This is a genomic window from Alkalibacterium kapii (assembly GCF_007988865.1).
Taxonomy (GTDB): Bacteria; Bacillota; Bacilli; order Lactobacillales; family Carnobacteriaceae_A; genus Alkalibacterium; species Alkalibacterium kapii.
In genome coordinates, this window is record NZ_BJUY01000003.1 from 1 (window position 1) to 115343 (window position 115343).

104 protein-coding genes, 1 tRNA gene and 2 pseudogenes are annotated in these 115343 nt (G+C 38.0%); 36 read left to right on the plus strand and 71 right to left on the minus strand.

Features of this window, described 5'->3' with window-relative positions:
- Positions 1 to 88: 88 nt before the first annotated feature.
- Complete coding sequence (locus AKA01nite_RS01705) at positions 89 to 997, minus strand: nuclease-related domain-containing protein (RefSeq protein WP_146923189.1); 909 nt, start codon at positions 995 to 997, stop codon at positions 89 to 91.
- A 208-nt stretch (positions 998 to 1205) separates the two neighbouring features.
- On the opposite strand from AKA01nite_RS01705, the gene AKA01nite_RS01715 reads away from it, so the two are divergent.
- Complete coding sequence (locus AKA01nite_RS01715; RefSeq protein WP_281282431.1) at positions 1206 to 2264, plus strand: hypothetical protein; 1059 nt, start codon at positions 1206 to 1208, stop codon at positions 2262 to 2264.
- Between the two features lie 30 nt (positions 2265 to 2294).
- Complete coding sequence (locus tag AKA01nite_RS01720) at positions 2295 to 3005, plus strand: PspA/IM30 family protein (protein WP_146923193.1); 711 nt, start codon at positions 2295 to 2297, stop codon at positions 3003 to 3005.
- Between the two features lie 94 nt (positions 3006 to 3099).
- On the opposite strand, the gene AKA01nite_RS01725 is transcribed toward AKA01nite_RS01720, so the two are convergent.
- From AKA01nite_RS01725 to AKA01nite_RS01780, 12 genes are all read right to left on the minus strand, one after another.
- Complete coding sequence (locus tag AKA01nite_RS01725; RefSeq protein WP_146923195.1) at positions 3100 to 3699, minus strand: trimeric intracellular cation channel family protein; 600 nt, start codon at positions 3697 to 3699, stop codon at positions 3100 to 3102.
- Positions 3700 to 4002: 303 nt separating this feature from the next.
- Entirely contained in the window at positions 4003 to 4989 is a 987-nt protein-coding gene (locus AKA01nite_RS01730) for a ribose-phosphate diphosphokinase (RefSeq protein ID WP_146923197.1), read from the minus strand.
- A gap of 74 nt (positions 4990 to 5063) precedes the next feature.
- On the minus strand, positions 5064 to 7445 hold the full coding sequence (locus tag AKA01nite_RS01735; protein WP_146923199.1) for a phosphoketolase family protein: 2382 nt from the start codon (positions 7443 to 7445) through the stop codon (positions 5064 to 5066).
- Between the two features lie 200 nt (positions 7446 to 7645).
- Positions 7646 to 7855: a hypothetical protein gene (locus AKA01nite_RS01740; protein ID WP_146923201.1), complete on the minus strand. Its 210-nt coding sequence runs from the start codon at positions 7853 to 7855 to the stop codon at positions 7646 to 7648.
- A 118-nt stretch (positions 7856 to 7973) separates the two neighbouring features.
- Complete coding sequence (locus tag AKA01nite_RS01745; RefSeq protein ID WP_146923203.1) at positions 7974 to 8624, minus strand: ATP-binding cassette domain-containing protein; 651 nt, start codon at positions 8622 to 8624, stop codon at positions 7974 to 7976.
- Positions 8625 to 8635: 11 nt separating this feature from the next.
- Complete coding sequence (locus AKA01nite_RS01750; protein WP_146923205.1) at positions 8636 to 10714, minus strand: bacteriocin-associated integral membrane family protein; 2079 nt, start codon at positions 10712 to 10714, stop codon at positions 8636 to 8638.
- Positions 10715 to 10725: 11 nt separating this feature from the next.
- Entirely contained in the window at positions 10726 to 11295 is a 570-nt protein-coding gene (locus AKA01nite_RS01755) for a hypothetical protein (RefSeq protein ID WP_146923207.1), read from the minus strand.
- A 143-nt stretch (positions 11296 to 11438) separates the two neighbouring features.
- Complete coding sequence (locus AKA01nite_RS01760; protein ID WP_146923209.1) at positions 11439 to 11720, minus strand: hypothetical protein; 282 nt, start codon at positions 11718 to 11720, stop codon at positions 11439 to 11441.
- A gap of 222 nt (positions 11721 to 11942) precedes the next feature.
- Positions 11943 to 14069: an ABC transporter ATP-binding protein/permease gene (locus AKA01nite_RS01765; protein WP_146923211.1), complete on the minus strand. Its 2127-nt coding sequence runs from the start codon at positions 14067 to 14069 to the stop codon at positions 11943 to 11945.
- Entirely contained in the window at positions 14066 to 14521 is a 456-nt protein-coding gene (locus AKA01nite_RS01770) for a hypothetical protein (RefSeq protein ID WP_146923212.1), read from the minus strand. The genes AKA01nite_RS01765 and AKA01nite_RS01770 overlap by 4 nt, the downstream gene beginning before the upstream one ends.
- Before the next feature lie 127 nt (positions 14522 to 14648).
- Positions 14649 to 16019: a sensor histidine kinase gene (locus AKA01nite_RS01775; RefSeq protein WP_146923214.1), complete on the minus strand. Its 1371-nt coding sequence runs from the start codon at positions 16017 to 16019 to the stop codon at positions 14649 to 14651.
- Complete coding sequence (locus tag AKA01nite_RS01780) at positions 16016 to 16750, minus strand: response regulator transcription factor (RefSeq protein WP_146923216.1); 735 nt, start codon at positions 16748 to 16750, stop codon at positions 16016 to 16018. Before AKA01nite_RS01780 ends, AKA01nite_RS01775 begins: the two co-directional genes overlap by 4 nt.
- Positions 16751 to 17979: 1229 nt before the next feature.
- Between AKA01nite_RS01780 and AKA01nite_RS01790 the strand changes: the two genes are divergently transcribed.
- Positions 17980 to 18795: a helix-turn-helix domain-containing protein gene (locus tag AKA01nite_RS01790; RefSeq protein ID WP_281282434.1), complete on the plus strand. Its 816-nt coding sequence runs from the start codon at positions 17980 to 17982 to the stop codon at positions 18793 to 18795.
- Between the two features lie 280 nt (positions 18796 to 19075).
- Positions 19076 to 19810, plus strand: coding sequence for a Fic family protein (locus tag AKA01nite_RS01795; protein ID WP_146923220.1), 735 nt, complete (start codon positions 19076 to 19078; stop codon positions 19808 to 19810).
- Between the two features lie 270 nt (positions 19811 to 20080).
- On the opposite strand, the gene AKA01nite_RS01800 is transcribed toward AKA01nite_RS01795, so the two are convergent.
- From AKA01nite_RS01800 to AKA01nite_RS01810, 3 genes are all read right to left on the minus strand, one after another.
- Positions 20081 to 20512, minus strand: a complete 432-nt coding sequence (locus tag AKA01nite_RS01800) for a LysO family transporter (protein WP_146923222.1) — start codon at positions 20510 to 20512, stop codon at positions 20081 to 20083.
- Entirely contained in the window at positions 20505 to 20816 is a 312-nt protein-coding gene (locus AKA01nite_RS01805) for a DUF2089 family protein (RefSeq protein ID WP_146923224.1), read from the minus strand. Before AKA01nite_RS01805 ends, AKA01nite_RS01800 begins: the two co-directional genes overlap by 8 nt.
- A gap of 156 nt (positions 20817 to 20972) precedes the next feature.
- Entirely contained in the window at positions 20973 to 21527 is a 555-nt protein-coding gene (locus AKA01nite_RS01810) for a DEAD/DEAH box helicase family protein (RefSeq protein ID WP_222592459.1), read from the minus strand.
- Positions 21528 to 22065: 538 nt separating this feature from the next.
- Here AKA01nite_RS01810 and AKA01nite_RS01815 point away from each other — a divergent pair.
- A complete protein-coding gene (locus tag AKA01nite_RS01815; RefSeq protein WP_246116961.1) occupies positions 22066 to 22227 on the plus strand; it encodes a hypothetical protein in 162 nt (53 codons plus the stop codon).
- 38 nt (positions 22228 to 22265) lie between these two features.
- Positions 22266 to 22901, plus strand: a complete 636-nt coding sequence (locus tag AKA01nite_RS01820) for a YczE/YyaS/YitT family protein (RefSeq protein ID WP_146923228.1) — start codon at positions 22266 to 22268, stop codon at positions 22899 to 22901.
- A gap of 296 nt (positions 22902 to 23197) precedes the next feature.
- On the opposite strand, the gene AKA01nite_RS09400 is transcribed toward AKA01nite_RS01820, so the two are convergent.
- Together AKA01nite_RS09400 and AKA01nite_RS01825 are read right to left on the minus strand one after the other, a co-directional pair.
- On the minus strand, positions 23198 to 23320 hold the full coding sequence (locus AKA01nite_RS09400) for a hypothetical protein (protein WP_281282432.1): 123 nt from the start codon (positions 23318 to 23320) through the stop codon (positions 23198 to 23200).
- A gap of 207 nt (positions 23321 to 23527) precedes the next feature.
- On the minus strand, positions 23528 to 23776 hold the full coding sequence (locus tag AKA01nite_RS01825) for a hypothetical protein (RefSeq protein ID WP_146923230.1): 249 nt from the start codon (positions 23774 to 23776) through the stop codon (positions 23528 to 23530).
- Between the two features lie 458 nt (positions 23777 to 24234).
- Here AKA01nite_RS01825 and AKA01nite_RS01830 point away from each other — a divergent pair, with 458 nt between their 5' ends.
- From AKA01nite_RS01830 to AKA01nite_RS01840, 3 genes are all read left to right on the plus strand, one after another.
- Complete coding sequence (locus AKA01nite_RS01830; RefSeq protein ID WP_146923429.1) at positions 24235 to 24441, plus strand: helix-turn-helix transcriptional regulator; 207 nt, start codon at positions 24235 to 24237, stop codon at positions 24439 to 24441.
- Positions 24434 to 24805 carry a hypothetical protein gene (locus tag AKA01nite_RS01835; protein WP_146923232.1) on the plus strand — a complete coding sequence of 124 codons (372 nt, stop codon included), beginning with the start codon at positions 24434 to 24436 and terminating at the stop codon, positions 24803 to 24805. Before AKA01nite_RS01830 ends, AKA01nite_RS01835 begins: the two co-directional genes overlap by 8 nt.
- A 305-nt stretch (positions 24806 to 25110) precedes the next feature.
- Positions 25111 to 25686: a YrvL family regulatory protein gene (locus AKA01nite_RS01840; protein ID WP_146923234.1), complete on the plus strand. Its 576-nt coding sequence runs from the start codon at positions 25111 to 25113 to the stop codon at positions 25684 to 25686.
- Between the two features lie 200 nt (positions 25687 to 25886).
- Here AKA01nite_RS01840 and AKA01nite_RS01845 read toward each other — a convergent pair whose 3' ends face one another.
- The 5 genes from AKA01nite_RS01845 to AKA01nite_RS01860 form a co-directional block, all read right to left on the minus strand.
- Positions 25887 to 26396, minus strand: a complete 510-nt coding sequence (locus AKA01nite_RS01845) for a hypothetical protein (RefSeq protein ID WP_146923236.1) — start codon at positions 26394 to 26396, stop codon at positions 25887 to 25889.
- The gene (locus AKA01nite_RS01850; RefSeq protein ID WP_146923238.1) at positions 26393 to 26923 is read right to left on the minus strand and encodes a YcxB family protein; all 531 of its coding nucleotides are present in this window, start codon (positions 26921 to 26923) and stop codon (positions 26393 to 26395) included. The genes AKA01nite_RS01845 and AKA01nite_RS01850 overlap by 4 nt, the downstream gene beginning before the upstream one ends.
- A 345-nt stretch (positions 26924 to 27268) precedes the next feature.
- Positions 27269 to 27427: a hypothetical protein gene (locus AKA01nite_RS09280; protein WP_186805056.1), complete on the minus strand. Its 159-nt coding sequence runs from the start codon at positions 27425 to 27427 to the stop codon at positions 27269 to 27271.
- A gap of 87 nt (positions 27428 to 27514) precedes the next feature.
- Positions 27515 to 27853 carry a DUF5067 domain-containing protein gene (locus AKA01nite_RS01855; RefSeq protein WP_146923240.1) on the minus strand — a complete coding sequence of 113 codons (339 nt, stop codon included), beginning with the start codon at positions 27851 to 27853 and terminating at the stop codon, positions 27515 to 27517.
- Between the two features lie 20 nt (positions 27854 to 27873).
- Positions 27874 to 28089, minus strand: coding sequence for a hypothetical protein (locus AKA01nite_RS01860; RefSeq protein ID WP_146923242.1), 216 nt, complete (start codon positions 28087 to 28089; stop codon positions 27874 to 27876).
- A gap of 248 nt (positions 28090 to 28337) precedes the next feature.
- On the opposite strand from AKA01nite_RS01860, the gene AKA01nite_RS01865 reads away from it, so the two are divergent.
- The 5 genes from AKA01nite_RS01865 to AKA01nite_RS01885 all read left to right on the plus strand — a co-directional run bounded on the left by AKA01nite_RS01865 (position 28338) and on the right by AKA01nite_RS01885 (position 33861).
- Positions 28338 to 29207, plus strand: coding sequence for a helix-turn-helix domain-containing protein (locus AKA01nite_RS01865; RefSeq protein ID WP_146923244.1), 870 nt, complete (start codon positions 28338 to 28340; stop codon positions 29205 to 29207).
- 350 nt (positions 29208 to 29557) lie between these two features.
- Complete coding sequence (locus AKA01nite_RS01870; RefSeq protein ID WP_146923247.1) at positions 29558 to 30649, plus strand: PfkB family carbohydrate kinase; 1092 nt, start codon at positions 29558 to 29560, stop codon at positions 30647 to 30649.
- A gap of 364 nt (positions 30650 to 31013) precedes the next feature.
- Positions 31014 to 31946: a carbohydrate kinase family protein gene (locus AKA01nite_RS01875; protein WP_146923249.1), complete on the plus strand. Its 933-nt coding sequence runs from the start codon at positions 31014 to 31016 to the stop codon at positions 31944 to 31946.
- A gap of 51 nt (positions 31947 to 31997) precedes the next feature.
- A complete protein-coding gene (locus tag AKA01nite_RS01880) occupies positions 31998 to 32696 on the plus strand; it encodes a phosphoribosylanthranilate isomerase (RefSeq protein ID WP_146923251.1) in 699 nt (232 codons plus the stop codon).
- Positions 32697 to 32709: 13 nt separating this feature from the next.
- Complete coding sequence (locus AKA01nite_RS01885; protein WP_146923253.1) at positions 32710 to 33861, plus strand: iron-containing alcohol dehydrogenase; 1152 nt, start codon at positions 32710 to 32712, stop codon at positions 33859 to 33861.
- Between the two features lie 136 nt (positions 33862 to 33997).
- On the opposite strand, the gene AKA01nite_RS01890 is transcribed toward AKA01nite_RS01885, so the two are convergent.
- The 9 genes from AKA01nite_RS01890 to AKA01nite_RS01930 form a co-directional block, all read right to left on the minus strand.
- A complete protein-coding gene (locus AKA01nite_RS01890) occupies positions 33998 to 34930 on the minus strand; it encodes an ABC transporter permease (protein ID WP_222592460.1) in 933 nt (310 codons plus the stop codon).
- A 10-nt stretch (positions 34931 to 34940) separates the two neighbouring features.
- Positions 34941 to 36428 carry a sugar ABC transporter ATP-binding protein gene (locus AKA01nite_RS01895; RefSeq protein ID WP_146923255.1) on the minus strand — a complete coding sequence of 496 codons (1488 nt, stop codon included), beginning with the start codon at positions 36426 to 36428 and terminating at the stop codon, positions 34941 to 34943.
- A gap of 53 nt (positions 36429 to 36481) precedes the next feature.
- The gene (locus tag AKA01nite_RS01900) at positions 36482 to 37438 is read right to left on the minus strand and encodes a sugar ABC transporter substrate-binding protein (protein ID WP_146923257.1); all 957 of its coding nucleotides are present in this window, start codon (positions 37436 to 37438) and stop codon (positions 36482 to 36484) included.
- A 181-nt stretch (positions 37439 to 37619) separates the two neighbouring features.
- On the minus strand, positions 37620 to 38198 hold the full coding sequence (locus AKA01nite_RS01905; protein ID WP_146923259.1) for a TMEM175 family protein: 579 nt from the start codon (positions 38196 to 38198) through the stop codon (positions 37620 to 37622).
- Positions 38199 to 38603: 405 nt separating this feature from the next.
- A complete protein-coding gene (locus AKA01nite_RS01910) occupies positions 38604 to 38960 on the minus strand; it encodes a hypothetical protein (RefSeq protein WP_146923261.1) in 357 nt (118 codons plus the stop codon).
- A gap of 170 nt (positions 38961 to 39130) precedes the next feature.
- The gene (locus tag AKA01nite_RS01915; protein WP_146923263.1) at positions 39131 to 39550 is read right to left on the minus strand and encodes a hypothetical protein; all 420 of its coding nucleotides are present in this window, start codon (positions 39548 to 39550) and stop codon (positions 39131 to 39133) included.
- A gap of 256 nt (positions 39551 to 39806) precedes the next feature.
- Positions 39807 to 40169, minus strand: a complete 363-nt coding sequence (locus tag AKA01nite_RS01920; RefSeq protein ID WP_146923265.1) for a DUF488 domain-containing protein — start codon at positions 40167 to 40169, stop codon at positions 39807 to 39809.
- A 139-nt stretch (positions 40170 to 40308) separates the two neighbouring features.
- Entirely contained in the window at positions 40309 to 40617 is a 309-nt protein-coding gene (locus tag AKA01nite_RS01925; RefSeq protein ID WP_146923267.1) for a hypothetical protein, read from the minus strand.
- A 211-nt stretch (positions 40618 to 40828) separates the two neighbouring features.
- Positions 40829 to 41113 (minus strand): hypothetical protein, encoded by a 285-nt coding sequence (locus tag AKA01nite_RS01930; protein ID WP_146923269.1) that lies wholly within the window; start codon positions 41111 to 41113, stop codon positions 40829 to 40831.
- Positions 41114 to 41319: 206 nt separating this feature from the next.
- On the opposite strand from AKA01nite_RS01930, the gene AKA01nite_RS01935 reads away from it, so the two are divergent.
- The 3 genes from AKA01nite_RS01935 (at position 41320) to AKA01nite_RS01945 (ending at position 44399) form a co-directional block, all read left to right on the plus strand.
- Positions 41320 to 41640, plus strand: a complete 321-nt coding sequence (locus tag AKA01nite_RS01935) for a YjgN family protein (RefSeq protein ID WP_222592466.1) — start codon at positions 41320 to 41322, stop codon at positions 41638 to 41640.
- Between the two features lie 168 nt (positions 41641 to 41808).
- The gene (locus tag AKA01nite_RS01940) at positions 41809 to 43368 is read left to right on the plus strand and encodes an FAD-dependent oxidoreductase (protein ID WP_146923273.1); all 1560 of its coding nucleotides are present in this window, start codon (positions 41809 to 41811) and stop codon (positions 43366 to 43368) included.
- 293 nt (positions 43369 to 43661) lie between these two features.
- Positions 43662 to 44399 (plus strand): helix-turn-helix transcriptional regulator, encoded by a 738-nt coding sequence (locus tag AKA01nite_RS01945; RefSeq protein ID WP_146923275.1) that lies wholly within the window; start codon positions 43662 to 43664, stop codon positions 44397 to 44399.
- A gap of 515 nt (positions 44400 to 44914) precedes the next feature.
- Here AKA01nite_RS01945 and AKA01nite_RS09490 read toward each other — a convergent pair.
- From AKA01nite_RS09490 to AKA01nite_RS01960, 4 genes and pseudogenes are all read right to left on the minus strand, one after another.
- Entirely contained in the window at positions 44915 to 45811 is an 897-nt protein-coding gene (locus AKA01nite_RS09490) for an ABC transporter ATP-binding protein (protein WP_246116965.1), read from the minus strand.
- A gap of 33 nt (positions 45812 to 45844) precedes the next feature.
- Positions 45845 to 46660, minus strand: a pseudogene (locus tag AKA01nite_RS09495) (ABC transporter ATP-binding protein); the annotation flags it as partial.
- A gap of 61 nt (positions 46661 to 46721) precedes the next feature.
- Positions 46722 to 47642, minus strand: coding sequence for an ABC transporter permease (locus tag AKA01nite_RS01955; protein WP_146923277.1), 921 nt, complete (start codon positions 47640 to 47642; stop codon positions 46722 to 46724).
- A 16-nt stretch (positions 47643 to 47658) separates the two neighbouring features.
- Entirely contained in the window at positions 47659 to 48333 is a 675-nt protein-coding gene (locus AKA01nite_RS01960) for an ABC transporter permease (RefSeq protein ID WP_222592462.1), read from the minus strand.
- Between the two features lie 43 nt (positions 48334 to 48376).
- On the opposite strand from AKA01nite_RS01960, the pseudogene AKA01nite_RS01965 reads away from it, so the two are divergent.
- Positions 48377 to 49336, plus strand: a pseudogene (locus tag AKA01nite_RS01965) (ABC transporter substrate-binding protein); the annotation flags it as partial.
- Between the two features lie 600 nt (positions 49337 to 49936).
- On the opposite strand, the gene AKA01nite_RS01970 reads toward AKA01nite_RS01965, so the two are convergent.
- The 6 genes from AKA01nite_RS01970 to AKA01nite_RS01995 form a co-directional block, all read right to left on the minus strand.
- On the minus strand, positions 49937 to 50653 hold the full coding sequence (locus AKA01nite_RS01970) for an MIP/aquaporin family protein (RefSeq protein WP_146923281.1): 717 nt from the start codon (positions 50651 to 50653) through the stop codon (positions 49937 to 49939).
- Complete coding sequence (glpO, locus tag AKA01nite_RS01975) at positions 50654 to 52489, minus strand: type 1 glycerol-3-phosphate oxidase (protein ID WP_146923283.1); 1836 nt, start codon at positions 52487 to 52489, stop codon at positions 50654 to 50656.
- 24 nt (positions 52490 to 52513) lie between these two features.
- A complete protein-coding gene (gene glpK, locus AKA01nite_RS01980; protein ID WP_146923285.1) occupies positions 52514 to 54019 on the minus strand; it encodes a glycerol kinase GlpK in 1506 nt (501 codons plus the stop codon).
- Positions 54020 to 54225: 206 nt separating this feature from the next.
- A complete protein-coding gene (locus AKA01nite_RS01985; protein WP_146923287.1) occupies positions 54226 to 55692 on the minus strand; it encodes an AcpB/EbpR/MafR family transcriptional regulator in 1467 nt (488 codons plus the stop codon).
- Positions 55682 to 57016: an FAD-dependent oxidoreductase gene (locus AKA01nite_RS01990; protein WP_146923288.1), complete on the minus strand. Its 1335-nt coding sequence runs from the start codon at positions 57014 to 57016 to the stop codon at positions 55682 to 55684. The genes AKA01nite_RS01985 and AKA01nite_RS01990 overlap by 11 nt, the downstream gene beginning before the upstream one ends.
- A 177-nt stretch (positions 57017 to 57193) precedes the next feature.
- Positions 57194 to 57266: transfer RNA gene (locus tag AKA01nite_RS01995), tRNA-Val, on the minus strand.
- Positions 57267 to 57403: 137 nt separating this feature from the next.
- Between AKA01nite_RS01995 and AKA01nite_RS02000 the strand changes: the two genes are divergently transcribed.
- Positions 57404 to 58708: a hydroxymethylglutaryl-CoA reductase, degradative gene (locus AKA01nite_RS02000; RefSeq protein ID WP_146923290.1), complete on the plus strand. Its 1305-nt coding sequence runs from the start codon at positions 57404 to 57406 to the stop codon at positions 58706 to 58708.
- Between the two features lie 143 nt (positions 58709 to 58851).
- Here the strand turns inward: AKA01nite_RS02000 and AKA01nite_RS02005 are convergent, their stop codons facing one another.
- Both AKA01nite_RS02005 and AKA01nite_RS02010 read right to left on the minus strand, forming a co-directional pair.
- The gene (locus tag AKA01nite_RS02005) at positions 58852 to 60927 is read right to left on the minus strand and encodes a heavy metal translocating P-type ATPase (RefSeq protein ID WP_146923292.1); all 2076 of its coding nucleotides are present in this window, start codon (positions 60925 to 60927) and stop codon (positions 58852 to 58854) included.
- 253 nt (positions 60928 to 61180) lie between these two features.
- A complete protein-coding gene (locus tag AKA01nite_RS02010) occupies positions 61181 to 62515 on the minus strand; it encodes an MATE family efflux transporter (protein WP_146923294.1) in 1335 nt (444 codons plus the stop codon).
- Between the two features lie 666 nt (positions 62516 to 63181).
- On the opposite strand from AKA01nite_RS02010, the gene AKA01nite_RS02015 reads away from it, so the two are divergent.
- Complete coding sequence (locus AKA01nite_RS02015) at positions 63182 to 63868, plus strand: DUF554 domain-containing protein (protein WP_146923296.1); 687 nt, start codon at positions 63182 to 63184, stop codon at positions 63866 to 63868.
- Between the two features lie 123 nt (positions 63869 to 63991).
- Here the strand turns inward: AKA01nite_RS02015 and AKA01nite_RS02020 are convergent, their stop codons facing one another.
- The 3 genes from AKA01nite_RS02020 to AKA01nite_RS02030 form a co-directional block, all read right to left on the minus strand.
- Positions 63992 to 65158, minus strand: coding sequence for a hydroxymethylglutaryl-CoA synthase (locus tag AKA01nite_RS02020; protein WP_146923299.1), 1167 nt, complete (start codon positions 65156 to 65158; stop codon positions 63992 to 63994).
- A gap of 85 nt (positions 65159 to 65243) precedes the next feature.
- The gene (locus AKA01nite_RS02025; protein WP_146923301.1) at positions 65244 to 66155 is read right to left on the minus strand and encodes an NADP-dependent oxidoreductase; all 912 of its coding nucleotides are present in this window, start codon (positions 66153 to 66155) and stop codon (positions 65244 to 65246) included.
- Positions 66156 to 66193: 38 nt separating this feature from the next.
- On the minus strand, positions 66194 to 66835 hold the full coding sequence (locus tag AKA01nite_RS02030) for a phosphoribosyltransferase (RefSeq protein ID WP_146923303.1): 642 nt from the start codon (positions 66833 to 66835) through the stop codon (positions 66194 to 66196).
- 196 nt (positions 66836 to 67031) lie between these two features.
- On the opposite strand from AKA01nite_RS02030, the gene AKA01nite_RS02035 reads away from it, so the two are divergent.
- Together AKA01nite_RS02035 and wrbA are read left to right on the plus strand one after the other, a co-directional pair.
- Positions 67032 to 67463 carry a YtxH domain-containing protein gene (locus AKA01nite_RS02035; RefSeq protein ID WP_146923305.1) on the plus strand — a complete coding sequence of 144 codons (432 nt, stop codon included), beginning with the start codon at positions 67032 to 67034 and terminating at the stop codon, positions 67461 to 67463.
- Positions 67464 to 67602: 139 nt separating this feature from the next.
- A complete protein-coding gene (wrbA, locus tag AKA01nite_RS02040; protein ID WP_091635150.1) occupies positions 67603 to 68208 on the plus strand; it encodes an NAD(P)H:quinone oxidoreductase type IV in 606 nt (201 codons plus the stop codon).
- An 80-nt stretch (positions 68209 to 68288) separates the two neighbouring features.
- Here wrbA and AKA01nite_RS02045 read toward each other — a convergent pair whose 3' ends face one another.
- From AKA01nite_RS02045 to AKA01nite_RS02055, 3 genes are all read right to left on the minus strand, one after another.
- Positions 68289 to 69152: a helix-turn-helix domain-containing protein gene (locus tag AKA01nite_RS02045; protein WP_146923307.1), complete on the minus strand. Its 864-nt coding sequence runs from the start codon at positions 69150 to 69152 to the stop codon at positions 68289 to 68291.
- 161 nt (positions 69153 to 69313) lie between these two features.
- Positions 69314 to 71113, minus strand: coding sequence for a two-component system histidine kinase PnpS (pnpS, locus tag AKA01nite_RS02050; RefSeq protein WP_146923309.1), 1800 nt, complete (start codon positions 71111 to 71113; stop codon positions 69314 to 69316).
- Entirely contained in the window at positions 71110 to 71817 is a 708-nt protein-coding gene (locus AKA01nite_RS02055; RefSeq protein ID WP_146923312.1) for a response regulator transcription factor, read from the minus strand. Before AKA01nite_RS02055 ends, pnpS begins: the two co-directional genes overlap by 4 nt.
- A 258-nt stretch (positions 71818 to 72075) precedes the next feature.
- On the opposite strand from AKA01nite_RS02055, the gene AKA01nite_RS02060 reads away from it, so the two are divergent.
- The 5 genes from AKA01nite_RS02060 (at position 72076) to phoU (ending at position 76494) form a co-directional block, all read left to right on the plus strand.
- On the plus strand, positions 72076 to 73041 hold the full coding sequence (locus AKA01nite_RS02060) for a PstS family phosphate ABC transporter substrate-binding protein (RefSeq protein WP_146923314.1): 966 nt from the start codon (positions 72076 to 72078) through the stop codon (positions 73039 to 73041).
- 114 nt (positions 73042 to 73155) lie between these two features.
- On the plus strand, positions 73156 to 74085 hold the full coding sequence (pstC, locus tag AKA01nite_RS02065; RefSeq protein WP_146923316.1) for a phosphate ABC transporter permease subunit PstC: 930 nt from the start codon (positions 73156 to 73158) through the stop codon (positions 74083 to 74085).
- The gene (pstA, locus tag AKA01nite_RS02070) at positions 74085 to 74963 is read left to right on the plus strand and encodes a phosphate ABC transporter permease PstA (RefSeq protein ID WP_146923318.1); all 879 of its coding nucleotides are present in this window, start codon (positions 74085 to 74087) and stop codon (positions 74961 to 74963) included. Before pstC ends, pstA begins: the two co-directional genes overlap by 1 nt.
- 15 nt (positions 74964 to 74978) lie before the next feature.
- A complete protein-coding gene (pstB, locus tag AKA01nite_RS02075) occupies positions 74979 to 75746 on the plus strand; it encodes a phosphate ABC transporter ATP-binding protein PstB (protein ID WP_222592464.1) in 768 nt (255 codons plus the stop codon).
- Positions 75747 to 75807: 61 nt separating this feature from the next.
- The gene (phoU, locus tag AKA01nite_RS02080) at positions 75808 to 76494 is read left to right on the plus strand and encodes a phosphate signaling complex protein PhoU (protein ID WP_146923322.1); all 687 of its coding nucleotides are present in this window, start codon (positions 75808 to 75810) and stop codon (positions 76492 to 76494) included.
- Between the two features lie 43 nt (positions 76495 to 76537).
- Here the strand turns inward: phoU and AKA01nite_RS02085 are convergent, their stop codons facing one another.
- The 6 genes from AKA01nite_RS02085 to AKA01nite_RS02110 form a co-directional block, all read right to left on the minus strand.
- A complete protein-coding gene (locus AKA01nite_RS02085; protein WP_146923324.1) occupies positions 76538 to 77611 on the minus strand; it encodes a mechanosensitive ion channel family protein in 1074 nt (357 codons plus the stop codon).
- 768 nt (positions 77612 to 78379) lie between these two features.
- The gene (gene mnmG, locus AKA01nite_RS02090; RefSeq protein ID WP_146923325.1) at positions 78380 to 80278 is read right to left on the minus strand and encodes a tRNA uridine-5-carboxymethylaminomethyl(34) synthesis enzyme MnmG; all 1899 of its coding nucleotides are present in this window, start codon (positions 80276 to 80278) and stop codon (positions 78380 to 78382) included.
- Positions 80279 to 80505: 227 nt separating this feature from the next.
- A complete protein-coding gene (mnmE, locus tag AKA01nite_RS02095; protein WP_146923327.1) occupies positions 80506 to 81894 on the minus strand; it encodes a tRNA uridine-5-carboxymethylaminomethyl(34) synthesis GTPase MnmE in 1389 nt (462 codons plus the stop codon).
- A gap of 391 nt (positions 81895 to 82285) precedes the next feature.
- The gene (locus AKA01nite_RS02100) at positions 82286 to 83110 is read right to left on the minus strand and encodes a carbohydrate ABC transporter permease (protein WP_146923329.1); all 825 of its coding nucleotides are present in this window, start codon (positions 83108 to 83110) and stop codon (positions 82286 to 82288) included.
- Complete coding sequence (locus AKA01nite_RS02105) at positions 83110 to 83976, minus strand: carbohydrate ABC transporter permease (RefSeq protein ID WP_146923332.1); 867 nt, start codon at positions 83974 to 83976, stop codon at positions 83110 to 83112. The genes AKA01nite_RS02100 and AKA01nite_RS02105 overlap by 1 nt, the downstream gene beginning before the upstream one ends.
- Positions 83977 to 83982: 6 nt before the next feature.
- Positions 83983 to 85290 (minus strand): ABC transporter substrate-binding protein, encoded by a 1308-nt coding sequence (locus tag AKA01nite_RS02110; RefSeq protein ID WP_146923334.1) that lies wholly within the window; start codon positions 85288 to 85290, stop codon positions 83983 to 83985.
- A 295-nt stretch (positions 85291 to 85585) separates the two neighbouring features.
- Between AKA01nite_RS02110 and treR the strand changes: the two genes are divergently transcribed.
- Entirely contained in the window at positions 85586 to 86326 is a 741-nt protein-coding gene (gene treR / locus AKA01nite_RS02115) for a trehalose operon repressor (RefSeq protein WP_146923336.1), read from the plus strand.
- Between the two features lie 163 nt (positions 86327 to 86489).
- Here treR and AKA01nite_RS02120 read toward each other — a convergent pair whose 3' ends face one another.
- The 5 genes from AKA01nite_RS02120 to AKA01nite_RS02140 all read right to left on the minus strand — a co-directional run bounded on the left by AKA01nite_RS02120 (position 86490) and on the right by AKA01nite_RS02140 (position 91296).
- Positions 86490 to 87050: a TetR/AcrR family transcriptional regulator gene (locus AKA01nite_RS02120; protein WP_186805057.1), complete on the minus strand. Its 561-nt coding sequence runs from the start codon at positions 87048 to 87050 to the stop codon at positions 86490 to 86492.
- Positions 87051 to 87166: 116 nt separating this feature from the next.
- Positions 87167 to 87634 carry a Dps family protein gene (locus AKA01nite_RS02125; RefSeq protein WP_146923435.1) on the minus strand — a complete coding sequence of 156 codons (468 nt, stop codon included), beginning with the start codon at positions 87632 to 87634 and terminating at the stop codon, positions 87167 to 87169.
- Positions 87635 to 87983: 349 nt separating this feature from the next.
- Positions 87984 to 89477 (minus strand): ABC transporter permease subunit, encoded by a 1494-nt coding sequence (locus AKA01nite_RS02130; protein ID WP_146923340.1) that lies wholly within the window; start codon positions 89475 to 89477, stop codon positions 87984 to 87986.
- Positions 89478 to 90371, minus strand: coding sequence for an ABC transporter ATP-binding protein (locus AKA01nite_RS02135; RefSeq protein WP_146923341.1), 894 nt, complete (start codon positions 90369 to 90371; stop codon positions 89478 to 89480). It lies immediately after the preceding gene.
- The gene (locus AKA01nite_RS02140; RefSeq protein ID WP_146923343.1) at positions 90358 to 91296 is read right to left on the minus strand and encodes an ABC transporter ATP-binding protein; all 939 of its coding nucleotides are present in this window, start codon (positions 91294 to 91296) and stop codon (positions 90358 to 90360) included. Before AKA01nite_RS02140 ends, AKA01nite_RS02135 begins: the two co-directional genes overlap by 14 nt.
- A 187-nt stretch (positions 91297 to 91483) precedes the next feature.
- Here AKA01nite_RS02140 and AKA01nite_RS02145 point away from each other — a divergent pair, with 187 nt between their 5' ends.
- Entirely contained in the window at positions 91484 to 92056 is a 573-nt protein-coding gene (locus tag AKA01nite_RS02145; RefSeq protein ID WP_146923345.1) for a TetR/AcrR family transcriptional regulator, read from the plus strand.
- Between the two features lie 121 nt (positions 92057 to 92177).
- Here the strand turns inward: AKA01nite_RS02145 and treC are convergent, their stop codons facing one another.
- The 4 genes from treC to dhaS all read right to left on the minus strand — a co-directional run bounded on the left by treC (position 92178) and on the right by dhaS (position 98141).
- Positions 92178 to 93830, minus strand: coding sequence for an alpha,alpha-phosphotrehalase (gene treC, locus AKA01nite_RS02150; protein ID WP_146923347.1), 1653 nt, complete (start codon positions 93828 to 93830; stop codon positions 92178 to 92180).
- Between the two features lie 137 nt (positions 93831 to 93967).
- Positions 93968 to 95476 carry a PTS system trehalose-specific EIIBC component gene (treP, locus tag AKA01nite_RS02155; protein WP_146923348.1) on the minus strand — a complete coding sequence of 503 codons (1509 nt, stop codon included), beginning with the start codon at positions 95474 to 95476 and terminating at the stop codon, positions 93968 to 93970.
- Positions 95477 to 96039: 563 nt separating this feature from the next.
- Positions 96040 to 97545 (minus strand): glycerol kinase GlpK, encoded by a 1506-nt coding sequence (glpK, locus tag AKA01nite_RS02160; protein ID WP_146923350.1) that lies wholly within the window; start codon positions 97543 to 97545, stop codon positions 96040 to 96042.
- Between the two features lie 44 nt (positions 97546 to 97589).
- A complete protein-coding gene (gene dhaS, locus AKA01nite_RS02165) occupies positions 97590 to 98141 on the minus strand; it encodes a dihydroxyacetone kinase transcriptional activator DhaS (RefSeq protein WP_186805058.1) in 552 nt (183 codons plus the stop codon).
- Positions 98142 to 98311: 170 nt separating this feature from the next.
- Between dhaS and AKA01nite_RS02170 the strand changes: the two genes are divergently transcribed.
- The gene (locus AKA01nite_RS02170; protein ID WP_146923354.1) at positions 98312 to 99451 is read left to right on the plus strand and encodes a glycerol dehydrogenase; all 1140 of its coding nucleotides are present in this window, start codon (positions 98312 to 98314) and stop codon (positions 99449 to 99451) included.
- A gap of 302 nt (positions 99452 to 99753) precedes the next feature.
- Here AKA01nite_RS02170 and AKA01nite_RS02175 read toward each other — a convergent pair whose 3' ends face one another.
- Positions 99754 to 101028 carry a bifunctional folylpolyglutamate synthase/dihydrofolate synthase gene (locus AKA01nite_RS02175; protein ID WP_146923356.1) on the minus strand — a complete coding sequence of 425 codons (1275 nt, stop codon included), beginning with the start codon at positions 101026 to 101028 and terminating at the stop codon, positions 99754 to 99756.
- A gap of 939 nt (positions 101029 to 101967) precedes the next feature.
- Here AKA01nite_RS02175 and AKA01nite_RS02180 point away from each other — a divergent pair.
- The 4 genes from AKA01nite_RS02180 (at position 101968) to AKA01nite_RS02195 (ending at position 109049) form a co-directional block, all read left to right on the plus strand.
- Positions 101968 to 105516, plus strand: a complete 3549-nt coding sequence (locus tag AKA01nite_RS02180) for a SpaA isopeptide-forming pilin-related protein (RefSeq protein ID WP_146923358.1) — start codon at positions 101968 to 101970, stop codon at positions 105514 to 105516.
- Between the two features lie 26 nt (positions 105517 to 105542).
- A complete protein-coding gene (locus AKA01nite_RS02185; RefSeq protein WP_146923360.1) occupies positions 105543 to 107270 on the plus strand; it encodes a SpaA isopeptide-forming pilin-related protein in 1728 nt (575 codons plus the stop codon).
- A gap of 109 nt (positions 107271 to 107379) precedes the next feature.
- Positions 107380 to 108273: a class C sortase gene (locus tag AKA01nite_RS02190; protein ID WP_146923362.1), complete on the plus strand. Its 894-nt coding sequence runs from the start codon at positions 107380 to 107382 to the stop codon at positions 108271 to 108273.
- Positions 108270 to 109049: a class C sortase gene (locus AKA01nite_RS02195; RefSeq protein WP_146923363.1), complete on the plus strand. Its 780-nt coding sequence runs from the start codon at positions 108270 to 108272 to the stop codon at positions 109047 to 109049. Before AKA01nite_RS02190 ends, AKA01nite_RS02195 begins: the two co-directional genes overlap by 4 nt.
- 120 nt (positions 109050 to 109169) lie before the next feature.
- Here AKA01nite_RS02195 and AKA01nite_RS09410 read toward each other — a convergent pair whose 3' ends face one another.
- From AKA01nite_RS09410 to rpmH, 5 genes are all read right to left on the minus strand, one after another.
- Positions 109170 to 109292, minus strand: coding sequence for a hypothetical protein (locus tag AKA01nite_RS09410; protein ID WP_281282433.1), 123 nt, complete (start codon positions 109290 to 109292; stop codon positions 109170 to 109172).
- Positions 109293 to 109625: 333 nt separating this feature from the next.
- Entirely contained in the window at positions 109626 to 110558 is a 933-nt protein-coding gene (jag, locus tag AKA01nite_RS02200; RefSeq protein ID WP_146923365.1) for an RNA-binding cell elongation regulator Jag/EloR, read from the minus strand.
- Positions 110559 to 110630: 72 nt separating this feature from the next.
- Entirely contained in the window at positions 110631 to 111431 is an 801-nt protein-coding gene (locus AKA01nite_RS02205) for a YidC/Oxa1 family membrane protein insertase (RefSeq protein WP_371860844.1), read from the minus strand.
- 96 nt (positions 111432 to 111527) lie between these two features.
- Positions 111528 to 111878 carry a ribonuclease P protein component gene (gene rnpA / locus AKA01nite_RS02210; RefSeq protein ID WP_146923369.1) on the minus strand — a complete coding sequence of 117 codons (351 nt, stop codon included), beginning with the start codon at positions 111876 to 111878 and terminating at the stop codon, positions 111528 to 111530.
- Positions 111879 to 111987: 109 nt separating this feature from the next.
- Entirely contained in the window at positions 111988 to 112128 is a 141-nt protein-coding gene (gene rpmH / locus AKA01nite_RS02215; protein ID WP_146923371.1) for a 50S ribosomal protein L34, read from the minus strand.
- Positions 112129 to 112666: 538 nt separating this feature from the next.
- On the opposite strand from rpmH, the gene dnaA reads away from it, so the two are divergent.
- Together dnaA and dnaN are read left to right on the plus strand one after the other, a co-directional pair.
- A complete protein-coding gene (dnaA, locus tag AKA01nite_RS02220; protein ID WP_146923373.1) occupies positions 112667 to 114001 on the plus strand; it encodes a chromosomal replication initiator protein DnaA in 1335 nt (444 codons plus the stop codon).
- 189 nt (positions 114002 to 114190) lie between these two features.
- Positions 114191 to 115330: a DNA polymerase III subunit beta gene (gene dnaN / locus AKA01nite_RS02225; protein WP_146923375.1), complete on the plus strand. Its 1140-nt coding sequence runs from the start codon at positions 114191 to 114193 to the stop codon at positions 115328 to 115330.
- Positions 115331 to 115343 lie beyond the last annotated feature (13 nt).

Here is a 115343-nt window from a genome sequence, read left to right on the forward strand (position 1 = left end):
GTTCCTGAAGGGCAGGCATTACTCGATTGCGTGACCTTTACAACTTCACAATCATCTTATAGGGTACGCAATAACTTTTAATTCTTTTTTATTCATAATAGGTAGCTTTACTCTCTCCTTTTAACTCAAAATGCTTTGTTAGAACGTTCCGTATACTTTTTTTAGAAATAAGCTTTCCGCACCATTCGTATATCGTCCCTGTCTGCACTTTCTTTTCTGGGAAAAGTAAGCGAAAGTCTTTAATCTGGTCAAGAATAACCTTATGTGATACCGCTTCAGCCCCACACTCTCTACATTTCCACTTTCTACCATGATTGAGCCTTACTTCGGACATGCATACGTCACAAAAAGGCCCTTTCCTTAAATCCTGAAAATCATATTCAGGTAGCGTCACAAATTTCGTATCACTTACATGAAGCTGCTTGAGCGTTTCTGCAAACCTATGATGACATTGATTCAAACTTTTTCTCATACTGTTCAACTTAATTAAATGATAAGACAACATTGTCGGGAATATAAAGGAATCAGCAACAGGTGCTTGAAAGAGTGTAAAGCGATTGTTTATAAAGACGACAAGACCGTTTAAAGGAAAGCTTACACGTTGTTCTTCCATTAGTTGCCGGAGAAGATTCATCGATCGATTCAGTTGAAGAAGTGGATTAGAAATTTCTTTATTTGTTGAACGTATTTTAAATTTATCATCACTATAAACGAACTGGCCCTCATAATTTTTCACTTCATATATAGTAGCTCCCATAGGTGTTATCAGCAAAGTATCGATTTGGCAAGTTTGACCGTTTACCTTTAGCATCAGATCATTTAAAACAAGACAATCGCATTTCAGTGACTTCATGGCTGCGTCAAACTGGCATTCTCCTTCGTAGCCTTTCATCCTGTAATCAAGACTGGTTGTTTGAGGATTCAATAATATACTACGTTTATTCAATGCTCGAAGTACTTTCAGTTGTATCGGAAGTTCTCGTTCTTTCATTATCATTTCATCACTCTCCAATTTTCTGTTCTAACTATTATATTGTCTCTTTATTCAAAAAATGACTTTTTTATTTTAATAACAAGCGCTATTTTATGTATTTAAATCGATATAAGTTATAATAGAATTAGGCTTTATCTATTCAAAGGCAATGTTATGTTTAGACATCAATCAAAGACGTGACAGGTATTAGATTTATAAGGAGAGGATACATATGGGCAGAGGCGGCGGTCGCGGAGGCGGTTTTGGCGGGGGAGGATCCCGTGGGGGAGGTTTCGGTGGTCATCGAGGCGGTGGCGGCCGGATGGGAGGCGGCTTCGGTACTGGCCGTGGTGGCGGAAACAACGGTGGCGGTTTATTCGGTGGTGGAAACAGTAATCGTTCGGGTTATAACAGAAGACCTCGGATGGGACCGATATTCTTTGGTGGTGGCTTTGGCCGCAGACGCTATTCTTCAGGCGGTGGAGGTGGCGGCGGTTGCGGTTCTATGGGATGCGGCGGTATTTTCACAGCACTCATCTTTATGTTTATCATCTTCAGTCTCTTCACAAACTTTGACAACTTGTTAGGTAATGACAGCTCATCCAGCGTCACATCTTCAACAGTCGAGCGTGAACCCTTACCAGCGGGCTCTGTCAATGAAACGGATTACTATACGGATAAATTAGGTTGGATAGGCAACCACACACAAATGGTCGATGGCCTTCAGTACTTTTATAATGAAACAGGTGTCCAGCCACATGTCTATATTACCGATGACATCAATGTTGACGGCCAGCAAATTGTAGAAGGTAAACCGACGCCCGAAGAAATGGAAATGTTCGCCAATAACAAATACGATGAACTTTTTACAGATGAAGCGCATCTCCTGCTTGTTTTCTATGAACCCGTCCCTAACAGTTATGCGACGTATTATGTCACAGGTTCACAAGCGAGATCAGTTATCGATACAGAAGCTGGAGATATCCTTCTAGATTATCTCGATAGAAACTATTCGAACTCCAATTTCAGTGACGAAGAATACTTCAGTGAGTCCTTTAAAGATGCGGCAGATCGGATCATGGAAGTGACCACCTCCCCTTGGATTCCAGTTCTTGTGATTTTTGGCGTGCTGGCAGTGCTGTACATTCTTTTCAAGTGGTGGCAGTCACGACAACTAAGTAAAAAACGAGAAGCTGAACGGACAGAGGAAATGCTCAACCGCCCGATTGAAACATTTGGGACAAGCGAAGCCGATGAACTGGCTAAGAAATATGAAGACGATAATAATTAAATCAAAACAAATATTTTAGGAGGAAACAACATGGCAATACTAGACCGCTTTTCAGATATTATCAGTGCAAACGTTAATGCAATCATCGATCGGATGGAAAATCCGGAAAAAATGATCGATCAGTACTTACGGGATATGATGGACGATCTCGCAGAAGTGAAAAAGAATACGGCAAGCGTCATGGCGGAAGAAACACGTGCCAAGCGTTTAGTCGATGAGAATGAAGCTGAAGTTAAAAAATATGAAGGCTATGCAAAAAAGGCTTTGGAAGCCGGAAATGATGCGGATGCACGCGTCTTCCTTTCTAAAAAACAGGAACTGGAAGACACAGGAACGGGACTTGCCAATGCTTATGCAAAAGCGCACGAAAATGCTTCAAAGATGCGTAAAATGCATGATAAACTCGCTTCAGATATAAATAAATTAAGAAACCGCCGTTCGATGATCAAGGCACAAATGTCCGTTGCTGACACGCAGGAAAAATTGAACAAGGTCGACACTTCTTTAGGTAAATCCAAAGGCGCTATGAGTAACTTTGAACGTATGGAAGAAAAAGCTTCCCGTCGTTTAGATGAAGCAAATGCCATGGCAGAGCTCAATAAAGAACCAAAGGATTCAGCCCAGAAACTTGAAGAAAAATATGCTGCAGAAACAGGTTCAGCAGCTGTCGAAGAAGAACTTGAACGCATGAAACAGGATATGGGACTTTCTAAATCAAAAGAGACTCATGACAAAAACTAACTGATTCCAAAAAAACACCAGCGGACGAGTATAGAATCTCGTTCGCTGGTATTTTTATATATATTTCAGACATCGTTCTTAAAAAAATGTTACCTCAATAACGTCGATAAGGTATCTTCCAGTCATATTTAAAGGATAGAATACGTAATCCAGAAAATACGATAAACAGAATATACTGGTAAGAAATACTCTCGACACCTCCAAAACCCATGATAACCCCTATCAAGAAAATCCATAAGCCATAAATGTTTTCTCCTAGCAATATCGGTTTTCTCTGAGACATTATGTCTCGGACGATGCCACCACCAGTTGCAGTAATAAGAGCAGAAGCAACTACCGCACTTGCCGGCAGCCCCAGCGTAAGCGCCAGAATAGAACCTTTAATAGCAAAAGCTACAACACCGAATGCATCCAAAAGGTTTGTCCAAAAAACCCGTCTTTTGACGATGGGCTTAGGGAGTACGATAACTACTGTAATTGATATAACAGCTACTATAAAAAGAAGTTCCTGGTTCCAAAGCTTATAATCCGACCCACCAATCAGAACATGCTGCAAGGCTCCGCCACCAAAAGCTGTTAATAAACCAAATAAGTAGACGGCAAAAAGGTCATACTTTTTTTCCATAGCGATGATTCCGCCTTGTAAAGCAAAAGATATCGTCCCAATGATTGCAAATATATCCCACGTATCCATAGCTTCTCCCCATCTTATATTTAGTCTTCTACAAGTAACTACACTATCATTGCATCATGAAGCAATCAAGTAGAGCGGCTTCTCAGTAGGAAAATAGCTATCTTAGCTTATTTATGAGTAAATCACCAAAACTATACAACATCAGCTGCTTTGAAACACCAAAAAGCACTCCTGATCTAATGAACCGTGTTGTCCAAATGAAAAGGAGTGCTGGAGTATGTTATTCACAATATCTCGATTGAAATGGATAAACTACTATTCTAACTACTCAACATTTATCTTTCTTTTTTCTTGAAATGTTGATCAGTCTGTTATTGCCTTGATATATTCTTTTTCAAACAGCGGTTTTATAGATTGGTATTTGGAAATACGTTTGATGGCGTCGCCTAAAAGTGGCGCGACACTCAACTGTATGATCAACTCTGTATTGTTTTCTTCAGATAGGTTGATCGTGTTGGTGATGATGACCTTTTTCACTCCCGATTGCATCAAACGATCCATCGCACTATCTGAAAGAACAGCATGTGTCACGCAAACGTAAACATTCTTAGCACCCGCTTTTTTTAATGTTTCGGTAGCTTTTGTGATAGTTCTCGCGGTATCCATAATATCATCAAAAAGCACACAGTTTTTACCATCCACTTCTCCAACGAGATCATAAGTGTCTGGCTTCGTGGTTTCATACAAACGCTTGTCAATAATAGCCAGCGGTGAATCGAGCAGCTCGGCTACTTCACGTGCACGTTTCACTCCGTCATGATCTGGAGAGACCACGACGATATTTTCTCCATCCAAATCATTTTCTATAAAATGATTCACTAAAAGAGCTGTTGCCGATAAATGATCCACAGGAATATCAAAAAAACCTTGAATTTGAGGGGCGTGCAGATCAACGGTTATCAAGCGATCGATTCCTGCATGTTCCAGCATATTCGCTACAACTTTTGCTGTTATCGCTTCACGCGGTCTTGGCTTACGGTCCTGGCGTGCGTAGCCGTAATAAGGCATGACAACATTTATCGAGCCGGCACTTGCTCTTATCAGCGCATCGATCATAATAAGCAACTCCATCAAGTGGTCATTACTCGGATCATTAGTTGACTGAATTAAGTAAACATCGTCTCCTCTGATACTTTCTTCGATATTTACGGATATTTCTCCATCAGAAAATTTATCAATGTTAGCCTTACTTAATTCGACCCCTACCTCTTGGGCAATTTCTGCCGCCAGCTTGGGGTTGGAATTCATTGCAAAAATTTTTACACCTGTTTTGTTTATGTGCTTAGCCATAGCTGCCTCCAATTGGTGACCTGTACTTCTATTATTATTTTAATCGTATACACAATACAGAAAAAATGCAAGCGCTATTTTATCTGTTTTAAAGGCTGCCATTTCCAGTTTTTGACCTCTGGCATGTCGTCGCCGTACTCTCTAATATATTGACGGTGTTTTTCAAGCTGCTCATCCATTTTCTCTTCTATATCGCTTGCTTTGTCTCCGTATACAGCACGTGCTGCATTTTTGACAAGATGGAAACGGTCGATTTCATTCACCACTCGCATATCAAAAGGTGTAGTCACCGTACCATTTTCTTTGTAGCCATGTGGAATCAAGTTCCGGTTTTCTCGGTCAAAGAACAAATTCTTTAGCAGTCCATCATAACCATGAAAGGCAAAGAGAACTGGCTTGTCTGTTGTAAACAATTCATTGAAGGCCTCGTCACTTAGTCCGCGCTTGTCATTTTCAGGACTGTTCAATTTAAGCAGGTCCACTACATTGATAAAGCGTATCTTCAAGTCAGGATATTCCTGATTCAGGATCGATATCGCTGCCAGTGACTCAAGATTCGGTTCTGTTCCAGCGGCTGCGATCACAATGTCCGGATCAAGGTCCTGATCAGTACTCGCCCAGTCAATGACCATTAAGCCTTCTTCTACTAAAGTCTCAGCTTCCAAAGCTGTATAAAACTGTGGACGCGGATGCTTGCTGGACACGATCAAATTGATTTTTTGCTTGGACTTCAATACTTTGTTCATCACCGCCATTAATGTATTGGCGTCAGCCGGGAAGTATTCTCTAATATAATCAAGTTTTTTGTCAGCCAGATGTGTACTGATCCCCGGATCCTGATGCGTATAGCCATTGTGATCCTGCTGGAAAACGGTTGACGAAGCAATCACATTAAGCGATGGATACTTATTGCGCCAGTCCAGTTCATCCGCCTTTCTCAACCACTTGAAATGCTGAGTAAGCATGGAGTCGGCGATCCTTAAGAACCCCTCATAACTCACAAAAAAGCCATGGCGTCCAGTCAACGTATAGCCTTCCATCCACCCTTCTGCCTGATGTTCAGAAAGCTGGGAGTCAATGACTCGTCCGCTTCTAGACTGTGCTTCATCTTCGGGCTCTTCAATATCTTCCATCCACTGACGATTCGTCGTTTGCAGCACCGCATTCAAACGATTCGACTTCAATTCATCTGTACTGATGATACGGAAGTTGTCAGGATTTGTTTCAACGATATCTCGAGCAAACTTTCCAAACTCGGTCATATCTTTTCCTTTTTTTGCTCCAGGCGTTTCGATATCCAATGTATATTGGCGCCAGTCCGGCAGTTTCAGTTCTTTTCTGTCTTTACCGCCATTTGTGATCGGGTTTAATGCCATCCGTTTCATCCCTTTAGGGGCAATACCTCTGATGTCTTCTTTCAGCCGACCCTGATCATCAAATAACTCCTCCGGCCGGTAAGATTTCATCCATTTCACTAATACCTCACTGTATTCCATTTTCTCCTGCTCAACCGGAATCGGCACCTGGTGCGAACGGAATGTGCCTTCGACTGGTTCATCATCCCACACCTCAGGCCCCGTCCAGCCTTTAGGACTTCTTAAAATTACTACAGGCCACTTAGGCATCCCTACAGTCTGTGCAGATTTTTTGCGTGCATGCTTTTGGATATTCTGGATCGTTTCGATGGCTTCATCCATCACTTCCGCCATCTCAGGATGCATGTTATTGGGATTTTCTCCTTCAATAAATAATGGATCCCATCCCAAACCGTCAAAGTAATGACGCAGCTCTTCATTTGATTTTCGAGCTAAAATCGTTGGGTTGGCAATTTTGTAATCATTTAAATGCAGGATAGGTAAAACCGCCCCATCCGTGTATGGATTAATGAAAACATTTGAGAACCAGGATGCTGCTAAAGGACCTGTTTCTGCTTCGCCGTCACCGACCACGACGGCCGCAATCGTGTCGGGCGTATCAAGCACAGCACCTGTCGCGTGAGACAAAGAGTAACCTAATTCGCCCCCTTCATGAATCGATCCCGGAACTGAAGGCTCTGCGTGCGAACCAATGCCTCCAGGGAAAGAAAACTGCTTGAAGAGCTTTTGCATTCCTTCTTCATCTTCTGTGATATCCGGATAAATTTCAGTATAGCTGCCGTCTAAATAAGCATTGGAAAGCATAACCTGCCCGCCATGGCCCGGCCCTTCAATATAGAACATATCTAAATCATATTTATTTATCACACGGTTTAAATGCGCATAAATAAAGTTTTGGCCAGGAACCGTCCCCCAATGACCGATCGGATTTACTTTGACGTCTTCTTTTTCAAGTGGACGTTTGAGCAAGGGGTTGTCTTTCAAATAAATTTGTCCAACAGACAAGTAATTGGCCGCTCGCCACCAGGCATCCACTTTTTGTAAATAACCAGCTGATGAATACTCTTTTTCCTTCGTCATATCCGTCATTCCTTTCCTATTTTTAGTGTTATGTTTTAATTTCCTTCACAACTAAACTTTAGCATAAGCAGGCGGCTGTCTCCACGAATAGCTACTTTTAAAGTTTTATCTGTGGACAGTTTCGATATCTGGCTGGAAAACACTGCATAATTGTAAAAACGCTCTGATCAAAAGAGACCAGAACGTTTTTAGTATATGAGTTAATAAGAAATCATCACTGCAAAAATAAGTATTATTAAAGTAATAATTCCAATCATCCATGCAGATACTTTTTTCAAAAGTTCATTCTCGAATGTTTTGTTCAACAAGAAAAAGAACGCAGCAACCAAAATAGTTTCTTTAAAGAATACAGAAATAATACTATGTAACATATTAAATAAGAAATATAAACTCATTGAATCTTCAACCACAACTTTCCCTCCCTCGTATTATGACATTTTATCTCCGATGATTAAATAAACGTAAATTAGAAGAACGATGACGATAAGATACAAGTTTTTCTTCTCTATTATTTGAGGAAACTATACGTTACTTCTCCTTAACGTTTAGGTGTACATGTTTGTCGAACTTGGAAATAATCGATCGATCGTGTGTGACTACGACGATTGTTTTTCCTTCTTTATTTAGATCGAAAAGTATTTCAATAATCTTATTCGCGTTTTCGTCATCCAGATTTCCTGTGGGTTCATCAGCAAAGATTACGCTGCAGGGTTTGACGATTATTCTCGCTAATGCCACTCTTTGTTGCTCTCCTCCAGATAATGAGTATACTTTTCTGTTCTCAAGCCCGTTTAGTCCAACACGTTTGATAGCATTGTAAATATATTCTTTTTTATTTTTAGTAGTTATTGAATCATTATATTTTGCGCCAATCAAAACATTTTCATATACTGTTTTATTCTCAATCAGTGCGTAGTTTTGGAATACATAACCAATCTCTTCTCTGATGATTCTGTTTACTTTTTTACTATTGATTTTCTCTATTTTATTTTTATCCCATATAACCTTACCTTCGTCTGCTTCTTCAATTAAGCCCAAAATATTAAGAAGTGTAGATTTTCCAGAGCCTGAATCCCCTGTAATAACAATGCTGTCTTTAGCATTTATTTCAAGATGTAAGTCTGTAAATAAAGCTTTATTCCCGAATTGTTTTGTTATATTTCTCGCTTCTACTTTCATTCTAAACCTCCTCATATTTTGTTGATTCGAGCTCTTTTTATTTTATGAATATATACAATTATCATTACAGCCGACAAGATAAATAAATAGGGTAGTAAAATTAGGTACGTGTTATTTCCTGTTAATAATGAGTACAGTATGAAAATAATATTCACTGTTAAAATTTTTCCGATAAATTTTTTAGAAATTTCTAAAGTTCTATACCCCAAACTTTTGAATAATTTCATTTCTTTATTTTTCTCTAAGCTATGAAAATTGGTAAATGATATAAATACCGCCAACAAGCTAATTAATCGAGGTAATACTTCGATCCCAGCATCCCACAAAGAAAGAACGAGCCCTTCTGTGTATAGATCTTCTCTATCATTTACTTTATTAAATTCAATTTCATTTTCCAGATTTTCAATTAAAAGATAGTCATTGATTTCTTCCATCTTCCTGTCATCAATGTAAAAACCTCCGTCAGATAAATTCTTCATAAATAAATTTTCATTTTCAGAATATAAAAAAATGGGGGCTTCTTTATTTTTATAGTCTTCTATTGTGTCATTTTCAATATTTAAATAATCACTACTATCAAAAAGATAAATAACCGCATCTTCTGCATTGTTTATAAAATCTTCTTTTTTCCAGTCATAACTTTCGAAAGTTTTTACATCCATAAGAACATTGAGACGACTGCTATCCTCTATCTCTATACTTTCATTATTGATTACAAAATTTGACTCTTCAAAATACTTTTCATTAATTCTATATGCTGAATAAAGATTATCTTCATATTCCTCGAAATCTATACTTTGTGGAGTGATTACAGTTGGATCAAAATAATAAATTGCATCCATTTGATTTAAATCATCATATAAATCTATTTGTTTTTGATTATTTTCATTTTGTTCATTATTTAATTGAGCGAACTGATCAAATTCCCATTCCCTAGAATCATCATTGAATCTAATTTCCTGAACATGTTCTATATTTTTAGCATTCATTCTTATTTGAGTATAGACTTTCACAGTTTCAATCAATTCGTTCATAGGTTTTTGAATCATTGGCAGAATTACAAATATTGACAAAATTAACAATCCATAAGTTATCGTTGTAAGAGAGGTATTGATGTTTTTGTTTTTTATGAAATCACTCAACCGATATCTGTTTATTACAAGAGTAGATAAGAGGATTAGGCCAATAAAAATAACAGCTAACATCAGTCCAACACTAATAGTCATAACATTGAATTCGATTATCCTTAAGTTAACCGTTCTAAACATAAGCGCACTTAAAAATATGGGAATGAGTAATGCTGCCACTGCGCTATACACTAAATCAGCCTTGAATATGTACGACAGAATATTTACAATTTTAAATCCATTTAATTTTAATACCGCAATGTCCTTTATCCTATAAGATATGGTAAATAGAATGAACAAAATAAATAAGGTAAATGCAATGACAGATATAAATATAATACTCTTTTCCAGCTCTTCATCTCTATCATAAAAAGTATGAGATAGAGTGTTTATGCTTATATTCAAATCTGAAAACTTATCTCGAATAACACTTTCTGCTAGGACTCGGTCTTTTGCACTGAAATAAACGCTCAAATCATATTTGAGTGTATCTAAATTTTCTTCTAAATAATGAAAAGGAATCACTTCATACGTTAACCCCTTATAAAAAGTAAATAAATCAATTTTATTTTTATCTTCTTCAGAATCATTACTGACATACTTTCTTCCTTTGTAAAAATCTTTCCCCAATTTAATATTATTTGGTACCATTTCTAAAACGAATGGATCCTTACCTGCTACATAGTTTTTCATCCCTTTTATTTGTCCATCTTCTTCAATGTAGTCAGGCACTATTACAGCTAGCTCATTCTCATTGACCATTTCATCGACACGTTCGATCACTTCCAGCTTTTGATCTTCTTGCAGGGGGTCTAGAAAGTTAATTGATAAATTATCATATTGATCATTGAACCCAAAATTATTATAAACATTATAGTGATCATTTGCTGAGAATATATTTAATACAACAAAAAATAGGAGGCTAAATATTGCAAGGAGTACTATTCTAAAAACTTTTTTCATAAAATTTCCTCCTAATTTATCGAGTCTACAAATCTTATATATCTATTAGCGACTTCTCCCCACTCTTCCTCTGTTAAACCAAACTGATCTGCATTGTTGCCGCTTGCATTTTCCTGAGTAATATCAATAAGTGAATCATTTTTAATATCATATTCTAAATGAACAAAAACATCTTCAGTTAGTTCTTTTTCCTTTACAACGGAACCCTCAGTTAATATTAAAGCAAGGTCCAATTTTTCATCAACAGTATTATATGCATAATTCATATAATAGGGTTCAGGGAAATCCTCTGTACTAACAGGTAGTTGATTGCCTTCAGCCACTTTATTATTACCTACTAAATCAGATTCCATGCGATCTTTTTTCAAGAGCTCTTTCGTGAAAAAGTACTCTTTGTATATGTCTGACTTGATATTATTGTTCTTATTGAAATTAACGCTTTCATTTTCTTCTTCGTTGCTTTCTAACTCAATCACTGTATCCTCAGTTTGACTAGTCTCTTCTCCTTCACTCGATTGTTCTGAACTGCTGCATGCTGTTAACGAAAGTACAGCAACACACAAAAGTGTTTTTAAAATCATTCAAATCATCCTCCGTTATCTATTTTTTGAAACATTTATATTTGATTTACATAAATAATTTTCTATGTAAAGGTTACCATATTGTGTGATAAATTGTCATAAAATTATAAACAGCCTTTTTTGCTTGGATGTCATTTTAATTATCAAAGTCGTGGTAAGGATAAAAGGGGATCTATTTTCTTTGGGCAATTTGCTGTTCGGACATACTGGTCCCCTTTTGGGCTTGTTGCTGCCTCAAGTATAAATATTTCTTTATTCTTTACTGCCACAGTTTTTGGGTCATATTTAAGCAAAGCATGCACGGTTTCTCTTAGATGGAAAGTTTTACTATTGAGTCCTTCAAGATAAATCGACTCTATATCCTGGCAGCACAAAGAATCTGTGCATCCTGGAGACATTTTTATTTTTGCAGCATAAAGCAACATTGATCACCCCCACTCTGTTTTTTCGTCATTTATCGGCCTTAATAACTCTACTACGTACAAGTTAGCATATTATCAAATCATTTAACTTGAATTGTCATATTTGAAAACCACATAAAAATTACTCCTTAGATTGGTAAGATAGAGTTTGAATTGCCAGCAGTCATTAATAGAAAGAACGTGATCAAAGAATTAAAAAGTGAATTCAACTCTATAATAGTCGTATCACTCATTCAAATATTTTATTAAATTTGTCTGTTTTACACCATTTAACCCCCATAGTACAGAAATGACTGACATCAAAAATATAAGTAAACCAATTAAGCTTATATTTGAAATGCTAAATAGATTTTCAAACCATTTATAATATATCGATGTACTAAAGATTAGTTCATTAGATAGATAAGCAATCAGTAAAGATGTACTGAAATAAAATGAAAATAGCAATCCATTTTCAAGTGCGATAATTTTCAAAATATCTTTCTTTGTATATCCTAAACTGTACAAAACAGCTAATTCAAAACTACGGTTATTAATCTGTCCTTTATTTAAAAATGTAATGATTGTTCCAGCTAATAATGCGATAGTAGTCGAACCAATTAAAAGTATCCAAACTAACCTAGAATACATTTCAGAAAAGTCACCGTATTTCAATTCGTACTGTGATGTAAAACGGTAGGCTGGAAAAATACTTCCTAATTTATCGCTTACTATTTTTGCATTCTCTGAATCATCGAATTGAATATACATTGACGTAAAACCCGTACCGTAAGCTTTTTTAAAATTTTCATAATCTCCAATGACATTCTGATGGAATTTTTCAGATTCTGGAGTCTCTGTAAAGGTACTTTCAAGAAATTTATAATCTTCTTTATTGGTTCCGATTGCAGTATTCTCTTTAGAGTGTCCCGTATAAACTGGATATTCTCTTTGCAATTTTTTTCTATACTCAGTTCTATACACTCCACTGATCACATAATTATTTTTTATTTGATTGTCTTCACTATCCAAAACACTTAATTCGATCCTGTCTCCTACAACTTTTTGAAAGTCATTGTCTTTTTGATTTAATAATGCATAGATATCTGGAATTAAAATTTCGTTACTATTATCTGATGGGAATTTCCCTGCAATCAGATTAATATTTTCTGTATTATAATGCGTTAAATATTCAGGGGGAAGTTGTAAGCCAGTAAAATGAAAAGTCAAACGTTGATCTGTCTCTCCGGGCACGGCAGGTTGGTCAATCCATTCTGGGAGTTCACTTCGATATACAGACTCATTTAAGCGCCTCTTCTGATTATCATAATGTGTGTCTAAACCATCTGAAAATAAATATACCTGCTCAACATGTTCAATTCTGCTTACTTTATTTACATCTTTTTCTGAAAAAGCTATTCTCTCTCCATCAATCGAAGAAATGATTCCTTCCTTTTTATACTGGTCCTGTACTTCTTGTTTAAGACTTTGAGTATCGAGTACGATCGCTCGATCGCCTACTCCCTCAAAGAAGTCGCCAAAAGATTGAGTTGTACTCGCACGAAAAGCACTAAAGCCTAAAATGAATAGTGTAATGATCATGACTGTCGGAATAGCTAATAAAACATATCTTTTCTTTTCCTTTTTCAAGTTTTTCCACACATATTGACTGATTTTCTTTTTAGAATTCGGTTTATTTTCATGATATATTTTAATTTCTTTATCTATTAATTGTTTCTTTTTTGAAGTGATGTGTTTATTTTTTATTTCATAAATAATATCACCATAGCGTAGTACTTTTTCATCATGAGTGACTATAAAAACTAAAATTCCTCTATCCTTTAATTTACTTAAATATGACATAAGACGTTCCGTAGCTATACTATCCAAGTTGCCAGTTGGTTCATCCATCAATAAAAGTCGTGGTTTTGAAATGACCGCTCGTGCTATCGCTACTCGTTGCTTTTGTCCTCCGCTTAACTCATGAATATAATGATGTTTCAACTCATGAATATCTAACTCTTCAAGTATTTGATCAATCTTTTCTTCGGAATAGTCACCGGTCAAGTCGATATTATCGTATACAGTTAACTGTTTCAGGAGTTTATAATCTTGATAGACCAGCCGCATATCGTATTCACGAATCGACGCCCATTCATCATTTGTTATTTTTTCAGCAGATCTACCTAGTAAGGCGTATTCTCCAGAATAATCTTTATCCAAACCCATCAAAATATTGAAAAATGTCGTTTTTCCACTTCCGCTATCTCCTGTTAGAATATACATTTTTGACGGGTCATTAAGGCTTAGGTGAACTTCATCCAGTATCTCTTTTTCTCCATAACGTTTTCCTAAGTTTCTTAAATCGATCATTCACTTTCTCTTCCTTTCTTTAGCCAAAAAATTTGCTGGTCAGGATGTTTCACTAAATCAGAATGGGAAAATCCTCTTGCAGATCCTTCGTTGGAATAAATGTCTCCCCAGACAATACTCATTTTACTTACTTCATCAAGTCCACCTACATTTTTCAACTTAATATCGATTTTGTCATTGCTAAAAAATGTTGGCCATTTATAAATAATCACGTACAGAGTATCTTCTACAACGATTAAATTATTTACTGATACCGATTCAAATTGTCCAATATTCGCTGTTCCAGTTATTGTTGTATCACTAGAAACAGATTTTGTGTCAGAAACATGCAGCTTATTTATATCCTCGAACGGAATAATTTCAATGTTCTCACTTTGATAAATATTCAAGGCGATATACATTAAAAATACGGCTAAAACAGCAAGTAGTGTACGTATGATTTTCTTTTTCAAAATCTCTACTCCTCTCTTTAATAAAGGATATCAGATAAGATTTAATCTTTTCTTTTCTCTATCTTAAGTTCTTCTTAAGTTGTGCATATAAAAAGAGATAGTACTGAAAAATACTATCTCTAAATATCTATAATTTTATTTTGATATGTGTTCCTTTACCTAATTCACTTACAACCTCTATCTCGCCACCATGAGCTTCAATTACTTCTTTTGCAATCGACATACCTAAACCAGAACCTTTATAATCTTTTGTATTCGTCCCCCTGTAATATCGATTAAAGAGCTTGTCCAGTTCTTCGTCTGACATACCTCGACCGTCATCTTTGATGTCGATCAAAATATCTCTGTCTACTTCTGACATGCTGATTTTTACCTTTGTATCACTATCGTTATGAATTAAAGCATTATAAATTAAATTTTCAACGGCACGTTTCATCAAATCTTTATCGCAACTAAAAGTTAAGTTTTCCTCGTCTGAATAAAAGTCAACTTTTCTATCTGAATAACCTGGATGGTTTGATATATCGATAACTATTTCTTTTATAAAAACTGTAAGATTTACTGCTTTTTTATCCAAATGAATACCATTATGCATAAGCTTCTCGTTCAGACGTAGTTCCTCAATCATATCTTCCATATATACTGATTTAGCAAGGATTATTTCTGAATATTTTTTTATCTCATCTCGCGAAAGGTCATATTCTGTATCGGATAAAACCTCTGAATAGCCTTTAATTGTTGATAAAGGTGTTTTCATATCGTGTGAGATATTTGAAATCCACTTTTCTCTTTGTTTTTTTGTCTTTTCTCGTTCTATTTCACTTGTTTTTAAACGTCCAGCTAAATGATTTAAACTTGCAAAAACTCTTTTATATAATCCGTTTTCCTTGTATTCTGTTTTATAATCTCCTGCAGATAATCTCTCTACCCCACTGATAACTTTCGCAACCGGACTTGCTATTCTTTGTGAAAAGATGAAGCCCATGAGAGAAAATACTATTACTGCAAGAAAAAACATGGTAAATAAAAACTTTTTGATCATTTCCTGATCCATTTCAAATATATAGCGATTCCAACTTCCTTTGGGTATTGCCACTATATACTCGATATTATCTGTTGTTTTTCCAACGTTAAAGAGATAATTTTTTTCATAGCCTGAATATAAGTGCATAAATGTAATCTCTGTTGGTGAATAATGTTCCGCAGGATTGTCTGGTTCATTAAATCCTTGGGTAACATAACCTTCTTGATTTAAAATTTGTATCCAACCATTTTCTTCTAGCAAAGCTGCTTTTCCGTCGTCTGAAATGATAACTTCTCCGCTATCCGTCATTTTTATCTCATCCACAAAATTATAAGCAAAAGTATCTGGCGTTTCTGTATCATTATTCTGAAATGTATTTTCGATATAAGTTAAAACCATGAAAGCAGAAGCCATCAAAATGATAACGGATAGAACGATCATTAAAATATATCTTAAAGTTAATTTTATTTTCATGATTTTTCACCAGGAACAAATTTATACCCAAGACCTCTTTGAGTCAAAAAGTATTTTGGCAGTGATGGTTCATTCTCCAATTTTTGTCTTAAATGGTGCATGTGAACCATAAGTGCATTCTCATGCCCTTCGTAGCCTTTACCCCATACTCTATCCAAAATGAGCTCTTTACTCAGAATCTGGTTAGGATGCTTAACCAAAAACAGAAGTAGTTGATATTCTTTGGCAGTCAAATTAATTAAATGATTGCCCTTTGTAACTTCTGCTTTAATTTCATCAATTTCTATATCTCCAAATGTAATTAATTTTGTTTCACTGTTTTTATTTTGTTTAATCTGATCAGCCCTTCGAAATTGTGCTTTTATTCGGTAAGCAACTTCTTTTGGACTGAATGGTTTCGTAACGTAATCATCACCTCCCACACCTAAGCCTAATAGTTTATCGACATCATCAGATTTAGCCGAAAGAAATATGATCGGCGAATAAGTAAATTCTCTCAATTGTTTACAAACTTCATAACCATCCATATCTGGCAACATAATATCCAGCACAATAATGTCTGGTTCAATTGATTGCGCTATTTCAATGGCTGCAATTCCATTAGTCACTTTATGTATATTTTGAAACCCTTCTTTAATTAAAACTGTTTCCAATAAATTAAGAATATCTTCCTCATCATCGACCAGCAAAATTCTTTTTTTTGACATTTCTGAAGCATTTAGATTCAACATCGTTTTCACCTCTCGATTTAACGTAAATTTATATTATCATTTTTCACAGTAGCAGTGTCTTCTGTTTTTGTTAATATTATTTTATTTAATTCAATACTATAAGATTGACATACTAAAATCCAATACAATTTTCGTAGTCATTCATTCGCTAGTATTATACACAAAAACCTCCCTTTTAAATTTTACTTTAAAAGGGAGGTTTTTGTGAGGGGTGTCGCTCTTTAGAGCAACTATATTTTGTTTTTTTATATGCAGCCTTTGTGAAGCTTAGTCATCACTAGCATTCTAAAATTTCAAAGTCGCGGTAAGGATAAAAGGGGATCGGACTTTTTGGAGTGGTTTTCGGTTCGAACATATGGGTTTCCGGTTGGACTTGTTGCTGCCTCAAGGAAAAACTTTTCTTCATTCTTTACTGCCACAGTTTTTGGGTTGTATTTAAGTAGGGCATGTACGGTTTCTCTTAGATGATATGTTTTGTTATTGGATCCTTCAAGGCAGATCGATTCGATATCCTGACATCTTAAAGAATCTGTGCATCCTGGATACATTTTTATTTTTGTAGCATAAAGCAACATTGATCACCCTCACTCTGTTTTTTCGTCATTTATCGGCCTCAATAACTCTACTACATACAAGTTAGCATATTATCAAATCATTTAACGTGAATTGTCATATTTGAAAATCAATTAATTTGAGTCTTTATTCATATATTTATATTGACTAGTTTTTAAAGAATGGATTGTATGACCAGCTTATCTGTCTGTACTAGATTTCATTAAAAGTTATACTTAAAATAAAACAGGATTATGTTTTGTAACTTGACGATTTGAGATCAGGAAAATAATCAGAAACACCTGACAAGTTATAGACGCAGCGTTACTTGTAATAATTTCTGTTTCTAGCACGTTTGAGTAAAGTAATAGATTAATTATTAGAGAAGTCACAAAACCAATCAACGCTATTATCGATATATACATATTGTTCATGTATTTTTTGGAGTGGATAATGCCTTTTTCCTTCGCGGTCACTATATATTTGATGTTTCTTGTGAGAAAAGTCAAACATCCACCGAGAAGAATAAGTATAATTGAATATGATAACAGTACTTTCATTTTATTTTCCTCCTTTTGTAGTTATTATACCAAATAGTTGTAAATATGTTCTATAATAGTTATATCTGAATAAAAAAAAGGAGCCCTCATGGAAACATATGGTTTGACACTTAAAAAATTAGAAAAAGTTTAAATATAAACCAAAGCACTCTATCAGAAGGTATTATGTCACAATCAAATTATTCTAAAGTCGAAAAAGGCGTTATCGATATCCCTTTCACTAAAATGATTGAGTTGCTTGACCGGTTGGGCATGACGATCGATGAATTTCTGTATATTCATCATAATTATAAAAAAATCCCAGGGAAACAATTGAAGCGTATAAATCAATTGAGACCAGGAGACAAAAGTAAGATCATCGAAAACATCAATGAATTAAAAGCTATCTCTAAACCAACTCAAAGACAAGCTGAACTACTTGCGATTTTTGAAGCTCTAAATTTAATTTCAAATGATGACTATGAAGCAGCCAGCCACAAAGTCTCTATTATATGGGAACGGTTAAAAAAGCATGACACTTGGTATTTATATGATATTCGATTGATCAACAGCATCCTCTACCTTTTTCCAATCGATACAGCCGGTTCTATAGTAAACTTAGTATTGAAACGTTTGGAAAATTATAAGCATCTGGGAAATATCCATAAATTGTCTGCCAACATTCAAATCAATTATCTGCTCTTATTAATTAAAAATGATGAATATAACTTGGCATTAAGTACTGCGGAGAGGCTTATTGACTTTTCAATTAATCATCAACTTTACACTCATCTCGCAGTATCCTATGTGCGAAAAGGAATTATTTTAAAGAATTTAAACGAGAGCGATCCTTCTATGTGGTACGACAAAGGTTTTGAATTGCTAAAAGTGACTAACAACCAGAACATGATCCAGGAGTTAAACAAGGAGGTGCAGCTTTATACCGATGGCTAAAAACATAGTATGAAACCTTAAGAAGTTGGTGAATGAAGAAAATTATAATTCGGGTTTCATTTGAAAGATTAAACTGAAGATTCTAAAGACATATAAAGCAGTCAATTCAAAATGTTAGAATCAAAAGAGAGTATATTTTATTATCAATATTCCGAGTTTCCAGTTGGGTTAAATTTTAAAGCAGTTCTAATACACGGAATATTTTTGGATAAACAAATTTTATAATTTGTACGAGAGTATACCTGTTTATTCTCTGCGTGCATAAAAGGAGTGCAAGATTATGGATACCCCCATAAACACATTATCAAAAGACTATCTCGATGACATCCTCGTGCGGTTAGCCCATCATTCGGCAGCAATAGAGGGTAACACGATTTCTTTGCCTGCAACAGTTTCAATTATCTTGAATGGAACATTACCCATAGACGGAAAGGCAACTGTTCGTGAATTTTACGAGATTGAAAATCACAAACGGGCATTTGAAAATATTCTCTCGTATTTATTGAATGATGACCCACTAAAAACTGACATTGTTAAAGAAATACATTCTGATTTAACAGATCGTCTACAATATGACCGCGGACAGTTTAAAGAAAATGAAAATACGATACTAGGTGCTGAGTTTCAGACGGCCTCGCCTGCAGAAACCCCTATGCTCATGACTCAGCTTATTGATAACCTTGCCTATCGGTTAAGTGTTGCTGAATCAGAAGAAAGTAAACTGAGAGCCATTTTGGAAACGCATATTCAATTTGAACGCATACACCCGTTTTCAGATGGAAATGGACGGACTGGTCGCATGGTCATGAATTATTCTTTACTCCAGGAGGGCTTTCCGCCTTTGATTATCGAAAAAGAGCACAGAGCGACTTACATTGAATTACTAGCTACTCAAGATTTAAATGGATTTACAACTTTTGCAAAGGAAATCATTAAGAAAGAAAAGAAACGGATGCAAGCATTTAAAAATAAGGAATTAAAGCAAATAAATTTTGAAGGAGATAGTTCTTTATAATAATAAAAAGAGACACTTACGTAAAAAAGATAGTGTCTCTTTTAATTCGTTCTTATGATTTTAAACTAAATCATCATACGGCTTACAGAAAATTAGTAGTGATAATAAGGATGATATATTTAGTACTAAATCACTTAGTCATGCAACTCCCACATTTTTATAAAATATATTTTTGATCTCCCTAAAATATATTAAATTTTTCAAAGATATCGTATGCTTTCTTATACTCTGTCATAAGGACTTGAAGTGAGTTTGAGTACTACATGAAAATTACAAATCATCTATTTTCATTCTTTCTATTTCTTTTTTCAAACTCATTTTATTTCTTTCACTTCGATAGATACCGACTAAAATAACTGTAGGTATATTATTCACTAAGAATACGTACCCGAGGCTTAAATAATCTGTTGCATCCATCTCCTGATTTTCAACACTTATAATCACATCTTCGGATTCATTAATAACCTCACCGGATTGCTCATCTATATTAACTGAACTTCCGATTTCTGTAGTAGTTCCACCGCTAAAAGAATACCATCCTAAAACGGCCAAAAGAGAAGAAATAAAAAAGAATGCAGGTAGTATAAGTCCTAGATATTTATTTTTACTTCGTGATAACCTTATTTGAACAAATATGACAAGGGCTATGACTCCGACTACAATTAATAAAGAAAAAAGTAAATTAATAGGTATATTACTCATTTATCCCAGTCCTTTCTATATGTTTACGATATTCACTAATCAGGATTTTCGCTGCTTCAAAATCGATTTTATCATCGATCGCATAGCGTTTGATCAAAGAGATATACGAATTCTCTTCAATCTTATCCTCCATTTCGACTTTTTGAATCAATTTATCTAGACGAAGGCGAACGGTTGGATATGTCACATCATACTCTTTAGCCATCTCTTTGAGAGACCCAGAACTCAATATAAAGTTTTTTATAAATTTGACGTCTTCTTCTTCCAAATTAATCATCCAGTCGGGCACGACTTTTATAGTCATAACATATCTCCTTCCTTTTTTTAAAGCATACCATTTAATATTATTAAAGTAAATATTTAATAATGTTATTTATTTTATTTATGAAATCAAAAAAATATGAAACCACTATACTGAGAGTGTTTTCATATTTTTCTTGACCCATTCACTTTCTTTTCCTTATAATTCAAAATGATCTTTTATCATTTTTGCAACGTCTTTTGCACAAGACGAAGAATTATCTATTTTCATATAGTTACTAAACTGAATTTCTCCATCATAACTCACACAGCGATAATTTTTGTCATCATTTATCAATCGTTGATTTGATGCATCGATATTTCTTTTTGAATATTTGTTTTTCAACCGGTTTTCTGTACTGTTTCTCTGTAGTCTCGTTTCTTGAGGAGCAACAAGTTCAACATAGTAGACTTCAGCTCCTCTATTTTCAAATATCCCAGTGAGGTGTTCGATATAATCCCAATCTGATTGCTGATCAAATGCCCACATATATGTAAATATCAATCCGTAATTATCTGTTTTGGCAAACTCCAAAAATATAACTTCTCTCATACTCTTTATTGCTTCACTATGAAAATAACCAAAAACATCGATAACTGGTTCGATCGTCATATGATTATGAAACAATCTCAAATCTGTAATTTTCATTAGTTCTTGGCCGACTGTCATTTTACCTACAGATGTATTCCCTACTAGTAAAATCAATTTCATCATTTAATCTCCTCTTTTTACTCAGCATCTCCATCTGGCTTATCCTTTTCAGATAAATATGTCATAATTTGAAAGATAATAAGTCCTGTTCCGATTCCAAAGGTTAAGTATATAAGGACATTAAGTGTATCCGGGGTGTAAGTCAGCGCCTGAATAAACGCTTCCTTACTCCATGATCCTCCTATGCCTACCATTGCTGCAGATAATATTTTTGCAGGGTAACATTCGGCTTTTGATTTTTAAAACTCTTTTTTATTTAAATCACAGAAACTGATTACTTTAACTAGTGTCTTAAACCTTGTCTAATTACAGTATATCTTATCTACCTGCTTGCAATAACTTTTTTTAGTTGTTTCTTTACATCTTCTAAACATCTGAAACAACTTCTCATTTACACCGTAGTTTCATAGTCTTATTGTATGCAAGCAAAGCTATTGAGCAATAACTCTGCTTATTTACGATAAACATGTTATCGTGTATTTATTCTGTTAAAAATCTCAATCATGTGTCTAAAAAAACAAACTGTGAAAGGACAATAAATATGTCAATCAAAGAACAATGGCGCATTACAGACAGTATCACTGCTGATTGGTCCGACCTGACTGACCCTGGTTTCCCAAATTATCGCGCCAATACATTCGGACCTATAGAAGCTGAAGATTTGCTTGCAGAAAATAAACATACATGGATAAAACGTATTTAATATAAAAAACATACAGATTATAGAATATGGAGGACATTATGTCATTTGATTGGAAAAATTTTTTATTAGGTTCTCTTACCTCAATTATAGGTATTACTTTTATTAGTTTCGGAGCCGCACTCAGTGAAAAAATGAATATGGGACTTGACCCATTTACAGCGATCAACAGAGGTGCCTCTTCATTACTAGGCTTTAGTTTAGGAAACTATCAACTTGTCGTTAATCTTATAATCCTGATGATTGTGTTTTTGATGAAACGTTCGTTGATTGGCTGGGGTACGATTTATAATATGATATTAGTAGGTTATCAAGTAGAATTTTTCAATACTATCTTCAGCAACATTTTTAATGTAGAAGCCATGGGGTTACTTTTACGCTTGATTGTCACAGTTATAGCCATCTTGATATTCACTTTTGGTGTCGCGATTTATATGGATACGGAACTGGGCGTCTCACCATATGACGCCATTGCTCCATTAATTACTGATCGAACGAGCTGGTCATATACACCTGTACGTGTTGGGCAAGATTTACTTGTAGTTGCGGGTGCCTTCCTGCTTTCTGGTCCTGTTGGTATATCGACAATTATCACTGGTTTTTTCGCCGGACCACTGATTAACTTTTTTTCTAAAAGAGTTTCTCAACCCCTTTTAAAAAATTTAACTCAATCATAACATCTCAAATAATGACAGTTAGTCCGTTATCATTTACTGTTTCGACATCAGTTAATTGGATTATAAAGTAAAACACGTTAACCATACTAGTTATATCTAAAGTGGTTAACGTGTTTTATTTACAGAGAGGCTTTTAAATATTTAAATTAAATTACTGTTATCATTTCTATTCCTGAGTTGTCGAATCTCATCACTATTTATTCTTTATGTAAAGCCCATAAAATCTATTTTCTTTAAATATAATAGGTTCTCATAAGAAAAATTTGTTACCAAATTGAAAATGGACAAAATAAAACTTATTTCATCTCTTCAACTACTGTCATAAAACCATCTTTAAAACCAGATAGAAATTCAATTAAAACGAATAACAGCGCAACAAATAATAGAATCTTTAAAACTATTTTTAAGTTCTTTTTCATATTTGCTCACCTCCTACTAATTATTCTAGAACATTTTCGAATAGTATTTTCATTCAATTACCTTAAGGCCTACTCAATGTAAAACAATCTATTCTTCAGTACCAAAAAGAATAGGGACTAAAAGACCAATTAGCAAGAACAAAGATGACAAAGCCTAGAATACCTAGTAATATCGACATGGATTCCCAGGATGAAGAATCTCTTTTATTATTTTCCATTTAGAAATCCTATTGTTCTAAATCTCAGACCAAATTGGCTGATTGTCGAAACAAATATAACTGTAGGCTCCCGCAATTCATCTTTATACGCTGTTATTTTTTCGTCAATTAACTGAGTCATTGTATTCTTTCTATCTTGAGCTGCTCTATATTCGTCAAACGCATTCGCTGTATCCCCTCTTGAAGAGCACCAAGAAATAAAAGCAAAAATAATTAAAATAACTGATGTTTCAAGCATCATATTCTCTCCTTTACTAAATCTGTTTATTCTAACTAATATTACATGAAGTTTAAAAATTAATTTCTCTTATTATAACAGTTTCACTTAGTGATTTAGTTTTTATTACTGTTTTTTTATTTATTTTGACTTTTTTATGGTTTTCAACTACACGAGAACTATCGCCACGCATGTCTTTCAACTACTTTGTAGGAAATATCTATATTTTGAGCGTTGACTATGAGTTATAGAAATAAATCTTAAAATACTTGGAAGGAAAAAGGAACTGGCTCCAGATAATCAAGTTATTTGATGAATTTTATATATATATCTACTAAAATATCTAGAATACATTATTTACTAAAATCATAAATGATATTGTAAAGTTTTGTTTACATTTAATTCCTTTTATTGTATACTTTTGGCATCCTTGCTCAATAGTTAATTAGTGGGTTGAAGTTAAAAGGAGTGCCTGAATGATACAAAATCACTTGAGAGAGTATAGAAAATTAAACAATTATTCTCAGGAATATTTGGCCGACCAAGTAAATGTTTCTAGACAAACCATTATTTCTATTGAAAAAGGAAAATTTAATCCATCACTTTCTTTGAGCTTCAAATTCGCCAATATATTTGGAGTAGCCATTGAAGAGTTGTTTCAATATGAGGAGGACAATAATGAGTGATCAAGTAAACAAACAACATAATTATAGTTCGGCAATTGTATTCTTGTTAATAGGGATAGGAAGTTTCGTTATCAATGGTTTAGATTTTATTCTTTTCACTAGTATCATGTTTTTTATAGGTTTAACAGGTATAATTACTGAGTTTTTTTTCCGCGCCGAGGATCCAAAAGACGAACGTATGAAATCTATTGGTTATAAAAGTGGGTTTTTTGCGCATCGTGCAACAAATAGTTGTATTATTATTTTATCCTTGTTGACCGCTTTAGACTATATCACCAGTTTAACCTTTGTATTACTTACACTAATGGCAGTCAGTTCGTTATCTTTTATTGTTCCATTATCAATTAATGCGATTAAAAATTAAGGATCCCTAAAGCAAATCGATCGAAATATGTTGACCATACATCTTATAACTTATGTGGTTAACGTCTCTTACTTTTAGAATAGCTTTAAGTTTCTACTAAGTAATTTTTTTATTGATACTTGATATCCGTTATCTTCGAGCACTAATATTCCTATCTCACCACATCTTCTAAATATTCTAAATCTAAAGATTCGCCATTTTTTCTGATAAAGTATTATTTGTATAATAGAATAAACATAATATAGTTAGCATTAAATTTTTCAAAAAATGTAAATAGGTGCATATGAAATTGGAGATGGTAGAAATTGAAAGACAGAGTATTAAAAGCTTTAGCAATATTGTTACTTTTAGGAATTATATTTATTGTCATTTTAGTTCAGGGGCTTATTTATACTGGCAGTGTCAGCCTTCTAGGAATCAACTATGAAAGCTTGTGGGTGCTCATTACTTTTGTGGGATTATTGATAATTAGTGAAACGATTTTTTTCTTTTCCATATATCAAATACCAAAATCTCTATACAGTTTAGATCTAATACCTTCAAGTGTGAAGAATCTCCTAGATATTTGTATAATATATACAATCAGTTTCTTGTTTATTGTATTTTTAGATCAGGTCATGCACAGTATTTCAGTTCCTTTTTGGACAAAAGTATTGTTTCCTTTTGTTTCGCTATTCCTAAATTGTGTGCTGGTAGGTGATGACGCAGATGTTCCTGATGAATCAGAAAAATTAAATGATGAGATATTAAACAAAATTGAAAATTGTCTTTCTAGTAAATCTGTTTTTGAAACAGTTAAAATGATTAAAAAAGAATATCCAGAAATATCATTAGTAGTAATCAAAAAAACAGTCGATAAAGTGCATAAGGACATGGTTTGAAAAGTAAAGTCAACATGAAGTAATGAAAGAGCATAAAAATAAGTGATCCAATAATAAAAAATAAAATCATTCAAAGTCAATGGATATCGAAGAAAAAACAGTAAAATCGAGCAGGATATAAATAAATAATTAATTTATTTGCCACCCTTTTGCCCCCTTTACATACAGTTCCGTATACGGCAGTTCAATCATCTGAACAATCATAAATTTGATAAAAACTTTTGAACTTGAGCATCAAAAATACTTAAATCATCTTTTGACAATTCAATAGGTATCTTTTTAACAATAACAAAATCAAGTTGTTTATTAGATAGAAAAAATATATGCTTGTCTTCTTTTTCAACATGCGAAACGATTGTTTCAGGACGGATCTCTCGGGTAATACCAAGTTCTTTCGTGATAAGTAAATTTTCTTTGAAAATCGTTGTAACTAGAGAACTTTTTTCTAAATACTTATACTTTGTTCTTTTCAAAGGAGAAAATAAAAAATCTTGTACATAACCGTAAAAATAAAAGTATACAAAAGCTGAAGGGATAACTAAAAGTAAAGCTTGCAGATCAAAAAAGGGAAAGATAAGAAAAGCTAAACTAATTAGCGGGAAAGTAGTAGAAAGTATTAATTTTCTTCTTTTAAAGTTCGGAAGAACTTTTGCTGCTTCAAAACAAACATCTCTGAAATCATTCATATCTATTGAATAGGTAACTTTCATAATCTAGCCTCCTTTTCTGAGCTATAAACTGTAATCGAATAGCTATCTAGAGAATTTTTAAGCACACTACGGTATTTGGAGTCATTGCCTTGATCATGAGTACGCTTTTTTAAAATATAAAACTTTAAACTTGAAGTTGAATATAATATATATAAGTCACTAGTTTCTGTTACCATATCAATTGCTGTCCAAGGTATCGTATATTTGATTCTGGCTTTGTATATAAAGTTTGTCTCATTGAGAGTTAGATGAACTTGTTTCGGATAATTGTCTGACTCGTTTTGAAAGAATAAGAGAGCTTTAAGATAAAGTTTTATCAGAATTTCCAGAAAAAACACATATAGAAAAATAGAACTCACTATAAGTAATAGCCTTACAGGCGTAGAAAAAGGTATGATGATCAGAAAAAATAAAATGATTAACAAAAGAGGCACGGTTTTTAATTTGTTTTGAATGAAAAGTCTAGTATTGATAGCTAAAAAAGCTTTTTTATAGTCATCATAAGCAATTTCAAATTGTACAGGCATACATAACTCCTTTATGTTTTGAGTATATAGTTTTGAGACTTGAATAAAGTTACTGCCTTTGAAAAGAGAATCTAAAAATGAAGTATTAGTCTGTGCTAAGGTCAATTGAGAATAAAGCAATGGATAAATTTCAAGAAAAATTGGTTTTATATTTTATTCGTGTTATTTTCCAAACATTTTTTTAAAAGATAACTTAAATTGAGACTTTTTATTAAGTATTACCATAACATTAATATTTCACTTTTAAGTTACATCATATTTTATTGCAATACAATGATATATTGATTTGGAGAATATTGTTTAATTTAGAGAAGCACTGGAATTACTCTCCAGTTTCGTGAACGATTAGAAATTTATGGTAACAACTAATGGGTTTTTAGGATGTTTATTACTTTGAAACAGGTAATCGTTCTCTAATAACTGGTTGGCCAATACATAATCTCTTATGATCAGTTGGATCCCTGCATTCAACTGGAATCGTTCTGGTTTTTTGTTCGATCCCAATATACCTTCCATGTCTGGCGCACGAAAAATAATAAACTGGAACGATTGATTATTCGTTCCAGTTTATTATTCCCATTGAATATCTAGCTATTTTTCAAAATACAATACGTTATCTTCCGAATTACTAATTTGATCAACCTCGACTGTCATAGCAACTCTATGATCATTTTCTAATGGCATAGACATGATAAACTGCGCGCTGTCACCGGGATTAATATCATTATTGAAGTTATTAAAACCATTCGTATAAGCAGGATATTTTTCCAAGAAATCTTCAGGTAACTCGGCTTGAGATCCAGTGATTTCTGTCTCCTTTTGAGTAAAAATTAAAGACAATCCTATACTTACCGGCACTTTTGGCTGATCACTTATATTTTTATAATCAAACAATATGACAAGTGCAGGATCTCCATGAGCATCATTAATATAATCATAATCTAATAGTTTTACTTCTTCAAACTGAGTGTAATATGTTTTATTATTAAGATAAGGTCTTTTAACTTTTCCTCAAATTCTTCAATCGCTTCATCAGATATTGTTGAATTATTTTTAGTTGAGGTTTCATCTAAATTGTTTGAACTATCTGGCTGAGTATTAGTACAACCTGCGAGTATTATTAAACTAAGCATCCCGCACATTAATAACTTCTTTTTTTCTGGCATTGTCGATCATCTCCTTTACGAAATTAATACTTATATACTTTAATTGAATGTGAAAATTAATTCATAGAGTAATATTCTCGTTATATCTGCATAATTTAAATAGTTTATTACTTATTCGAAATAGCATTTAAAAGTCGGAATGAATACGTTCTCAACTTCTTTTGATTTGATAAATATAGTATACCATAAAGAAAACAAATCAATGATAATTGTCATATTCTACAATTTTCTTACAGGAGGACTGTTCAATGGAAACTGCTGATAATATAGGTGCTACCTTTCGGGTTCTCCGAAAAGAACGTGGGTTTACATTAAAGGAAATGTCTGAGGGCATTATTTCTTATTCTTACCTTAGCAAATTCGAAAAGGGAGAGACTCAGATTTCGTTACAAAACTTTATTCAGCTCGCCCGACGATTAAATATGACTGTGGACGAAATTTTATACTTCAGTAAGTCGAAAATGATCAATAATGTTGCGTTCTTCCAAAAAGTGTCCATGGCTCATTCCAAAAGAGATCTGCCGGTATTGAAGAACTACTTGCATGATGAACAACGGTTATTTGAAGAAACGAATATAGATTATCACAAATATAACGCCATTATGCTTGCTGTGACAATAAGAGATATTGATGAAAATTTTTCAATTGAGGAATATGATCCTAACGTCCTAGTAGATTATCTTTTAAGCTGCTACTTCTGGTCAACCTATGAAATCAGTCTTTTTGGTAACGTCTTACCTATTTTTAAAAAGGATCTCCTGATCGTTCTCTTAAAAGAGACTGAAAAACGTATAACTGAGTACAGAGTATTGAAGAGAAATTATCGTGAATTGATCCGATCGATAGAAAACGCCTGTATAATTTTCCTGAGAAGAAAAGAAGTCGATCAGGCTGAATATTTATCGGAGTTCTTAGAAACCATTACCGAACGCTCTTATTATTTTGAAAAAATTCGTAAACTGTTTATTGACAGTGTGATTAAACTCGCTCAAGAAGACTTTGAGGAAGGAGAGCGTGAAGCAAGACAAGTGATTGCAACAATGGCAGTATTTGATGAAGCATTCGCAAAAAATCATGCATTGGAATTAGAAACGTTCTTAGAAATATACAAACATTGAATCCAACTGACAAATGTGTAACCCCAATGCTGCCTTTCATAATTACTTTTGTAGCTCTCGGGTAACCTTGGAACTGAAGAAAAGTAGCTTATATAATTTGAACAAATTACTGAAAAGAGTCCCCCTCTTCTAAGTGAAACGTAAGTGGGAGATGAATTTCGAGAATTTCTTAAACGTGTTAAAATAGATAAAGGTTACTGATGCTCATTTCTTTTTCACTTAACAATTGCTCAGTATATAATTTGTTCCTCAACATTTTTAAGGTAATAGAATCACTTTGAAAAAGGACTCAGACACACATTGGTAATTAAATCATCTTTGATTCAGACTCAATAAATGAGGTGGAAACTTTGACAAATCGGGAACTGGAAATTTTAAATATTTTAAAAGAAGACCCTATGATTTCACAGGATGAACTGGCGGCTATGCTGGGCATTTCTCGTTCTGGGGTTGCGACGCATATCCATAATTTAATGAAAAAAGGGTACATTAAAGGTAAGGGTTACGTTTTAAGTGAAAGGAATTTTGTCACTGTCGTCGGGGGGATCAATATAGATATTATAGGTATCCCTGATGGTGAATTGATCGACAACAACTCAAATCCCGGGAAAATCCATTTCACAATTGGCGGTGCCGCCAGAAATATCGCTTTATCTCTAAAACAATTAAGTATCCCTAGCTATCTGATTTCCGTATATGGCGACGATATGAATGGTGAAAAGTTTGTTAATGACAGCAACAAAAAAGACTTGGATATTCAGTACTGCGAGAGAATAAACGGTCAGCGTACATCCTCTTTCCTTTATATCGACGACGTCAGTAGAACTAAGACAATGGGCATTGACGACATGGGTATCTTTGATAATATGACCCCGGACTTTATGACTAGATATATTAAATTGATCAACCAGTCTGAGTATTGTATAGCGGATACTAATTTACCTTCTGAAAGTCTTGAGTATCTCTATAAAAATGTCACAGCTCCTATTATCATCAAAACTACTTCCATTAATAAAAACAGTCGCTTGATCAGTCCCTACCAGAACATACACACACTGATCACTTCATCATTGGAATTGAAAGAATTATTAGCATCCTACGGTGAGCCTTACTCTGGTTTAGAACAAGCTGCCCGTTTCATTCTGGGTAAAAATGTTTCGAATATTATTGTATTCTCTATAAAAGAAGGACTGCTCTTTATCAACACGTCCACTAAGTTCCGTTTAAACGCGATTCCATGTGAGGTTGTCAACACCAGTGGAACAAGTGCTGTATTTATAAGCACGGTCGTCTGGGGACTTCATAACAATCTAGATTGGGATCAGATACTTAAGTTTGCTTATAGTGCCGCTGTCCTTTCCGTCAAGAGCAGAGAACCGGTGAGTCCACTCCTGTCGACTACAGAATTAATGGCAGAGGAAAAAAGACTTTTCAAGAAGTAATTTACTCGCTTTTTAGTATGACCGGTCAAGAAACGTTTTCGTTGTTATAATTACTATTAATAATTAAGGCACTTCAATTAGGTAGACTCTTTCAACTCCTTTTCTTGAATGTCTTTAGGTGTCATTTACTAGAAATTGGGATATCTCCTGATTTCTAGTTTTTTTATATGTCTTCCATTCTAATGGGAGATTTTAGTTTAAGCAGCCTTTTTTCACTAAGCAATTGTTTAAAAAATGGTTTTACAGACCGTTTCAAGAGTAAAAACAAGACCGATATAAACATAAGTTTAGTTTAAAGAATATAGTTGATAAAAACGCTATCAGTAGATATAATAGACATATCAAACCTAAGGGGCTGGTTTAATTGTCAGAAGATTATGTCGTTGTCGTGGGTGGGTTAAACATAGACATCGCAGGTTTATCCGGACCTCTGTACAGAGAAAAAGATTCGAATATCGGAGAGGTTTCACTAGATGTTGGTGGAGTCGGACAAAATATTTCTCATAATTTAACTAAATTAAAAGTGCCTACACATTTGATAAGCGTCTACGGTGACGACCATTTTGGAGAAATCGCGAAAGATAAATGCAAGCAAAACGGTATAAAACTCAACTATTCGGAGCAGATCAAAGATTCACACCACTCTATTTACCTCTATGTCAACGATAATGAGGGTGATCTCGTTACTGCCATAAATGACATGGCGATCATCGAGAACATCACACCTGAATTTCTTGAAAAACGACTGGATTTTTTGAACAAGGCTAAAATAGTCGTGATCGACTGCAATATTCCACAGGCATCGATCGAGTGGCTCGCTGATCATCTGACCGTTCCTATCTTTATTGACCCGGTTTCCGTTGCAAAGGTTTCCCGGATAGAAAATATTTTAGACAAAATAGACACGTTAAAACCCAACGAGCACGAAACAGAACTGCTGACCGGTATTAAAGTATCAAATGAACCTTCCGCACGTGAAGCAGCTAAAGCGCTAAATAAAATGGGCGTAAAAAATGTTTTTATATCTTTAGGCGCTAACGGTATCTTGTGTTCCAGAAACCAGGATGTCCATATCATTCGTCCATATACTAAAAACATTATCAGCACTAATGGGACGGGCGACTGTACTATGGCCACGATCGTATGGGCACGGTTCAGTTACGGCGATGCCCTGCCACTGGAAGAAGTGGGGGCGCTCACTCAGGCTGCTGCAAGCATCACCATAGAATCACGTTCCGCAGTATCCCCTGATCTAAGTGTGAGAAACGTCGTGCATAGAGCCCGGGAAAATTTTTAAGTTGAAAAGTATTTAAAATATAAAAAAAACTAATATTGAGGAGACTTACAAATGGTTAAAACACAGATTTATTCTATTGTAAATTATAACGAAGCAGTTCAGGTAATGGATGCTGGAGCAGATCACATCGGTCTTGTGCCTATGCAGACAGGTGGAATACCGGCCCACCGTGTCCCTTATGACGTTGTCGATAAAATCTACGCAGAAGCAAAGCGTCGCGGCGTCAAAACAATCTCCATCATGCTGAACAAAGATGTTGAAGAAATGTTCTTTATCATTAAAAGATTGAATCCTGATATCGTTCATATTGCCGGAATGGACTACACTGCAGACCTGGCCTTTGCAGACCGTTTGCGAAAAGAGTGCCCGGGTACTGAACTTATGCAGGCTGTCCTCGTCGATGGTCCCGGCGCTTTAGACAGAGCCAAAGAATATGAAAAATACTGTGACTACCTTTTAACTGACACAGGGCTGGCAGTGGACACAGGAATTGGTGCCAGCGGAAAAACTCACGACTGGAATATTGACCGTGAAATCGTAGAAACAGTCAGCATCCCAGTCATTATAGCTGGAGGACTTGGACCGGATAATGTTGAAGAATGTATTGAAAAAATCAGACCTTATGGTGTTGATTCTCTTTCAAAAACCTCTATGAAATTCAGGGATGGCGTTATTGAGAAAGATATACCGAAAGTAAAAGAGTTTTGTGAAAAGGCTCATGCGATTTCCGAAAAGTTGAATTTAAGCTAAAGGAGCGAAAACTGTGGATTTTAAACTAGAACAGAATGTTAAAGTAACCGTCACACATGATATCAGTAATCACTTAGTGGATCTATTAAAGCTGACTAACTACTCAAAACCGATGATTGTCGTCGATAGCTTCTTGCTGGGTTCTGCTATTATCCAGGACTTTTTCAAAAATATGGATGAGAAAGGATTCTCTTATTACATTTACGATAAAATTGTGCCTGATCCTCCTATTGCATTGATTGATGAAGGTGCAGAATTGTTTGCACAAAACAACTGTGACGCCATCATCGCTATTGGCGGAGGCAGTGTCATTGATGCGGCGAGAGGTATCAATATCGTTCGTTTATTTGGCGGAAACATCAAAGATTATGTACACGACAAGGACGTCCCTTCGCTTTGCCCAGGCCTGATTTCAGTCCCAACGACCTCAGGTACAGGTAGTGAATTATCTAATGCTTTAGTTGTGACCGATACAAAGTCACAGGAAAAACTCGCTGTATTAGCAGACAATGCAGTCAGTGAGTATGCTGTACTGGATCCTAATCTCGTGACGACGGTTCCTAAGAACATGACGATCATCACGGGTCTTGATGTATTTTCTCATGCAGCCGAAGCTTATACGTCCAAGCTCTCCAGTCCTGTCGTTGATGCGATTTGTGAAAAAATCATGTTCCTTGTCGTTAAATATTTACCCACTGCTGTCAATCATCCAGAAGACCTGGAAGCAAGAGAACGTATGATGGTCGCTGCGGCTTTAGGTGGCTGGGTCCTTAATAACGGCGGGACACATCTAGGGCATTCACTGGCACACGTTGTGGGAGCTAAAATGGGAATCCCTCATGGTATGGCAGCAGCCTACGCCTTACCCGCTACGCTCTCATTGACTGCTGAAGTGGAGCCGAAAAAAGTGAGAGAAATTGGAAATATCCTGAATGTCACTTTCCCAGAAAATGCAACGCATTCTGAGGTCGGTGACCATACGGCTGAAGGATATAAACACTTCCGAGATGAGGTATTGGGTCTGCCTGCTTTAAAACAGCAGGAAATCACACGTGAACAGCTGCTGGCTCTGAAAGAGAATGTTCTGTACGAACGTTTTTCTGCAAATAGTCCTTTTGATGTCACACCAGAAGCTGTTTCCTTTGCCTTGAACCAGTTTGGTTAAGCAGACAGTAGTACACTTGAAATAGATTTGAACTTATGCAAAATAAGACACTCCCACTTTTGGACCGATCGTCTAAGGGTGGGAGTGTGTTATTTTTTATAAAGATTTTTCTTTGGTCGCTACTTTTTTCGATACACTATCTTTTTGAGATATTATCGATACCAACTGCGATAAGAAGGACGAGACCTTTTACTACAGTCTGGAAATAATTTCCCACACCTAAAAGAATCATACCGTTGGACAGCACAGCAATAATGAGTAAACCGATGACGACCCCCTGGAGTCTACCTTCCCCTCCATTTACACTGATCCCACCTAATACGACAGCCGTGACAACGTCAAACTCCAGACCCTCTCCGAGATTTGGCAAGGCACTGTTCACTCTTGAGAGCATAACAACTGAAGCCAATGATGACAATAGACCAGAAGTAATATACGCGATATATTTCACTTTTTTAACATCTACACCAGAAAGGACTGAGGCTTTCTCATTGGCACCTATCCCATAAAGATACCTGCCATATCGTGTATTATTTAGTACAAAAAAACCAAAAGCAAAGACAGCCACAAGAATGATTATCGGTACAGGGATTCCAAGTAGATAGCCTTGACCTATAAAAGAAAAGCTGTCAGGAAAGCCAAAGATCCCTTTCCCACCTGTTATGATATAAGTGAGTCCACTGTAAATGGTCAATGTACCAAGAGTAGATATGAGTGGTGAAATTTTTATTTCATTTATTAAGAACCCATTGAACAGGCCAAGGAGCATTCCCACAATGAGTGTGATGCCTATAGCGAGGAACATATTGACACCCCAGACCATCAGCTGTGCCAGGATAACGGCACAAAGTCCCAGCATCGAACCTACGGAAAGATCGATTCCCCCTGTCAATATAACCATCGTCATACTCACCGTAATAATACCGACGACTGCGACCTGCCGCAAAAGTGTTGTCAGATTGGACAGTGTGAAAAAATAGGGACTGCTGAATGACAGTACAATAAATAAACCAATCAAAAATATCAATATGCCGTATGTGAAAATACCCGTTCTCTTCATCTTATTCATCTTTATTCTCCTATAGTAAGCGCGCTGAATCTTTAAATAGTGTATCTGCAGTGAGTGCCTCGGATTTATATTCTGAAGCTATCTCACCGTTACTCATTACCAAGACCCTGTCTGTTATATTCATTATTTCTTCATTTTCTGAAGATACTAGGATGATCGACTTGCCTTCTTTAGCTAACTTTCTTAGTATGCCATATATTTCTTCCTTGGAACCGACATCTATGCCTTGCGTCGGTTCATCAAATATGAGTATCGAGGCATTTGTAAGCAGCCATTTTGCAATAACAACCTTTTGCTGATTTCCCCCGCTCAAATTCAAAACTTTTTCATCTAAAGAAGCGTATTTAACGTTCAATCTTTCCAGTATTTCCTCTACCACTTGTTTTTCTTCATCTTTGTCTATGGTGCCATTTGTCGTGACCTTTTTTAAAGAAGCATACGTGACATTTTCCAGTACAGATAAATCAAGCATGAGCCCCAGGGTTTTTCTGTCTTCTGTTATAAAAGCCATATGTTCATCTACAGCATCTTTCGGGCTATTGATTTTCTTTAATTCGCCGTTCACAAAGATTTCTCCAGAAGTTATTTTATCTCTGCCAAATATCGCTTCGGCAAGTTCTGTTCTTCCTGATCCCATTAAACCTGCGATCCCAAGAATTTCTCCTTTGAGTAAATGGAAAGATATGTTTTTTACTTGATCGGTACTGACGTTTCTAAGTTCAAGCACCTTTTCGTTCTTAACTGTTTTTTCTTTATTTCGCGTGCTTCGTGAAAGATTTCTGCCAACCATACTCTTTATTAAGTGTTCTTCATCAAATGCATAGGAAGGTCTGGTATCCACTACTTCCCCATCTCTCAAAACGGTGATCGTGTCTGACAGCTGCAAAACCTCATCCAGTCTGTGGGAGATATAGATGATACTGATGCCTCTTTTTTTAAGGTTTCTTATGATACCAAAGAGGTTTTCTGTTTCTATATCTGTCAGAGATGTTGTCGGTTCATCCAGTATCAACACGTCAACGTCTTTGATAAGTGCTTTGGCAATTTCCACCAATTGCTGATTCCCAACCCCCAACTCTCGTGCCTTCGTTTTGGGTGAGACTTTGAGACCGACTTGTTTGAGTAATTCAGACGTTTTTTCTCTCATGTACTTTTTATCCAGTGCGATTCCTTTCGTCATCTCATGACCATAAAAGATATTATCGTATACTGAAAGTGTCGGGATCATGTTTAATTCCTGATAAACCGGGATTATTTTCCTGTCTAAACTTTTTATAGGACTGTTATTTTTAAGCTCTTCCCCTTTATAAAAAATCTTGCCGGAGGTTTTGTCTATAGCACCCGTCAGCAACTTGATGAGCGTTGACTTGCCGGCTCCATTTTCTCCTACCAAAGCATGTATTTTCCCTTTTTCAAAGGAGATAGTGACATCGTTTAGTGCGGTTACGCCGGGGTACTCTTTGGTAATGTTTTCCAATGTCAGAATGTAGTCGTTCATTTGATCCTCCAAGCTACAAATTGACCTCCGTTTAAATGGAGGTCAGTTTGTTATTATTCATCTAAAAATTCATCGACATTTTCTTCTGTCACTTTTGTAACCGGGAATTCGATCAGTTCTTCGATCGGCCCTTCTTCCAGCACACGATCAGCAGTGTCTATAATGACCTTTCCACTTTCAAAAGGCGCTATATCTATCGTTCCTCTGTAAATGCCGCCTTCTTTTATCTTTAGTAAGGCTTCTTCTATCGCATCAAATCCGACTAAAACGACATCTTCTCCATCTTTTCCGGCCGCTTTCATTGCCTGGTAAGCACCAAGAACCGCATCATCATTTATTCCAAGCACGACATTCAAATCCGGATGAGACTGCAGCAATGTTTCTATCGCAGTTAATCCGCCTTCGCGGGTACTGGCATCAGGTTCCGCTACGATTTCCGTATCGGGAGCGAGAGAGAGCAGACCATCTTTTTGTCCCTCTGTTCGCTCAAGCGCTGCGGGTATGGTGGATAATTGAAGAATAGCTGCTTTGGCTTCGCCATTTAAATTATCTCTAATGTATTCACCAGCTATTTCACCCGCTTGGAAGCCATTGTCATATTCTATAGAACCAATGAAAGCATCCGGATCTTCTACGGGCGCGTTTGCAGCTATGACGCTGATCCCCGCCTCTTTAGCTTGTTGGACCATAGGATTCAATGCCTCTGAATCATTCGCACTAAGTATAATGGCATCGACTTGCTGGGTGATCAGGTCTTCCATCGCTCTTATCTGAGGTTCGACTTCATTTTCTCCGTCGTGAACACTGAGTTCTATGTTCAACTCTTCTGCTTTTTCTTCCATACCTTCGATCAATTTTACAAAATAGGGATTCCCGAGATCCATCGTGATATATCCCATTCTGAGCTCCTCGCTTGCCCCTTCTGAAGAACCATTGTCTCCCTCCTGCGTACACGCAATAAGGCCGAGCGAAGCTAAAAGCATCATTATAAATAGAGTTGTCTTTTTCATGTTAAATTTCCCTTTCCTTGAGTATAACTTTTTATTACACCATATATCCTATCGTTAAATTCACCTATTTCATTATTATACTATAATTGACTCGTATTTTACTAATGAAAGCTTGGATCACTGCTTTTCGAAATGAGTGCCAGGGTAAATCGCCTCTCTAAAATTTATAGGAAGGACTTTTTTAACTGTTATGAATCGTCTTATCGATTCGAGCGTCAGGGATAAACCAGCCGATCGCGACTATAAAGTAGGTTATATAAGAAACAACCGGAAGCCAGAACGCAAAAATAATGCCTGTTGCATACACCAAAAGAGATGCCTTCCCTTTCCAGTCATAGCCTATTTCTTTTGCCAGATCGGAAGTTTTTCCTTCACACTGAACAACGCTTTTCTGTAAAAATAAATACGACACGGCGCACAGCAAAAGGATGACGCCATAAAATACAGTCGGAACAGTTTCCAGAGGATTCATCCCAACCCATGCTGTCGAAAAAGGAATCAAAGACATCCAGAACAGCCAGTGCATATTACTCCAAAGGACTTTTCCATTCAAACGATTTAGTTTATACAATAAATGTTGGTGATTGTTCCAATAGATCGCAACGTAAATAAAACTTAAAAGATAACTGACCAGCGTAGGAATCAATATTCTGAATGCTTCTCTATCAATAGTTTCTGGTGGCTCCAATTCCAATACCATGATCGTTATAATGATCGCCAGCACCCCATCACTAAAGGCTTCCATACGACTTGTTTTCATTCACTGTTCCTCCTTGCCTATGTCAAGGTGCCTCCATTTATACTTTGTTCTAATCCGTATGTAAAGTATAACAAACGAGTCTTTACTTTTGTAAGGCGTTTGCTCCTTGAAGCTAAAATGTTCGAACGTTGTTTTTTTATTAAATTGGAAGCGTGTCTTTATTGTTCCCTATTTTTTTTGTTCTGTGCATAAAAAAACGCCTTTCTTTTGGTTAAAGCAATTAATCCTAAAGAATGACGTTTTTCTGGAATTAGATTGTACAAAGTAAAGAACATCTCTTAGTCAGATTTATTTTATTCATAGTTTCCACACTCTTTCTACACTCAAATAGAATGATGATCCTCGATTTGGTGCTACTTTTTTTAGCTCATGCTAAAAAGAACCACTGACTACAACTCGTGTTGATTATTTTGAATCCTTTAATTTAAATTTTTCAGTGTTTTTTAAATAATAAACAGCATACCAAAGATAGAAAGGAACTGCATATTTCCCAAATACAAACCATCTTCTAGTCGAAAAATCTTTTTTCTCATAACCAGCTATTTCCCAGGCTGATCCAGTAAATAATATATTTAGTGCTAAATATACTATTAGAAGAACTCTAATTACAATATTTATCTCCAATCCATAAATAAACACTGAAAACATGGCAATCAAAAAGATACTAAAGAACCAGAAAACACCTGTAAGTATTTTACTAGAAGTGTTCTTTGGTGGTTCAATACTTTGCCAAATAATAAATTTAGTAAGCATTTTTTGCAATTTTAAAACATCCTCTTTATTTATAACCTGATACAGACAATGAGACTACCGCAAAACAAAATGAACAAACTTAGAGTGCTGAAGCTGCTGTGCCCAATAATACCTTGCGCTTTTCTTGTTAGTTTCCATATTAGTTAAAGATAATTTTCACTTCGTTTACTATCTGTTCTCTAAGGTGCAAAGCCATAATATAAAAGACTAAACACGAGTTGTCCAAGTATTAAAACGCCAATCAATGCACCGATATAAAAAATGATTACTAGACTCTTCAACAAAAGATAGTGATCTTGTTGTAAAAATTTTTTAACACCATACCAGGCAAAAAGTAGTAGTAGCGGAACAATCAATACAAAGTATGAATTATCAACAAAGCGACCGAATTTTTCAAACGTTTGAAAACTAATTTCAGTAGATGTCATCAAAAAGACAACTTTTTCTAACCAAAGGTAGAGAAACGATAAATTCAATACAGTTAATAGAGTAGTCACTCCATATTTTACATAGTTCTTCTCGTTTTTTACCAGTATATAAGTGATACCAATATATGATAGTGCTAAAATCATAGGATAAAATGGTTGGTGGATAAACAAAAGTCAGCACTCCCTTTTTCATATTTAATTAACTTCAAACGATTGTTGCAAGAAAGCCATTTAACCATTCCTCATTCGTTTTTTTAAGTATATATGAAAAATGACGAGATTGCTCAATTTTTATCAATAAAATTTATAAAATAAAGAGACAACGACCACTATTTAAAGTGATAGCTGCCTCTAACTCATATTTGCTATATTCACGTAAAGTTCAGTAATACTGTGTTGTCTCGCTTGTACTTTTGTATCGAACAGGTTATAATTTATCTTCCATCCACTCTTTTAAAACGACAGCCTGGTTATGCTCCGTATCTTTAGCTCCAAAAATAAAGGTCACATTATGTTTTTGAAGTTGTTTTTCGACTTTATCAATAAATTCGTCTTTTAATTCGTTCTTTTCCAGCTCTTTTTTGTAGTCTTTTTTGAAAGATTCGAACTTATCTGGATCATGACCAAACCACTCTATTAAATCTTTAGATGGGGCAATCTCTTTCGGCCACCAGCTATAGCTTAAATCCTCTTTTTTTATTCCTCGTGGCCACATACGGTCTACCAAAACACGATAGCCATCATCAGATCCTTTTTCATCGTAGGCTCTGCGTAATTTTATTCTATACATGCTTACCACTCACTTTCTCTACTTAGATAATTATATCCTCAGTCCTTAGCTTAACGCTTACAAGCTAAGCTTTCAAAAAGGAGGACTGAGTTTTGATTTCATATATCGATTAAAAAGTATATTGAGACCGTATAATCGTTCATCTTCTTCCAATAAACATCAACCAAATGAGAAGCAGGGGTGCAGTGAAGTAGAGAATAACGCTTAATCCTTTATATAAAGTGTGTCCAAAAGGCTTTTTGGACACACTTTCAGTCACTTTATCTAAGTTTTTAGATAGATATGAAAACGCCCATAAGCAGGAACTAAGATAGACGATCACTAAAATGCTCGCACCACTTCCAAAAGGATCACCTAACCAATAGCCATGAAGCAAAACAAAGGCTAAGAAAAAATAGAAACACCCAACAATAAAAGCTAGTACAGAAAACTCCAATTTATTTCTCAACATCCACCCTCCACTTTATTAGTTTCCTTGTTTTTATTGTAAAGCAGGAAGACAAGAAAGCAAAGTGTCTATCTTTTGAACTACTTATAATATTACCTTCTACTATATGTTTCCTGGGTCTAAACTTATTAGTGAATCGAATCTTCTTCTTGATTACATTCTCATAGTGAAATTAATTACGTTAGCTGATTTCATAATTTTACTTCTCAACTTAACTTTTGACTCGTCGTTCTAAATAGACCGGTGCTATGTTTAATATGATTGAACCCATGACTAAAATCCACAGGGTCGTTGTCATGGTAGGAACGACATCAAGTAGAGCAGCCCAATCTTCTCCTTTGACCCAATCAGACACCATGCTGTACTCTGCCACTAGCGTCAGTGCTGTGAAAGAAAGCCCTAAAGCCATGGCCCACGTATAATCTTTTCCTGTTTTATAGAGATATAAATTAACAATCGTTGCTATGATAGCTATGCTACCGAATAATAGCCACATGATTTTTCCTCCTCTGGTTTTCTACAGTTTACTGGTTAAACAAATCGAAAACAATTTATTTATGCATTTTTATGTCTATTTCTTTCAGCTATTTCAGATGAGAGAGACCTTTCTTCAAAATAATAGTGGTATTATTTTTTATATTAGGTATTATAGATATATACTAAAAAGGAGGAGTTTTTATGAATTCTACGGCTAATTATAATATAGAACGAAAATATGGAAGAACATCTTTTTTTGACGGTGGCTTATTTAAACTTATTTTCTGGTCAGTGTTTGGCGTTATAATAACGTTTTTTTCAATAGGTCTTTTATATCCTTGGGCATTATGCCGGATTTACGCATGGAAAATCAACCACACTGTTGTCGACGGTCGACGTCTGTCATTCTCAGGAACTGCTACTGGATTGTTTGGCAACTGGATTAAATGGTGGCTTCTCTCGCTCATCACTCTTGGTATATACGGATTCTGGGTCAACATAAAGTTGGAAGACTGGAAAGTGAAAAATACTCACTTTATTAATTAGTAGATCGCTACTGTATTCTGCCTTACTTTTTTCACCCATTTTCACAATAGTCGGTACCCTAGGGATAAAAAGATTTTCACTTTACCCGATTTACTGACGTTGTTTAAAAAGTTTAAGCGTGCTATACTCAAGAAAATGACAGCGCTTTATATAATAAAGAGGCTTTCCATGACTAATAGACGAATAGATTCGCAACTCGCACAGTTTCCTAACTCCTATTGGCACCCCCATCATCCACCTGCATTTACCCAGCTAAAAAAGAATACGACTACAGAAATCGCTGTTATCGGTGGCGGGATCGTCGGGATTGTTACAGCATATCTACTGGCTAAAGCCGGAAAAGAAGTGACATTAGTCGAAGCAAGAGACTATTTTAAAGGCGTGACCGGACATACAACAGCGAAAATCACTGCTCAGCACGCTCTTATTTACAATGAATTGCTTCAGACGTTTGGAAAAGAAAAAGCCCGACTTTATTATGAAGCAAACTTGGAAGGACTTAACTTTATTCGAGACACTCAACAAGAATTGAACATCGACTGCGACTTTGAAGACAAAGATGCGATCGTCTTTGCGTCGAGTGAAAAAGGGTTGAAACAAATCGAAAAAGAAGCGCGAACTTACGAAAAATTAGGCATCATTGGCACATTGATACTCGGACAGCTAAGTGAGCTTCCTTTTGACACGACCGCTGCTTTGACAATGCCTGATCAGGCTCAATTTCATCCTGTAAAATACTTGAAAGGCCTGCTGGATGAAGTGGAACGGTTGGGTGGACACATTTACGACCGTACCCGAGCCGTCAAACTTTCAAAAAGCGATAAGACAGTTACTATGGATACCGGGGGCATTTTATCCTGTGACAAAATCATTGTTGCTTCGCATTATCCTTTCAATGACTTTGACGGTTTATACTTTCCAAAACTATCCATCAACCGGTCTTATGCTATCGCTGGAAAAATCGATAAGCCCATCCCCGATGGTATGTATATCAGTGCTGAATCTCCTATCCGTTCACTTCGGTCGATTCACGTCGATAATGGTGAAGACTTGTTCCTTATCGGCGGAGACAGTCACCCGACCGGTAAAAGTGATTCACCGAATCAGATCCATTTTGAGAACCTTCTGTCCTTTGGTAAAGAATGGTTCAAATTTAAAGACGTTGAGTACCACTGGTCAGCGCAGGATATGACGACTTTGGACAAGGTTCCTTATATCGGACAAATGACTCGAACTTCAAAAGACGTTTTTGTCGCGACTGGTTTCAACAAATGGGGTATGGCCATAGGAGCTATGGCTGCAAAAATACTGACTGATCTCATTAACGGAAAAGAGAATGATTACGAAGACTTATTCGATCCGACGCGAATCAAATTGAAAGGAAAAGACATCCAGCGTTTTTCTAAAAAGAATATATCTGTTGGAAAAGACTTGCTGGAATCAAAATTACAGCGTCCTGATAAAGCTCCTGAAGATTTAGCTCCGGATGAAGGTGGGCTGGTTTCAGTTGATGGTAAAAAACTGGGCGGTTACCGAGATAAAGAAGGAAAGCTTCATTTAGTCAAGATAACGTGTTCTCATTTGGGATGCGGTTTGAACTGGAACAACGGTGAACGCTCCTGGGACTGCCCGTGTCACGGTTCCCGCTTTTCTTATTCAGGTGACGTATTGAACGGACCCGCTGTGAAGCCACTTGAGAAAGTGGAAGAAGCGAATGATGTAAATTAGTAGGACATTATAAATTGAGAGACTCTTGATGCTTTAGTCACATCAAGAGTCTTTTTTTAATTTAAAAAGTTAAAAAGATTCCTTTTGATCCTGTTTGGTCCAAAAAAATTTAGCATAAAGAGAACCAAGTCATGCGACTTGGTTTTTCATTTCACAGTGCTCTTTCTTTTATGTATAGGTTTGCGTTACTTTTTTAGTATTTGTTGCCTTGCAAAGGGCACGCTACACTTTGTAGCAGCCTATAGTATCAGTCTTTTTCTTTAGTATTCAAAATGTAGCTAGGTGAATCAATAATGAATCTGGTAAACTTGATTTATGGAGGCGAGAAGATGAAAATAGGACAAAAATTAAAAGAAAAAAGACAGCAAGCCAATCTTACGCAAAAACAATTAGCTGATATTTTACATGTATCAAGACAAACGATTTCCAGCTGGGAAGTAGGCCGCACTTATCCAGACTTGGATGTTTTAGTTGCAATTAGTGAACTTTACTCAATTCCCTTAGATGATTTACTGAAAGACGATTCGACTATGGTGGAAGATATAACCAAAAAGGTCAAGAAAAGTGAACGAAGGAAGATGTTGAATATCGTTTTAGTTTTTGTTTTAACTTTAGTAAGTAGTTTTAGTCTATTCTTCATATTAAAGGAACGCCAGAAAACGCATACGAATGATTTAGGTTTAAGCCCCAGTGACTTATACTATTCTACATGGGAAATGAATTATGATCCAACACATGAAGTAAACCAATCTATTATCTCATTCGACAGAAATAATGTTGCTACTTACTATCGCTACGGTTCTGCAGGCAGCTTAACCACCAGTAATAACGAAGTAAATAATTATAACAATCTTCGTATAGAAGTAGATAATGATAAATATATTGTAACCGCTCATGGTTATAGTCAGGAGTATACACGCTTAAGTGACACGATCATCAAAGATTCTAACGGTCTTGAGTATTATAAGGCATTGTCTGAAACTTCCCACGATAGCCTATTCTGGATAGCCGATCAATTCGAAGATGAATGATAGTCATATAATTGAATATTAAGCTCCCACTATATTTTTAATTTACTTCGTCACAATATAATGCAATCAACATATTGTATTTAATACGTTATTTATCTTAAAGGTCACACGTTTTTACTTTGTGTGACCTTTTTACTGCTTCTCATCTCCAAAAGGGCATGCATTCTCACTTTGACTGACCTTCACAACACTTCTCTTCTTCTGAAGGGCACGTATTCCAACTTTGCGTTACCTTTTTACTGCTTCCCATCTTCTAAAGGGTACGCATCCTCAACTTGACTGACCTTTGTAACACTTCTCTTCTTCTGAAGGGCACGTATTCCAACTTTGCGTTACCTTTTTACTACTTCCTACCTCACAAAGGGCATGCATTACTCTTTGACTGACCTTCGCAGTACTTCTAACACTACAAAGGGCACGCAACTTCTTCCTAAGCCACTATAACCAGAAAAAGACAGTCACTTCTCGTCGCTTTTGACGCACAAGTGATTGTCTTTCCAAATATATGTCTCTAGTTATTGCAGGACCCAGTGATTCGGGCGTATTTCTGTAAGCACTTGCCCTTCGATAGTAATTTCTTCTTCCTCATCAGGAGAAACGTGGCCACCAGTGGCTTCATAATGCGGGTCGGGCACAGGAATCGCTGATAAAAGTTTTTTAGTGTAGCTATGAATCGGGTTTTCAAATAGTTCCTCTGAGTCTGTCAACTCCACTATATTTCCTTTATACATAACAGCCACGCGATCGGATATTTTCTTCACGGTCGCCAAGTCATGTGCGATAAATAGATAAGTCAGATTCAACTTTCTCTGCAAATCTTCAAGCAGCTCCACGATCTGTGCCTGCACCGAAGCATCCAGTGCGGATAAAGGTTCATCCAAAACGATAAAGTCAGGTTCCACTGCAAGCGCTCGTGCGATACCGATACGTTGACGCTGACCTCCGGAAAATTCATGCGGGAAACGTTGACTGAATGAACGATCGAGCCCGACGACATCAAGCAGTTCCTCCACGCGCTGTTTCCGCTTCAGCTTACTTTTTGCCAGTTTATGAATATACAGGGCTTCTCCAATGATGTCCTCCACCTTTTGACGCGGATTCAATGACGAATAGGGATCCTGGAAGACGAATTGCACTTTTTTACGCAAGTTTTTCATTTGTCTCTTTTTAAATCGATTGATATCCAACCCGTTAAATAATGTCTCGCCATAAGTAGGCTCGTGGAGACGAAGGATTGCTCGTCCAGTTGTTGATTTCCCTGAACCGGATTCTCCAACAAGTCCCAGCGTTTCTCCTCGGTAAATACCGAAAGAAATATCGTCCACCGCTTTTAATGTTGACTTTCTACCTAAGGGAAAATGCTTTGACAAGCCACTGACCTCTAGTACTTTTTCCTGTGTGCCTGAATAAATTTTTATCAATTTTTCTTTGGCAGCACGTGTTTTTTGTTCATGAAGATTGGGGATGGCCGCAAGTAGTCTTTTGGCGTAGTCTTCTTTTGGGTTGCTGAAAATTTCTTTAGTACTGCCAGACTCCACGACCTGTCCCTGATTCATGACAACGATATTTTCACACATATTGGCGACGACACCAAAATCATGCGTAATGAGTAAAATAGATGTGCCAGTCTTCTCTTGAATTTCTTTCAGTAATTCTAAAATTTGCGCTTGAATCGTCACATCCAGCGCTGTTGTCGGCTCATCTGCAATCAACAATTTCGGGTGGCAGGCCAGTGCGATCGCAATCACAATTCTTTGTCTCATACCGCCGGATAATTCATGAGGATATTGTTCAAATCGTTCATCGACATCTGGAATACCGACTAAATGCATGATCTCTTTCGTCCGTTCAGCGGCTTCTTTTTTTGAAACGTCTTCATGAATTTTGATCGATTCAGAAATTTGCTTACCGATTTTCATGGTCGGATTCAGTGAGGTCATTGGATCCTGGAAAATCATACCGATATCTTTTCCTCTTATTTTCCGCATTTCTTTTCCTGTTTTCTCTGTTATTTCTTCGCCGATAAATCTTATGCTGCTCTTTTTATCTATGACGGCATTTTTTCCTAAAAGCTGCATTATCGAACGGGCAGAAACACTTTTCCCACTCCCAGACTCTCCTACGATTCCCAGAGTTTCGCCATGAGAAATCTCAAAAGAAACATCTGAAACAACTTCTGAAAGGGAATCCCCCATATCAAAAGAAATCTTTAAATTTTCTACTTGAAGTAGTTTTTCTGTCAACGCAATCAACCCTCTCAAAATTTCAATCTCTGTACTGTTATTTCTACGAGCATTCCTAATTCATTCTGCATACTATCATCTAATTCAGATTAATACGTTTATTCAAGAAGCGATACAGGACATCGACGATAATATTGACAAAAACAAATAGGAATGAAAAGACGAGAACGCCACCTTGAACGATCGGAAAGTCTCTTGCTCGGATGGCATTGATGATCAATCTGCCCAAGCCATTGATAGCAAAAACTGTTTCTGTAAGTACTGCACCGCCGAGCAGCGATCCGAATTGCAGACCTACAACGGTGACAACAGGGATCATTGCATTCTTTAAAGCATGTCTGTAAATAACGACGCGCTCACTCACTCCCTTGGCTCGTGCCGTTTGAATGTAATCCATATCGATCACCTCAAGCATGCTGGATCTGGTCATTCGGGCAATAATCGCTGAACCTGCAGTACCCAGCGTAACAACTTGCAAAATCATCTGTGCAGGCGATCCCCAACCGGATGCCTGGAACCACCCCGCTCCGATAACGAGCCACTGGATAAGCATGAGACCAAGCCAGAAATTAGGCATCGACAAGCCGAAAAGTGCCCCGAACATAATGGCAGAATCCGTTATCGAATAACGACGAACAGCTGAAATCACGCCGGCGATCAGTCCGATGAAGACCGCCAGTAATGTACTGTAAAAAGCCAGTTCTACTGTGGGGGCGAGACGTCCGAAAACTTCCTGGGCTACAGGCCTCCCACTACGGATTGAATCACCCAAGTCACCGGTGATGACACCTTTGAGATAATCAAAATACTGGACGGGAATAGGGTCATTTAAACCTAGCCGTTCACGTACTAATTCAAGTTGTTCTGGAGAAGCACTTTCGCCAGCCATGATTTGGGCCGGATCCCCCGGAATAAGCAGCATCATACTAAACGTCAAGATGGTCACACCAATTAAAACGGGAATCATCTGGACAAAACGTTTCATTAAGAATTTAAGCAATGGAGTTCCCTCTTTTCTAATTTTTTGTTTTTGGATCCAGCGCGTCTCTGAGACCGTCACCGAATATGTTGAATGATAAAACAACGACGACAATGGCTAAGCCGGGAATGGTTGCGACGTGCGGGGCATCCCACATGTAGTTACGTCCGTCACTTAACATTGCTCCCCACTCAGGCGTAGGCGGTTGTGCCCCCATTCCAAGGAAAGACAGGCCACTTGCTGTCAGGACCGAGGTTGCAATATTCAACGTTGCCTGAACAATGATGGGAGCTAAGATATTTGGAAGTATATGTTTTCCGATAATGCGAAAGTCGCTTGCTCCCAGAGCTTTCACTGCTTCAATATATTCCAGCTCGCGTATTTCGAGCGTCGATCCTCTGGAAATACGGGCAAAGACAGGAATAGAAAATATACCGACAGAAATAATCACGTTGTTGATGCTGCCTCCTAAAACACTAACGATGGCCAAGGCAAGTAAGATTCCAGGAAAGGCGAGCAGTACATCCATAAGACGCATGATGATCGTATCTACCCATTTCCCGTAATACCCAGCAACGATTCCCAGTGAAACACCGATGGTCATCCCCATTAATACAGAAGAAAAGCCAACTCTCAAGGTGATACTCATTCCATGTATGATACGGCTGAAAATATCTCTTCCGTGATGATCGGTTCCAAACCAGTGTTCCAAAGATGGCCCCACCAGTAAACTGTCGTAATTCGGAACAGGACCGTTCGTTTTTGAGAGCTGGACTTCCGGGGACGAAATCGTGTTGACCCAAAATGAAGATTATTGGGATGGTGCACCTGCCCTCAACTCAATTACTTTCCGTGTTGTTCCTGAAGGGTCCACACGACTAGCAGACCTTGAAACTGGTGCTGTACATGTTTCTGATCCAATCAGCCCGTCCGACATGAGTCGTGTCGAAGGAACAAATGGCATGCGCGTCAATCAGCAGCCTTCCGTTTCACTTTCTTACATTGGATTCAATGCTGAAAAAGAACCCTTTGACAACAAACTCGTCCGTCAGGCACTCTCTAAAGCCATCGATAAAGATACGATCATAGAAGGTATCTACCAGGGTATTGGCGTTCCTGCCATCGGTCCACTTGCTCCAGATGTCTTTGGTTACGATGAAGACGTATCAGGTTTGGAGCATAACGTTGAAGAAGCGAAGGAATTACTGGCAGAAGCCGGCTATGAAGATGGTTTCTCAACGACACTTTGGACAAATGACAACCAGGACCGAATCGATATTGCAACCAACGTCCAGGCACAATTAGAAGAAATCGGTGTCGATGTTGAAATCGAAATCGTTGAATGGGGAGCATATTTGGAAAACACAGCAGCCGGTGAGCATGATATGTTTATCTTAGGCTGGTCGACTGTAACAGGAGATGCTGACTATGGTATGTATCCACTATTCCACTCAGCAAACTACGGAACAGCCGGTAACCGTACATTCTTATCAACTGATGAATTGGATGGATTACTGGAAGATGCACGTCGAAGCTCTGACCAGGACGAACGTCAGGACCTTTACAGTCAAGCCCAGGAAATCCTTGTTGACGAAGCACCGATGTCTTATATCCACCACTCAGAATTTTTACTTGGTGTAAGTGAAGACGTTGAAGGCTTGTGGCAACACCCAACTGGTATCTTGATGCTGAGAGATGTCACCTTGAATCAATAAAGTTTTTAAACTAACAAATTTAGAAGAAGCATCTAAGACATTATTTCAGCTGTCCTTAGATGCTTCTTTTTTACAGAAAAGTATGATGGTCATGATTCATATTCACGGAATTTTAATCAGCATCATTGTAAAGGGTAAATTGTTTGTTTTTTGCTGACACGAGAAGAAGGTAAACCAAGTCACGCGACTTGGTTTTTCATTATATTATGATTTTCATGTCTTTTTTCGCTTAGGAGTAATCTTTGCGCGACCTTTTTAGTACTTGTTGCCTCCTAAAGGGCACGCATTCCAACTTTGCGTTACCTTTTTACTACTTCCTACCTCCTAAAGGGCACGCATTCTAACTTTGCGTTACCTTTTTACTACTTTCCATCTTCTAAAGGGGACGTATTTTCAATTTGAACGACTTTTTCTGCACTTTTAACCTCGCAAAGATCACGCACTGTTTCTTGGTCTCTATAATTTAAGTATTAATCTCGTTAGAATATTATTTTTAAGTAAGAATCTTAAACATATCGTGAAAATTATTGAAAAGCGCCTCGACACATCGCTTAAGATGAGTTGAGGCGCTTCCTTTTCATATTAATACGTTATTTTAGTTTAAAGAATGACCATGTATAACAATGCTGCAAGCGCTGCGCCGATCATTGGTGCAACAATAGGAATCCAAGCGTACTCCCATTTGGAATCACCTTTATGTGCAATCGGTAAAAGTTGGTGAGCAATTCGTGGACCTAAATCACGAGCAGGATTGATAGCATAACCCGTCGATCCGCCAAGAGAGAGACCGATCGAGAGGATAAGTAAACCAACGACTAGCGGATTCAATCCTTCAGTGAATGAGTTTTGCCCAAACATCATAAGTGCAAATACCAGTACGAACGTCCCGATCACTTCAGACAGTACATTCGCTGTGTTATCTCTGATTTCGGCACCAGTAGCGAATGTTCCTAAGATAGCGCCTTGATCAGTCGTTTCTTTATAGTGCGCTAAGTACGTCAGCCAGACTAATACAGCCCCCATAACTCCTCCGGCTACCTGAGCTAGTATGAATGGAATAACCATTGCCCACTCCAGGTCACCTATAATCGCAAAACCAAGTGTAACAGCCGGGTTCAAGTGTGCCGGTCCCATAAATCCTGAAACGTAAACGGCTAATGCGACAGCTGCGCCCCATCCCATTGTAATCGCTACCCAGCCGGCTCCTTCAGCCTTGCTTTTCTTTAAACTAACCGAAGCCACTACGCCATTTCCAAGCAAAATCAGAAACATAGTTCCTAAAAACTCACTGAAAAGCGTTAACGTTGTTCCTGTCATCTAATTCACGTCTCCCTTTAATCTTTTCAAATCAGATTCAGCAATAGCCTCTTCCAATTCTTTTGTGTACTTATTTCTTTCTCGATCAGTCCAGTTATAATATCGAGCCATTTCTGAAATAACTGGTTCGATAATACTGTCCAATGTGTCGCGCATAAACAGCATATGATTAGTCCGGCGAATCAGAAAATCTCTTGGAGTCAGTGTCATTTCTTCACGAATAGCATAATGAAGACTGACTGAATCTGCTAAAGTCAATCCGTCTATCTGTTCGACTTCATTTAGTAATGCATAAACTTTAGGTGTGTTTGACCCATATAGATTAGCTAAATACGTTGCTTCGGAATGGCTTAATCCTTTATCCACGCCAACCTGGACTAACTTTTCTGTTTCTTCGTCTACCTTTTTAGGATCCATATCTCCGCCAGAAACTGGATAGCTCGTTGAATCGATCAGTTCAAAGGATTTATCATAATCCCTCTCTAATATCTTGATGACTTTCTTGACAGCGCCAAGAGCCATTTTGCGGTAATCGGTGATTTTGCCGCCCGCTACTGTGATCAGTCCGTCATCATCTATCTCAAGAGAACTTCCGCGAGATAGACTGGACGGATCGGTTTCGGTTTCAGAGTTAGCTTTCTTGATATTTTTCAGTACATCGCCAACTTCATAACGCTCGATTTTTCCTTGCTGATACTGTTCAACCATATTGATAACCTCATCGATGCTTTCGCTCGTGATCGTTTGATTGCTTAAGCCGTTATAGTCAGACCCGCTGTTTGTTGCAATCAAAGGACGCAATCCTGCCCAGCTTGATTCAATGTCGTCTATAGTGATATTCGCAGAAGGGTAGCGGTGATTGATCACTTCAAGTAAATAGTCAACATCTGCCTGTTCCACTTTAGGATGCTTCAAGTCCCCTTTGTAATCGGTATCTGTTGTACCAAAGTATGTTTTATCTTCTCGTGGTATCACGAAAACCATTCTGCCGTCTTGTCTGCCTGTATCAAAATACGTGGGCTGGTCGACAGATAAAGTCTTTTTATCTACAACGAGATGGACACCTTTTGTCGGACGCATTTGTGGAGCGACATCCGTCTGGTCATCCATTTGACGGATCGTATCTGACCAGGGACCCGTTGTGTTGACAACCGTACGCGCTTTGATCGTAAAGGTTTCTCCAGTAAGCAAATCTTCTACTTCTGCTCCGGATACTTTACCGTTTTCGTCATGAGCAATGCCGATGACCTTCATACGACTGATCATGCGCCCGCCATTTTCAGCTGCCCGTTTGATATTTTCAATGACGAGACGGGCATCATTGTTCCGGTAATCCAAATAGACGCCGCCACCGAGTAAGCCTTTACTCTTCAGCTGAGGTTGACGTTCAAGTACCTCTTCTTTTGTCAGCGTATAATTTTCATACTTCGTTCCCGTAACTCCTGCTAACTGATCATATAAGTCCATTGCTACTTTCAGAGAAAACATGGAAAATGTTGAATCAGGTTCATCGTATACAGGTAAAAGCATCGGATCCGGTTTTGGGATATGTGGCGCGATACCTTGAACGACCGCGCGTTCCTGAACAGTATCTGCGACGACTTCAACATCAAAATTCTTTAAATAACGAAGTCCACCATGCACGAGTTTTGTCGAGCGGGAAGAAGTGCCTTCTGAAAAGTCCTGCATTTCAACGAGACATGTCTTAAGCCCTGATGCACTGGCCTGCAAAGCAGACCCTGCACCTGTTATCCCTCCGCCAATGATCAAGACGTCAACTGTTTCGTTTTTTAATGCTTTTATATCTTGCTTTCTTGTTTCGATTGAGAAAGCCATATTTTAATCCTCCTAAGTCATTTCCTAGTCTTCCGGTTTATATACTTGCGTTGCCTTCACAGCAAGTTTCCAGTTTTTATATAATTTCCGGCGTTCTTCTTCCGGCATTTTCGGTTCAAAGGTTCCACCTTCTTCATACATTTCTTTGATTTCATCCATGCTTTCCCAGAAGCCCACACCTAAGCCAGCTAAGTAAGCGGCACCTAAAGCGGTCGTTTCCAGATTATGCGCTCGTCGAACGTTTGTACCGAGGATATCTGCCTGGAATTGCAGCAGCCAGTTGTTATTCGCTGCACCACCGTCCACTTTCAGCAACTGAATATCGATGCCAGCGTCTTTATTCATCGTATCAATGACATCACGTGTCTGATAGGCAATAGACTGTAGTGTTGCTTTGACAAAGTCTTCTTTTGTCGTGCCGCGTGTTAACCCAAAGACAGCACCACGTGCATCCGAGTCCCAATAAGGGGCACCCAAACCTGTAAACGCCGGTACAACAACAACTTCATTATCATTCTTGGATTTCTCAGCCAATTGTTCTGAATCTGATGAATTTTCAATCAGTTTCAGACCATCACGTAACCATTGAACAGAAGAACCAGCAACAAAAATACTTCCTTCCAGAGCATAATAGATTTTTCCATTGATGCCGTAGCCAATGGTTGTCAATAAATTATTTTCCGATAACTGAGGAGTCTCACCTGTGTTCATGACGATAAACGAACCCGTACCGTATGTGTTTTTGACCATTCCCGGTTCAAAGGCCATCTGACCGAACAATGCAGCCTGCTGGTCTCCCGCCATTCCTGAAATAGGAGTATTCGCTCCATAAAAATGATAGTTCGCTGTGTTGCCGTAAACTTCTGAATTCGATTTCACTTCCGGCATCATAACCAGAGGAATGTTCAATAAGTCTAAGATTTCCTGATCCCATTCCAGATTATGAATGTTATAAAGCATCGTACGACTAGCGTTAGAATAATCCGTAACAAAAGACTCTCCACCAGTTAATTTCCACACGAGCCAGGTATCCACTGTCCCAAACAGTAATTCACCTTTTTCAGCACGCTCCTGTGCACCTTCTACATTATCAAGGATCCAGCGAATCTTGGTGGCTGAGAAGTATGAGTCAATGATAAGTCCCGTCTTTTTATGGATCATGTCTGAATGGCCGGCCTCATACAGGTCATTTGCAATGGCCGCTGATTGACGTGACTGCCATACCACGGCATTGTATATAGGCAAGCCTGTTTCTTTGTCCCAGACAATCGTTGTTTCACGCTGATTCGTGATACCGACTCCTGCTATTTCCTGCGGTTTGACTCCTGATTCGATAAATGCTCCAGCAATTACAGATTGTACGGAATTCCATATTTCATTAGGATTGTGTTCGACCCAGCCATTTTGAGGAAAAATTTGAGTGAATTCTTTTTGAGAACTCCCAATCGTATTCAGCTGCTTGTCGTAAATAATCGCTCGTGAGCTTGTTGTGCCCTGGTCAATAGCCATAATGTATTTAGTCTCTGTCATAACATATTCCTCCTGTTTAATATCCGATCGTTGTAATCGGTTTCTTTACTCTTTTATTGTAATCGTTTTTTTATAATTATAACTATCAGCTTTTTTAAAATTTTTAAAATTTCTGATAGTTTTCACTTTTTTCTTTCTGGATACTGTAACAAGTATTTCCTGAGGCTTAGTCGATAAAAAAAGCGCCAGAACTATTCTGCGCTTTTTTAAGTATTCAGTTCTTGAAGGATACGCTGTATATTTCTCATATCATAAGACGATAAAATCTTTGACAAAACATAAACGCGAGCTTCATTATATTGGTCTGAATCGTGCTGAGTTTCATTGGTAAGTATGAGGTCATATTTTTTATGCGACACATAACGTTCACTGTGAACACCATTCAGAGGGCGTATTTTACTTATCAGTAACTCACTCAGCGTCTCTTTATATAAATCGTCTAATTTTAAGTCGATCCCGACCTGTAAAACTTTAGTCATTTTTGACGTGATAAATACCAGTAAACTGAGATACTTTGACAATAATATCGTCAGTAAACTCTTTTGTCTTTCCATTTGATTATCGAATTTCCAAGTACTGGTCTCCAGCAATTTTTCGGCGAAGGGATTTAACGTTTTCCCGACAGGCTGCTTTTCTTGAATGAATACGGTCTCGTCATAGTACTCTATATCGCCTCTAAAAAAATACAGGAGCGTGTGCATGTGTGTCAAATGATAATACATTTCTCTCTCCAGCATATAAGGTAATCTGCGATAGTTGAAGTGTATGATTATGGTCTCGGCAATATAGGTGTCCAGGGAAGCAATGGGAGCGTGTCTGTCCCGTAATAGCCGGTATTCATGAAAATCATTTTCAGAAAGGATCGAGAAAGCAAGCAGATAAGCAAAATGCAGCATTGCTTCTCCTTCATCCACTTCGATTGAATAGCGGCTGAAATAGCGGAAAACCATGACTTGGATTTTATGATATAAAGGATCTTTCAAGTAAGGCTGCATTTGATTACGCAAATAGTCCGTTTGCAGTTTTTTAATGGTGATACGCATTTTACTTATAATAAGCCATATCCTCAACTTTTGCTTGTTTTCAGAAGAAATCGTAACCTTCAAGTAATTTTCCAGAGATTGTATGGTTTGAGTCAGCTGATTACTCGTAAACTGAGAAAGCAGTTTTCTTTTATCTTCTATATAATAATAGAACTGAAAATAAAAATACCTGATTTGCAGCTCTTCCCCATCGAATCGTCCATTGCGGATCTTTATGTTAAATTCCTTTAAGTAATTATTTAATTCTTTGATTTTACGAAATAAAGAAGATTCACTGATGGCTAATTTTTGTGCCAATTGCGTGATCGTAAATTTCTGATACTTAAAAAGAAAGGTAATGATTTTAGTTTTTACGGACTGATCTAAATAGCGACGGTAAATTTGCAGAAGGGACATCTCATCTCCCAATTTCAGATTGATCGTTTGTCCATCATAATGAATAGCAATGCATTGATTGCTTGTTGCTGTCCAGGATTTAATGGATTCCAAATCATTCTCAAGAGAAGCTTTTGATACCGATAAATGATCAAGCATATCATTATAGCTAATGCTGCCATGATGCGATATCAGCTGACTTAAAATCGTCATTTCTCTTACTTCATTCTTCTCAAGGAAATCTTCAGCCTTCATCTCCGTCAACCCTTTCGCCCATCCAGGATACCAGATTAGTGGTCGCAATCATTTGTGTGTAGGAAGGGTGGAAAAAATAATCCTTCTGCTGTAGGTCTTCAATCGTTTGTCTGGTTTCTATAGCTAAGGCCAGTGTATTTATTTTTTCCAGTATATTGACTGTTGATATCATTTGTGCACCCAGTAGTACGTGCGTTTCAGCATCATAAATCCACTTCACTGTGACTGTATTCGCATTTTGAAGACTTGTCAGTTTTATTTTTTGACGAGTGGTTTTGACTTTGTGATTGGAAAAAAGACTCTCACCTTCCGTCATTCCAGTACTGGCAACATAGTAGCCAAAAACGTTTGTTCCAATCGTCCTTAACGACCCTTTAAATTCAAGCTCGGGTTCATTCAGATTGGCAGCCGCAACAATCCCCGTCCTCACAGCATTATTTATCAAGGGGATATACACCTGATCGTTATCCGGCCCTGAAAGCTGAATACAATCCCCTACAGCAAAAACATCCTTTATCGATGTCCTTAAATAACGATCCACAGCTATCGTCTGATCGGTGTGCTGGGCAATATGAGTATCTAAAAAAGGCAGATGTGGTCTCACATTCACGCTCATGATAACTGACTCACTTGTGACAGAATCATCAGCAAAGTGTACGTTAACCTCGTGATCAGACACTGCATCTATGGTAGAAACTGTTTTTCCCAACTTTAAATCGATCCCTCTATCGATCATTTTCCGTTGAATAGGCTGGATCATATCTTCATCCAGATATTTAAACATGATATAATCCATGCTCTCGATCATTGTCACTTTTTTCTTCTGTGTGGATAACAAGTCAGCCGCTTCTATGCCTACTTGTCCTCCACCGATGATCGTGATGCGTTCACTCGCTTTTACTTTAAGTAAAGCAGCCTCTGCTTCTTCATATCGTTTATACTTGAGCACACTCTCTTGTGCACTTCCTTTAATTTTCTCTGATAATTGCTTTGAACCCGCTGCAATAATCAATTTATCATAAGCGATCATTTCATACTTTCCGAAATAATGATAGGTGATGATTTTTTGAGAGGTGTTTATTTTTTTTACGTTCGCCTCCAGATAATAATCAATACGACTTTCCTCTAATTGTTCTTCTGTAATGAACCGTGCTTCATTTAAATCAGCGATTTCATTCCTCCAGTATAAATGCAGACCATTCGGAATATAGGCAAGTGTGGTCTGCTTTTCCAGAAGAACGATTTTTGCTTTTGGATGCCGTTTGCGCGTCTCCAAAGCTGCAGCGACACCCGCAAAGGATGCGCCAATAATAACTACTTTCATTCTATCGCTCCTTTATTCATCGTTTGTAAAACAGTATATCATAGCACACATACTTTCTGGGGTTACTTTGAAACCACAGAGCATTTTGTATGCTTTAATAAAAAAGCAGACGTTTACTGGACTTGTTACTTAAAAAAGGCAAATAAAAAACAGGCTCTAAAAAGCCTGTTCAATCGATGGTCGCTACTGGGCTCGAACCAGTGACCCCTACCTTGTCGAGGTAGTGCTCTCCCAACTGAGCTAAGCAACCGTATTGGGTTATTTCTATTTGATTATACAATATGCTGGGTCAAAAGTAAACCTTTTTTAAAGTTTATGTACTCCTGCTTTTCTTTTTTCAGTAAATCATTCATAATAGAAGGGACAGAATAAGGAAGGATCGATACAATGGATACGACGTACTTTAAAAAGTTTTACAAAAAAAATCATGATGATAAAACTGAGTCCTTATTTTTAGCCGGAGTGATTTCAAAAAAAGAAAAAGATGTCCTCTTGAATCGAACGTTGGAACTCGATTCGGATACAGGCAATCATATGATCGAAAATTATATTGGTAATTATTCCATGCCTTTAGGTGTTGCAATGAACTATGTTATTGATCAGGAAGAAGCAGTTGTTCCTATGGCTATCGAAGAGCCCTCTGTGATTGCGGCTTCAAGCTTTGCTGCCAAGATTATTGGAGCATCAGGCGGTTTCAAAACAAGCGTCACCCAGAGAATGATGATCGGACAAGTCACTTTGAAAGCAGTCCCTGATCTTACAGCAGCGGAACAAAAAATCAAAGAAGCAAAAAATGAAATTTTAAGTCGGGCGAATGAGGCTCACCCCTCAATTGTAGAACGTGGCGGCGGAGCAAAGAATCTGAAAGTTCGTTTACTGTCAGATAACGCACATCCAGAAATCCCGTCTTACTTATCCGTGCACGTCCATATCAATACACAGGAAGCAATGGGTGCGAATATTGTTAATACAATGATGGAGAGTATTGCGCCTTACCTTGAGGAGTTGACCCAAGGCACAGCTTTACTTCGCATACTGACAAATTATGCCACTGAATGCCTGGCTACCGCAACATGCGTCATCCCTTCGCACAAACTGAAAACGGAAGAGTTCTCAGGAGAAGAAGTTAGAGACCGTATTATTGAAGCGACTGAGATCGCTACAATTGATCCTTACCGGGCGGTGACGCATAACAAAGGGATCATGAATGGGGTAGATGCTGTTGTGCTCGCTTCGGGTAATGACTGGCGGGCAATTGAAGCAGGTGTACACGCGTATGCCAGCCGTTCGGGACAGTACCGGTCCCTGACGTCCTGGACGAAAAATGATACAGGCGACTTGGTTGGAGAACTCACACTTCCTCTTCCTGTGGGGACGGTGGGAGGATCGATTTCTATCCACCCTGGCGCTAAATTAGCCCATTCGATTATGCAGAACCCTAGTGCTCAAAAACTTGAGCGTATCATCGTCTCAGTTGGCCTGGCTCAAAACTTCGCAGCAGTCAGAGCGCTGGTTACAGAAGGCATTCAAAAAGGGCATATGGGTCTTCACGCTAGGTCTTTGGCCATCAGTGCCGGAGCTAAAGGCGACCATATCCAGCAAGTAGCCGATATCCTTAAGCATTCAAAGCATAAGAATCTGCAGCGTGCCAAAAATATCCTGCTCAACATACTGGAAGAATTTGAAAAATAAAAACTATTTAAATTAAAGACTTCAAGTCGTTGCTCCTTTTTCTACTAAGAGAACATTCGGCATATTATCAGTAAGTATAAAATTTAGGCGGGAGAGTATTCACTGATGCATACTCTCCCGCCTAAATGTACATCTAAAATCAATTATTTATTTTCTGTTGCCGGTTGTCTTTCTTTTCCATCTTCTGTTTCGTCATCCAGACTAAGCAGTCGAGCATTAATTGCTACGATCACTGTACTTAGTGACATGACTGCAGCACCTATAGCAGGGGTTACAACGATCCCCTGACTATACAGGACTCCTGCTGCAAGTGGTATGGCAATAATATTGTAGCCGGCTGCCCACCACAAATTTTGAATGTTTTTTCTGTGTGTTGCCTTGGAAAGATTCAATGCATTCAGTACATCTCTCGGATCACTGTTGACCAATATGATATCGGCCGTTTCAATCGCGACGTCTGTACCGGCACCGATGGCAACACCGATATCTGCAGCAGCAAGCGCCGGTGCATCATTGATACCATCACCGATCATGGCCACTTTTTTAGTTCCGTCTACCTGCAGTCGCTCAATATGTTCGGACTTCTGATCAGGCAGCACTTCAGCTATCACTTCTGTCAGTCCAAGTTCTTTACCGACACCATCAGCAACGCGCTGATTATCACCGGTGATCATGACCGTATCAATGCCTCTTTCTGAAAGTTCTCTGATCACTTTGTAGGAAGATTCTCTGATGATATCACTCAAAGCAATCATTCCCTGCAATTTGCCGTTTTTCAGTACAAAGACAACTGTTTTCCCTTGCTGAGACAATTCTTTAAATCGGTCTTCATCAAAAGTGATGCCTTCTTCCCGCATTGCTCCTGGGCTTAAAATAGCAATCGTATCTGAATCTATTTTTGCTTCCAATCCTCTACCAGTTAAATTGTTGTAATCTGTGACGCCAAGGCGCTGAATCTTTCTTTCTTCACCTTCGCGAACAATTCCTTTGGCGATTGGATGGTCCGACTGGCTTTCTAATGAATAAGCCAGTTGAAGCAGATCTTCTTCACTTATATCTCCTTCAGGAACGATGGCATCAACGCCAAAAGTACCTTCTGTCAGCGTGCCTGTTTTATCAAAGACGACTTTGTCAATATTTCGTGCTGTTTCAAATTGTGTTCGGTTTCTTATAAGCAGACCCTTTTGAGCCGCTATGGACGTTGAAACTGAACTGACCAATGGCATTGCCAGACCAAGTGCGTGAGGACATGCGATAATCAAAACAGTCACTGTTCGTTCCAATGCGAATTCAAATTCGGCCACATTTACCCAATAGATCATTGTGAGTATACCGGCTCCAAGTGCGACATAGAAAAGCCATTTTGCTGCTATGTCCGCAAATCCCTGAGCACGAGATTTTGTAGCTTGAGCGTTTCTAACCATTTCAACGACTTGCGAAAGATAGGTTTCTTCTCCCACCTTACTGACTTCTACTGTCAGAACACCCTCACCATTAATGGAACCACCAATGACTTCCTGCCCTTCATTTTTTTCAACAGGGACAGACTCACCCGTAAGCATTGATTCATCAATGGAAGAATTTCCTTCTATAATCTCACCATCCAAGGGTACCTTTTCTCCTGATTTTACCAGAATTTTATCACCCGGATGCAATTCTTCAACGGATACTTCTGTGGTATTGCCTTCATCATCTAGTTTATGCGCCTCATTAGGCATAAGGTTTATCAGTTCTTCGAGCGCTTTTGATGCACCCATTTGAGATCGCATTTCTATCCAGTGACCCAGCAGCATTACAACGATAAGTGTGGCCAGTTCAAAATAGAAGTCACTCCCTTCAATAAAGAACGTGGTCAATGTACTATACACATATGACGTTGTTATAGCTAATGATATCAGCGTCATCATACCTGGCGTGTGGTCATCGACAACTTCAGATTTCAAACCTGTTAAAAACGGCTTTCCTCCATAGAAGAAAACGAACGTCGCGAGTGCAAATAGAATAATATCTGACCCCGGGAAAGATATCTCAAACCCAAATAAGTTTTGAAGCATGGGTGCGAGTATGGCAATGGGTATAGAAACAACAGTTGAAATCCAAAAACGTTTTTTGAAGTCTTCTACCATATGCGCATGATGGTCGTGATGACCGCCATGTCCACCGTGTCCTTCACTTTGGTGGTTATGATGTTCATGTTCCTGATGATTTTTCTCAGCCATTAAACTCATCTCCTTAAGATTACATCCTTTTCGTTTACATTTGTAATTGTTAAGTTCAATTTATCACTTCCATCTCGCTTTGTCAAACGATTAACCTCTTAATTTCAATATACGACGGCAAGGAAAGCCTATCAAGCAATAGCACTTTAATTATTGACTTAAAAATTAAACACTCTGGAAGCAAAGAATACCTTTGCAACAGAGTGTTTATTCAAATCATATATGCTAAAAAAGTCATTCAAATTATCTAGTGTCAACGAGTAATATTACCCAAGTCTTTTTTCCTTTTTATTCTCTTTTCAGGATTCATTTTCCAGATGATTATTGCCATGACAAACAATTCCGCAAGAACGAACGAGAGCCAGACACCTTTCATCCCCAGTAACCGACTCAGTATCAGAACGAAAGGTACAATGAAGACTCCTCCTCTTAGCATCGAGAAAAGCAGCGAACGTTTCGGCTGATTCGTCGCGCCAAAGTAACTTGTCGAAACAATATTGATACCGGCGAAGAAAAAACCTGAAAAATATATAAGGAGTCCCGTTGTCGCCATGTCAGCTATATGTGGATTCTGTTCACTGTTAAAGAGCATTATCAACTGATCAGTGAATAAAAATGTATTCAGATAGATAATTGAACTTAAAAGCAGCGATGTTCCTAACGACAAGACAAGCACTTGTTTGATTTGAGTGAGGTTTTTGAGACCATAACTCTCACTGAACAGCGGTTGCGTTCCTTGTGCTATACCTGCAAAAAGAGACAGCACGACAAAAGAAACATTGGCAATAATACCATAAGCAGCTAAGCCATTATTTCCTTCCAGAGAAAATATGATCGTATTGAACGTAAACATAACAACCGATCCAGATATTTCATTTACAAAGGCAGAAGAACCCAGAAACATAACATCCCGGACTAATCGTTTTTCTAATTGCTGAAAAGTAAAGGAAAGCTTGTTCAGAGGTTTAAAATAGTGGATCATCAATACACCCAGACTAATAACAGGCGAAAGACTGGTTGCCAGCGCAGCACCAAACATCCCCATTTCAAGCGGGAAAATAAAGATATAGTCAAGTAAGACGTTCAGCAAACTGCCTGTAATCATACCAAACATGGCAAGTGTCGGGTCTCCGTCATTCCTCACAAAAGAAAGTAACGTATTATTCAAAATAAAAAAGGGCGCGAACGTCAAAACTGTTCTTAAATAAACTTGTGTCGTCTCAAAGGTTTCTAGATTCGCTCCAGACACTTCAGCTATAGCCCCAGAACCGAATTGTCCCACTATAAAAAACACACCACCGATAATAAGTGTGAATAAAAGGGTTTGAGAATATACCTTCGCCGCCTGTTCTTGTCTGCTTTGAGACTGTAAAATTTTATACCTCGTTGCTCCCCCAAGTCCGAGCATCAGTCCAAATCCATGCATGATCCCAAATATAGGAATACTTAAATTCAAAGAGGCAATACCATTTGGTCCTAAAGCCTGGGCGATGAAAAATGTATCTGCCAGGATATAAAAAGATATCCCAAGCATACCCAGCATATTCAGACTAACATATTTCAAAAACAACTTTACACTTCGCTGCATCCTGTATCTCTACTTTCCATTTTTAAAATTTCTAAAGACAAGCTTACTTAAACTTACCAAGGAAGTCAATCGCAGGTCTCTTACTGTTTTTTTGATTTATACAAGACTAATCTCTTGATAGCTAAACCTTATGTTAAAGAAGATTCAAGAGCATGTTAACTTCCCTTTGCCTACTTTTCTTTTGCTAAAGGGCACGCTTTCCCATCTTGTGTGACCTTTATCTGCTTCTATACTTCAAAAGGGCACGTATTCCCTCTTTGTGTGCCCTTTGTTCGCTTACTTTCTTGCAAAAAGGCACGCTTTCCCATCTTGTGTGACCTTTGTTCGCTTGCTTTCTTGTAAAAGGGCACGCTTTCCCATCTTGTGTGACCTTTGATCGCTTACTTTCTTGTAAAAGGGCACGCATTCCCATCTTATGTGCCCTTTGTCTGCTTGCTTTCCTCCAAAAGGGCACGCATTCCCTCTTTGTGTGCCCTTTGTTCGCTTGCTTTCCTCCAAAAGGGCACGCAATTTACTATAAGCTGTTATTTGTTTATATCAAGTTGTTGAAACTGACTGGCGGTCAGTTTCATCCACTAAAAATGTTCTTTTAATTTCATTTGTATCGTTCGCACTCCCCATTTATAATATAAGAATGTAGATATTCAGAAATTTAAAGGGGCGTACATGATGTTTTTTGGAGTGTTTATAAATACATTGGCTATTTTTACAGGAAGTATCATCGGTTTATTTGTGAATAAAGGCATTCCTTTACATATCGAAAAAGCACTGATGAAGGCTTTGGCTCTCTCTGCAATATACATCGGCATTACCGGCCTCTCTTCCGGAGAAAACACGATCGTCATTATTCTTTCTATGGTAATAGGCGTAACTCTGGGCGAACTAATCAAACTGGATAAAAAAATCAATCAGATAGGTGATAAACTGGAAAAACGTTTCCCCGGCAAAAACGATTCCGACTCTTTGTCAAAAGGCTTTGTTGTAGGAAGTCTGATCATGGCGGTAGGTGCAATGTCGATCGTCGGTCCTCTTGAAAGTGGTCTTTCAGGAACGCATACGATTCTACTGACAAAATCAGTGATGGATGGCTTAACTAGTCTGATTCTTGCATCCAGCATGGGTATCGGTGTCTTGTTTTCAGGGGTTCTCGTTTTTCTTTATCAAGGTGCGATCACACTATTTGCAAGTGGACTCGATACGATTCTAACGGACTCAATGATCAACGATATCAATGCTATCGGCTCACTTCTTATCCTGGCTCTCGGGCTTAATATTCTTGAAGTGACAAAAATAAAAGTCATGAATTTTGTCCCGGCGATTGTTATCCCGATTTTATTTTTCTTGTTTTATTGAAAAAAGCTGTTAGTTAAAGACAAGCACTTTCCAAATTACTCTGGTCAGCGGGTCTTAACTAACAGCTTCTTTTTATTATTTAAACTTTTTTCCAAACACAGTTTTACTTTATCATTTGACTACCTATTTTATTTCGTACTTTCTAATATTCTCTTTAATAGCCACCAGATAGGCTCTTCCTTCTGACAACTGGTCACTGTTTGTTTTGAAATCAGATCCATCTTTAGGCAAGGATTTTTGCAGTAATTCTTCGTATTCTTCGATAGATAATTCACGACGATTTTCGAGCAAGGCTTCATGTGTTTCTTTATTGAGATATTCTTTATAGCCCGACTGTATCGTACCGCTGAAAAATTCACCGACTGCTCCAGAACCGTAACTGAATAATCCAATGCGTGAACCAGAAGGCAACTCATCGGATTGCTCTAGTAAAGACAGCAGACTTAAATACAAGGATCCTGTATAAATATTGCCTACTTGTTTGTTGTAGACGATGCTTTTTTCATAGTGAGTCATCAATCGTTCGGTCTCTTCTTTTGCGTCTTTAGTTAGTCTGAGGATTGCTTTTTTTGCCATTTTCGTATACGGCAAGTGAAAACAGACCGCCTCGAAATCTTTTAAGTCTCTATCCGTTTTTTCCTTATAGTTCTCCCAGACATCTTCAAGGAATGAAAGGTAAGACTCATTCGAAAATTTTCCGTCGACGAAGGCGTAATCAGAATAAAGGGGTCTCCAGAAATCTGATATATCCTTGGTTAAAGCTGCACTGTCATTATCCAGTGCTAAAATGCGAGGATCGCTTGAAATGACCATGGCTACAGCTCCGGCTCCCTGCGTCGGTTCACCAGATGTATTCAGTCCATATTTGGCAATATCCGAGCCGATAACTAGTGCTTTACTCTCTGGATTCAGAGCGATATGTCCTAAAGCCATTTTGATTCCACCTGTTGCACTGTAGCACGCTTGTTTCAATTCAAAAGAACGCGCGTTTTTCTGGGTACCGGTCAAATGATGCACCCATACAGCAGCAGATTTTGAGTGATCGACGCCGGACTCTGTGCCAAATAAGACGAGGTCGATCGCTTTTCTGTCTTCATCATCCAAGATCGACAGAGCAGCGTTCACAGCCATACTGACTGCATCTTCATGAAGCGATGCAACGGCCATTCTTTCCTGGCCAATACCGATAGTATATTTAGCTGGTTCGACACCTCTCACTTCAGCCAGTTTTTCCATGTCTACGTATTGTTCAGGTGTGTAAAATCCTATTTTGTCTATTCCAATGTTCAACAGCTTATCCTCCTATTTAGAGCTTTGTTTATTCGTCCTTTTTTCAGTATACCTGAGCTTCTTTAAAAAAGACTTAAGAAATGCTTTAATCTTTCATCTTAATAATCAATTTTCCGCGGACATGTCCCGTTTCACTTTGTTTATGCGCCTCTCTTACAAATGCTTCTTTAAAAGGAAGTACGTCAGAAATCACGGGTTTCAGTTTTCTCTCAACGAGCCATTCATGCAGCTGGTCAAGTGCTTCTTTTGTTGGGTTCATTGAAAAGTAATTCGCATCGTAGGCTTCTGTATCTACATAGTCACTAGGGTCACCGGCAATTGACAATAGTCTCCCTTTATTTTTTACTAGATAAAGACTTTTCTCTAATACTGAGCCGCCTATAGTATCCAGGACAAAATCGATATCTTCCAGAACTTCATCAAAGGCTTCCTTCTCATAATTGATCGCACGATCTGCGCCAAGTGCCTTTAATAATTCTTGATTGCTTGTGCTTGCGGTTGCGGCAACCCACGCACCCTTGTTCTTGGCAATTTGAATAGCCAGTGATCCGACGCCTCCTGATCCAGCATGAATCAGTACGCGTGAATCTTTTTGGACTTTTCCTCGTCTGACAAGTGCTTCATAAGCGGTTTGTCCAGTTAAAGGCACTGCCGCTGCTTCTTCATAAGAGATCGACTCGTCCAATATCACCGCTTTGTCCGGCCTGACAGAAACAATCTCGGCATAGGTTTTGGAGCCATTAGCCATGACACGATCACCTACTTTGAAATCCGTGACCGCCTCACCGACTTCAATGACTTTGCCAGACACATCCCCTCCAAGGATCATCGGAAATTTTCCGCCATAATCCCCTTTTCTTCGTTTGATATCTATTGGATTGACACTCGTTGCATGCATCTCAACCAGCATGCGATCGGGTTTCAGTTCAGGCTTCTCTATGTCTTTCATAACCAACTGGTCTACGCCACCAAATGTTTCAATAACAATAGCTTTCACTTTATGTGCCTCCTGTAATATTTTTTATCTGCTCTCTTTTATGCATCTGTATTTTCGTACGTATGCAGCATTTCCATGACCTCTTCATCTTCCAGCTGTTTAAAATCGGCGTAATAAGCTCCGACAGCACCTTTGAAGGTTTCCGGGATCAGAACAGCTGCGATGTCATCCACCAGAGATTCAAGTTCCTTGTACGTATCTTTTGGTATCACCGGTACAGCAACGATTATTTTTCTGGCTTCCTGGGCTTTCGCCGCTTCGATCGCAGCCTTCATCGTCATTCCCGTTGCAATTCCGTCATCGACGATAATGACTGTCTTTCCTTTCAGCGGTTTTTTAGTTATTTCTTTCGAATACATCCGCTGACGACGCGCAATCTCGTTACGAATACGTTTAAGCTCCGTGTCCAGCCATTCCTGATCCAATAACTCTTGAGTTGTTTCATCTAATATCGGATCACCATGTTCAGATAAGGCACCCACTGCATATTCAGAATGCGACGGATGACCGATTTTTTTTGAAAGAATAACGTCAAAGGGGATGTTGCGTTTCTTTGCCAGTTCGATTCCCAAAGGTACACCACCACGTGGAAGGGCAACAACGACAGACTTTTCAGGATTTTTTACATCAACTTCTTCAGCCAACTGTCTTCCTGCATCTATACGGTTTTCAAAGAGCATAAATGATCCTCCTTAAATAATTCCTGAGTTTTTCATTTGTTTAAAGTATAACATGAATACACTAAGTCAAATATTATAACGGTTCTACACAGTTGTATATTCTCTAGTTTATAAGTGGTCTTAATTTAAAAAAAATCTCATTTCGTTTATACTACATAGAAAGAGTTGATTATTTATTAACTAAGGAGGAAATATTATGTCATTTATTAAAGGTGTTTTGACTGGTGCAGCTTTAGGATTATTATTTGCACCAAAAAGTGGTAAGGAAACACGGGCAGACCTACGAAGAAAAATGGACGATTCAAAAAAATCCGCAAGTGACTACGCAGATAAAGCTAAAGTGAGATCTGGTGAAATGTCCCAGACCGCAGGAGAAGCTACAGAAAATATTAAACTTACCTTAAGTAAAACAGCAAAAGAACTCCGTGAACAGCTGCATCGTGCATCAGAAGAAATAAAAAATGAAGCACGTACGCTTAAAGATGATGTGAAAGAAACAGCAGAAGATGCTTATGTCGATGTAGCTGTCGAAGTTGAGGATGCTTCTGAAAAAATACGCAAAAACGTTGATGACTCCACCCCAAACAGCTTGCAAGCTGAAACCTCACAGTCAACGACACACGAATAAATCAGGAATTTCCCAGACTCAAAACGGTCTGGGATTTTTTAAAATTTTTAATATTTGACACATTATCTGTATTCAGTTACTATTGTATTGTAAATATTTCGAATTAGAGATATATCAAACGAAAAAGGAGAGAATTTTATTGGCAAATGTTAAATTATCTATTATCTACTACAGTTCAACGGGTACAAACTACCAAATGGCTCTTTGGGCTAAGGAAAAAGCAGAACAAAGCGGAGCAGAAGTCCGTCTGCGCAAAGCGAAAGAGCTCGCTCCAGAGTTTGCTATCGAACAGAATCCTGCCTGGAAAAAGCATTACGATGAAACACAGCATGTAGAAGAAGCATCTTCTGATGATATTCTATGGGCAGATGCTTTGCTTTTCAGTGCACCTTCTCGTTTCGGTACGATGCCAAGTCAGTTAAAACAGTTTCTTGATATCCAGGGTGGCTTATGGGCAAACGGGAAAACTGTCAATAAAGTAGTCAGTGCGATGACTTCAGCTCAAAACCCTCATGGCGGACAAGAAGCCACACTCTTATCCCTATATACTTCCATGATGCATTGGGGAACAATTATCGTGACGCCTGGTTACACAGACCCTGTATTGTTCGGTGCCGGCGGTAATCCTTATGGTACTTCAGTTACTGTCGATCAAAATGGAAACATGCAGGAAGATGTTGAAGATGCCGTCAAGCATCAGGTTGCACGTGTCCTGGAAGTCGCTTCTAAAACGCTAGAAAGTTAATTAAAAATTTCCTCTAAAAAACACATTCTCTTTATCTGATTCAAAAAAATCAGAAAAGATGAATGTGTTTTTTGTATGGATCAGTCATTTTCTGCAAGTTCTTTCTCCAAACGGTCGATTATCAGTTGTATTGAGACAGCATAATTTTCATTCTTCTGAATATCAAATATTGTCCGGGCTTTTTTATATGATCTTAGACTATCTTTTTTCTGGCCTAATTTTTCCAGACAGTATCCTTTATAATACAGAAAGTCTCCTAGAAGAAATAAGGTATTTTTTGAAACGACTAAATTTAACCCTTGAAACACTTTATCGATACACTCGGTATATTTTTTCTGCCTAGCCAGACAGACGGAATAATTTAAAAGCAGTTTTGCTTTTTTTTCATGATTCATCCACTCTGAAAATATACTGAATCCTTTTTTATAATATTTTTCGGCCAATTTGTATTCTTTTTTCCTTAAATACTGATTACCAATACTATCAATAATTTCGATGCGCAGTTCTCCGTTCTTTGTCTGTTCTTCCAGTGTCAATAAATGACTTAATGCTTTATCGTTCTCCCCATCACGATAAGCATACAACAACGCTTTGATCCACTCGAAAAATAACTGATCCTGCCCCATTGCGTGATCGATCAATTCTTCGTTTGTACTGATTAGATAAGAAACGTTGTCATACTCTCTGCGTTCAAGATGCTGTCTTACAAGTTTACGCAGCTGGTTCATTTTTGAATAGCGACTTTCAACCGAATCTTCTCCGTAAAAATAATGCAGTGACACTTCAAGACGTTCTGCTAATTTTTCCATAAGCTCACGACTCGGTTTCACTTTCCTCTTTTCGATCCGACTGATCATGGCCTGCGTACAAATCCCCTCAGAAAGACCCGTTTGAGTCATTTTTATCTCTATTCGTCTTTCTTTGATTTTCTCCCCTATTTTCATCCACTTAACCCTCTCATTATATTATCATTATAATATTAGTTATATTAAATCATTATACATGAGTGTTTAGCGTTTTACTATATTGTATGAAATTTTATCATAGGAAAAGCTTAAATATTTATATTGCTTAGCGAAAAATTATAATCATTTTCTAATAATATCTATCTTTTTCTCATACTGTTATTATCCAAAACCGTTAATGGTAGCCAAACGGTGAAATGAGTCCACTCGTTTACTTCGCTTTTAACGTCGATATGTCCTTCATTATTTTCAACTAACCACTTCACAATAGACAGACCTAAACCGGTCCCCCCAATATTCCGACTTCTTCCTTTATCAACTCTATAAAAACGCTCAAATATTCTACTCAGTTGATTTTTAGGGATCCCTATACCATTATCAATCACAGAAAGCTTTAACTTATCATCTGCAGTACTTATTTCAATTGTAACTTTTCCCTTTTCAGATGTATAGGCTACTGCGTTACTTACTAAATTAATAATGATTTGTTTTAAATGATCCGGATTAATTTCAATTTCCACATCTTTTTGGCTAATTATATTAATATGAATGTCTTTCAAACTGATTTTATGACTTAAAATTTTAAGAACTTCGTCAACAGTCTCGTTAACACTGATTCTATCTTTAACACTATTATCCTGTCTTTGTTCGAGTTTGGATAGCTGTAAAATATCATTGACCATAGTATCCAGCCGACCAGCTTCTTTGTTGATGATTTCTAAAAATTCAACTAGAACGTCGCTATCATTTAACGCCCCATCAAGAAGTGTTTCACTAAACCCTTTAAGTGCTGTAACAGGCGTACGAAGTTCATGAGAAACGTTGGCTACGAAATCAGTACGAACCTTTTCAAGTCTTCTAATTTCAGTGATGTCATAAAGGAGAACGATAAAGTTCAATGTTTCTAATGAATCATTAAAAATTGGAACCACATGTACATCCATTGTTTTTTCTTCTGGATAATACATTTGAATTTCTCTGTTTTGTACTTGCTCTGTAATAAATGCTTTTTCAATGGTAGCAATCAATTCAGAACTATGGAGACTCTCAAAAAAAGATGTCCCTTGTTTACTATTCAAGTCTTCTCCCAATAGCTCGTTCATAGCAGGATTCACCATATTGATTTGTTTATCCTTTTCAACAAGCATCACCCCGATGACAAGATTATTGATCAGTTCTTTCAGTTTGAGCTCACTTTCTTTGATTTCACTCATCTGGTTATTTAAATTTATAGCTAGTTCGTTGATAGAAGTTCCTAATTCATCTATTTCTTTATATGATCCTGGATGATATCTTACAGAATAATCCTGATATGAAAGGACATTAGCTATATTTCTAATATTTTCAATTGAGCGTGTAATCTTTCTGGCCCAGTAACGAATGAATAAAAAAACGATCAGTATGGCTGTAATCAAAAATAATACCAGCGTTAACATAAGTTCGTCAGTTATTCCGATAATTTCTTCAGCGTCACGAGATAGACGAAGGTAACCGGCAAAACCACTTTCAGTGTTCTCTATACGGGTTGCGCTGTAATAAAGCATCTCATTCGTACTTTCACTTCTGCGATGGTACGTTCCTATTTTCTTTCCTCTTATAACTTGCATGATTTCAGGTCTATTGAGATGTTTCTCAAGCTGGTCTGCCTGAACTCTTGAATCATAAAGCACATCACCACTTAAATCGATCAGCGTTATTCTCTCATTGATAACTTGCGAAGCTGATTCCAGTTGATTGATTAGCACCTCGCTTTTTTCCGTTGGTTCTTCTATATCAGTTAATTGACTTCCTAATACCAATAACTGTGTATTCAACGCTTCCTCCTGCTGCTCTATCGATTGTTCTTTGATCCCAGAAGAAATTATAGAGATAAAAACAACAAAAAAAGTCAGCAAGATAAGCGTGAAAAATAAAATCATTCGGGTCTGCATTTTTTTCATCGCGGTACCTCTAATTTATAGCCGAATCCTCGAGCAGTTTTTATATACTGAGGTTCTTTTGGATTCACTTCGATTTTTTCTCTTAAATGGCTGATGTGTACATCTACAATACGTGTCTCTCCACTAAAATCATAATCCCATACCCCTAACAGCAGCTGTTCCCGGCTTAGTATACGGTTTTTATTTTCGGCAAGATAAACAAGTAATTCGAACTCTTTGGGTGTAAAAGTTAATCTTTCTTCATTTTTATAAACTTCGAATTTTTCTGGATAAATTGAAATGTGGTCAAAAGTAATCACTTTTTGTCTTTGATCTATGTCGGAAGGCAGCTTGTTCTGTTTATCTACCCGCCTGAAGATAGCTTTGATTCGTGCAATAACTTCGCGAGGACTAAAAGGTTTAGTTATATAATCATCTGCTCCAATTTCCAGGCCCACAATTTTGTCGATTTCAGAGTCTTTGGCTGTCAACATGATAATGGGTGTATCGATCTTTTCTCCTCGAATTGTCCGGCAGACATCCATCCCGTCTTTTGAAGGCAACATCAAATCAAGCAGAATAATAGCATACTGATTCTTCAAAGCTAATCTCAAACCTTCTTCTCCATCCATCGCCACGTCGACCTTATAATTTTCCTTTTCTATATTATATTGAAGTAGCTTAACAATTGATAATTCATCTTCAATTATTAGTATTTTTTTCATCTTATCTCTCCTGTGATTTCAGTTTCAATTCTATATAAAGCTAATACTCTATATTTAATATTAATATATCCATCATTTAACATTTCCGATTACCTAACAACTCTAATACCTATCATAACAGGTTTTATATAAATACAATATCCACACATTCTACATTTACACGATCTTTACATTATATTTGCGTCGAATTAATATCTACAACGTACTATGAATTTGTAGACGTAAACTGTCTAACTACTAAAAAAAGAGGGATAAATTATGAGAATGACTAACTTTGTAAAAATAGGTGCATCATTAAGTGCTGCACTTTTATTGGCAGCCTGTGGCACCCCGCCAGAAGACGAGAACAATGCAGAAACAAACGACGAACCATCTGAAGGCATTACCGGTTCTGTCCAAGTAGACGGCTCTTCCACTGTCTTTCCGATCATGGAAGGTGTAGCAGAAGAATTCTCTATTGAAAATCCCAAAGCGCGAGCAACCATCGGCGTATCCGGCTCTGGCGGCGGTTTTGAGAAATTCATTGCTGGAGAAACAGATATTTCCAATGCCTCTCGACCAATCAAAGAAGAGGAAGCGGCATTACTCGAAGAAGCAGATATCGAATATACAGAGTTCAAAATCGCTCTCGACGGTCTCTCTCTCGTCGTCAACCCGGAGAATGACTGGGTCGATTATCTTACTCTCGACGAACTCTATGCCATCTGGGCAGAAGAGGGCGATGCTGACACATGGGCAGATGTCAGAGACGGCTGGCCTGATGAAGAAATTGAATTGTTCAGTCCCGGAACTGATTCAGGAACTTACGACTATTTTGATGAAGTGATATTAGATGGAGACCAGATTGAAAGAGATGCATCACTTTCTGAAGACGACAACATTTTAGTTCAAGGTGTACAAGGTTCTCCAAACGGTTTGGCTTACTTCGGTTATGCATACTACGCTGAAAACATGGATACAGTTAAAATCGTTCCAATAAAAAACAGCAAAGGTGAAATCGTAGAACCAAACAGCGAAACAATTCAAGACGGAAGCTATGAACCATTATCCAGACCTTTATTCATTTATGTGAAACACGAATCTATGGAAGACAACGACACAGCTTATGAATTTGCAAAGTATTCTCTGGAAATGGCTGGTGAAATGGCTGACGAAGTTGGCTATGTCGCTCTAAAAGATTCCATTTACGAAGAAAGCCTCGAAACGCTGGAGAGCTTAAGATGAAAATTTAAATGACTGAAAAACAGTTATCCCCCTATTAAAACGTTAATCATACCGGTCAGTGTTTATCGGATTTTTCCCTCTGGACATTGGCCAGTATTTAAGGAGCGTCAATTCATGAAGACAACCATTCGCGAAAGAATCAAAGAAAACAAAGCAAAACAGTCCTATCAGAATACGATTGAAAAAATCATGCCAAAATTGTTTTTACTTATGGCTTCTATTTCCATTCTAGTCACTTTGGGAATCATTTATACCCTAATGAGAGAAACAATCATGTTTTTTACCAAAGTCTCTTTTTTTGATTTCATTACGGAAACTGAATGGTATCCTTTTTTTGAAAATAATCCCAGTTACGGTATCTGGCCTCTGCTTTCCGGCACATTTACAATCGCAGCCATCGCCATGCTGGTTGCCATCCCAATCGGCCTTGCTGCAGCCATTTATTTAAGTGAATATGCCAGTGACAGAAATCGCAGAGTAATAAAGCCTGTTCTTGAAGTTCTCGCCGGTGTGCCGACTGTCGTTTACGGGCTATTTGCTTTGACGTTCGTAACCCCTCTGTTGCGAACGTTCATTACCGATCTGCCTATTTTTAACGCCTTAAGTCCCGGGGTTGTGGTAGGGATTATGATCATCCCGCAAATCACCTCACTTTCCCAGGATGCAATGAACGCTGTTCCTCAGTCCGTGCGTGACGGTGCCTACGCTCTGGGAGCAACCCGACTTGAAGTGGCTCTCAAAATCGTCATTCCCGGATCATTCAGCGGAATTGTATCATCCCTCGTTCTCGGTCTGTCCCGTGCGATCGGCGAAACAATGATCGTATCTACTGCCGCCGGTTCCACACCGAATCTGGGGTTCACGTCTACTGAATCTATTCAGACAATGACATCTTATATCGTTCAAGTCAGCATGGGCGATGCAACATTCGGATCAACGATTTATTACAGTATCTATGCAGTAGGTATGACACTGTTCGTCTTTACCCTTACCATGAATATATTAGCCAATCATATTTCTCGTAAATATAGGGAGGTTTACTAATGAAAAATAAAGTTGTAACACCAGATGAAAAACAAATCAATAGAAGGATCACTAAAAACACATTTGCTAAAGGTATATTCTTTTTAGGCACTCTTTTTGGGATCATTGTTCTTGCTGCCTTACTGATCCGCATTTTCACTCAGGGAATTGGCTACCTGGACTTTGATTTTCTTAGCAATTTCGCATCCCGAAGACCTGAAGATGCCGGTATCAGAGCTGCTATTCTTGGAACCGTATGGATTATGTCTATTACGATTCCCGTTTCTCTCATTTTAGGTGTAAGCACATCTATCTATCTGGAAGAATATGCACCAAAAAATAAATTTACCCACTTTATCGAACTGAACCTAGCCAACTTAGCCGGAGTCCCATCTGTCGTATTTGGACTTCTTGGTTTGACTATCTTTGTACGACTGCTAGAAATGGGAAGAAGTATACTAGCAGGTGGGTTGACAATGTCCCTGCTCATACTTCCGGTTATCGTAGTCGCTTCAAAAGAGGCCATCCGGTCGATACCCCAAGAGCAGTATGAAGCAGCTTATGCTATGGGTGCTACAAAATGGCAGATTATTCGAACAGTAGTCCTTCCAGCTGCCACACCTGGTATTTTGACTGGAGCTATTCTTTCCTTGTCTCGCGGGGTAGGAGAAACCGCCTCTTTATTGATGATTGGAGCGATGACTTTTATCGCCTATATCCCGGCTTCGGTACTGGACGGTTTTACCGTTCTGCCTATACAGATTTTCAGCTGGGCAAGCCGCCCACAGACAGAGTTTCAAGCCGTCGCTGCCGCCGGAAGCATTGTGCTGCTCGTCATACTGATCGTGATGAATTCACTGGCTATTTTCATTCGTAATAAATACTCGAAACGCTATTAATTTAGGAGGAAAATGATGAATAAAGAAGAGATCATTCAGCCTGTCTATTCCGTCAAAAATTTCAATTTATGGTACGGTGACACAAAGGCATTAAAAGATATTTCAATCGACATACCTGAAAAAGAAGTCGTTGCCATCATCGGTCCATCGGGATGCGGGAAGTCGACGTTCATTAAATCATTGAATCGAATGGTGGAACTCGTCCCTCTAGTCAAAACGGAAGGTTCGATTCACTATAATAACCAGGACATAAAAAAAGCCAAAGCCGAGTCTCTGCGTACTGAAGTTGGGATGGTATTTCAAAAACCCAATCCCTTCCCAAAATCCATTTACGAAAATATTGCTTATGGCCCGCGAATTCATGGTATAAAAGACAAGAAAACGCTTGACGGAGTGGTTGAAAGAAGTCTGAAAGGGGCTGCACTTTGGGAAGAAGTCAAAGATCGTCTGGACGAAAATGCTTTTGGGCTCTCCGGTGGTCAGCAGCAGCGTATCTGTATCGCCAGAGCACTGGCTGTCGAACCTGATGTGATACTGATGGATGAACCGACCTCAGCCTTGGATCCCTTGTCTACAGCCAAAATCGAAGACCTGATCCATGAACTCAAAAAGAATTACAGTATCATTATCGTGACGCATAACATGCAGCAGGCTGCACGGATTTCAGATAAAACAGCTTTTTTCTTGAACGGCGAAATCATCGAATTTGATGCGACAGAAAAAATGTACTCCAATCCAAGAGACGAGCGAACCGATGATTATATTTCCGGTAAATTCGGTTAACAGAGTTAAAAAATTCTTCATTTATTAATATAATAATCAAACATAAGAGGTGACTTTAACAATGAGAAAAGCATTTGAAGAAGAATTAATCAATCTGCATGAGCAATTTTATCAGATGGGTCTGATGGTGTCGGAATCTATTTATCAGTCAGTTAAAGGTTTTACAGCACACGATAAAATAACCGCTGAAAAAGTCGTGAACAACGACCACTATATCAATGAACAGCAGGTCATAATCGAGACAAAATCGATCGAACTCATCGCTTTGCAGCAGCCCGTCACAAGCGATCTGCGCCGTATCATTACTATTATGAAAGCTTGCGCCGATCTGGAACGTATGGGTGATCATGCCGTCAGCGTAGCTAAAGCAACCATTCGGGTCAAAGGTAATAAGAAAGATCGCGCTATAGAAAACAACTTGGCCATTATGGCTGAAAAAGTCAAGAAACTCGTGGAGCGTTCGTTGACTGCCTTCATTGAAACAGATTTGAAAGAAGCCAAAAAAATAGCATCAAAAGATAGTGAAATAGACCAGGTGGCTTTCGACATACACAAGCAAACGCTGGAGGAAATGAAAAAAGATTCTGAGCTGGTCCTTGGTGCAACGAATTATATTTTAGTTGCAGGTAATCTGGAACGAATAAGTGATTACGTTACAAACTTGTGCGAATGGATCATCTATCTGGAATCAGGAAAAATCGTTGAGCTCAATACCCACAACACACTGGATAATACCTCTTTTAAATAAAAGAAGGTGCTGACACGTTTGATTCAGTCAGCACCTTCTTATTTTATTTGTTTGTTGAAACAACGTGGATATCACGCTGGGGAAATGGAATGCTGATTTCGTTCTCAGCAAATTTATTGACTATTTTAAATCTTAAATCACTTGGTATAGTAAACTCTCTTTCATCAATTTGCGAGTCTATCCAGAACCAGACCGTAAAATCCAGAGAAGAGTCTCCAAATTCCTCAAAGAAAACACGTGGAGCCGGTTTTTCAAGAACATTCGGCCACGTCTCTTCTCTTAACTCATCCACTGCTTCGTACAACAACTGCTTAACACGTTCAATGTCACTCCCATAGGCAACACCGATTTTTACAGGGATCCTTAATCGTCTGTCTGTATAAGACCGGTTGACAAACTTCTCTTCAAGGAAATATGAATTAGGGATGATCATGCGCTCATTAACTCGTGTACGTACAACAGTTGCCCGTATTTTTATTTCTTCTACATCCGCAATCGTATCATCGATAATGACCCGATCTCCCACTCTTATCGGCCGCTCAAAAAGTATGATTAGTCCAGAAATAAAATTAGACATGACATTTTGAAGGCCAAAACCGATCCCCACGCCCAAGACACTGGCTAATACTGTCAGACTTGTTAAGTTAAATCCTATCGACGACAAGGATATCACTATTGCCAAGGTAATGATGGAATAATGGAAAAAGGTATTCATGGATGCCTGCAAGCCTCTGTCCAGTCCATATTTATCATAGATAGTCGGTAAAATATACTCTCTTATTGCTTTTGAAAATTTCACAGCTAAAACAATCGCAAAAAGGACGGTTAAAATGAGAAACACAGTGATTTCTGTATTACCGAATACGAAAAGTGTCTGATAAATAATAGATGTTTTTGAAAAATACATAAAGAAATAAATTACCAGTATAAATAATGTTATCCAATTGACGATTGTTTCAAGAAACAGCTGCGTACGTTTTTGTTTGACCACTCTATTCAAGACTGAATGTACTCCAGCTCTTGCTAATAAGACAATCGCTATTCCTATAATGGCCCCTAGCCAAAAACCTATTTCGCTATTTTGAAATTTTTCAAATAGGATTGTTAATTGTTCCATTCATTTCTTCCTCACATACATAGATTTATTCCAGTTTACCAAATTTTTTAAAGATTAACGACTCTACTGGTTGTGTTAATCAGTCATTATTCAGTCGGCTTGTATTGTACTCTCAGTTTGGACTGCCAAATCTTAATTAGTTCTTCAATTGTACTGATATTCTTGCTGCTAGATTAGTCTATTTCCGAATTTCATCTATCTCATCTATCTTCGACACTTTCTCATGCCACTTCGGCACTTTCTCATGCTATTTCGGCTGGTATGAGCCGAACTTCTTCTTACTTCGGCACTTTCTCATGTCACTTTAGCCGGTATGAGCCGAACTTCTCTTTCTTCGGCGCTTTCTCATGCTATTTCGGCTGATATGAGCCGAACTTCTTCTTACTTCGGCACTTTCTCATGTCACTTCGGCTAGTATGAGCCGAACTTCTCTTTCTTCGGCACTTTCTCATGTCACTTTAGCCGGTATGAGCCGAACTTCTCTTTCTTCGGCACTTTCTCATGCCACTTTGGCTGGTATGAGCCGAACTTCTCTTTCTTCGACACTTTCTCATGCCACTTTGGCCGGTATGAGCCGAACTTCTTTTATAAAAACATTTTCTCCTTTAAGCAGGAAACTAAACACCCTTTATTACGGAAGAACACGTGTATTTTTTTCATAAAATATAAAAAAGTACTTTAAGGCTAGTCCCGGACCAATCTTTCGGTTAAAAAACAAAGCCCTGTAAGACAAAAAGAGACTGATGTCCAGTCTCTTTCCTTATCTCATTAAATTCTACTACTGACTTTCTTTACATCACCTTGCTCGACGTAAACCATTAGAATAGAAATATCTGAAGGGTTGACGCCACTGATTCGGCTAGCCTGGGCTATCGTTTCAGGTTGTATTTTAGCTAATTTTTCTCTGGCTTCGGTGGCGATACTGTTGATAGCAAAATAATCGATACCTTCCGGGATACGTTTATTTTCCATACGCTTGATTTTTTCAGCTTTGCGTATCGCTTTGCTGATATAGCCTTCATACTGAATATGAATTTCAACTTGCTCTTTCACATCTTTTGGCAAGTCATTTTCTAAAGGAGCAAAAGGAATAATATCTTCGTACTTCACATACGGACGTCTCAGGAAATCGTAGACTAAAATACCGTCTTTCAATGGCGGTTCATTCTTAGCATCCAGATATTCTCTCACATCACTCGGTTTTAAACGAATGGTTTTCAGGCGTTCCAGTTCTTTTTCAACTAACTCTTTTTTAGTCTGGAACATTTCGAAACGCTGCTGGGAAACGAGTCCTAAGTCATATCCTTTTTCAGTTAAGCGGAAATCAGCATTGTCATGACGTAACAACAAACGATATTCTGCTCGAGACGTCAACAATCGATAAGGTTCATTTGTGCCTTTCGTTACCAAATCATCGATCATCACGCCGATATAGGCTTCGTTACGTTTCAAAACGATCGGTTCTTCGCCTTTTACCAGACGTGCGGCATTGATCCCGGCAACCAATCCTTGGCCACCCGCTTCTTCGTATCCTGACGTTCCATTCATTTGCCCGGCAGTGAATAATCCGTTGATTAACTTTGTCTCCAGTGATGGTCGGAGCTGATAAGGTTTCACGACGTCATACTCAATGGCATAACCTGTTCGCATCATTTGCGCGTTTTCGAGTCCATCTACTGAACGCAGTACAGATAACTGTACATCTTCAGGTAATGATGAAGAAAGTCCCTGAACATAAATCTCATCTGTATCAGCGCCTTCGGGTTCAAGGAACAGCTGATGTCTTGGTTTATCGCTGAAACGAACGACCTTGTCTTCAATTGACGGACAGTAACGGGCGCCAACACCATCAACGATTCCAGTAAACATAGGTGCACGGTGCAAGTTATCGCGGATGATATCGTGCGAAATGTTACTTGTGTAAGTCAGCCAGCAAGATATTTGTTCTTCAAGATAATCTTCATCCAAAGATTCAAAGCTGAAATGATGCGGTTCGCTGTCTCCTGGCTGTTCTTCCGTCACAGAATAATCGATCGAATCCTTATGAATACGCGGAGGGGTCCCTGTTTTAAAACGATCCAATTCGAAACCATGTTCAAGTAAACTTTCAGATAATTTTATACTCGGCTGCGTATTGTTTGGGCCAGATGAGTATTTCAATTCACCAATAATAATTTCTCCACGTGACGATGTTCCAGCAGTTAATATGACCGCTTTTGATCTGTAAATAGCGCCCGTATTCGTGACAACACCTTTTATATCGCCGTCTTCAACGATGATCTCTTCTACGATTCCTTGTTTCAGATCCAAATGTTTTGTTTTTTCAATCGTTTTTTTCATTTCGTTAGAATACATGTGTTTATCAGCTTGAGCACGTAATGCTCTTACCGCAGGGCCTTTCGCAGTGTTTAGCATACGCATTTGAATATACGTTTTATCAATATTGCGGCCCATTTCTCCGCCTAAAGCATCGATTTCTCTGACTACGATACCTTTTGCCGGTCCGCCAAGTGAGGGATTACACGGCATATGCGCGATCATGTCCAGATTGATAGTTACTAAGAGAGTTTCTGCTCCCATGCGCGCGGAGGCAAGTGCGGCTTCTGATCCGGCATGGCCTGCACCAACAACAATTACATCATAATAACCTGCTTCGTATGTTTGCATAGATTTTTCCTTTCTAAACTAAGTTTTTTTAAAAGTTCTTTTTTCAAAGTCATTAAAGTTGTGCTGCTCTTTTTCAATGGAGTCCCGGGCTTGATTCGCTTTTCTATTGTCTAGTTTTTCAACCTTGACTACTCCTGAAAAAAGATAAATTAATCCATTGCGCAGTATGCTCATTAGGATATAATTTCCTATTTTTCAGCGGAGTCATAACAGGTTGAAAAACTTTTCTATTTCCCGAGGCAGAACTGGCTGAAGAGCTGGGTAATAAGTTCGTCCTGGACGCTGTCACCGGTGATTTCTCCTAGAAGATCCCAGGCTCTGGTCATATCGATCTGTACGAGATCAACTGGCATGCCCATCTCGATCCCTTTGATAACTTCATCAAATGCATCAATCGTTTCGTTTAGTAAGGCGATGTGCCGGATGTTTGACACATAGGTGGCATCCTTTTCGCCAGTATTCCCTGCAAAAAATAATTCCGCAATTTTTGCTTCTAGTTCAACCAAACCGGCTTCCGTGATGATCGACGTTTGAACAATACTGTCCAGAGCGACATACTCACTCAGTTCGTCAAGATCCAGTTTATTTTCAAGATCCATTTTATTCAATATAATAATGCGGTGGTGACCCTCAGTTGCTTCAAGCAACTTTTTATCTTCTTCTGTCAGAGGTTCGCTCTGATTGAAAACCAAGAGCACCAGATCAGCGTCGATCAAGGCTTTCCGGCTGCGTTCTACTCCAATACGCTCAACGATATCTTCTGTTTCTCGGATCCCGGCCGTATCGATCAGTCGCAATGGAACGCCTTTAACGCTCACATACTCTTCGATCACATCTCGTGTTGTCCCGGCCACTTCTGTAACGATCGCTTTCTCTTCTTTGAGAAGAACATTCAGTAAACTGGATTTACCCACGTTTGGACGTCCGATAATCGCTGTAGCCAGGCCTTCGCGTAAAATTTTCCCCTGACCCGCCGTTTCAAGCAGTGCTTCGACCTGACCCTTGACCTCTTTGGCCTTTTCAACCAGTAATCTGGAAGTCATTTCTTCAACATCATCGTATTCGGGATAATCGATATTCACTTCTACTTGAGCCAATGTATTCAAGATATCCTGACGTAGATTCTTGATCAGACGGCTCAGATTTCCGTCAAGCTGCGTCACTGCCAGATGCATGGCCTTATCTGTTTTAGCACGGATGACATCCATGACCGCCTCTGCTTGAGATAAATCGATTCGTCCATTCAAGAAAGCCCGTTTTGTGAACTCCCCTGGTTCTGCCAGGCGTGCGCCATTATGAAGGACGGTTTCAAGTACCTTGTTGACTGAAACGATTCCGCCATGCGTGTTGATTTCCACGACATCTTCTCGTGTATAGGTTTTTGGTGCCCGCATCACGGTCACCATGACTTCATCGATTTGGTTATCTGTCTTGGGATTCACTATGTGGCCATAATGAATCGTGTGTGTTTTCTGGTTGATCAGCTGTTTTTTCCCTGCTTTATACACACGGTCAGCTATTTCCAGGGCTTCATCTCCGCTAATGCGCACAATACCGATTCCACCTTCACCAGGCGGCGTAGAGATTGCAGCAATCGTATCAAATTCTATAGCCATCAAATGGACCTCCTGTTTTTTATTATGTTTGAGTTAATTTTATTCGATTTACTGTAAGGAATACTGTGAAACTGGCAACAGATGCCCAGTATCGAACTTATTTTTTTTCACAAAAAAAAGTGCCTGGACCACTCCGAATTTAGTATAAACTACTACCTTGGGTGGAAAAGCACTTTCACTGCTCTACCTCGATTTAAATGTATTTAAGTCATTTACTTGTATCAATACGTTAAATAATATACGTAATTAACTGATTTGTCAACTTTTATACTTATTTATTATAAGTAAAATGTGAACATTCTTTTACAGCATCCATTTTACACTTGCTATAAAAATACTGTTGAAGAGAATAGGCATCTTCAACAGTATTGTCCATTAAGTAGAAATTCAATTAAGTCTTGATCGCACCTTTTGTCACTCCTTCAACAATGTAGCGCTGAATAAAGATATACAGCACAATGATCGGGACAATGGCTAGAACAAGGCCTGCGAGTGCCAGCTCCCACTGCACAGTATACTCGCCGAAAAAATAATACATGCGAAGTGGAATCGTCCGCATCCCTTCTTGGTTAATGACTAAGGACGGAAGTAAAAAGTCGTTCCATAGACGTATGGCATTCAAAATAATGACCGTGACCGTTGTTGGTTTCAATATTGGAAAAATCACTCGCCAGAAAATCTGAAATGGTGTGCCTCCATCTAAATAGGCGGCTTCATCCAGAGAGACCGATATCGACCGCATCGCTCCGTAAAATAAAAAGATAGACATACTGGAAGCAAAACCCCAGTTCATGATGATCAAACCAAATCGGTTCAAAAAATCGATCTGTCCAAAGATAGAAACCAGTGGGATCATGACAGACTGGAAAGGAATCAGCATGGTCAGTGCACAGAAGAAATAAATCGCTGTACTGATTTTCGATTTATTACGCGCCAAGGCATAAGCTGCCATAGAAGAAAAAATTACAATGATTATAATGCTGGCCGTTGTGATGAAAAGAGAATTCATGAAACTTCTTCCATATTCCAGCCCTTCGTACGCTCTGGAATAATTCTCTGTGACAAAGTTTTCTGGAATCCATATCGTGTTGGTGAATATCTCCGCCCGGCTTTTTAAAGAACCAAAAAATATGATGAAGAAAGGATAGATCCAAGTTACGGATACCAATATGCCAAGCGCGATCACCAGCCATTTATGTGTTTTTTCTCGTGTCATTATAAATCGACCTCTTTTCTACGTGTTAAGAAAACCTGGGTCAAGGAAATCACCGCAACGATGAGAAAAAAGACGATGGCTTTAGATTGGGCATAGCCTTGGCGATATTGAAAGAACGCTGTGTTGTAAATATTCATAGCGATCATTTCAGTTGAGCCATACGGTGCACCATTAGTTAAGGCTAAATTCATATCGTATATTTTAAATGCATTGGCTAAAGTTAAAAATAAGCTTACAGTAAAAGCCGGGGCAAGCATCGAGAACTTTATCTTCCAGAACGCCTGCCATTTATTTGCCCCATCAATTTGGCCCGCTTCTATTAATTCACTAGGAATATTAGCTAAAAAAGAAATATAGATGATCATGATGTATCCGCTCATCTGCCATAAAAACACAATAACCAAGCCCCAAAACCCGGTCGTCGTATCAGCCAGCCAGGCATTGAAGAAAGATAAGCCCGTAGCATTTGCAATACCGGCAAATGCCCGGACGAAAATAAACTGCCAGATAAAGCCCAAAATGATTCCTCCAATCAAATTGGGCATAAAGAAAATCGTCCTGAAAAACACACTCACTTTACCCATCTTTTGTGTCACAAGTAATGCTAATCCAAGTCCGATGACATTGATCAGCACTACAGCAACAACAGCAAAAAGGATAGTGAACCGTAAACTATATAGAAACTGTTTATCGGATAAAAGGTTTTTGTAATTACTTAATCCTACAAATACAGCATTGTATCCATCTGAATTTGTCAGTGACGTGCCTATTCCTAAAATAAGTGGCAGAACAATAACGAAAAATATGGCTAGCAGAGAGGGGATAATGAAAGCCCAATAGTACAGGTTTTTCTTTTTTCCCTTCATAGTCGATTACCTCATTTCTGAAAAGGCCTGAGATGTATTCTCTTCAAACGCCTCCCAAGATTGTTCGCCATCTAAATAGCTCTGGAACTCTGGATACAGCACTTGCTGGAACCAGCCACTAGGGTACTGATTATGAACCATTGCCGCTGTTTCGCCGGCAAGCAAAGCCTCATACAACTGTCGGGATACCGGGTCAGAAATATCTGCTGGATCATATCCTTCCTGAGCAGGGATAAAGGCCAGATCGCCTAGTATCATTTCCTGTCCTTCGTCAGAAAGATACATCCAGTCAATAAAGCTCTTGGCTTCTTCAACTACAGCATCGTCATGGTTCCCGTTGATACCGATATACCAGGGAGAACCGGCTGGAATTCTTCCTTCCGTATCGCTTTCACCATAAACAGGCAGAATACCGAGTTTTTCCTGAGCAAAATCAGGATCGATTTCATTTAATGTCGGAACGATCCAGACACCCTGGTGCACCATTGCCACTTGGTCGTTGACAAACAGTTCCTCAACAGAACGGCTGTAATCCACAGTTAAAATCGGTTGAACATTGTACTCATTGATCAAATCAGTGTATTTTTTCATCTGATCGCCGTATTCCCATGTCAGTTCCTCTGCGTTATAGGCATCCAATATACTGTGATTAAATTCCGGACTGGTGAAATTAGCTGAAAACTGATTGGCGATGTAATTTTCGCCACCACTAAAACCAAAGACTTGTTCAATACCCAGCTTATCTTTTTGACTGTCAAGTGTTTCAACGGCTGAGACAAAATCATCATAGGATTCGATCGAATCAGGATCGATGCCTGCCTGTTCAAAGATATCTTTATTATACATCCATCCGAATCCTTCAATATTCAGAGGAATGCCAAGCTGAGTACCGTCGATTGTGCCACCTTCAAGCAGTCCATCGATAACAGTATCGGCAACGTCCATTTCTGATACATCGATCAATGCATCACTGTAACGTTCGATTTCCGGGAGACCGTTAAGCATCATGAGCGCCGGTTCATCACCAGAAGAAAAACGGGCCTGAAGACCAGCAGATCCTTCGCCACTTCCGATTGTAGTAATAGTGATTTCGGCATTGTTATCAGACTGCGCACTATACATTTCTGCGAGTTCTTCTAATTGTGCAGTGATTTCGGGTTTCTGGTTGAAGAAGTCGACCGTTACAGCTTCTCCACTTGACCCCTCATTCTGATCACTGTCCGTAGTGGAGGAGCCACCCTCGTTACCTCCTGTACCACAGGCCGTTAGTATCACAGGTACAGTGAGTAAAGAAAACAACAATGATTTTTTCATTTTGCATTCTCCTTTTTTATGTAATCCCTTTCTTATTAAGAATATAATAGCATATTATACATAGATTACGGAAATTTAACGCTTTATTTACATTCATATGATGCTGAAGCCTGTCCAGATTATGTATTCTTATTGACTCGTTTTCAGTTTCTACTATATAAACAGCTCTTTAAAATCGATTTAAATTATTTTTTTTATAAATAATTGTTAATAATCAGATGTGCAGTTGAGAAGCCGACGTTTTTCTTATAAAATAGAGTGTGGTGAAATCAATGATGATACGGGGGAAGCCTTAATGAGTAGATTCCAACAAATATTTTTAGATATCGAATCAGATATTCTGAACCAGACGTATAAAGCTGGAGAGCTTCTGCCCAGTGAAAATAAGCTGTCAAAAAAATATAATGTTTCGCGTGAAACAATTCGGAAAGCCCTCAATTTACTGCTGGATAGTGGATATATACAAAAAAAGCAGGGTAAAGGTTCGATTGTTTTAGATATTAAGCGTTTCGAATTTCCTATTTCTGGTCTGACCAGTTATAAAGAGCTGGAAGAGGCCCAAAATATCAATAGCGAAACGTTACTTATCAAAAATCAAGTTGAGTTGCTGCCTGAGCATATTGCTTCTTTGCTGAAAGTTACAAGTAATACCAAAGTACACGCTGTGATTCGCGGGCGGAAAGTGGACGGAGAGGCGGTTATTTTGGATAAAGATTATCTGCTGACTTCAGTTATTCCAGAACTTCCGGACGCTGAGGCTAAGAAATCCTTATATAACTATATCGAAAATAAATTGGGACTCACTATCAGCTATGCTAGAAAAGAGTTTGTAGTGGAACCAGCCACACAAGAAGACCGCGACTTGATGACGTTGCATGGAGATACCCATGTTGTGGTAACGCGCAGTGAAGTTCATCTGGAAGATACAACTTTGTTCCAATATACAGAATCGAGACACCGTTTGGATAAGTTTCGTTTTACTGAATTTGCGCGCCGTCGTCCGCCGATGGATACAAATTCAACGTCTTTGATTTAAATCACACTTGCGTCGATAAAAAAGTGGAACAGGTGCTCCGTCTTTTATATTTACCTTATTTTTTTAATCAGTCGAAGTAAACTTTGTTTTCTATTTAAAGAGGAAAAGAGGAGATCTCTGGCTGAGGTCTCCTCTTTTAACATTATTAACTAACTATTCGATACTAGTTATTTTTCAACATAACTATGAGCTGGTTGACATAGTGCTCTATCTTTTCACTATCCTTTTCAGGAAAGTATAAGAATGAGATAATACTCCCTATCAGCATGCGTAAAGTTAACTCTTTGTTTTCTATCTTTATTCCGGCTTCTTCTGCGGCACTTTCTAATAAAGAATGCGTTCTTTCTATATAATCAAATGGAATGATTGCCGGATTTATTTTTCTTTCTCTCAAAATCAACGTGATCATTTTATGGTTCTTGGAAATAAACAGGATACGATTTTTTATAATATGTTTCAATTTTATCGTAGGGTCAAAACTTTCCTCTTGTATATTTTCTTCAATTTCTTCTAAACTTTCTGAAAGTACCGGTTCAATGACAGCTCTGAATAATTCTTCTTTTGAAGAAAAATAGCGATATAAGGTGACCTCGGATATCCCGGCTGCTTTAGCAATACTCGCCGTTGTCGTTGTATGGTAACTGGCTTCTAAAAACCGCTCCATTGCTGCATTAATGATATGATTTCGACGATTTTCTTTAGTCATTCTTTTCTTTTTGTCCATTTTTATGCTCCTAAACTTGCTAGTCATTGAATCGCGTAAATAGTTATAAAAAAAGAAGCTAGTTGAATACTAGCTTCTTTTTCAGCTTCTCAAATCAATATGAAGCTTAACTTTGATTAAGCATCATTTTTAGGTGCTTTGCCTAATTCAGCTTGCATCATCCAGATATTTAATTCTAAATCACCTTTAGCATCAATGAAAATATCTTCTGTTACTTCGTCGCCTTCTTTTTGGGCTGCTTCAATACCTTTTGAATATTCAGCAACTAACGTACGGAAAATACTGACTAATCGCTCAAGATGTTCATCAATTGATTTGTCCCATTTGCCCGGAACACTTTCAATGTTTGACTTCTCAGCGAATTCTTCCAATGTTGAAACAGGTGAGCCGTCTATAATGATCAATCTTTCGGCGACTTCATCCAATTGTTCTTCAATGGCGTCACGGTATTCATCCATTAATTCGTGGTAATTTTTGAAGTCTTTTCCACGTAAATACCAGTGAATTTGGTGGATAGCTGCTGAAGCTTGTGATAGGTCTGCGGTCAACTGATTGAGAACTTTCTTTGTCTCTTCGTATTTCATTTTTGACATCCTCCTATAATGTTAGTGTTTACTTACTTAATCCATATTCACTATACTGGAAGCCCTTCTTTTTTTCAAGTAGAAGGCCTTATTAATCGAATATTCTTTGCTTGTTCTTATTTCGCTTATTCGATTAACTTATTATGATATGTTATTAAGTGATTACTTACATATCATAAGTATACTTTATCAGAAGCAATAGATTCTTTCAAGTATAAGGCTCTATAATTCGAATTCTTTTGAGCTAAGGATGATTTATTTATTTTTGAGTCCCCTCCTCTTTGCCTATCATCTTTATTTATTATTCTATTTATATTTTTAACTTGCTTACTTCCTAAGATTTAAAACACTAGAGGGGTAAATCTTTCTTTGTAAAGACAACGTTTGCTGCTGTGTATAAACTGAAGGCAATTACGCCTAAAGCAACCAGCCCCCACCCAAACTTTCCGCTGGCGAGTATCGCATCTGTATCAAAGAGGGTCGTTAATGTCAGATACTCGAGTATCGCTGGCGCATCATCCATCAACTGCTGAACCATGGTGAGCAAGAAGAAAGCGAAGGGAAGTCCTCCACCAACAGCCAAAGCTAATCCTGTGCGATTAAACAAAGTTGACGCGAAGAATGAAATGGAACTTATAGCCAAAATCAGGCTCAGTAGACCCAAACTCAACCAAAAATATGTTTCTCTATCAAACTCAAGAGCCTCATCAACAGCTCTTGCTGATGACACTATTGTATTATTGGTCATTGTAATGATTTGTTCTTCATTTAACCCTGTTGCTCGAACTGATGCTTCTAAAGCAGTCGGATTTTTCACTAAAATTAGATTATCGTCGACTTGACTACTATCCATATTTAAAGCTGTCGCAGAAGCGTCGACCACCGTTTGTAATAAAAGTCTAGCATTGTCTTCTGTCACTTTAACTTCAGGTTGAGCATTTTCTTGATTTTCTTCATTTATCCCTAGCACTGACTCGTCTGTTTCCTCGGCTTCAACTACAGCCATTTCATCATTCACAAATTGCTGATAATCATTTACAGAAATCCCCTTCACCCGAGCACCGGCTGTCAATGCATCATTGCTTTGTAAAATCATTCGAGGTTTTTCCATTAATTCTTCTGACGTGATTTCTATCTCGTCATCATCCATATCCGCATCATCTTTATAGAGTTCCAGTCTCTCATCTGTAATGGCATCAGCCGCTTCTTTATAAGAACGATCATTGATCACCTCTTCTAAATAAAGTGAGTAGGCATCTAAATCCATGTTCCTGTCTGTAGCTGCATCGCGCATCGCTTGTTCGTTATCTGCAATCATATACAAACGTCCAGAAATGTAACGTTCGTCTTGATCCAGTGATTCTGCTGCCGCTTCTATATCCTCTGTGATCGGATAGCCGGTCACGTTGTTATACTGTAACTGGGAAGCACCTAAACCGACTAGAGAAACGATGATATACATTAAAAAAACCGAGAGAATAAGGTAAAGTGATTTAGTGAAAATAACGCTTGAACGTTTAATGGGTGTCGATAACGTATAGGCCATCGAGCCAGAGTCGACTTCGCTTACCACAAGAGTATTTGCTGTAAACACAACATAAACGATCCCCAGAATAAGTGCGATCATCTTGTAAAAATTCTCTAAATTGCCTAGGAGACTGTCCATTGATGACAGCAGGCTGGAAAAGGCCGTACCTTCAGCAGCTGAAGCAATGGATGCATAGCCTGTCGCATCATAACCGATGATAAAACCAGATAAGATGATAGACGCAACGGTTGTAATAATGGCCCAGAGCTTCCAGTTTGTTTTAACGCTCTGCTTGAAAAGTGGTTTTGAAAACATTTATATTTCATCCTTGAATACTTGCGTCACATAATCTCTAAACGAAAATTTGATTTCTTTGAAATAGACTAAATCGAATTGTTTCAAATCTTTGATTAATTGATTGATATCTTTATCGTTTACGCCAACAAATACTTGCAGATCTTCTGCTTTCACTTCATCAAATTTATAGTCTAAGTTTAGAAACCGTTCAAAATCAGTGCGTGATTTAAATTCCATTCGATATCTTTTATTTTTGTTATAACGGATTTTTGTCATATCAGTGACTTCAACGATTTCCCCTTCTCGAATGACTGCCACTCGATCAGCGACTTCTTCTACTTCTTGAAAGATATTACTCGACATAAAGATTGTCTTTCCTTTCGCTTTTTCTTCTTTTAAAAGATCGAGAAACACATCACGCATGAGAGGATCTAAACCAGTACTTGGTTCATCCATGATCAAAATATCAGCTTCTGATGCGAATGCTGATACGATGGCTGTCTTTTGCTTCATCCCCTTACTCATCGCACGCACCTTCGCCGTCATATCTAATTGCAAAAGATCGACCAATTCTTTTGCTCGTTCAAAATTTCCTCTGTTGGATAAATAGATTTGTTCTTTTAAAAATTCTTCTCCTGTCGTGTTACCTGGGAAGTTTATTTCACCTGGGACATAAGCGACAAAACGCTTGATTTCTGCGCTGTTTTTAGTGGCATCCAGTCCATTGATCGTGATACCCCCCTCATCAGGCTTTATGAACCCCATCATATGCCGGATCGCTGTCGTTTTTCCGGCACCATTGACCCCGACAAAGCCATAAATTTCTCCTTCTTCAACATCTAAAGTCAGATCGAATATTCCCTGCCCTTTTCCATAATCTTTAGTCAAGTGAGTAATATCAATGTAAGCCATCTTGTAAGTTCTCCTCTCCTGCAGCTACCGTTTTCTTGCGGTCATAAAAATCCATAAAGTAATCTTCCAGTATGAATTTGATTTCTGAAATAAATTTGAGCTTTACTTCACTTAATTCTATAAATAATTGCTGCATCTTCTGATCCGTTAAACTTAATTTAACTTGATTTTGTTCGGGTCGTTTGACTGACAGAGTAAAGGCCGTATTTTCTATAAACGTTTGGTAATCTTTGAAACTATCAAACTCAATTTTAAAAGATTTGTTCTTATTCTGTTTCAATGCCAACGCTTCAACTGTCGAAACCACTACGCCATCTTTGATTATCGCGATCCGATCACACGTCGCCTCAACTTCTGTAAAGATATGACTGGACAGTAGAATTGTTTTTCCTTCCGCTTTCTCTTTCAAGGTAAATTGAATAAATCGTTCCTGCATGACAGGGTCTAGGCCTGAAGTGGGTTCATCTAAAATCAAAATACGAGGGCTATGCATAAAAGCAGTAACTACCGCTAATTTTCTTTTCATTCCTAGACTCATTTCTTTGATCTTCTTTGAACTGTCTACTTCGAATATTTTCTTAAGCTCTTTTATCCTTGTCATGTCAGTCAGCTGTCTTTCCTTTGCCATGTATTCAATAAACTGATCCCCCGTCATTCCTTTTGGAAAAGCCAGTTCACCGGGTAAGTAACCTACATCGTGTTTGATGTTAGCAGCTGATTTCCAGCTGTTTTTACCATTAATAGATAATTCTCCATCATCAAGTTTTGAAAAACCCATAAGATGCCTTATAGTTGTAGATTTTCCAGCACCATTCGGCCCTAAAAATCCAAAAGCTTCACCCTTTAATACTTCAAAGGAAACATCAAATATTCCACGTCCATGTCCATAATCTTTTGTTGCATGGTTTACCTTTATGACAGTCATAACTACGCCTTCTTTCATTATAAATTATAAGTATTAGTAAATTGTTTTTGTTTTTTAATTAACATCTGTTATATTTGTAACACTACCTGAAAGACCCATACGAACAAGAGACATTATTTTATATCTGATAATTAATTAACTTTTTCAGATAATATGTTCATTAAAATAACGGGAGATGACTTATATAATGGAGACATTAGATTTAAGAGTGCAAAAAACCTACCGCTCTCTTATTCATGCTTTCGAAGAGTTATTGAATAAGAAAGAATTCGAAAATATACTAGTTACAGAATTATGTGATGCCGCTATGATCCGACGCCCTACCTTTTACAGTCATTTTTTAGACAAGTATGATTTTCTCACTTTCTTTATTAGACATAAAATGAACCTGATTTTCGATAACGTCTTTAAGGACTTAAATCAAAAGTCAGAAGATAAGGCTTATCAGTTCTTTATTCTAGTTTTCAAACAACTTCTGAAACAGCCGGATAATTTACTGGAACTCATTTTCAGTGTGCAAATCAAGTCTGATATCATAACAGAGTTGAAAGGCATTCAGGAATACGGGCAAAGCATGTTGAAGAAACATGTGAATACAGGGAAAAACTACGGTAATGCCATTATTGTCAATGAATATAAAAGCCAAATCGTTATGGGAATAACGATTAAATCAGTCTACTGGTACAAAATTAATAAAAACAATATCAGTAAAGAAGAAATGATCAGTCTTTACGAAGAGACATTAGAGAAGTTATGGTGAAACAAACGATTCTAAAGTCTACACTCACCTATCCAACTATAAAAAACCCGTCTAGAGTAAGGTTTGATATCTTACTCTAGACGGGGTCCGCAGTTTTTATGTTTTATTCAGGAAGTGTCCATTACTTTATTAAAAAGGCAGCCGTCTCATAGGGCCCCATCACAAACTCTTTTTCAAGCTCCCTGTCTCCTCTGTTGCCTATCACATAGCTGCTCTCTCCTTCTAGAAGTTCGTCCGGCAGGGTTATTTTATCTTCATCTGAGTAAAAATGGTTTAAGACAAGCAGTTTCTGATTTTCGTGTTCTCTTACATAAGCATAGATGCTTGGATGATCTAATGCGATGGCTTTATAATTTCCTTCTTGAATAATCGCCATCTCTTTGCGTAAACGGATCAGTTCTTTGTAGTAAGAACGTATCTTTTCACTCTCTTTTGAACTCTCTGTATTGATTTTCTTGTAATTATCTGCCACTTTTAACCAAGGTTCTCCTTCAGTAAAGCCGGCATGTTCTGACTCATTCCACTGCATCGGTGTTCTAGCATTATCACGTGATTTATCTCTGATGATTTCAAGTGCTTTTTCATCGGACGCACCTGCTTCTTTCAGTTCAATAAACGCATTATGTGTTTCAATATCTTTGTAATCATTCAATTCAGAATAGTCTGGATTTGTCATTCCGATTTCTTCACCCTGGTAAATAAACGGCGTACCACGCAGGAGGTGGACAGTCTGCGCCAGCATAGTCGCTGTTTTAACTGGATAGTTTTTCACATCACCAAAGCGGTTATTTGCCCGTGGCTGATCGTGATTGTTCCAGAACAGAGCGTTCCAGCCACCACCTGCCGCCATTCCAGCCTGCCACTCGTCCAAGATTTGTTTCAACTTGATAAAGTCAAAAGGCATCGTGGTCCATTTTTCCCCATCTTTATAATCCACTTTCAAATGGTGAAAGCTGAAGATCATGGACAACTCATTCGAGTCGGGATTAGAATATTTTATGCCGTTTTCAACTGTAGTCGAACTCATCTCTCCCACCGTTACAATGTCATCGTAGCGTCCAAAGGTCTCTCTGTTCAGTTCTTTGATATATTCGTGAACGATCGGGGTATCGGTATAATGGGATTTGCCAACGCCATCCTCTGCATCCTTCAGTTCTTCCGCTTTTCCGATAACATTGATCACGTCAAAACGGAAACCCTTGACTCCTTTTTCCAGCCAGAAGTTGACCACTTTATAAAGCTCTTTACGTACTTCAGGGTTACGCCAGTTCAAATCTGCCTGTGTCACGTCATATAGATGCAGATAATACTTATCTGTATCGCCGAATTTAGACCAGGCCGGTCCGCCGAATTTAGATTCCCAATTCGTCGGCAGACTCCCATCTTTCTGTGCGTCTCTTAAAATATAAAAATCCTGATATTTCTTGTCACCCGCTAGAGCTTTTTGAAACCATTCATGCTCTGTTGACGTATGGTTTAAAACCATGTCCAGCATCAATCCGATCTCGAGTTTATCTGATTCTTCAACCAGTCTGTCGAAATCATCCCATGTCCCGAACAATGGATCGATTGATGTGTAATCTTCTATATCATAACCGTTGTCGTTCTGCGGAGATTTATAAAAAGGATTTAACCAGATCATATCTGCGCCTAAATCTTTTATATAAGGCAGTTTTTCTATAACGCCATTCAAATCGCCTATACCGTTTCCCGTTGTATCTTTAAAAGACTTGGGATAGGCTTGATAAATCACCTTATCGTGAAAGTTCTGCATTGTATTCGTCCTTTCTCTCTTTAAGAAAAAAGGATACTTCTTTAAATGAATATGCTCCAGTAAATTCACTGGAACCCAACTCATTTATTGAAAATATCCTCTCTCCCTGAAAGTAATCATATTGATTTATAAAATTATTAATTTCCTAGTTTTGGAATTGGTAAGTGATCATTTTCCCATTTAGTCATGATACCTTTTTTCTCAAAGATGATAACGAGTATGAAAGGAACAGCAATAGCGATTGCCATAGATATCAAGAAGCCGATCCAAAATTCAGGAATAATAGAAAGAATTCCCGGAAGTCCTCCGACACCGATATTAAAGGATGCCACATTTAGTGCTACCGATGTCATACCTGCGAAGGCTGAGCCGATCATGCCTGCTACAAATGGATAAACAAATTTGATGTTGATACCAAAGAGTGCCGGTTCGGTAACTCCAAGATAAGCTGAGATCATTGCCGGAATAGAGATCTGCTGTTCTTTATCATTTCCTCGGTGCATCCAGATAATACCTAATACAGCTGAACCTTGAGCAATGTTTGACAAAGCAATCATTGGCCAGAGAATCGTCTGTTCATATTCAGCAACAAGCTGCAAGTCTATCGCATTGGTCATGTGGTGTAGTCCAGTAATGACTAGTGGTGCATAAAGTCCGCCAAAGACAAAACCAAAGACCCAGTTGAATGTTCCTGTCAGTCCCCATTGAACGACTTGTGATAACCAGATACCCAGCTGCCAGCCAATCGGTCCAATAATAGCATGGGCCACAAAGACTGTTGGAATCAATGCGAACAGCGGAACAAAAATCATGGATATGGCCTCAGGTATCACACGTCTCAGCCATTTTTCAAGATAGACGAGCAAGAATCCTGCAAGCATCGCTGGAATAACTTGAGCCTGATATCCGATCATGTCTAACTGGAAAAAGCCAAAGTCCCATTGATTAACGTCGCCTGCTAAAATATCTGTAACACCATATGCATTCATTAACTGTGGTGAGACTAAGGTAATACCTAATACAATACCTAAAATCTGAGTGGTTCCCATCTTACGCGTGACACTCCACGTGATGCCGACAGGCAGGAAGTGGAAAATCGCTTCTCCTGGAAGCCACAAGAAAGCATTGACCCCGCTCCAGAACTGGGAAACATCAACGATCGTATTATAGATCGGCTCTCCTGCAGTTGTGAATGCTGCCTGGCCATCCACCATTGCTTGTCCTAAAGCTGCGAACTGGACTTGTTCCAAGACGTTTCTAAATCCTAAAATCAGACCGCCGATAATAATTGCCGGAATAAGTGGGGTGAATATTTCTGCCAAAGCTGCCATGACCCGTTGTAAGCTGTTCATGTTTTGCTTGCCGGCACTCTTCACATCATCTTTACTTACACCTTCAAGTCCTGATATTTCTGAAAATTCATTATAAAAGTCTGCTACTCGATTACCAATAATAACCTGAAACTGACCTGCCTGTGTAAATGTTCCCTTAACAGAAGGGATCTCTTCGATCCTTTCTTTGTTTGCAATAGATGGGTCATCCAGGACAAAACGCATCCGCGTCGCGCAGTGAGTGACCGCGTTGACATTATCCTTGCCGCCGATCGCATCCAGCAGTTCTTTGGAATCTTGTTTGAAATCTGCCACAACTATTTCCTCCTCTTAACAACTTGTCTATACAAGTTTTAGTGAGTTAACTATAATATAATTCAAAATAAAATGCAAGCGTTTTTTTTATTGATTCAAAAAGATAATGCAATTGAGTGTTAAACGTCAAAATAATGGTTCGCAATATTAAATTTATTGAGTTGAATGCGTAAAATCAGGAACATTCATTTTAGCGAGTCTAGTTAAAAATCTGATATTAACGATGTTAATTTAATTAGTACAAAAATTTCGAGGTTATTTTTATTAAAGCAATCAACAACGCACCTTTACAAAAACAAGATATTTTCTTGTCTGGGTTGACACGCTAATAGTGTCACATAAAAAGCGAATACTAACAGGAATACAATAGTTTTGATAGAAGAAGGTCAGTGCCACGATGTTCGTGGCACTGACCTTCTTTTATTTCATCTTTCTCTCCTCTAGCTCCATCAGAATACTTAAAGCAACTTTGATCTATTAGGAGTTTAGTTCTAATCGCTGTTTTAATGCATTTTTCAATCATATGAATTTCATGGGATTTATATTTAAACATTGTGTTGAAACTAATCTGTATTCAATCCAGAATAATAGCGTATTGTTTCGAGCGCATTATGCCAGCCTTTTAATTTTCTCAGGCGTTTTGATTTTAACATATTCGGTTTAAACACTTCACTTTCAGAAACTAAGGCAGTTAATTCATCCAAGTCTTTCCAGTAGCCTACAGTTAATCCCGCTAAATATGCGGCACCCAAACCAGTTGTTTCCAAGCGTTCAACGCGTGTTACTGTCTTGTCGAGTATATCTGCTTGAAACTGGATCAAGAAATTACTTTGCGCAGCACCTCCATCAACACGTAAAATATCAAGTTCAATGCCTGTATCTAATTCCATCAAAGCAATAATATCCCTGACTTGATAAGCTATGGATTCAAAAGTAGCATATACCAGTTCTCTTTTTCCAGTATTCTCATCAATTCCTAAAATAGCTCCCCGAATATCGGGTTCCCAATATGGCGTGGCAATACCACTGAAGGTTGGTAGAACATAGATTGGAGATTTTTCATCAGCTTCGAGCGCTAACGTTTCGGACTCTTCAATATCTTCAAATAACTCCAGACCATCTTTTAACCATTCAATGGCTCTACCAGAAATTAAAGCAGATCCTTCCAATGCATAACTAACTTCTTCTTCCGTAGAGTAAGCAATAGTTGTTAATAAACGATTATCTGATAACTTTGCTTCAGTCCCCGTATTCATAACAATAAACGTCCCTTGTCCATACGTACTTTTGACTTGTCCCGATTGAAAAGCCAGTTGACCAAATAAAGAGGCCTGCTGGTTTCCAGCCACCCCAGTAATAGGGATAGCGATACCACCAAAACGTTCGGGTTCTGTCTCACCATAATAATAAGCACTAGGGTATACATTGGGCAGCATGACTTTCGGAATATCAAAGAGTTGCAGTAACGTTTCATCCCATTTTAAACTATGAATATTGAACAGCATGGTTCTAGATGCGTTGGTATGGTCGGTGACATGCAGTTTTCCATTAGTTAACTTCCAAATCAGCCAACTGTCAATGGTTCCAAAAAGCAGGTTTCCTTTTTCAGCGTCTTTTTGAGCCCCTTCATGGTGATCAAGGATCCAACGTATTTTACTAGCCGAAAAATACGCACTCATAATAAGCCCCGTATTTTGATGTATATAGGCTTCGTTTTTATCAGATTTTAGTTTATTGATAATTTCTAACGATTGATTTGAACTCCAAACGATTGCATTATATAGAGGTTCACCGGTAATTTTATTCCAAACTACTGTCGTTTCACGTTGATTCGTTATGCCAAGTGCTTTGATTTGAGAATAAGTGATACCTGATTTTTTTATCACTTTGCCTATCACATTGCACACGCTTTTCCAAATAGTTTCTGGGTCGTGTTCTACCCAACCGTTTTCAGGAACGATTTGCTGGAATTTTTGACTCGCTGTTCCAATATAATTGCCTTTATTATCGATGATAAAGGCACGAGTCGTGGTTGTCCCTTGATCGATCGATAAAATATATTCTACCATAGACTCATCACTTTCCTTTTTATATAGTAAATAGAATGATTTCTTTAATTGATGTTCGTTCGATACTTTACAAGCTGTACGAGCATTTTCTGATAATGTTGGCCACTGGGATTACAATTTTCTAATACCCAGTGATAAAGACTTTCAGATAGACCGTAACTATAAAAACTAATAGCAGTATGAATTATTTCTTCTTTTTCTGATGAAAGTGACTGTTTTTTAAAATAATCATCTATCACTTGCTTCGTCATTTTTTTTATAGAGTAGATAAAATACTCTTTGAAAGAATCCAATTTTTTATTAAGAAATATTTTTTTATAGTACGCTTTATTTTGTTCAAGATAAATTAACAGATGCATCAAGAGATTTTCCCAATTTTCCCAAGTTATTATTGGTTGAACCTTTTCAAATAAATCATAATAAAAAATCCAAGTGACTAAGTCATATTTATCGTCAAAATAATCATAGAAAGTTTGACGTCTAAAATCAGCTTGTTTCATGATATCTGTTATAGAAATTTTATCTATTGCTTTCTTAGTTGTCAATTCCTGAAAAGCATCAGCAATCACTTTTTTCGTATCATTTTGTTGTTTCACCTGTTTAGCCCCTTTCCTAAGAAATGATAATTGTCTAGTAACTAAGTATATGTTATCAGCATGATAAAGCCAAACGGACAAAGTTGTTTCATTGTCTGTTGAATTGGTAACGCTTACTCGGTAAAGTTTGTTTAGTAATAGAAAACGCTTAAATTATAGGAGGAAAAACAATGAGAAAAGCTTTTATCAGTCCCAGCAAGTATGTCCAAGGTGAAGATGAGTTATTGAACTTAGGATTTTATATTCAATCCCTAGGAAATTCAGCGCTGATTATAGGGAAAACGGAAGATATCGATCGTGTACAAGATAAATTAGATAAAACAGCTGAAAAATTTAAAGTGAAACTACATCGCGCAGAATTCGGTGGAGAAGCTACCCGTGAAGAAGTGGATCGCTTGAAAAAATTAGCAGAAGAAAAAGGCACCGATGTCATTGTTGGTTTGGGCGGAGGAAAAGCTCTTGACACGTCTAAAGTTGTTGCAAATGGTCACAATAATATCATTTGCCCTACAATCGCTGCACAAGATGCACCAACTAGTCACTCTGCTGTATTATATACATCTGATCATCAATTTGATGACTATGCTTATTTTAGTAAAAACCCAGATGTAGTATTAATGGACACAACCGTTATTGCCCAAGCGCCAAGTCGATTTTTAGTCGCCGGTATGGGTGATACCCTAGCAACTTACTATGAAGCACGAGCAACACGTCAGTCGAATGCCAATGTAAACGCAGGTTTACCAAATGGTTATCACACCGGCGCAACAGGACCTGCTAAAGGAACAATTGCTGCTATGACTTTAGCTAAAAAAAGTTTAGAAGTTATTCTAGCTAAAGGATACAATGCAAAAATCGCAGCAGATAACAATATCGTAACACCTGCATTAGAAGACATTGTCGAAGCTAATACTTTACTCTCAGGCTTAGGATTCGAGTCAGCTGGATTAGCTGCTTCACATGCTATTTACAATGGTTTAACTGTGTTAGATGGACCAGGAAATTATTACCATGGCGAACAAGTTGCTTTCACGACATTTGTTCAGCTGGTTCTTGAAAATGCACCGACATCTGAAATTGAAGAACTTCTGACCTTCAGTCTTTCTGTTGGTTTACCAGTATCATTAGCTGATTTAGATGTTAAAGAAGTTAAATATGACGAAATTTTAGAAGTCGCTAAAAAAGCAACGATTCCAGAAGAATCAATTCATTCAATGCCTTTTGAAATAACAGTTGAATCTGTTGCACAAGCGATTATAGCAGCGGATGCGATTGGTCGCGACTTTAAGGAAAGAAAAAATACTAAATAATCTATGATCAAATAATTTTCTAAGGCATAGTATTGCTAAAAATTAATCCCTGATGGACAAAGAACAATGGAAGCTATCGTTTTCGTTGTTCTTTGTCTTTTTATACGTCTTTTGTAGATACATCACATGTTGAAAAAATAAAAATTATGGTAATACAGATTTTTTTAAGTCCTTTCATTTTTTTCAATGAACTGACATCTCATGCTAAATAAATATGCGCGTCTTTTTACGCCCTCCTCGAATTAGAAGACAATCTATAAAACACTTCAAGCAGTCCAAAAAACGAGGAAACATTTTTTAAATCAGGAAAAATGTTTTTTTACTTCTCCAATCAAATAGAGTGAGCCATAAATGATGATTGTATCATCTTTATCTTTCAAATTAGTTAAAAAATCATATAACTCAGTTGTTGAAGCAAGTGCTTCAGACTGTACCCCTTTTTGCCTTAATTGATCTGATACCGTTTCAGGATCGAAACCTCGATACGGATCAGGAGATACTGTATATATTTTCTTCGCATGTGGCAGCACTTTGTCAATCATTTTCATATAATCTTTGTCTTTCATCATCCCCACTAAAAAAATAAGCTTTTCTTTTGGAAAAAGGACTTTGATCGATGCCGTCAATGCCTCTACTCCTTCGGGGTTATGTGCCCCGTCGATAAAAACAGCTGGTTTTTCCTGGATTTTCTCCATCCGTCCCGGCCAATAAGCTTTTTCTAATCCATCAGTAATGTGCTGGTCAGAAATATTCCATCCTTTGTCTTTTAGAATCCTGGCTGCTTCAATGGCTAAGAGCGCATTATTCACCTGGTGTTTCCCACTCATATTGATCCTTAAATTTTTAAATGACTTGTAGGAAAACGTACTTCCTTTATCTCTCAAGGTTATATGCTCTACTTTACTTGGATCTATTTTATGAAGTTTAGCGTTTTTGTTTTGCGCTTTTTTCTGAAAAATTTGCTCAACTAATGGTTTGAACACAGGTATCACGATATCCCCGTTTTCTTTTATGATTCCCGCTTTTTCTTCAGCAATTTTCTCTAAAGAATCCCCTAAGACCCGTGTATGATCCATTCCTATTGATGTAATAACAGCAACCTCGGGAACGGGGATCGTATTCGTTGCATCAAGTCTGCCGCCGATTCCCGCTTCGAGAATGACTAAGTCACACTTTTCTTCTTTAAAATATAAAAGAGCAACAGCTGTTAAAATTTCAAAAGAATATAAACGTTCGCCACATTCATTTTCAACTTCATCTACGACTGCCGCTACTTTTTGTGTGACAGAAATAAATGCGTCATCCGATATCAACTGCTCATTTATCCTGATGCGTTCATTCACTTTTATTAAATGAGGGGATGTGAAGACACCTGTTTTGATATTTGCCTGAGTAAGTACCTGGGCAATGAAAGAGGCGGTCGATCCTTTCCCATTGGAGCCGGCGATGTGTACAAATGACAAGTGCTTTTCAGGGTTATTTAGTTTGTTTAGTAAGGTGTGCATACGATTTAAACTTTCTTTCTTTCCATTGCCCCTATTCGTATTAACTAGTGCAATAACATCTTTCATATCCATTAGAAAACCTCTTTTAACTGTATTTTAACTGATGATTTAAGTATCTCTACTTCTGCTCAAGTATAACGGGTTCAGTATCCGGCAACAACATCTTTTTCTATACAATAATGATTTCTGAAACATTTATGATTTATAACAAACCTATCATCTCTACGCAGTTAAAAACAAGGTTAACTGTTAATATTTTGCTATTTTTTCACAATTTATATAAAGACTTAATAAAAAGAAGTATATTGTTTGTATTTTAGTAAGCTTAATAGTTGCGCTTTATGATAACAAGTTATAAACTCGGGGTAGAGATAAAGATTCATTTTATTCTAATAAATTTTCTTTTCTTTCATAAAATTTACAAATTGTGAAAAATATACTTTTACTGAGGTGAAAAAACCAATCTAATGATCAAAGAAAAAACCACTAATCCATTATATATCATTTCTATGAATCCCCCTATACTTACCTCCCAAGCAAATGAAAAAGATTAACGCCTTTGACTTCTAGAAAATTTCTTTTTCTCTTCAAGGGCCTTTTTCAACTTTTTATTATTTATCAGACTGAATTTCTCAACAAGATGAAACGTTTTATTGATAATTAGCTGTTTCAGTTATAGTCTTATTAGTTGAATTAATTTTTTCTTTTGAATATACTTGCTTTAAATAAATTCACTTCTATCCTCCACTCATTTTTACTTTTCTTAAACCAACGTCTCATTCTCGCTTCCCCCCCTTTAGTCTTTCGAATCAACTATCAATCCCAACTATTTATTGTTCTTATCCCTCTTTTTCCAATCTTAAACCTACTTCTGCTTCTCACTTCTTTTTTATTTCTTCATACTTATTTTTCTCTAAATAAGAATATACACTTTAAGGTGGTGATGCTTTTGGTAAAAATAAATCTGCTGCTTTTATTTTTCTATTCATGATATACGGAGGTGTATAGGATGTGAAAACGCAACAAAAAAAGTTACACACGCATGTTATTGCGCTGTTGTTTATCTTCTTTCAATTCATTCAGTTCATTCCACACAGTCTGATTTCCTCTCTCCAAGCGTCAGCTGAAGCGACACAGTCTGTCACCTTGTTTTCTGACAAAACAGGGACAGGAAAAGCCGACTGGTCATTGAGCGAGGATGGAAAACTAATCACCTGGGAGGTTACTGTTACCCAAGATGAAACGGAAAAAGAATCCTCTCCGCGCGTGGAAATGGTCGTACCGAAAGATGTCGGTGCGCCAGAGCTCGTGTCCGCGACCCCAACTGGTGTATTCAAGTCAGTAGATGATCGTTATATATTCGAACCTCAAACCTACACTACTAATAGCCAAACCCTCACTCTAACCTTTAAAACTTCAGTCAATGATCTCACTTCTGAAAAATTGAATTTTAAAATCGGTGCTTCTATTTATGAAAAAGAGGCGGCCGTAAACCCTCCCCTTCAAGCACTTTCCATCCCAAACAAACTTGCACAACTTGAAAAAGAACGAATTGCCGAAGAAAAAGCCGAGAAAGAAGCGGAGGAAAAACGTTTAGCAGAGCAAGAAAAAGCTAAAAAAGAAGCCGCTAAGTTGGAAGCAGAGAAAGCTGCCCAGGAAGAGGCTGATAGATTAGCTGCAGAAAAAGCCGAGAAAGAAGCCGCTGAACGAGCTGCTCAAGAAAAAGCCGAGAAAGAAGCGGAAGAAAAACGTTTAGCAGAGCAAGAAAAAGCTGAAAAAGAAGCCGCTAAGTTGGAAGCAGAGAAAGCTGCTCAAACAGAGTCAGATAAAGACACTGAAAAAGAGCAGTCAACAGATGATTCTGCAAAAACTGACGAGAACCTTGAAAAAGAAGAGACAACGAATGATCCTGTAGAAGAAGGGGATCAAGAAGAAAAAGTTTCTGAGGATTCTGAACCACTAGATAAAGAGTCCGAAGAACAAGCTATAGAAGAAGAATCTGAAAATTCTGATAGTAATGAGTTGGCTGAAGAAGAACAGGAATACTACATTGAAGGTGGAAAAGAGATTTATACTGGCGGACCAAGAACGACAGATGGTTTTATTCCCGTCAAAAAACAGCCCGTGATGCAACAACGTGCTGCTCTTCTGGCAATGGCTGGTCTTACCTCTATAAACTACATTACTGATTCAGAAGGAACTTATCCTTCATCATATAGTCAAGATGGATCAACCGTAAGAAATCATTCACCTCAGCCCGTCGAGTACGAGGCCGGAAAGCTTAAGAAGACAGCCAGCGAAACTGCTGTTCCCGGACAATATGATATCACTTTAGAAGTTTCGGGAAAAACAGTAACTGAGACTGAATATACAGATATTGTGCTCGTTCTGGATAACTCAAACAGTATGGTAGATAACAACCGTGTAACTGTTGCATCAAATGCAGCAACCTCATTTATAAATGGGTTACTAAATCAGAACGCCAATCCCGATGGTTCTATTCGTATGGCGTTGGTCACTTATGCTTCGCAAATTCTCAGTTCTCATACCTCTACAACGCTAACAACAGATGCAACAGATCTGACAAGCATACTGCCTTGGGATGCGAATAACGGTCAAATAGGAGGAACGCATACTCAAGCAGCGTTGAGGCAAGCACGTACGATTCTAAGCGGAAGCAATGCTACCAATAAAATTGTGATTTTCCTTAGTGACGGCTTACCAACACTAAGCTATCGTATGAGTACAGCTACATCTAATGGTCCTTTAGTAAACTATGAAGGAACCAGCAGCTTCTATAATTTTTACGGAACCTCCTTCAATTATAATTCTACTAGTAAGGGAGATGGTACACGTTACTATCTAAGCAGTTCTGGTTGGTCACCAGCCATACACCAGCAGTATTCAGCAAGTGGTTATACTGTGACAGACCATTTTGTTTCAACGATGTCGGAGGCAGTATTTGCTAAAAATGCCGGTATAGACTTATACGGAGTCGGAATCGAATTAACTGATCAAACAGTCAATAGTCAATTTGCTTCGAGAGAACAGGCATTAAACGTTATGAAGAACGTCGCCACAGATGATAACTACTACTATGATGCCTCTCAAGTTTCTCAAATCCAAGATATATTAGAGCAAATCAGTACGACTGTTACTAAATCGATTGCTAACGGTAGTATAACTGATCCAATGGGTGATCAGATCATTCTAGATAAAGGAACTGATGGCACGTTCGATAGTTCAGACTACTCCTTACAGGCAAGCAGTCCAAATCTTCTCAATTCTGTTCAAGTTACTGAAAATCCTAATGGCACAATCAAAGTAACTGGACTGAACTTAGGGGCAAATGAATGGATTCGTTTAGTTTATACTGTTCACTTGGATACAGAAGATTCAGGATTCACTCCAAATTATTATTATCAGACAAATGGTGAAACACTCTTGACTCCTGTTGCAAACACACCCAATGTGACAAATAAATTCCCTATTCCTTCTGTAAAAGCTCCTGGCTGGCTACTGAATGGTGAAAAATCATGGGAAAATGATTCCCCTGCAGACCGTCCAGATTCTATTGTTCTCAATCTTTATCGAACAGCCGAAGGAACCACTCAAAAACAATTTGTTCGTCAAATTACAGTAAGTCCAGATACAAACGATAACTGGCTGTTTGAGGCCGGTTCACTTGCTCGCTTTGACAATTTAGGCAGAACATTCACTTACAGTATCGAAGAAGAACCAGTAGCCGATTATGATTCAGACGTTGAATCCGTTACTGAGGACACTTCACAATCTGGCGTCCTTAATGTTTCACTTACCAATACATTAATGACAGGCGGCTTTGTTATCGAGAAAACCGATAGCGAAGGTAATCCTATTACAGGTGAAAATCTTACGGCAGAGTTTACTTTGAGTAAAAATGGGACTGTAGTCGGAACTCACACAACAGATCCTAATACCGGCAGAATCACTTTTGAGGATTTAAGAGTTGGGACGTATATTTTGAGTGAAACATCCGCTCCTAATGGATATGAAGGAATGAGCGACACGATAGAGGTGGAAATCAGACTGGATGAAGACGACATTGTTCGTGCTTATGCGAATGGAGACGTTATTACATTAGAAAATCCAATCCAGATTGAGAACATGTTAAAAGTCGGTTCTCTCACTATTCAAAAAGTAGATGCTTCAATACAGGAACCTTCCCCGTTAGCCGGTGCTGAATTCGAACTGAGATTATATACCTCAGAAGTAGATTATACAGTCATCGCTACAGGAACAACTGACGCACAGGGAGAGCTGGTGTTCGAAGATATTCCACACGGAGAATACGTATTAGTAGAAACAAAAGCACCCGCAGGATATCTTTTACAAGATGATTCATTTTCAATCACAATTAATGACGAATTATCTGATGTTGAGCTGACTATTGAGAACGAACGTCAAGCTGAACTGCCAAGCACAGGAAGTATGGGAACCACCATATTCTCTGTTTTAGGCGTATCACTAATGGGCGGAGCACTTTATGGCCTTAATAAAAAGAAAAGAAAACGATCATAATATAAGAAAAGGGAGAGTAAAAGAAAATGACTAAAAAAATAAGAAAAATAGTTGGCTTTCTGTTAGGGCTATTTATGTTCCTGTCCGTTATGACACCTTCTTTGGCTATGGCAGAAGGTTCAATCCCCTCCGATAATGGAAGACCAGAAATAGGAAATCTTCATATTCATAAACTGCAGTTCAACTATGATCCTCTTGAACAAGATATAATCACAAACGATGGGTTATCTCAAACAGTTCCAAGTGATTCAGCACCTTTAGAAGGGGTCGAATTTACTATATATCCTGTCGATGACGGAGTAACGCTTGATGATATCGATAGTAATTTGTCTGGCGGTACTTCTCTTGTGACAGATGCAAACGGTTTAGCTAAATTCAATAACTTAACTGCCGGACGTTATTATGTTGTTGAAACAGATACACCTAAGGGCGTTGAAGAATTCAGTGCACCATTCTTAGTAGATGTCCCTATGATGAATCCAAATGGTACAGAATGGAATAGTGATGTCCACGTCTATCCTAAGAACCAGCTGATCTTGGGTGCTGTTGAACTAAGTAAATGGGCAGAGGACCTAGAAACACCTCTATCTGAAGCAGTATTTAGTCTCTTCAGAGTACGCGATGGTGAAGATGAATTGGTTGGATCCGGCTTAACTACAGACGCAAATGGTAAAATTTCAGTTGGCGATCTAGTTGTTGGCAGTTACTACTTTGTGGAAACAAGTGCGCCTGACGGCTATGGTTTAGATGAAACTCCTATCACATTTGACATAACAAAAGACGACCACGCTTATAGTATAGGTAATGATTTAAATAGTATTAATGATCAAAAAGTTATTCGCGAAGGTGTCACGCTGATTAACTATGACCTGCCTGAAATCGATAAATCGGTAACAGAGCAAGGGCAAGATACTGACACCGGTGATTTCTTTGAAAACCTTACTTGGGTCATCCGTTCAGATGTACCAGCCTTTATCGACACAGAAAATCCTGTAAGTTATATTATCAAGGATACATTCGGGTCAGAACTCACTTATGCAGGGAATCTTATTGTGGAAGCTGATGGTACAGCATTTACAAACTTTACTGCTTCTGGTGTAACTAATGGTCAAGAAGGCGGCACATTGGAACTTGATTTTGACATCAATGCTCTGGAAGGCGTAGATGAACTCGTTATCACCTTTGACACTTTCCTTAATGAGAATGCTGTTATGGGAAGAGACTACGAGAACAACGTGGAATTAAATTATAATAATGGTTTTGACGTATACGTTGACACAGAAGAAAATCCTCCTGTTGTTCATACTGGTGGTAAACCTTTTGTGAAAGTAAACAAAGAAGGTGACGGTTTACCTGGTGCAGAATTTGTAGTGCATAACAATGACGGCTTGTATCTTCAAGAAGATTACAGCTGGGGAGATAAAACTTCAGCTTGGATTTTAGTATCAGATTCTGATGGCTACTTTGAAATCAAAGGTCTAGCTTATGGTGACTACTATCTTGAAGAAATCAAAGCGCCGAAAGTAGACGGTGTACAGTATAGAATACTTGGCGAAGATTACCAATTCACAGTAAATAAAAATAGTTACTATGCTAATGTTTCTGACTACGTCCTAGCAGAACCAGCTGGAATCGAAAACAGACCTGAAATCACTCTACCTCAAACAGGTGGTATGGGTACATTAGTTTTCAGTATTATCGGACTTGGTTTAATGGGTACATCAGTTAAACTATATAAAAAAGCCGAAAAATAACTTCTACTGATCTGAGCTTAATCGATACCTGACACCTCTGGGATGAGACACCTGTCTCATCCCTTCTACATAATCCCTTGTATTTCCAATTGAAAGGAGGCCTTCTCTCATGAAAAAGCCAAATCGCTCATACCTAAAATTATCTCCTTCTTCAATACTTTTGATTATCGCCTTTATAGTAGGCTTGAGTATTTTCTCATATCCTATCATCACACAAATATACTCCAGTATAACTCAAACGCGCGTCATCGATACGTATCAAGATTCCCTTGATCAACTATCAGAAGATGACATCAACACCTTTAAAGATCAGATCGCTGAATACAACGAATCATTGAATAATTCATCTGCCCCACAGACTTATAAGGATCCTTTTGATGAAAGTAAGTCCAATCAAATAACAGCAGAAGAGTCTCGTTCTTCTTTCAATGTCTTTACAGAAAGCTTGGGTCAAACGTTGGGATATATAAATATACCTGCCATCGATGGTAATTTCCCCATATACGCCGGTACGAGCGATGCCGTTCTTCAAAAAGGCATTGGTCACATGGAAAACACCTCTTTTCCTATGGGCGGGAAAAGTACTCATGCAGTGTTGACAGGACATCGGGGTCTCCCAACATCAAAGTTATTTACAGACCTTCCCGATATGGAACTTGGCAATGTCTTTTATTTGAATATACTTGATGAAACTCTTGCTTATGAAGTAACTGAAATCAATACAGTACTTCCATATGAAACAGAACTGATCTCTATTCAAGAAGATAGAGATTTAGTTACCCTCATCACTTGTACCCCTTATATGATAAATACGCATCGATTACTCGTAATGGGCGAACGCATCCCATACACTCCAGAAGAACCAGTTGCCGCTGCAGTCCCCCCTTCTATACAAGAAGAAAAATCCTATATTCTTCCAATTACAGTTGGTACGATTTTCGGTATTCTTTCGATTAGTTTAATAATCTATAAACGAAGTACAAGAAAGGAAGATATAGAATGAAGAAAAAAGTGTTTTCTCTCCTTCTATTTTTAATAGGAATATCATTCCTAGCTTATCCTTACATTGCTCATTATATTAATGACTACGCCATACAACAGGAGATAGAGGAATTCGAGACCGTATCTGCTCAACCTCTTCCCTTTGAAGAAAAACAAGAGATTTGGGATGAAATGGAACGCTATAATGAAATACTTTCAAATAATCCTGATAATACTGTAGAAGATGCTTTTACGGATGAAGTTATCGCATCAAATGCTTTTTATTCAGATAACGGTGGTCCGAAAGAACCTGCAAACGATGATAATCTCATAGATAACTCTCATGTTGAAATAGAAGACGTTAGTTCAGTCTCATCTAAAAAATATAAATCTTCTCAATCCTTCTTCTCAGTGATCCGTATTCCTAAAATTAATATTACCCTTCCCATTTATCTTGGGGCCTCCGATACTAACTTGATGAAAGGCGCTGCTCAAATCACGGGCACGTCCCTTCCTATTGGAGGCAAAGGTACTCATTCCGTTATTGCAGGGCACCGTGGTACTCTTAAACATCATATGTTTTTACACCTCAACGACTTAAATAGAGGAGATACTTTCGAAATACAAACGCTAGATGTAACGATGACTTATCGCGTCACAGGATCTGCGGTTGTTTTACCTGACGAAGTTGATAGTTTAAGCATTCAAAAAGATAAAGACTTGGTAACCCTCGTCACTTGTTTAAAGTATCCTATGAACTATAAACGGCTTCTCGTTCATGGCGAGAGGGTAAACTAGGATTATTGAAATGATTTTGTTGATTTTTATATAGAGAGTTTTACCTGTTGTTTGTTCGGTTTGGTTCGGTTAGTCACTTTTCGAATCTGTCAAACTTCCGCCTCTTCGGCTCTTATCAACTCATTCTCTGATCGTTTCAGCCGAATTTCCTCTTGCTTCGGCTCTTTCTACCCCATTTTCTGTTCGTATCGACCGAACTTCTCCTTCTTCGGTTCTTTCCATCCCATTCTCTGGTCGTAACAACCGAACATCCTCTTGCTTCGGCTCTTTCCATCCCATTCTCTATTCGTGTCGACCGAACTTCCTCTTACTTCGGCTCTTTCCATCCCATTCTCTGATCGTAACAACCGAACATCCTCTTGCTTCGGCTCTTTCTACCTCATTTTCTGTTCGTATCGACCGAACTTCTCCATGGTCCGGCTCTTTCAAATATATATCAGTTGCTATAGTACAATTTATAAATTCTTTATAATAACTTGAAGAATATATAGACTTTGAGCTTTCGTTCAAAAGATTTGATAAAAAAAGCTCTCCAGACGTTAATTGTCTGGAGAGCTTTTTAAATGACTTATTTACTTACAATGTGAAATCTTCTTCTTTTGAAGGTTCGACTACCAAATAGCGGTGTGGATCTTTCCCTTCAGAATGTGTTTGGACACCACTGAATCTATTGAGATAGCGGTGAATCTGCTTACGCTCATGTGCAGGCATCGGTTCTAAAATAACTGGACGCTTGGTTCGCTGTACTTTCTCAGCTGTACGTGTAGCCAGCTGTTCTACGGTCTTTTTACGGCGGTCACGATAATTTTCTGCATCCACCTTGGCGTAGAGTTTATTATCCGCTTCCTGATGCATTTGGATCTGCGCTAATGTCTGCAGACTATTCAAGACTTTTCCATGACGACCGATGATCAAACCGGCATCTTTCGTTTCAATCGAGAACTTTACACGATTGTAGTCGCGCTTTACATTGATAGTGACATCTTCGACACCCATCTTTGTAGCGACAGTTTTCAAATATTCTGAAACTTTTTGAACAGCAGCCTCGTCCTGTTCGTTAAACAATTCTTTCTTTTCCTGACTTACATTGTTTGTGTCTTCTGCTTTTTCAGTTTCTACGGTTTCACTAGCATCTTTTACGTTTGAAGCTTTTTTATCCTCAACTGTTTCATTTGTTTCATTGCCTGTTTCACGCATTTCTTTGTCAGTTTCAGTGTCCGCTTCATCTTCAAGAATACCTTTTTCTTCTTGTTTTTCAGATGGTTTTATAGTTGTTGATTCTTCTTCACCCAACATGACTTCTTTGGACAATAATTCTTCAACAGCATCTTTTGTATTGGTCTTTTTTACAACAACAATGGCATCTTTTTGCCCGATTCCTATGAAGCCTTTTTTACTTTCTTGTACCACTTCTATTATCGCATCTTCTTTATTTATACCTAATGCTTTTAATCCTTTTTCAATAGCCGCTTCGGTTGTGGCGGCTTGTGCAGTATATTTGTCATTCATGAATACTATCCTCCATTCCAAATTTTGCTCACCTATATTTTACCAAATAAATAAGCATAAGTCAGAAGAATTTTATTTTTTTATATTTCTTCTTTGTTTCTGTGCTTTTTTCAAGGCGCGTCTACGCTGACGTTCTTCTTCCTGCTGGCGTGCTTCTTTTTCCTGACGCTCTCTTCTCGCTTTAAACGGATTTTGGAAAAGCAAGGTCTGGATAACAGCAAATCCGTTTGAAACTGTGAAGTACAAGGCTAAAGCACTTGATAAACGCAAGGTAATAAAGACGATAAAGAGCGGCATGACATAAGTAATGAATTTATTCCCAGCCTGAGGTCTTCCCATACTCATTAGAACTGAATTTCCTAAAGTGAATAATCCCGCTAGAATAGGTAAAAGGAAATACGGGTCCGGATCGCCCAGGTTCACCCACAAAAAATCTCCCGTTGCCAGAATAGGCGTACGGTTAACCGCCTGATAAAGAGCAATAAACACGGGCATTTGAATCAGCATTGGCAAACAGCCCATATACGGATTGACACCGGCTTCACTATAGAGACGCTGTTGTTCTTCTCGTAGTTTTTCTTGTGTTTCTGTATCTTTAGCTGAATATTTATCTCTCAACTCTTGTATCTGTGGGTTGATTTCATTCATCTGCTGCATGTTTTTTTGTTGAAAGTGAGTAAATGGAATCAGCAGGGCTCGAACAATGACCGTAAAAAGAATAATTCCTATACCATAATTTCCACCAAAGAAGTTGGATAACCAGATGATCGCTCGGGCAAAGTTATAAATTATTACCCCTTCCCAAATTCCTGTACTGTCTGAAGTTACTGGCTCTGTTCCGCATGCTGATAAAAACACAACCAAACCAAGCATCGATAATGACAAAAGCAATCGCTTACGTTTTCTTAAAAAATTCACGTACTTCTCCTCTTTTCTAAACATCATTAACCTTATTTTTTAAAATCCAAATTAATTCTCTTTTAATATATGAGCCCGTTTCAAAACATGTAAGAGACTCTTTTTAATTTCATGGTAGTCCATATGACTGACTGGCGCTCTGGCAATCACGATAAAATCCTGTTCTGGTTTGATTAAATCTTTCTGATCGAATTCTATTAAACAATGTCTTATCTTACGTTTAATTGAATTTCTGACAACAGCATTGCCTAATTTTTTTCCAACCGATAGCCCGACGCGGAAATGTTTTTGTTTTTCTTTTTCTAGACTGTACACCACAAATTGCCGGTTGGCCATCGACTGTCCTTGATGAAAGACTTTTTGAAAGTCTGCTTCAGTTTTTACACGATAAGCTTTTTTCATTAATGTCCCATCTTTCTAAATTAACTAAGTACACTGCTTTTTTATATAAAAAAAAGGCAACGCGCTCTCACCCAATATTCCAGCAAGAAGCTTCCGTCGCCTAGCGTCATTAAGCAGAAATTCTTTTTCTTCCTTTACGACGTCTGTTTTGTAGTACTCTACGTCCATTTTTAGTACTCATACGTTTTCTGAATCCGTGTACTCTTTGACGTTTACGTTTTTTTGGTTGATATGTTAATCCTTGTGCCATCGGCAAACACCTCCTGAACCTTTCCTTATATCTTCTGTACTCAAGTAAGCAATGTCAGACTATCACTTTAAACTATATAGACAGACTATATTATTCTAGAAAAAATTTTGACTATTGTCAAGTTATTTTCCTATAAATCTAAGTCTATCCATCACAATTATGTGAATGAAAAAAAATAATTATACCAAATAGATATCCACATGTTAAGAATAACTCTGCTTTCTTCTTTTCTTGTCCACTGCTTTTTTAACAGACTATCCACAACTGCACAGCGTGTGAATGTAACTTGCGCACAGACTTATTTTACTTGTGCATAACCTCCCTAAGCATTGTAACCAAAGACATAACCAGTGAATAGTTATCCACATTCTGTGTTAATAATCCATTCCGTAAAATTAATATCCACACTTCTTTCCATGCTGTGGATATCTTTGTTCGCATGCTGTGGAATTTTTATTAACAATTTCTTTCAATTGTGGAAAACTGATTTAAAACGTGATAAAATGAAAAAAGTAACTTCACGGCGAGGAGGAAAATAATGGACAATATACATACAGTCTGGATATATCTTCAAGATAAATTTAAAGAAACCCTTTCAAAAGTCAGCTATGATACATGGATTCAAAGTGCCAGCCTCGTCAGACTCTCTGATAATTCAATCACGATCGAGGTCCCTTCCAGCCTGCATAAAGAGTACTGGAAGAATAACCTTTCCACTAAAGTGGTCGAATATCTCTATGAATATCTTGGTCGGGAAATTTCTCCGTTATTTGTGACAGCTGATGAACAAGCTGCTTATATGGATCAGGATACAAGTGATAAAATCAATTCATTCACTTCAGAAAGCAAATCAAGTACTTTAAACAGTAAATACACGTTTGATACATTTGTGATCGGTAAAGGCAATCAAATGGCTCACGCCGCTGCTTTAGTTGTTGCAGAAGAACCGGGAACGATTTACAACCCTCTCTTCTTCTACGGGGGGGTTGGCTTGGGTAAAACTCACTTGATGCATGCAATCGGGCACCAGTATTTACAAATCAATCCGAATGCCCGTATTAAATATGTCTCCAGTGAGAATTTCGCTAATGACTTTATTAATTCGATTCAAAACCGAACACAGGAAAAATTCAGGCAGAATTACCGGAATGTAGATTTGCTTCTGGTCGATGATATTCAGTTTTTTGCTGATAAAGAAGGAACGCAGGAAGAATTTTTCCATACATTCAATGCGCTTTATGATGACCGTAAACAGATCGTTTTGACAAGTGACCGTCTGCCGAATGAAATTCCTAAACTGCAGGAAAGACTGGTTTCCCGCTTTGCCTGGGGACTTTCTGTAGACATCACGCCGCCTGACCTTGAAACACGTATAGCAATTTTACGTAAAAAAGCGAATGCGGAAGGTTTGGAAATTCCAAATGATACCTTAAGTTATATTGCCGGACAAATCGATTCGAATATCAGAGAACTGGAAGGTGCCTTGGTGCGCGTACAGGCGTATTCAGCGATCCAGCGCAGCGATATCACGACTAGTCTTGCTGCTGATGCGTTGAAAAGCATGATCAAAAATGATGGCAAGCAAAATATTTCCATCGCTTCCATCCAGCAAAAAGTCAGTAAATACTATCAAATCTCTTTAACTGATCTAAAAGGGAAAAAAAGAGTGCGTCAAATCGTACTGCCACGTCAGATCGCTATGTACCTGTCACGAGAGCTGACCAGTACCTCCTTGCCTAAAATCGGAAAAGAGTTTGGAGGCAAAGATCATACGACAGTCATTCACGCTCATGAAAAAATTAAAAAAGTTTTGAACGAAGAAGAAGATGGAGAAATGCGGGAGCAGATCGAGGAAATAAAGAAAAGTCTTTAAAAAGATCCTGTGGATAAAAACGAAAGTTAATCACACACTTATACACAGTTTATCCACATGTGTATAAGCCTTGTTTCTCATTGTTTTTAAAGTTTTCCACAGTATGCACAGGGCCTACTACTATTACTAAGTATTTATATTAATATATAATATGTAGTGGGTCACTAAATTAAATAATGGAGGATGACCATGAAATTCACCGTCAATCGAGCAATATTTTTGAAAAAATTAAAAGATGTCCAGTTAGCTGTTTCATCTAGAGCAACCATTCCTATATTGACCGGGATCAAATTAATAGCGGACTCTGAAGGAATAAAAATGACAGGAAGTAATTCAGACATTTCAATTGAAACCATTTTAACTGTTTCAAATGAGGCTGCAGAATTGACTATTGACGCTCCTGGAGAAGTTGTGCTTCAGCCTGCCCGTTTTTTCAGTGACATCGTCAATAAACTGCCAGATGAGACATTTACTGTTGAAGTTAAAAACGGTGTTCAGACATCCATAACATCAGCTTCATCTGCCTTTGTCATCAATGGCTTAGATGCCGTCAATTATCCAAGGCTTCCAGAAATAGATACAAAAGATGCTTTTACTTTACCTGTCAATCTTTTAAAAAAAATCATCAAGCAAACAGTCATTGCGGTATCTACTCATGAAAGCCGTCCGATACTTACAGGTATCCACTTTATCATTAAAGATGGTAAACTGAAGGCCGTTGCAACAGATAGTCACCGTTTAAGTCAGCGTGTTATACCTATTGAAGGAACCGAGAATCTTTCCTACGATTTGGTTATTCCAGGCAAAAGTCTGCAGGAACTGACACGTCTTCTTGATGATAGTCTCGATGAAATCGAAGTGTCTGTAGCTGAAAACCAGATTCTGTTCAAAACGGAAGATACGTACTTTTATTCGCGCTTACTTGAAGGAAATTATCCTGATACAAACAGATTGATCCCTGAGAGTTCATCAACACAACTGACACTTGAAGCCAGCACGCTGCTTGGTGCGGTCGAACGAGCCAGTCTTTTATCACATGAAGGGAAAAACAATGTAGTCAAGCTTACAGTTAAAGATAACAGTGTGGAAATAACAGGTAATTCACCGGAAGTGGGTCGTGTAAACGAACAAGTAACCTTCAATGATTTAAAAGGTGAAGATATGGAAATTTCCTTTAATCCAGACTATTTGAAAGCGGCTTTGACAACGTTCGGTTCTATTGAGGTCACTTTAAAACTGATTTCCACATTACGTCCATTTGTACTTGTGCCAAGTGAAAATAATGACGAGTTTATTCAACTGATCACCCCCATCCGTACATCCAGCTAACTATTTAAAACAA

What these genes read in the sequence shown, in the direction of transcription:
- AKA01nite_RS01705 (WP_146923189.1), bottom strand. Translation starts at nt 997, where the DNA reads ATGATAATGAAAGAACGAGAACTTCCGATACAACTGAAAGTACTTCGA.
- AKA01nite_RS01715 (WP_281282431.1), top strand. Translation starts at nt 1,206, where the DNA reads ATGGGCAGAGGCGGCGGTCGCGGAGGCGGTTTTGGCGGGGGAGGATCC.
- AKA01nite_RS01720 (WP_146923193.1), top strand. Translation starts at nt 2,295, where the DNA reads ATGGCAATACTAGACCGCTTTTCAGATATTATCAGTGCAAACGTTAAT.
- AKA01nite_RS01725 (WP_146923195.1), bottom strand. Translation starts at nt 3,699, where the DNA reads ATGGATACGTGGGATATATTTGCAATCATTGGGACGATATCTTTTGCT.
- AKA01nite_RS01730 (WP_146923197.1), bottom strand. Translation starts at nt 4,989, where the DNA reads ATGGCTAAGCACATAAACAAAACAGGTGTAAAAATTTTTGCAATGAAT.
- AKA01nite_RS01735 (WP_146923199.1), bottom strand. Translation starts at nt 7,445, where the DNA reads ATGACGAAGGAAAAAGAGTATTCATCAGCTGGTTATTTACAAAAAGTG.
- AKA01nite_RS01745 (WP_146923203.1), bottom strand. Translation starts at nt 8,624, where the DNA reads ATGAAAGTAGAAGCGAGAAATATAACAAAACAATTCGGGAATAAAGCT.
- AKA01nite_RS01750 (WP_146923205.1), bottom strand. Translation starts at nt 10,714, where the DNA reads ATGAAAAAAGTTTTTAGAATAGTACTCCTTGCAATATTTAGCCTCCTA.
- AKA01nite_RS01755 (WP_146923207.1), bottom strand. Translation starts at nt 11,295, where the DNA reads ATGATTTTAAAAACACTTTTGTGTGTTGCTGTACTTTCGTTAACAGCA.
- AKA01nite_RS01760 (WP_146923209.1), bottom strand. Translation starts at nt 11,720, where the DNA reads ATGTTGCTTTATGCTGCAAAAATAAAAATGTCTCCAGGATGCACAGAT.
- AKA01nite_RS01765 (WP_146923211.1), bottom strand. Translation starts at nt 14,069, where the DNA reads ATGATCGATTTAAGAAACTTAGGAAAACGTTATGGAGAAAAAGAGATA.
- AKA01nite_RS01775 (WP_146923214.1), bottom strand. Translation starts at nt 16,019, where the DNA reads ATGAAAATAAAATTAACTTTAAGATATATTTTAATGATCGTTCTATCC.
- AKA01nite_RS01780 (WP_146923216.1), bottom strand. Translation starts at nt 16,750, where the DNA reads ATGTTGAATCTAAATGCTTCAGAAATGTCAAAAAAAAGAATTTTGCTG.
- AKA01nite_RS01795 (WP_146923220.1), top strand. Translation starts at nt 19,076, where the DNA reads ATGGATACCCCCATAAACACATTATCAAAAGACTATCTCGATGACATC.
- AKA01nite_RS01800 (WP_146923222.1), bottom strand. Translation starts at nt 20,512, where the DNA reads ATGAGTAATATACCTATTAATTTACTTTTTTCTTTATTAATTGTAGTC.
- AKA01nite_RS01805 (WP_146923224.1), bottom strand. Translation starts at nt 20,816, where the DNA reads ATGACTATAAAAGTCGTGCCCGACTGGATGATTAATTTGGAAGAAGAA.
- AKA01nite_RS01810 (WP_222592459.1), bottom strand. Translation starts at nt 21,527, where the DNA reads ATGATGAAATTGATTTTACTAGTAGGGAATACATCTGTAGGTAAAATG.
- AKA01nite_RS01815 (WP_246116961.1), top strand. Translation starts at nt 22,066, where the DNA reads ATGTCAATCAAAGAACAATGGCGCATTACAGACAGTATCACTGCTGAT.
- AKA01nite_RS01820 (WP_146923228.1), top strand. Translation starts at nt 22,266, where the DNA reads ATGTCATTTGATTGGAAAAATTTTTTATTAGGTTCTCTTACCTCAATT.
- AKA01nite_RS09400 (WP_281282432.1), bottom strand. Translation starts at nt 23,320, where the DNA reads ATGAAAAAGAACTTAAAAATAGTTTTAAAGATTCTATTATTTGTTGCG.
- AKA01nite_RS01825 (WP_146923230.1), bottom strand. Translation starts at nt 23,776, where the DNA reads ATGCTTGAAACATCAGTTATTTTAATTATTTTTGCTTTTATTTCTTGG.
- AKA01nite_RS01835 (WP_146923232.1), top strand. Translation starts at nt 24,434, where the DNA reads ATGAGTGATCAAGTAAACAAACAACATAATTATAGTTCGGCAATTGTA.
- AKA01nite_RS01845 (WP_146923236.1), bottom strand. Translation starts at nt 26,396, where the DNA reads ATGAAAGTTACCTATTCAATAGATATGAATGATTTCAGAGATGTTTGT.
- AKA01nite_RS01850 (WP_146923238.1), bottom strand. Translation starts at nt 26,923, where the DNA reads ATGCCTGTACAATTTGAAATTGCTTATGATGACTATAAAAAAGCTTTT.
- AKA01nite_RS01860 (WP_146923242.1), bottom strand. Translation starts at nt 28,089, where the DNA reads ATGCCAGAAAAAAAGAAGTTATTAATGTGCGGGATGCTTAGTTTAATA.
- AKA01nite_RS01865 (WP_146923244.1), top strand. Translation starts at nt 28,338, where the DNA reads ATGGAAACTGCTGATAATATAGGTGCTACCTTTCGGGTTCTCCGAAAA.
- AKA01nite_RS01880 (WP_146923251.1), top strand. Translation starts at nt 31,998, where the DNA reads ATGGTTAAAACACAGATTTATTCTATTGTAAATTATAACGAAGCAGTT.
- AKA01nite_RS01890 (WP_222592460.1), bottom strand. Translation starts at nt 34,930, where the DNA reads ATGAATAAGATGAAGAGAACGGGTATTTTCACATACGGCATATTGATA.
- AKA01nite_RS01895 (WP_146923255.1), bottom strand. Translation starts at nt 36,428, where the DNA reads ATGAACGACTACATTCTGACATTGGAAAACATTACCAAAGAGTACCCC.
- AKA01nite_RS01900 (WP_146923257.1), bottom strand. Translation starts at nt 37,438, where the DNA reads ATGAAAAAGACAACTCTATTTATAATGATGCTTTTAGCTTCGCTCGGC.
- AKA01nite_RS01905 (WP_146923259.1), bottom strand. Translation starts at nt 38,198, where the DNA reads ATGAAAACAAGTCGTATGGAAGCCTTTAGTGATGGGGTGCTGGCGATC.
- AKA01nite_RS01920 (WP_146923265.1), bottom strand. Translation starts at nt 40,169, where the DNA reads ATGTATAGAATAAAATTACGCAGAGCCTACGATGAAAAAGGATCTGAT.
- AKA01nite_RS01930 (WP_146923269.1), bottom strand. Translation starts at nt 41,113, where the DNA reads ATGTGGCTATTATTCGGTAGCATAGCTATCATAGCAACGATTGTTAAT.
- AKA01nite_RS01940 (WP_146923273.1), top strand. Translation starts at nt 41,809, where the DNA reads ATGACTAATAGACGAATAGATTCGCAACTCGCACAGTTTCCTAACTCC.
- AKA01nite_RS01945 (WP_146923275.1), top strand. Translation starts at nt 43,662, where the DNA reads ATGAATCTGGTAAACTTGATTTATGGAGGCGAGAAGATGAAAATAGGA.
- AKA01nite_RS01970 (WP_146923281.1), bottom strand. Translation starts at nt 50,653, where the DNA reads ATGACAGGAACAACGTTAACGCTTTTCAGTGAGTTTTTAGGAACTATG.
- glpO (WP_146923283.1), bottom strand. Translation starts at nt 52,489, where the DNA reads ATGGCTTTCTCAATCGAAACAAGAAAGCAAGATATAAAAGCATTAAAA.
- glpK (WP_146923285.1), bottom strand. Translation starts at nt 54,019, where the DNA reads ATGACAGAGACTAAATACATTATGGCTATTGACCAGGGCACAACAAGC.
- AKA01nite_RS01985 (WP_146923287.1), bottom strand. Translation starts at nt 55,692, where the DNA reads ATGAAGGCTGAAGATTTCCTTGAGAAGAATGAAGTAAGAGAAATGACG.
- AKA01nite_RS01990 (WP_146923288.1), bottom strand. Translation starts at nt 57,016, where the DNA reads ATGAAAGTAGTTATTATTGGCGCATCCTTTGCGGGTGTCGCTGCAGCT.
- AKA01nite_RS02000 (WP_146923290.1), top strand. Translation starts at nt 57,404, where the DNA reads ATGGATACGACGTACTTTAAAAAGTTTTACAAAAAAAATCATGATGAT.
- AKA01nite_RS02005 (WP_146923292.1), bottom strand. Translation starts at nt 60,927, where the DNA reads ATGGCTGAGAAAAATCATCAGGAACATGAACATCATAACCACCAAAGT.
- AKA01nite_RS02010 (WP_146923294.1), bottom strand. Translation starts at nt 62,515, where the DNA reads ATGCAGCGAAGTGTAAAGTTGTTTTTGAAATATGTTAGTCTGAATATG.
- AKA01nite_RS02015 (WP_146923296.1), top strand. Translation starts at nt 63,182, where the DNA reads ATGATGTTTTTTGGAGTGTTTATAAATACATTGGCTATTTTTACAGGA.
- AKA01nite_RS02030 (WP_146923303.1), bottom strand. Translation starts at nt 66,835, where the DNA reads ATGCTCTTTGAAAACCGTATAGATGCAGGAAGACAGTTGGCTGAAGAA.
- AKA01nite_RS02035 (WP_146923305.1), top strand. Translation starts at nt 67,032, where the DNA reads ATGTCATTTATTAAAGGTGTTTTGACTGGTGCAGCTTTAGGATTATTA.
- AKA01nite_RS02045 (WP_146923307.1), bottom strand. Translation starts at nt 69,152, where the DNA reads ATGAAAATAGGGGAGAAAATCAAAGAAAGACGAATAGAGATAAAAATG.
- pnpS (WP_146923309.1), bottom strand. Translation starts at nt 71,113, where the DNA reads ATGAAAAAAATGCAGACCCGAATGATTTTATTTTTCACGCTTATCTTG.
- AKA01nite_RS02055 (WP_146923312.1), bottom strand. Translation starts at nt 71,817, where the DNA reads ATGAAAAAAATACTAATAATTGAAGATGAATTATCAATTGTTAAGCTA.
- AKA01nite_RS02060 (WP_146923314.1), top strand. Translation starts at nt 72,076, where the DNA reads ATGAGAATGACTAACTTTGTAAAAATAGGTGCATCATTAAGTGCTGCA.
- pstC (WP_146923316.1), top strand. Translation starts at nt 73,156, where the DNA reads ATGAAGACAACCATTCGCGAAAGAATCAAAGAAAACAAAGCAAAACAG.
- pstA (WP_146923318.1), top strand. Translation starts at nt 74,085, where the DNA reads ATGAAAAATAAAGTTGTAACACCAGATGAAAAACAAATCAATAGAAGG.
- pstB (WP_222592464.1), top strand. Translation starts at nt 74,979, where the DNA reads ATGAATAAAGAAGAGATCATTCAGCCTGTCTATTCCGTCAAAAATTTC.
- phoU (WP_146923322.1), top strand. Translation starts at nt 75,808, where the DNA reads ATGAGAAAAGCATTTGAAGAAGAATTAATCAATCTGCATGAGCAATTT.
- AKA01nite_RS02085 (WP_146923324.1), bottom strand. Translation starts at nt 77,611, where the DNA reads ATGGAACAATTAACAATCCTATTTGAAAAATTTCAAAATAGCGAAATA.
- mnmG (WP_146923325.1), bottom strand. Translation starts at nt 80,278, where the DNA reads ATGCAAACATACGAAGCAGGTTATTATGATGTAATTGTTGTTGGTGCA.
- mnmE (WP_146923327.1), bottom strand. Translation starts at nt 81,894, where the DNA reads ATGGCTATAGAATTTGATACGATTGCTGCAATCTCTACGCCGCCTGGT.
- AKA01nite_RS02100 (WP_146923329.1), bottom strand. Translation starts at nt 83,110, where the DNA reads ATGACACGAGAAAAAACACATAAATGGCTGGTGATCGCGCTTGGCATA.
- AKA01nite_RS02105 (WP_146923332.1), bottom strand. Translation starts at nt 83,976, where the DNA reads ATGAAGGGAAAAAAGAAAAACCTGTACTATTGGGCTTTCATTATCCCC.
- AKA01nite_RS02110 (WP_146923334.1), bottom strand. Translation starts at nt 85,290, where the DNA reads ATGAAAAAATCATTGTTGTTTTCTTTACTCACTGTACCTGTGATACTA.
- treR (WP_146923336.1), top strand. Translation starts at nt 85,586, where the DNA reads ATGAGTAGATTCCAACAAATATTTTTAGATATCGAATCAGATATTCTG.
- AKA01nite_RS02120 (WP_186805057.1), bottom strand. Translation starts at nt 87,050, where the DNA reads ATGGACAAAAAGAAAAGAATGACTAAAGAAAATCGTCGAAATCATATC.
- AKA01nite_RS02125 (WP_146923435.1), bottom strand. Translation starts at nt 87,634, where the DNA reads ATGAAATACGAAGAGACAAAGAAAGTTCTCAATCAGTTGACCGCAGAC.
- AKA01nite_RS02130 (WP_146923340.1), bottom strand. Translation starts at nt 89,477, where the DNA reads ATGTTTTCAAAACCACTTTTCAAGCAGAGCGTTAAAACAAACTGGAAG.
- AKA01nite_RS02135 (WP_146923341.1), bottom strand. Translation starts at nt 90,371, where the DNA reads ATGGCTTACATTGATATTACTCACTTGACTAAAGATTATGGAAAAGGG.
- AKA01nite_RS02140 (WP_146923343.1), bottom strand. Translation starts at nt 91,296, where the DNA reads ATGACTGTCATAAAGGTAAACCATGCAACAAAAGATTATGGACATGGA.
- AKA01nite_RS02145 (WP_146923345.1), top strand. Translation starts at nt 91,484, where the DNA reads ATGGAGACATTAGATTTAAGAGTGCAAAAAACCTACCGCTCTCTTATT.
- treC (WP_146923347.1), bottom strand. Translation starts at nt 93,830, where the DNA reads ATGCAGAACTTTCACGATAAGGTGATTTATCAAGCCTATCCCAAGTCT.
- glpK (WP_146923350.1), bottom strand. Translation starts at nt 97,545, where the DNA reads ATGGTAGAATATATTTTATCGATCGATCAAGGGACAACCACGACTCGT.
- AKA01nite_RS02170 (WP_146923354.1), top strand. Translation starts at nt 98,312, where the DNA reads ATGAGAAAAGCTTTTATCAGTCCCAGCAAGTATGTCCAAGGTGAAGAT.
- AKA01nite_RS02175 (WP_146923356.1), bottom strand. Translation starts at nt 101,028, where the DNA reads ATGGATATGAAAGATGTTATTGCACTAGTTAATACGAATAGGGGCAAT.
- AKA01nite_RS02185 (WP_146923360.1), top strand. Translation starts at nt 105,543, where the DNA reads ATGACTAAAAAAATAAGAAAAATAGTTGGCTTTCTGTTAGGGCTATTT.
- AKA01nite_RS02190 (WP_146923362.1), top strand. Translation starts at nt 107,380, where the DNA reads ATGAAAAAGCCAAATCGCTCATACCTAAAATTATCTCCTTCTTCAATA.
- AKA01nite_RS02195 (WP_146923363.1), top strand. Translation starts at nt 108,270, where the DNA reads ATGAAGAAAAAAGTGTTTTCTCTCCTTCTATTTTTAATAGGAATATCA.
- jag (WP_146923365.1), bottom strand. Translation starts at nt 110,558, where the DNA reads ATGAATGACAAATATACTGCACAAGCCGCCACAACCGAAGCGGCTATT.
- AKA01nite_RS02205 (WP_371860844.1), bottom strand. Translation starts at nt 111,431, where the DNA reads ATGCTTGGTTTGGTTGTGTTTTTATCAGCATGCGGAACAGAGCCAGTA.
- rnpA (WP_146923369.1), bottom strand. Translation starts at nt 111,878, where the DNA reads ATGAAAAAAGCTTATCGTGTAAAAACTGAAGCAGACTTTCAAAAAGTC.
- rpmH (WP_146923371.1), bottom strand. Translation starts at nt 112,128, where the DNA reads ATGGCACAAGGATTAACATATCAACCAAAAAAACGTAAACGTCAAAGA.
- dnaA (WP_146923373.1), top strand. Translation starts at nt 112,667, where the DNA reads ATGGACAATATACATACAGTCTGGATATATCTTCAAGATAAATTTAAA.
- dnaN (WP_146923375.1), top strand. Translation starts at nt 114,191, where the DNA reads ATGAAATTCACCGTCAATCGAGCAATATTTTTGAAAAAATTAAAAGAT.